The 115,343-nt window shown below is 59.2% G+C and carries 106 protein-coding genes and 1 tRNA gene (2 of these 107 only partly in view); 80 read left to right on the top strand and 27 right to left on the bottom strand.

Features of this window, described 5'->3' with window-relative positions; all coding sequences use genetic code 11:
• The 3 genes from aroB to RAE09_RS00820 all read left to right on the top strand — a co-directional run.
• Positions 1-459, top strand: partial view of a 3-dehydroquinate synthase gene (gene aroB / locus RAE09_RS00830; RefSeq protein ID WP_316980708.1) — the end only. It extends 612 nt beyond the left edge of the window; the window shows 459 of its 1,071 coding nt (coding positions 613-1,071); its start codon lies beyond the left edge, outside the window; it ends in the stop codon at positions 457-459.
• 2 nt (positions 460-461) lie between these two features.
• Positions 462-890 carry a type II 3-dehydroquinate dehydratase gene (gene aroQ / locus RAE09_RS00825; protein ID WP_316980707.1) on the top strand — a complete coding sequence of 143 codons (429 nt, stop codon included), beginning with the start codon at positions 462-464 and terminating at the stop codon, positions 888-890.
• Positions 891-1,009: 119 nt separating this feature from the next.
• Entirely contained in the window at positions 1,010-2,116 is a 1,107-nt protein-coding gene (locus tag RAE09_RS00820) for an aminopeptidase P family protein (RefSeq protein ID WP_316980706.1), read from the top strand.
• Here the strand turns inward: RAE09_RS00820 and RAE09_RS00815 are convergent.
• Positions 2,113-3,009, bottom strand: a complete 897-nt coding sequence (locus RAE09_RS00815) for a GDSL-type esterase/lipase family protein (protein ID WP_316980705.1) — start codon at positions 3,007-3,009, stop codon at positions 2,113-2,115. The genes RAE09_RS00820 and RAE09_RS00815 overlap by 4 nt on opposite strands.
• A 253-nt stretch (positions 3,010-3,262) precedes the next feature.
• Here RAE09_RS00815 and efp point away from each other — a divergent pair, with 253 nt between their 5' ends.
• A complete protein-coding gene (gene efp / locus RAE09_RS00810) occupies positions 3,263-3,826 on the top strand; it encodes an elongation factor P (protein ID WP_023021466.1) in 564 nt (187 codons plus the stop codon).
• A gap of 38 nt (positions 3,827-3,864) precedes the next feature.
• Entirely contained in the window at positions 3,865-4,503 is a 639-nt protein-coding gene (nusB, locus tag RAE09_RS00805) for a transcription antitermination factor NusB (protein ID WP_394371981.1), read from the top strand.
• A 218-nt stretch (positions 4,504-4,721) separates the two neighbouring features.
• Here the strand turns inward: nusB and RAE09_RS00800 are convergent, their stop codons facing one another.
• The 3 genes from RAE09_RS00800 to RAE09_RS00790 form a co-directional block, all read right to left on the bottom strand.
• The gene (locus RAE09_RS00800; RefSeq protein ID WP_005328477.1) at positions 4,722-5,231 is read right to left on the bottom strand and encodes a YbjN domain-containing protein; all 510 of its coding nucleotides are present in this window, start codon (positions 5,229-5,231) and stop codon (positions 4,722-4,724) included.
• Positions 5,224-5,715: a YbjN domain-containing protein gene (locus RAE09_RS00795; protein ID WP_086587601.1), complete on the bottom strand. Its 492-nt coding sequence runs from the start codon at positions 5,713-5,715 to the stop codon at positions 5,224-5,226. The genes RAE09_RS00800 and RAE09_RS00795 overlap by 8 nt, the downstream gene beginning before the upstream one ends.
• Before the next feature lie 70 nt (positions 5,716-5,785).
• A complete protein-coding gene (locus tag RAE09_RS00790; RefSeq protein WP_316980703.1) occupies positions 5,786-7,141 on the bottom strand; it encodes a TIGR01777 family oxidoreductase in 1,356 nt (451 codons plus the stop codon).
• Positions 7,142-7,286: 145 nt separating this feature from the next.
• Between RAE09_RS00790 and pyrR the strand changes: the two genes are divergently transcribed.
• The 25 genes from pyrR (at position 7,287) to whiA (ending at position 35,014) form a co-directional block, all read left to right on the top strand.
• Positions 7,287-7,895: a bifunctional pyr operon transcriptional regulator/uracil phosphoribosyltransferase PyrR gene (gene pyrR, locus RAE09_RS00785; RefSeq protein WP_302257798.1), complete on the top strand. Its 609-nt coding sequence runs from the start codon at positions 7,287-7,289 to the stop codon at positions 7,893-7,895.
• Between the two features lie 2 nt (positions 7,896-7,897).
• Entirely contained in the window at positions 7,898-8,854 is a 957-nt protein-coding gene (locus RAE09_RS00780) for an aspartate carbamoyltransferase catalytic subunit (RefSeq protein ID WP_302257796.1), read from the top strand.
• A gap of 34 nt (positions 8,855-8,888) precedes the next feature.
• Positions 8,889-10,226, top strand: a complete 1,338-nt coding sequence (locus tag RAE09_RS00775) for a dihydroorotase (protein ID WP_250410583.1) — start codon at positions 8,889-8,891, stop codon at positions 10,224-10,226.
• Between the two features lie 23 nt (positions 10,227-10,249).
• Positions 10,250-11,431, top strand: a complete 1,182-nt coding sequence (gene carA / locus RAE09_RS00770; RefSeq protein WP_316980878.1) for a glutamine-hydrolyzing carbamoyl-phosphate synthase small subunit — start codon at positions 10,250-10,252, stop codon at positions 11,429-11,431.
• Positions 11,432-11,456: 25 nt separating this feature from the next.
• Positions 11,457-14,798, top strand: coding sequence for a carbamoyl-phosphate synthase large subunit (gene carB, locus RAE09_RS00765; protein WP_316980702.1), 3,342 nt, complete (start codon positions 11,457-11,459; stop codon positions 14,796-14,798).
• A complete protein-coding gene (gene pyrF, locus RAE09_RS00760; protein WP_316980701.1) occupies positions 14,782-15,621 on the top strand; it encodes an orotidine-5'-phosphate decarboxylase in 840 nt (279 codons plus the stop codon). The genes carB and pyrF overlap by 17 nt, the downstream gene beginning before the upstream one ends.
• Positions 15,622-15,880: 259 nt before the next feature.
• On the top strand, positions 15,881-16,201 hold the full coding sequence (gene mihF / locus RAE09_RS00755) for an integration host factor, actinobacterial type (protein ID WP_005328460.1): 321 nt from the start codon (positions 15,881-15,883) through the stop codon (positions 16,199-16,201).
• Between the two features lie 8 nt (positions 16,202-16,209).
• A complete protein-coding gene (gene gmk / locus RAE09_RS00750) occupies positions 16,210-16,779 on the top strand; it encodes a guanylate kinase (RefSeq protein WP_005324892.1) in 570 nt (189 codons plus the stop codon).
• A 40-nt stretch (positions 16,780-16,819) separates the two neighbouring features.
• Positions 16,820-17,122 (top strand): DNA-directed RNA polymerase subunit omega, encoded by a 303-nt coding sequence (rpoZ, locus tag RAE09_RS00745; RefSeq protein ID WP_005324891.1) that lies wholly within the window; start codon positions 16,820-16,822, stop codon positions 17,120-17,122.
• Between the two features lie 129 nt (positions 17,123-17,251).
• A complete protein-coding gene (coaBC, locus tag RAE09_RS00740; protein ID WP_316980700.1) occupies positions 17,252-18,499 on the top strand; it encodes a bifunctional phosphopantothenoylcysteine decarboxylase/phosphopantothenate--cysteine ligase CoaBC in 1,248 nt (415 codons plus the stop codon).
• Between the two features lie 109 nt (positions 18,500-18,608).
• A complete protein-coding gene (metK, locus tag RAE09_RS00735; RefSeq protein ID WP_049360757.1) occupies positions 18,609-19,841 on the top strand; it encodes a methionine adenosyltransferase in 1,233 nt (410 codons plus the stop codon).
• Between the two features lie 11 nt (positions 19,842-19,852).
• On the top strand, positions 19,853-21,892 hold the full coding sequence (locus RAE09_RS00730; protein ID WP_316980699.1) for a primosomal protein N': 2,040 nt from the start codon (positions 19,853-19,855) through the stop codon (positions 21,890-21,892).
• Positions 21,893-21,991: 99 nt separating this feature from the next.
• Positions 21,992-22,504: a peptide deformylase gene (gene def / locus RAE09_RS00725; RefSeq protein ID WP_316980698.1), complete on the top strand. Its 513-nt coding sequence runs from the start codon at positions 21,992-21,994 to the stop codon at positions 22,502-22,504.
• A gap of 76 nt (positions 22,505-22,580) precedes the next feature.
• Entirely contained in the window at positions 22,581-23,528 is a 948-nt protein-coding gene (gene fmt / locus RAE09_RS00720) for a methionyl-tRNA formyltransferase (protein ID WP_302257785.1), read from the top strand.
• Positions 23,525-25,075 (top strand): RsmB/NOP family class I SAM-dependent RNA methyltransferase, encoded by a 1,551-nt coding sequence (locus RAE09_RS00715; protein ID WP_302257783.1) that lies wholly within the window; start codon positions 23,525-23,527, stop codon positions 25,073-25,075. The genes fmt and RAE09_RS00715 overlap by 4 nt, the downstream gene beginning before the upstream one ends.
• A 19-nt stretch (positions 25,076-25,094) precedes the next feature.
• Complete coding sequence (rpe, locus tag RAE09_RS00710) at positions 25,095-25,763, top strand: ribulose-phosphate 3-epimerase (protein WP_302257780.1); 669 nt, start codon at positions 25,095-25,097, stop codon at positions 25,761-25,763.
• Complete coding sequence (gene ribD, locus RAE09_RS00705; protein ID WP_150850281.1) at positions 25,763-26,785, top strand: bifunctional diaminohydroxyphosphoribosylaminopyrimidine deaminase/5-amino-6-(5-phosphoribosylamino)uracil reductase RibD; 1,023 nt, start codon at positions 25,763-25,765, stop codon at positions 26,783-26,785. The genes rpe and ribD overlap by 1 nt, the downstream gene beginning before the upstream one ends.
• Positions 26,786-26,820: 35 nt before the next feature.
• Positions 26,821-27,414, top strand: a complete 594-nt coding sequence (locus RAE09_RS00700; protein ID WP_302257776.1) for a riboflavin synthase — start codon at positions 26,821-26,823, stop codon at positions 27,412-27,414.
• A 32-nt stretch (positions 27,415-27,446) separates the two neighbouring features.
• Positions 27,447-28,709, top strand: coding sequence for a bifunctional 3,4-dihydroxy-2-butanone-4-phosphate synthase/GTP cyclohydrolase II (locus RAE09_RS00695; protein WP_302257774.1), 1,263 nt, complete (start codon positions 27,447-27,449; stop codon positions 28,707-28,709).
• 29 nt (positions 28,710-28,738) lie between these two features.
• Complete coding sequence (gene ribH, locus RAE09_RS00690) at positions 28,739-29,218, top strand: 6,7-dimethyl-8-ribityllumazine synthase (protein WP_150850284.1); 480 nt, start codon at positions 28,739-28,741, stop codon at positions 29,216-29,218.
• A 75-nt stretch (positions 29,219-29,293) separates the two neighbouring features.
• Positions 29,294-29,842 (top strand): PH domain-containing protein, encoded by a 549-nt coding sequence (locus RAE09_RS00685; protein ID WP_049360775.1) that lies wholly within the window; start codon positions 29,294-29,296, stop codon positions 29,840-29,842.
• A gap of 3 nt (positions 29,843-29,845) precedes the next feature.
• Entirely contained in the window at positions 29,846-31,921 is a 2,076-nt protein-coding gene (gene uvrC / locus RAE09_RS00680) for an excinuclease ABC subunit UvrC (RefSeq protein WP_316980697.1), read from the top strand.
• 40 nt (positions 31,922-31,961) lie between these two features.
• On the top strand, positions 31,962-32,843 hold the full coding sequence (gene rapZ / locus RAE09_RS00675; RefSeq protein ID WP_200435698.1) for an RNase adapter RapZ: 882 nt from the start codon (positions 31,962-31,964) through the stop codon (positions 32,841-32,843).
• Positions 32,844-32,866: 23 nt separating this feature from the next.
• Positions 32,867-33,850, top strand: a complete 984-nt coding sequence (locus RAE09_RS00670) for a gluconeogenesis factor YvcK family protein (protein ID WP_150850286.1) — start codon at positions 32,867-32,869, stop codon at positions 33,848-33,850.
• A 174-nt stretch (positions 33,851-34,024) separates the two neighbouring features.
• Positions 34,025-35,014: a DNA-binding protein WhiA gene (gene whiA, locus RAE09_RS00665; RefSeq protein WP_250408517.1), complete on the top strand. Its 990-nt coding sequence runs from the start codon at positions 34,025-34,027 to the stop codon at positions 35,012-35,014.
• A 132-nt stretch (positions 35,015-35,146) separates the two neighbouring features.
• On the opposite strand, the gene RAE09_RS00660 is transcribed toward whiA, so the two are convergent.
• Entirely contained in the window at positions 35,147-36,793 is a 1,647-nt protein-coding gene (locus RAE09_RS00660) for an L-lactate permease (protein ID WP_150850287.1), read from the bottom strand.
• A gap of 541 nt (positions 36,794-37,334) precedes the next feature.
• Between RAE09_RS00660 and gap the strand changes: the two genes are divergently transcribed.
• The 4 genes from gap to secG all read left to right on the top strand — a co-directional run bounded on the left by gap (position 37,335) and on the right by secG (position 40,918).
• Positions 37,335-38,342, top strand: coding sequence for a type I glyceraldehyde-3-phosphate dehydrogenase (gap, locus tag RAE09_RS00655; RefSeq protein WP_005324862.1), 1,008 nt, complete (start codon positions 37,335-37,337; stop codon positions 38,340-38,342).
• Positions 38,343-38,460: 118 nt separating this feature from the next.
• The gene (locus tag RAE09_RS00650) at positions 38,461-39,678 is read left to right on the top strand and encodes a phosphoglycerate kinase (protein WP_302257767.1); all 1,218 of its coding nucleotides are present in this window, start codon (positions 38,461-38,463) and stop codon (positions 39,676-39,678) included.
• A gap of 39 nt (positions 39,679-39,717) precedes the next feature.
• Positions 39,718-40,500 (top strand): triose-phosphate isomerase, encoded by a 783-nt coding sequence (tpiA, locus tag RAE09_RS00645; protein WP_302257764.1) that lies wholly within the window; start codon positions 39,718-39,720, stop codon positions 40,498-40,500.
• A gap of 184 nt (positions 40,501-40,684) precedes the next feature.
• On the top strand, positions 40,685-40,918 hold the full coding sequence (secG, locus tag RAE09_RS00640; protein ID WP_150851357.1) for a preprotein translocase subunit SecG: 234 nt from the start codon (positions 40,685-40,687) through the stop codon (positions 40,916-40,918).
• A 146-nt stretch (positions 40,919-41,064) separates the two neighbouring features.
• Here secG and pgl read toward each other — a convergent pair whose 3' ends face one another.
• The 5 genes from pgl to tkt form a co-directional block, all read right to left on the bottom strand.
• A complete protein-coding gene (gene pgl, locus RAE09_RS00635; RefSeq protein WP_150851356.1) occupies positions 41,065-41,826 on the bottom strand; it encodes a 6-phosphogluconolactonase in 762 nt (253 codons plus the stop codon).
• Positions 41,827-41,868: 42 nt separating this feature from the next.
• Positions 41,869-42,804 carry a glucose-6-phosphate dehydrogenase assembly protein OpcA gene (locus tag RAE09_RS00630; protein ID WP_179386532.1) on the bottom strand — a complete coding sequence of 312 codons (936 nt, stop codon included), beginning with the start codon at positions 42,802-42,804 and terminating at the stop codon, positions 41,869-41,871.
• Positions 42,805-42,818: 14 nt separating this feature from the next.
• Positions 42,819-44,351, bottom strand: a complete 1,533-nt coding sequence (gene zwf / locus RAE09_RS00625) for a glucose-6-phosphate dehydrogenase (RefSeq protein WP_005328410.1) — start codon at positions 44,349-44,351, stop codon at positions 42,819-42,821.
• 99 nt (positions 44,352-44,450) lie between these two features.
• Positions 44,451-45,536, bottom strand: coding sequence for a transaldolase (tal, locus tag RAE09_RS00620; RefSeq protein WP_302257761.1), 1,086 nt, complete (start codon positions 45,534-45,536; stop codon positions 44,451-44,453).
• Positions 45,537-45,563: 27 nt separating this feature from the next.
• A complete protein-coding gene (gene tkt, locus RAE09_RS00615; RefSeq protein ID WP_316980877.1) occupies positions 45,564-47,636 on the bottom strand; it encodes a transketolase in 2,073 nt (690 codons plus the stop codon).
• Between the two features lie 348 nt (positions 47,637-47,984).
• Between tkt and RAE09_RS00610 the strand changes: the two genes are divergently transcribed.
• Positions 47,985-48,929 carry a heme o synthase gene (locus RAE09_RS00610; RefSeq protein ID WP_316980696.1) on the top strand — a complete coding sequence of 315 codons (945 nt, stop codon included), beginning with the start codon at positions 47,985-47,987 and terminating at the stop codon, positions 48,927-48,929.
• A gap of 87 nt (positions 48,930-49,016) precedes the next feature.
• Here RAE09_RS00610 and RAE09_RS00605 read toward each other — a convergent pair whose 3' ends face one another.
• The 5 genes from RAE09_RS00605 to mptB form a co-directional block, all read right to left on the bottom strand.
• Positions 49,017-49,994, bottom strand: a complete 978-nt coding sequence (locus RAE09_RS00605) for a quinone oxidoreductase family protein (protein ID WP_316980695.1) — start codon at positions 49,992-49,994, stop codon at positions 49,017-49,019.
• Positions 49,995-50,058: 64 nt separating this feature from the next.
• Positions 50,059-51,087 carry a COX15/CtaA family protein gene (locus RAE09_RS00600; RefSeq protein WP_034668402.1) on the bottom strand — a complete coding sequence of 343 codons (1,029 nt, stop codon included), beginning with the start codon at positions 51,085-51,087 and terminating at the stop codon, positions 50,059-50,061.
• 69 nt (positions 51,088-51,156) lie between these two features.
• The gene (locus RAE09_RS00595) at positions 51,157-51,921 is read right to left on the bottom strand and encodes an ABC transporter permease (protein WP_200435645.1); all 765 of its coding nucleotides are present in this window, start codon (positions 51,919-51,921) and stop codon (positions 51,157-51,159) included.
• A 57-nt stretch (positions 51,922-51,978) separates the two neighbouring features.
• Complete coding sequence (locus RAE09_RS00590) at positions 51,979-52,908, bottom strand: ABC transporter ATP-binding protein (protein ID WP_316980694.1); 930 nt, start codon at positions 52,906-52,908, stop codon at positions 51,979-51,981.
• Between the two features lie 6 nt (positions 52,909-52,914).
• Positions 52,915-54,639 (bottom strand): polyprenol phosphomannose-dependent alpha 1,6 mannosyltransferase MptB, encoded by a 1,725-nt coding sequence (mptB, locus tag RAE09_RS00585; RefSeq protein WP_302257751.1) that lies wholly within the window; start codon positions 54,637-54,639, stop codon positions 52,915-52,917.
• Positions 54,640-54,908: 269 nt separating this feature from the next.
• Between mptB and RAE09_RS00580 the strand changes: the two genes are divergently transcribed.
• From RAE09_RS00580 to RAE09_RS00540, 9 genes are all read left to right on the top strand, one after another.
• Positions 54,909-55,646: a helix-turn-helix transcriptional regulator gene (locus tag RAE09_RS00580; protein WP_005324839.1), complete on the top strand. Its 738-nt coding sequence runs from the start codon at positions 54,909-54,911 to the stop codon at positions 55,644-55,646.
• Positions 55,643-57,082: a Fe-S cluster assembly protein SufB gene (sufB, locus tag RAE09_RS00575; RefSeq protein ID WP_275431205.1), complete on the top strand. Its 1,440-nt coding sequence runs from the start codon at positions 55,643-55,645 to the stop codon at positions 57,080-57,082. The genes RAE09_RS00580 and sufB overlap by 4 nt, the downstream gene beginning before the upstream one ends.
• A gap of 5 nt (positions 57,083-57,087) precedes the next feature.
• Complete coding sequence (gene sufD, locus RAE09_RS00570; protein ID WP_316980693.1) at positions 57,088-58,242, top strand: Fe-S cluster assembly protein SufD; 1,155 nt, start codon at positions 57,088-57,090, stop codon at positions 58,240-58,242.
• A gap of 30 nt (positions 58,243-58,272) precedes the next feature.
• Positions 58,273-59,031 carry a Fe-S cluster assembly ATPase SufC gene (gene sufC, locus RAE09_RS00565; RefSeq protein WP_005324834.1) on the top strand — a complete coding sequence of 253 codons (759 nt, stop codon included), beginning with the start codon at positions 58,273-58,275 and terminating at the stop codon, positions 59,029-59,031.
• Between the two features lie 45 nt (positions 59,032-59,076).
• Positions 59,077-60,324 carry a cysteine desulfurase gene (locus RAE09_RS00560; RefSeq protein ID WP_005324833.1) on the top strand — a complete coding sequence of 416 codons (1,248 nt, stop codon included), beginning with the start codon at positions 59,077-59,079 and terminating at the stop codon, positions 60,322-60,324.
• A complete protein-coding gene (sufU, locus tag RAE09_RS00555) occupies positions 60,321-60,773 on the top strand; it encodes a Fe-S cluster assembly sulfur transfer protein SufU (RefSeq protein WP_005324831.1) in 453 nt (150 codons plus the stop codon). The genes RAE09_RS00560 and sufU overlap by 4 nt, the downstream gene beginning before the upstream one ends.
• Entirely contained in the window at positions 60,774-61,181 is a 408-nt protein-coding gene (locus tag RAE09_RS00550) for a metal-sulfur cluster assembly factor (protein WP_005324830.1), read from the top strand.
• A gap of 114 nt (positions 61,182-61,295) precedes the next feature.
• Positions 61,296-62,927, top strand: coding sequence for an ABC-F family ATP-binding cassette domain-containing protein (locus tag RAE09_RS00545; protein WP_239277722.1), 1,632 nt, complete (start codon positions 61,296-61,298; stop codon positions 62,925-62,927).
• Positions 62,928-62,933: 6 nt separating this feature from the next.
• Positions 62,934-64,256 (top strand): DUF2254 domain-containing protein, encoded by a 1,323-nt coding sequence (locus RAE09_RS00540; RefSeq protein ID WP_316980692.1) that lies wholly within the window; start codon positions 62,934-62,936, stop codon positions 64,254-64,256.
• A gap of 24 nt (positions 64,257-64,280) precedes the next feature.
• On the opposite strand, the gene RAE09_RS00535 is transcribed toward RAE09_RS00540, so the two are convergent.
• A complete protein-coding gene (locus RAE09_RS00535) occupies positions 64,281-65,645 on the bottom strand; it encodes a PFL family protein (RefSeq protein ID WP_302257741.1) in 1,365 nt (454 codons plus the stop codon).
• Between the two features lies 1 nt (position 65,646).
• Positions 65,647-65,916 carry an ACT domain-containing protein gene (locus tag RAE09_RS00530; protein ID WP_302257740.1) on the bottom strand — a complete coding sequence of 90 codons (270 nt, stop codon included), beginning with the start codon at positions 65,914-65,916 and terminating at the stop codon, positions 65,647-65,649.
• A gap of 104 nt (positions 65,917-66,020) precedes the next feature.
• Between RAE09_RS00530 and RAE09_RS00525 the strand changes: the two genes are divergently transcribed.
• From RAE09_RS00525 to RAE09_RS00505, 5 genes are all read left to right on the top strand, one after another.
• Positions 66,021-66,695 carry an NAD(P)H-binding protein gene (locus RAE09_RS00525; RefSeq protein WP_302257738.1) on the top strand — a complete coding sequence of 225 codons (675 nt, stop codon included), beginning with the start codon at positions 66,021-66,023 and terminating at the stop codon, positions 66,693-66,695.
• A gap of 21 nt (positions 66,696-66,716) precedes the next feature.
• A complete protein-coding gene (locus RAE09_RS00520) occupies positions 66,717-67,688 on the top strand; it encodes a nucleoside hydrolase (protein ID WP_302257736.1) in 972 nt (323 codons plus the stop codon).
• 182 nt (positions 67,689-67,870) lie between these two features.
• A complete protein-coding gene (locus RAE09_RS00515; protein WP_204611436.1) occupies positions 67,871-68,581 on the top strand; it encodes an ECF transporter S component in 711 nt (236 codons plus the stop codon).
• On the top strand, positions 68,581-69,273 hold the full coding sequence (locus RAE09_RS00510) for an energy-coupling factor transporter transmembrane component T family protein (RefSeq protein WP_302257734.1): 693 nt from the start codon (positions 68,581-68,583) through the stop codon (positions 69,271-69,273). The genes RAE09_RS00515 and RAE09_RS00510 overlap by 1 nt, the downstream gene beginning before the upstream one ends.
• Positions 69,264-70,400 (top strand): ATP-binding cassette domain-containing protein, encoded by a 1,137-nt coding sequence (locus RAE09_RS00505; RefSeq protein WP_302257732.1) that lies wholly within the window; start codon positions 69,264-69,266, stop codon positions 70,398-70,400. Before RAE09_RS00510 ends, RAE09_RS00505 begins: the two co-directional genes overlap by 10 nt.
• Before the next feature lie 76 nt (positions 70,401-70,476).
• On the opposite strand, the gene RAE09_RS00500 is transcribed toward RAE09_RS00505, so the two are convergent.
• Entirely contained in the window at positions 70,477-71,052 is a 576-nt protein-coding gene (locus RAE09_RS00500) for a TetR/AcrR family transcriptional regulator (RefSeq protein ID WP_239235312.1), read from the bottom strand.
• Positions 71,053-71,243: 191 nt separating this feature from the next.
• Positions 71,244-74,057, bottom strand: coding sequence for an aconitate hydratase (can, locus tag RAE09_RS00495; protein ID WP_005328384.1), 2,814 nt, complete (start codon positions 74,055-74,057; stop codon positions 71,244-71,246).
• A 328-nt stretch (positions 74,058-74,385) separates the two neighbouring features.
• On the opposite strand from can, the gene RAE09_RS00490 reads away from it, so the two are divergent.
• The 3 genes from RAE09_RS00490 to RAE09_RS00480 all read left to right on the top strand — a co-directional run bounded on the left by RAE09_RS00490 (position 74,386) and on the right by RAE09_RS00480 (position 79,128).
• Positions 74,386-74,850: an Rv1476 family membrane protein gene (locus RAE09_RS00490; RefSeq protein WP_040425242.1), complete on the top strand. Its 465-nt coding sequence runs from the start codon at positions 74,386-74,388 to the stop codon at positions 74,848-74,850.
• A 1,718-nt stretch (positions 74,851-76,568) separates the two neighbouring features.
• On the top strand, positions 76,569-78,023 hold the full coding sequence (locus RAE09_RS00485) for an NlpC/P60 family protein (protein ID WP_005328380.1): 1,455 nt from the start codon (positions 76,569-76,571) through the stop codon (positions 78,021-78,023).
• 31 nt (positions 78,024-78,054) lie between these two features.
• Positions 78,055-79,128 (top strand): ferrochelatase, encoded by a 1,074-nt coding sequence (locus RAE09_RS00480; RefSeq protein ID WP_316980691.1) that lies wholly within the window; start codon positions 78,055-78,057, stop codon positions 79,126-79,128.
• Here the strand turns inward: RAE09_RS00480 and RAE09_RS00475 are convergent.
• Positions 79,125-79,898 carry a hypothetical protein gene (locus RAE09_RS00475; RefSeq protein ID WP_316980690.1) on the bottom strand — a complete coding sequence of 258 codons (774 nt, stop codon included), beginning with the start codon at positions 79,896-79,898 and terminating at the stop codon, positions 79,125-79,127. The genes RAE09_RS00480 and RAE09_RS00475 overlap by 4 nt on opposite strands.
• A 33-nt stretch (positions 79,899-79,931) precedes the next feature.
• On the opposite strand from RAE09_RS00475, the gene RAE09_RS00470 reads away from it, so the two are divergent.
• Positions 79,932-80,771 (top strand): DUF3097 domain-containing protein, encoded by an 840-nt coding sequence (locus RAE09_RS00470; RefSeq protein ID WP_316980689.1) that lies wholly within the window; start codon positions 79,932-79,934, stop codon positions 80,769-80,771.
• Here the strand turns inward: RAE09_RS00470 and RAE09_RS00465 are convergent.
• From RAE09_RS00465 to RAE09_RS00455, 3 genes are all read right to left on the bottom strand, one after another.
• Positions 80,768-81,346, bottom strand: coding sequence for a MarR family transcriptional regulator (locus RAE09_RS00465; RefSeq protein WP_316980688.1), 579 nt, complete (start codon positions 81,344-81,346; stop codon positions 80,768-80,770). The two genes, RAE09_RS00470 and RAE09_RS00465, sit on opposite strands and share 4 nt — an antisense overlap.
• Before the next feature lie 53 nt (positions 81,347-81,399).
• Positions 81,400-82,116: a TVP38/TMEM64 family protein gene (locus RAE09_RS00460; RefSeq protein WP_302257716.1), complete on the bottom strand. Its 717-nt coding sequence runs from the start codon at positions 82,114-82,116 to the stop codon at positions 81,400-81,402.
• A gap of 78 nt (positions 82,117-82,194) precedes the next feature.
• A tRNA-Leu gene (locus RAE09_RS00455) sits at positions 82,195-82,280 on the bottom strand.
• Between the two features lie 227 nt (positions 82,281-82,507).
• Between RAE09_RS00455 and RAE09_RS00450 the strand changes: the two genes are divergently transcribed.
• Together RAE09_RS00450 and RAE09_RS00445 are read left to right on the top strand one after the other, a co-directional pair.
• Positions 82,508-83,047 carry a YbhB/YbcL family Raf kinase inhibitor-like protein gene (locus tag RAE09_RS00450; protein ID WP_005324806.1) on the top strand — a complete coding sequence of 180 codons (540 nt, stop codon included), beginning with the start codon at positions 82,508-82,510 and terminating at the stop codon, positions 83,045-83,047.
• Complete coding sequence (locus RAE09_RS00445) at positions 83,047-83,439, top strand: hypothetical protein (protein ID WP_316980687.1); 393 nt, start codon at positions 83,047-83,049, stop codon at positions 83,437-83,439. Before RAE09_RS00450 ends, RAE09_RS00445 begins: the two co-directional genes overlap by 1 nt.
• Positions 83,440-83,530: 91 nt before the next feature.
• Here the strand turns inward: RAE09_RS00445 and RAE09_RS00440 are convergent, their stop codons facing one another.
• Positions 83,531-84,646 carry a quinone-dependent dihydroorotate dehydrogenase gene (locus tag RAE09_RS00440; protein WP_316980686.1) on the bottom strand — a complete coding sequence of 372 codons (1,116 nt, stop codon included), beginning with the start codon at positions 84,644-84,646 and terminating at the stop codon, positions 83,531-83,533.
• 4 nt (positions 84,647-84,650) lie between these two features.
• Positions 84,651-85,697 carry a YncE family protein gene (locus RAE09_RS00435; RefSeq protein ID WP_005324803.1) on the bottom strand — a complete coding sequence of 349 codons (1,047 nt, stop codon included), beginning with the start codon at positions 85,695-85,697 and terminating at the stop codon, positions 84,651-84,653.
• Between the two features lie 66 nt (positions 85,698-85,763).
• Between RAE09_RS00435 and RAE09_RS00430 the strand changes: the two genes are divergently transcribed.
• From RAE09_RS00430 to RAE09_RS00390, 9 genes are all read left to right on the top strand, one after another.
• A complete protein-coding gene (locus RAE09_RS00430; RefSeq protein WP_005329655.1) occupies positions 85,764-86,618 on the top strand; it encodes an undecaprenyl-diphosphate phosphatase in 855 nt (284 codons plus the stop codon).
• A 25-nt stretch (positions 86,619-86,643) separates the two neighbouring features.
• The gene (gene mshC, locus RAE09_RS00425) at positions 86,644-87,882 is read left to right on the top strand and encodes a cysteine--1-D-myo-inosityl 2-amino-2-deoxy-alpha-D-glucopyranoside ligase (protein ID WP_316980685.1); all 1,239 of its coding nucleotides are present in this window, start codon (positions 86,644-86,646) and stop codon (positions 87,880-87,882) included.
• Positions 87,883-87,906: 24 nt separating this feature from the next.
• Positions 87,907-88,290, top strand: coding sequence for a hypothetical protein (locus RAE09_RS00420; protein WP_005324796.1), 384 nt, complete (start codon positions 87,907-87,909; stop codon positions 88,288-88,290).
• Positions 88,291-88,414: 124 nt separating this feature from the next.
• The gene (locus RAE09_RS00415; protein WP_040425241.1) at positions 88,415-89,137 is read left to right on the top strand and encodes an HAD family hydrolase; all 723 of its coding nucleotides are present in this window, start codon (positions 88,415-88,417) and stop codon (positions 89,135-89,137) included.
• A 52-nt stretch (positions 89,138-89,189) separates the two neighbouring features.
• Positions 89,190-89,453 (top strand): phosphoribosyl-ATP diphosphatase, encoded by a 264-nt coding sequence (locus tag RAE09_RS00410; RefSeq protein WP_005324793.1) that lies wholly within the window; start codon positions 89,190-89,192, stop codon positions 89,451-89,453.
• 29 nt (positions 89,454-89,482) lie between these two features.
• On the top strand, positions 89,483-90,328 hold the full coding sequence (hisG, locus tag RAE09_RS00405; protein ID WP_005324791.1) for an ATP phosphoribosyltransferase: 846 nt from the start codon (positions 89,483-89,485) through the stop codon (positions 90,326-90,328).
• A 110-nt stretch (positions 90,329-90,438) separates the two neighbouring features.
• On the top strand, positions 90,439-91,998 hold the full coding sequence (gene aspA, locus RAE09_RS00400; protein ID WP_005329649.1) for an aspartate ammonia-lyase: 1,560 nt from the start codon (positions 90,439-90,441) through the stop codon (positions 91,996-91,998).
• Positions 91,999-92,351: 353 nt separating this feature from the next.
• Complete coding sequence (locus RAE09_RS00395; RefSeq protein WP_179386511.1) at positions 92,352-93,659, top strand: anaerobic C4-dicarboxylate transporter; 1,308 nt, start codon at positions 92,352-92,354, stop codon at positions 93,657-93,659.
• 138 nt (positions 93,660-93,797) lie between these two features.
• Positions 93,798-95,465: a formate--tetrahydrofolate ligase gene (locus RAE09_RS00390; protein WP_250413095.1), complete on the top strand. Its 1,668-nt coding sequence runs from the start codon at positions 93,798-93,800 to the stop codon at positions 95,463-95,465.
• 12 nt (positions 95,466-95,477) lie between these two features.
• On the opposite strand, the gene RAE09_RS00385 is transcribed toward RAE09_RS00390, so the two are convergent.
• Positions 95,478-96,308: a RecB family exonuclease gene (locus RAE09_RS00385; protein ID WP_250413096.1), complete on the bottom strand. Its 831-nt coding sequence runs from the start codon at positions 96,306-96,308 to the stop codon at positions 95,478-95,480.
• 46 nt (positions 96,309-96,354) lie between these two features.
• On the opposite strand from RAE09_RS00385, the gene RAE09_RS00380 reads away from it, so the two are divergent.
• From RAE09_RS00380 to RAE09_RS00320, 13 genes are all read left to right on the top strand, one after another.
• Entirely contained in the window at positions 96,355-97,608 is a 1,254-nt protein-coding gene (locus RAE09_RS00380) for a M18 family aminopeptidase (RefSeq protein WP_250413097.1), read from the top strand.
• 28 nt (positions 97,609-97,636) lie between these two features.
• Positions 97,637-98,473 carry a tRNA (adenine-N1)-methyltransferase gene (locus tag RAE09_RS00375; RefSeq protein ID WP_005324783.1) on the top strand — a complete coding sequence of 279 codons (837 nt, stop codon included), beginning with the start codon at positions 97,637-97,639 and terminating at the stop codon, positions 98,471-98,473.
• A gap of 85 nt (positions 98,474-98,558) precedes the next feature.
• Positions 98,559-100,124 (top strand): proteasome ATPase, encoded by a 1,566-nt coding sequence (arc, locus tag RAE09_RS00370; RefSeq protein ID WP_316980684.1) that lies wholly within the window; start codon positions 98,559-98,561, stop codon positions 100,122-100,124.
• Entirely contained in the window at positions 100,121-101,653 is a 1,533-nt protein-coding gene (dop, locus tag RAE09_RS00365) for a depupylase/deamidase Dop (protein WP_316980683.1), read from the top strand. The genes arc and dop overlap by 4 nt, the downstream gene beginning before the upstream one ends.
• A 44-nt stretch (positions 101,654-101,697) precedes the next feature.
• Complete coding sequence (locus tag RAE09_RS00360) at positions 101,698-101,889, top strand: ubiquitin-like protein Pup (protein WP_005329640.1); 192 nt, start codon at positions 101,698-101,700, stop codon at positions 101,887-101,889.
• 38 nt (positions 101,890-101,927) lie between these two features.
• Positions 101,928-103,307: a Pup--protein ligase gene (gene pafA / locus RAE09_RS00355; RefSeq protein ID WP_316980876.1), complete on the top strand. Its 1,380-nt coding sequence runs from the start codon at positions 101,928-101,930 to the stop codon at positions 103,305-103,307.
• 36 nt (positions 103,308-103,343) lie between these two features.
• Positions 103,344-104,330 (top strand): helix-turn-helix transcriptional regulator, encoded by a 987-nt coding sequence (locus RAE09_RS00350; protein ID WP_316980682.1) that lies wholly within the window; start codon positions 103,344-103,346, stop codon positions 104,328-104,330.
• A 2-nt stretch (positions 104,331-104,332) separates the two neighbouring features.
• Positions 104,333-105,289, top strand: coding sequence for a helix-turn-helix transcriptional regulator (locus RAE09_RS00345; RefSeq protein WP_316980681.1), 957 nt, complete (start codon positions 104,333-104,335; stop codon positions 105,287-105,289).
• Between the two features lie 98 nt (positions 105,290-105,387).
• On the top strand, positions 105,388-105,651 hold the full coding sequence (gene tatA / locus RAE09_RS00340) for a Sec-independent protein translocase subunit TatA (protein WP_316980680.1): 264 nt from the start codon (positions 105,388-105,390) through the stop codon (positions 105,649-105,651).
• A 206-nt stretch (positions 105,652-105,857) separates the two neighbouring features.
• Positions 105,858-106,853: a twin-arginine translocase subunit TatC gene (tatC, locus tag RAE09_RS00335; protein WP_316980875.1), complete on the top strand. Its 996-nt coding sequence runs from the start codon at positions 105,858-105,860 to the stop codon at positions 106,851-106,853.
• 21 nt (positions 106,854-106,874) lie between these two features.
• Complete coding sequence (locus RAE09_RS00330) at positions 106,875-109,691, top strand: DEAD/DEAH box helicase (RefSeq protein ID WP_005324771.1); 2,817 nt, start codon at positions 106,875-106,877, stop codon at positions 109,689-109,691.
• 32 nt (positions 109,692-109,723) lie between these two features.
• A complete protein-coding gene (locus RAE09_RS00325; RefSeq protein ID WP_316980679.1) occupies positions 109,724-110,851 on the top strand; it encodes a M24 family metallopeptidase in 1,128 nt (375 codons plus the stop codon).
• A complete protein-coding gene (locus tag RAE09_RS00320; protein WP_005324768.1) occupies positions 110,851-111,597 on the top strand; it encodes an SDR family oxidoreductase in 747 nt (248 codons plus the stop codon). The genes RAE09_RS00325 and RAE09_RS00320 overlap by 1 nt, the downstream gene beginning before the upstream one ends.
• Before the next feature lie 14 nt (positions 111,598-111,611).
• On the opposite strand, the gene RAE09_RS00315 is transcribed toward RAE09_RS00320, so the two are convergent.
• Complete coding sequence (locus RAE09_RS00315; protein ID WP_005324767.1) at positions 111,612-112,397, bottom strand: hypothetical protein; 786 nt, start codon at positions 112,395-112,397, stop codon at positions 111,612-111,614.
• An 85-nt stretch (positions 112,398-112,482) separates the two neighbouring features.
• On the opposite strand from RAE09_RS00315, the gene RAE09_RS00310 reads away from it, so the two are divergent.
• The 3 genes in view from RAE09_RS00310 to RAE09_RS00300 are tightly spaced (at most 5 nt apart) and all read left to right on the top strand, a layout consistent with a single transcriptional unit that may run on beyond the window.
• Complete coding sequence (locus RAE09_RS00310; RefSeq protein ID WP_005324766.1) at positions 112,483-113,085, top strand: FxsA family protein; 603 nt, start codon at positions 112,483-112,485, stop codon at positions 113,083-113,085.
• Between the two features lie 2 nt (positions 113,086-113,087).
• Positions 113,088-114,614, top strand: coding sequence for an apolipoprotein N-acyltransferase (lnt, locus tag RAE09_RS00305; RefSeq protein ID WP_394371975.1), 1,527 nt, complete (start codon positions 113,088-113,090; stop codon positions 114,612-114,614).
• 5 nt (positions 114,615-114,619) lie between these two features.
• A protein-coding gene (locus tag RAE09_RS00300; protein WP_005324764.1) for a polyprenol monophosphomannose synthase crosses the window boundary here: on the top strand, positions 114,620-115,343 show its 5' portion. 170 nt of this gene lie beyond the right edge of the window; the window shows 724 of its 894 coding nt (coding positions 1-724); the start codon lies at positions 114,620-114,622; its stop codon lies off the right edge, out of view.

The raw sequence follows: 115,343 nt of genomic DNA, 5'->3' as shown, positions 1-115,343 counted from the left end.
TGCGTGGACCCGCAGGGCTTCCTTCCAGAACTTATTGCGCGCTCCATCGCGGTCAAGGCTGCGGTGGTAGGCGAGGACCTTAAAGAATCGGGCCTGCGTGAAACGCTCAACTACGGCCACACCTTTGGCCATGCGGTGGAGCGCCATGAACAGTATCAGTGGCGCCATGGCAACGCGGTGGCCGTGGGCATGATGTTTATCGCCCACCTAGCGCATGCGCGCGGCCTCATTGACGCTGAACTGGTGGAAAAGCATCGCCGGATCCTTGACAGCATTGGGCTGCCAACCACGTATAAGGCAGGTCAGTTCACGGACCTGTATGAGGCAATGACCCACGATAAAAAGAACCGCGACGGAAAGATCAGGTTTGTAGCCTTGATCGGGGTAGGCGAGACCACCCGTCTCGAAGGCCCCAGTACGGAAGAGCTAGAGGCGGCCTACGCCGCGATATCGGAGTAGAAATGAAGATTATTGTCCTCAACGGCCCGAACTTGAACCGCTTGGGAAAACGCCAGCCGGATATCTACGGCTCGACCACCTTGGCTGATGTCGAGCACATGATTGCCTCGCGCGCCGCCGCGCACGGTGCAGAAGTAGAGTGCTTCCAGTCCAACCATGAGGGGGAGCTGATTGAGAAAGTACATGCCGCGGCGGATGCGGGCCACCCAGTGATTATCAACCCCGGCGGTTTTACCCATACCTCAGTGGCCCTGCGGGACGCCCTGGCAGAGGTAGCCGATGGCGCCGGATTCGTAGAGGTGCATATTTCTAATGTGCATGCGCGCGAGCCCTTCCGCCATCACTCCTATCTCAGCCCTATCGCCCGCGGCGTCATCGCCGGGTTGGGTGCCTTCGGCTACGTGGCGGCAGTGGACTACCTCTGCCAATAGGCCCCCACGAACGGGCTGGGCGGCAGCCGGCTAGAAAGAAATCCGCCCAACTGCGGGGGCAGGGTCGATATACTGGGTGGATACTTTCTACACCGCAGTCGACCCAGAAGGATGAAATCATGGCTTTGGCAGATACCCGTTTTAGTGACCGGCGCCGCAAGCTTGCCGCGGAACTAGCCGGCCAGCGCATCGATGCCGTTCTGGTCACCCACCTCACGCATGTGCGCTACCTTTCGGGATTCTCCGGCTCGAATGGCGGGCTATTGCTGCGCAAGGACCTTACCGCGCAGGTTGCTACCGACGGCCGGTACACCACGCAGATCGCCCGCGAGGTCCCCGATCTGGAGGCTATCCAAGGCCGCGCGGTAGGAAAGGTGCTCCTGCAGCAATTTGCCGATGTCGAGGGACCGGTTCGAGTCGGTTTTGAAGCCGACTACCTCTCGGTCTCTGAGCTGAAGGACCTGGAAGAGTCCGCCCCGGAGTCGGTTACCTTGGTTCCCATCGCCGGGGTCATTGAGAAAATTCGATTGGTAAAGGACTTGCTGGAGCAAGAGAAGCTGGAAGAGATTGCCGCGCTGGCTAATCAGGCGCTGGAGGATCTACTCGCCGCTGGTGAGTTGCGTGCCGGCCGCACCGAGCGCCAGGTGGCTGCCGATTTGGAATATCGGATGCGCATGCTCGGCTCGGAGCGAGTGAGCTTCGATACCATCGTGGCTTCTGGTCCGAACTCGGCGATGCCGCACCATGGTGCCGATGACCGGGTCATCGAGGACGGCGACCTCGTGACCATCGATTTCGGTGCGCACCTGCGCGGGTTCAACTCCGACTGCACCCGCACCTACGTCGTGGGCACGGCGAATGACTTTGCCAAGGAAATCTATGATGTGGTGCTCCGCGCCCAAAAGGCAGGCGTGGCAGCGTCGGTGCCGGGCGCTAAGCTTGCCGACGTCGACGCGGCCTGCCGCGATGTCATCTCCGCCGCCGGCTACGGTGACTACTTTGTGCACTCGACGGGCCACGGCGTGGGCCTAGACGTCCACGAAGCACCTTCCGCGGCACAGACCGGTAAGGGCGAGCTCGCCGCCGGTATGACCCTGACCATCGAGCCGGGCATCTATGTGCCAGGCAAGGGCGGCGTGCGCATCGAAGATACCCTCATCATCACCGATGGTGCGCCGAAGATCATTACCGCTGCGACGAAGGAATTTACTGAACTGCCCGCTTAGTGGGCCAGCACCTTGGAGTTAAGCAGCTGGGCGACGTTGCGGTTGCCCAGGTGCGTGAGGTGATTGAAGAGGTTGTGCGGTACGGAGTACTCCCACTTGCCGGAAACCCAGCGGGTGCTGTCCGGCGCGCACATGCCGTGATCAATGGAGTCGGCGCGTAGGTCGTAGTACTGCACGCCGTTTGCGCGGGCTGCCTTGTACATGGCGCTATTAACCTGGTCCTCGCCGGTGCGAACCAAGCCCGCGTAGTCCATGTTGAACCCGGCTTCAGAGGATCCCGGTGCGGAGGTGCGCAGCGGGCAAACCGCGCCATTGCGGGCGGAGATGGCGGGATAGCCTACAACGGTGATGCGGGCATTCGGGGCGGCGTGGCGGACCCGCTGGATCGAATTCTTCATGCCGTCGTAGTAGGGGTTGGAAGAAGAAAGGGATGGGCGCACGATTTCCTGGAGATCGTTGGCGCCAAACTGAATCAAAACGTTCTTCGTCTCGCCATTGAGATCATTATTGGCAATGGCTCCGTTGATCTGCTCACCGAAGTCCTTGCGGTGCGATTGGCCGGCAGCCTTTGCTGCAGAGCATGCGTAGTTGGCTACGTGCTGACCAGAAACACGGCCCAGTTCGCGGCCAACATTACTCTGACCCTGCGGGCAGCCCTGCGGGGATGGTGCGCCGGGAGCGTCTTCGATGCCGTGGGTGGCAGAAGAGAGCGTAGTGCCTGCCGAAGGGGACAGGCTCGAGGTCGTGCCAACTTGGCCATAGGTTGGGTTGGCAAAGACAGAATCGCCGAACATCACGGTCTGGGCGTCTGCTGCCATGGCCTGCGGAGCGGAGAGTGCTGCTACGGCTGCGCCAGTAGCGGTGGCCGCGGCGTAAAACTTCTTGAGAGGCATCGCAAAAATCCTTGGTAGATATGTGAAAAATCAATAAAGCAAAGCCTTATGGTACAGCGAGTTATTGCTGGATAAAAACCTTTGATTGCTCGCGTGTCTGATGGTTTAGGGCAGGCGACGGGCCCCAAAAGTCACTCCGCTGGTAACTGTGGGGAAGAAATGGGGGACCGGTAATACCCCAAGGGGCAGTTGTCCGGTAGGCTTAAACATTGTTTTCAACCTTTAGTCCACAATTTTCGGGAGTTTAACCGCAATGGCTGATACTACTGATTTCAAGAACGGTCTCGTTCTGAAGATCGACAACAAACTGATGCAGATCGTTGAGTTCCAGCACGTGAAGCCGGGCAAGGGCCCAGCCTTCGTGCGTACCAAGCTCAAGGATGTTGTCTCCGGTAAGACCGTGGACAAGACCTGGAATGCTGGCGTTAAGGTAGAGACCGCTACCGTGGACCGCCGCGATATGACCTACCTGTACAACGATGGCACCAGCTACGTTGTTATGGATGAAAAGACCTTCGAGCAGTTCGAGCTCCCGCCGGAGAAGTTCGGCGATGCCGCTCGCTTCCTGCTGGAAAACATGCGCGTTCAGGTTTCCTTCTACGAGGATGAGGCACTCTTTGCAGAACTGCCTATCTCCGTAGACCTTAAGGTCGAGCACACCGAGCCGGGCCTGCAGGGTGACCGCTCTTCCGGCGGCACCAAGCCTGCCACCCTGGAAACCGGTGCTGAAATCCAGGTTCCGCTGTTCATCGAGATCGGCAACGTACTCAAGATCGATACCCGTACCGGCGAGTACCTCTCCCGCGTTAACAACTAGGGCATCTGACTGTGTCTGATAACACCCCTAAGCGCGATATCAACTACAAGCGGCACACCGCGCGGTACCGCGCACGTCGTCGTGCCGCCGATATCCTCTACGAAGCAGAAAACAGGGACGTTGACCCCGTTGCCATCGTGGAGGATCGCATCGCCTTGGCACGTGAGGATCGCAATGCGGTAGCACCTGTCGCCGAATACACGCAGGTGATTGTCAAGGGCGTAGCCGAAGAGCTGGATGCCATCGATGACACCATCTCTCGCTTCCTTGCCGAGGACTGGGAACTGCACCGCATTCCGGCCGTTGACCGCGCCATCCTGCGCCTATCGGTATGGGAGCTGCTGTTCAACCCGGATATCCCCACCGCTACTGCGGTTGTGGAAGGCGTGGAGATTGCCTCCCAGTATTCCAACGATCAAGCAGCGCCATATATCCACGCTGTGTTGGATGACGTGGCGCAATCCCGTTCTGCGGAAAATCCGATGTCCGCAGAACACCAGGGCAGCGATGCGGACGCGGACGGCGAGGATACAACCGACGAGGAGTCGGTAGACTCCGACAACGCGGATGATGCGGCCAAGGATACCTCCGCATCCACCGCTTCGGACTCCGCTGCCGCGGCCGGCGGCTCGGCTGTAGCAGACGGTTCTGCGCAGCAGGACCCCGCTGCGGAATAGTCAGGTTTAGACTGGCCCGCATACTTAAACCGCCCGCCCAGCTCGATGGTGAAGAGCTGTGGCGGGCGGTATTTTCATGCCCAAGACCGTGCCAATCGACGCTCATCCTCGCGTCTCCGTGTGCCCAGTATGGCCAAGAGCAAAAAGAACTCTCCCCGTCACCCTTGCGCCATTGTTAAGGCAGAAGGAGAGGGGAGAGCAGTGAATTCTAGGGCGGCTTAGCTCTGCGGGGCGTCGCTTGCGGCGGCGTCGCCAGATCCGGCGTTGGCTGCGGTCTCGGAGCCAAGCTTGGCCATCTCTTCGGCGGCAGAAACCATGGCATCCTGGCCGCGAATGACGCCATCTACGGCGGACTTCAGGGCAGCTTGCAGCTGCTCATCGGTCATGCCGGCGGCGGCAGGGATATCGCGCTCGGTGCGCACCACGAGCATGTCATCGTGCTCCGAGATAACTGCGCGGGCGCCGAAGGCTACGGAGTTGATCTGGTTAGCCGCGAGGAAGAGGCCGGCGTCGGCCTTGGAATAGGCGGCGTCGGTAGGCACATCGCAGCGGACAATAACCACGGAATCGAGAACCGCGAACATGGTGGGCAGGCCGTTGAGGTTGGCGGTGGCCGCCTCAATATCGCTGTCCATCTTGGTCAATTCAATGTCGAAGGTACGCATGGCCTCGACAACGCGGTCAAGGGTGATCTCCGGCAGATTGTTTTCGGTAGAGGCATTAGTCATGGTTGTGCTCCTCCCAAGTCACGAGCTGTGGGTAGTGTTCTTCCACGAAGGCGAAGGACTGCAGCATAGAATCCAGCGTGGACATCACGAAGGCGCCGATCTGATTGCGGGACAAACCGTGGGCAATGTTGATTTCGCGCACGCCAGAGACGGCGAGGTTATTCTCGGCAGACTCAAAGAAGCGCAGGGTCGGCGCGAAGTGCTGCTGGTTCCACTGGTTGAGTACCATTAACAGGCTTGGGCCCTCAGAAGAAGGCACATTGCCGCGCCAGACGGAATCCGCCACGAGCACATCATCGCGCACCTGCATGGCGATGGCGACGTTGGAGAAACCCGTGCGCAGGATCTGCACGGTTTCTTCCTCGCTCACTGGCTGCTCTTCGAGGCGGTATTCCAGGTTCTCAGATGCAAAGATCTCGCCGATGCGCTCGAGAGTTACGGGCTCTACGGGCGTATCGGGATACAGGGTTGGTTCTTCAGACACTTAAGTAGTCTCAATCCATGTACTAATCGGGGATAAAGGTCAACCTTTGCCAGTTTACCTAAGTTCTTATCTAGTTACTGGGACTCCACAGGCGCTCGCCGCCAAGTTCGTGGGCGAGAGCAGTGTCGATCGTGGGGTAGCGGAACGTATGCCCGATACTTTGTAGAACCGTGGGGCTTACGCGTTGTTGCGCCAAGGCCAACTCTTGGGCGCCCTCCTTGCCCAGCAAGATTGCGGGACCGAAAGGTGGAACGGGGAGTAGGGCTGGGCGGTGTAGCTCGGCGCCGAGGGCTTTGACGAAGTCCTTGTTGAGCACCGGGTTAGGCGAAGCCGCATTGACCGGGCGTTCCAGCGAATCGTCCACGATGGCGCGGAAGTAGGCATCCGTCAGGTCATCGAGGGCAACCCAGCTGAACCAAAACTCACCGTCGCCGAAGGGGCCACCTAGTCCGGTAGAGAAGAGGGCACGCAGCAGCGGCAGGAGGCCGGAACCGCCAGACATGGCGATGCCGGTACGAATATTGACCACGCGGGTGCCCGCGGCGCGGGCGGGCTCGCAGGCGCGCTCCCAGTCGACTACGACGTCTGCCAGGAAGCCCTCGCCAGGAGCGGAGTCTTCGGTGAGGACCTCATCGCCGCGGTCGGATCCGTAGTAGCCCACGGCAGAGGCGCAGACCATGGTGCGGACGGAATCCGTGGAGCCCGCTAGACGGGCTAGGCGCTCGGTGGGGCCAACGCGGGAATCGCGGATGGCAGCCTTGTGCTCGTCATTGAAGCGGCCGAAGATGGGCTCGCCGGCTAGGTGGACGAGGACGTCGACGCCGCGCAGGAGGTCGGGATCGGGGTGCTCCGGTCGCCACGTGCGCTGGCCCTTGGAAGCCGTGCCGCGCACGAGCTGGATCACCGTGTGTCCGGCGGTGCGCAGTTGTGCGGTAAGCGCTGCACCCACGCTGCCGCGGGAGCCGGTTACGGCGATGGTTAGTGGTTGGGTGTTTAAGGAGGCGTCGGCAAGCCGCTGGAGAAAGGAAAAATCCTCAATGAGCTGGTGCTGCCGATAAGCAAAGACCGATTTCAGCGCCGCCGAAGGGATGCGGGTAGTAACGTCATCGCGAACGAGCGTGCCGTCCGGGTGGTCCGCAAAGGTGTGATGGTGCTGCCATTTAGCGAATTTGCGAATGGGGGAGTTAACGCACACATCGGTGAACTCATAGCCCTCGCGGTACTGGGAAAGTTTATGCTGCGCGGTCCAGCGCAGGCCGCCCGGAAGGCCCAGGATGGTGGTGCCATCGCCCAGGCTGTCTGCCTGCTGGATGGGTTTCATGAAGGCAAAGGGCGCGTTCAGACGGGTTAAAGCGCCTTGGCGGGTATGCCATCGCCAGACCTGCTCGCGCGGGGCGGGGACTATGTGTTCGGCGGAAAAACTCACTTCTTGATGCGCCTCCTTCTTTTCGCCCTCACCCAAATGGTGGGGAAGGTGCTAGAGTATTTTGTGTCTAACAGCATAGACATTTTTGAGACCATCAACCGGCATCCTTTAAAGACCGCACCGTGAGGCGGGGAAGGAGGTCACGATGAGTGGAACTGACGCTACCGCGAACAGGCTAGAGCTTTTAAGCTCCGATGATGTTTCGCGTACCGTTGCACGCATCGCGCACCAGATCATTGAAAAAACGGCGCTCGATTCCGCGGACGCACCGCGGGTCATTCTGCTTGGCATTCCCTCTGGTGGCGTGCCGCTTGCACAGCGCCTAGCGCACAAGATTGAAGAATTTTCCGGGGTCGCAGTCCCATGGGGCTCCCTCGATATCACCCTCTACCGCGATGACCTGCTAGGAAAGCCGCATCGCGCGCTCCAACCCACGACCATCCCCACCGGTGGCATCGATAACGCCACCGTTATTTTGGTCGACGATGTGCTGTATTCCGGCCGCACTATCCGCGCCGCCTTGGACGCGTTGAGTGACGTGGGCCGTCCCGACATTATTCAGCTGGCCGTCTTGGTAGATCGCGGCCACCGCGAGGTTCCTATCCGCGCCGATTATGTGGGAAAGAATCTGCCCACCGCGCGAGAAGAAGACGTCACCGTATACAACAGCGAGATTGACGGCCGGGATGCGGTCGTATTGACCCGAGCCGCCGCTGCAACCGATGCAGCTGGCTCCGAAACGGGGGAGGCATAACCATGAAGCACCTCATCGATATGGCAGAGCTGGACCGAAGCGAAATTGTCGGTCTGATGGATGAAGCGGATCGCTTCCGCGAGGCCCTCGAAGGCCGCGAGGTAAAGAAGCTGCCGACCCTGCGGGGGCGGACCATCTATACCCTCTTTTATGAAAACTCCACTCGCACCCGCTCTTCCTTTGAAACGGCCGGCAAGTGGATGTCCGCGGACGTCATCAACCTGTCCGCCTCTACGTCCTCGGTAAAGAAGGGCGAGTCCCTGAAGGATACGGGCCTTACCTTGGCCGCCATCGGCGCCGATGCGATCATCATGCGCCACCCTTCCTCCGGTGCGCCGCAGCAGCTGGCCCAGTGGGTAGCCCCTAACGGCAAGGGACCTTCAGTGATCAACGCGGGCGACGGCGCGCACCAGCACCCAACGCAGGCGCTTCTCGACGCCGTCACGATGCGCCAGCGCTTAGGCCTGCACAGCGACGAAGGCTTTGCCGGCCTGAAGGTAAAGATTGTGGGCGATTGCCTGCACTCGCGCGTAGTGCGCTCCAACGTAGATTTGCTTACCACTCTCGGTGCTGAAGTAACCCTCGTAGGCCCAGCCACCCTCATGCCCTTTGGGGTAGAGAATTGGCCGGTGCGGGTGTCCTATGACTTTGATGCGGAAATCGCAGACGCCGACGTCATCATGATGCTGCGCGTCCAGCAAGAGCGCATGAATGGCGGCTTCTTCCCCTCCCACCGCGAGTACGCCAACCTCTTTGGCCTGTCCAAGGATCGCGCGGCGGCCATGCACAAGGACGCCATCGTCATGCACCCCGGCCCGATGCTGCGCGGCATGGAGATTAACTACGGCGTCGCAGATTTGGACAAAACTGCGGTCCTACAGCAGGTACACAACGGTGTGCACGCCCGCATGGCGGTGCTGTTTACCCTGCTGACCAATGGCGAAAACGCCGGCATTTAAAACCGCGACCCACACTCAACTTTAGGGAGAGACAATGACTACTTACCCGGAAACCGGTCGCCTTTCCGCGCCGGCGGAATCCCCACTGGTGATTAAGAATGTGCGCCTGTACGGCGAAGGCGAGCCCACCGATGTCGTGGTCAAGGACGGCATCATCGCTACCATCGGCGCTACGGCAGAAGCCGAGGATGCACAGGTCATCGACGGCCAGGGCAACGTGCTCTTGCCAGGTCTGGTGGATATGCACGTGCACCTGCGCGAGCCCGGTCGCGAGGATACCGAGACCATCGAGACCGGCTCCAAGGCTGCCGCCAAGGGCGGTTTCACCGCCGTGTTCACCATGGCTAATACCAACCCTGTGACCGACCAGCCGATCATCGCTGAGTCCGTATGGGCCAAGTCCCAAGCACTGGCGCTGTGCGATGTCCATCCGGTGGGCTCCATTACCAAGGGCCTGGAAGGCAAGACGCTGACTGAATTCGGCATGATGGCCCGCTCGGACGCCAAGGTCCGCATGTTCTCCGATGACGGCAAGTGCGTCCAAGATCCGCAGCTAATGCGTCGTGCTTTGGAATACGCCAAGGGCATGGACGTGCTGCTGGCGCAGCACGCCGAGGATGATCGCATGACCGGCGGTGCTTCCGCCCATGAAGGCGAGACCGCGGCCAAGCTCGGCCTGCGCGGTTGGCCGCGCGTGGCGGAGGAATCCATCGTGGCCCGCGACGCCCTATTGGCGCGCGACTACGGCAACCGCGTGCACATCTGTCACGCCTCGACGCAGGGCACCGTGGAGCTGCTGAAGTGGGCAAAGGAGCAGGATATTCCTCTCACCGCCGAGGTAACCCCGCACCACCTATTGATGACCGATGACAAGCTGCGCACCTACGATGGCCTCTTCCGCGTCAACCCGCCGCTGCGCGAACAGCGCGATACCGAAGCCCTGCGTGAGGCGCTGCTTAACGGCACCATTGACTGCGTTGCCACCGACCACGCCCCGCACGGCTCCGAAGACAAGTGCGTGGAATTTGAAAATGCCCGCCCTGGCATGTTGGGACTGGAATCTTCCTTGGCCGTCATCGCCAAGATCTTTGTCGAAACCGGCCTGGCCGATTGGCGCTTTGTCGCCCGCGTCATGTCCGAGCGCCCCGCAGAAATCACCCGCCTGCCGGGCCATGGCCGCCCCATCGCAGAGGGCGAGCCAGCTAACTTGACCATTGTGGACCCAGACCACCACTGGGTTTCTGATTCCGCCAAGCTGGCCTCCAAGTCCGAAAACAACCCGTACGCTGGCGAAGAATTTGGCGCCCGCGTTACCCACACCATTTTGCGAGGTGCCGTCACTTTTGACTTGGCAGCCTCCGAAGAAGACTAACCTTGCACACTGAGACCACCTATATGGCAGAGAAAGGCCACGACGTGACTGATAGAACCCCAGCAATCCTCGTTCTCGCGGACGGGCGCACCTTCCGCGGTTATGGCTTTGGCGCCACCGGCACCACCTTGGGCGAGGCCGTATTCACCACGGCGATGACCGGCTACCAGGAGACCATGACGGACCCGTCTTACCACCGCCAGATCGTGGTTTCCGCAGCGCCGCACATTGGCAATACCGGTTGGAACGACGAGGACAATGAGTCCCACGGCAACCACATCTGGGTTGCGGGCCTCGTCATCCGCGACCTCGCGCAGCGCGTATCCAACTGGCGCGCAGAGCGCAGCCTGAGCGAAGAGATGGAAAAGCAGGGTGTCATTGGCATCCGCGGCATTGATACCCGCACCTTGGTTCGCCACCTGCGCAACTACGGCTCCATTGCTGCCGGCCTGTTCTCCGGCGAAGATGCACAGCGCCCGGTCGAGGAGTTGCTCAAGGAAGTTAAGTCCCAGGACTCTATGGAAGGCGCCGATCTCGCTGCGGAGGTATCTACCGACGAGCCGTACACGGTTGAGGCCGTAGGGGAGAAGAAGTACACCGTCGTTGCCTTCGACATGGGCGTTAAAACCGCAACCCCGCGCCACTTTTCCCAGCGCGGCATCGAAACCGTCGTCGTGCCCGCAAATACCTCTTTTGACAAGGTGAAGTCCTATAACCCGGATGGCGTCTTCGTCTCCAACGGCCCGGGCGACCCGGCTACCGCCGACGAAATGGTGGGCATCATCAAGCAGGTGCTCGAAGCCAAGATTCCGTTCTTCGGCATCTGCTTTGGCAACCAGCTCCTGGGCCGCGCGCTTGGCCTAGACACCTACAAGATGAAGTTCGGCCACCGTGGCATCAACGTGCCGGTGCGCAATAACGTGACCGGCAAGATTGATATCACCTCCCAGAACCACGGCTTCGCGCTGAAGGCGCCGGAAGGCTATGACCTCAACAGCAACGACGCCGAGTTCGCCACCGATTTCGGCCCCGCGCAGGTTACCCACATCTGCCTGAACGACGACACCGTCGAGGGCGTGGCATTGCGCAACGGCATGGCCTACTCCGTGCAGTACCACCCGGAATCCGCTGCTGGCCCGCACGATGCCAACCCGCTATTCGATCAGTTTGAAGAACTGATGGCTAACCACACCCCAAATAAATAGACAACCAGGAAAAGGAAGAATAACTATGCCAAAGCGCAACGACATCAACCACGTCCTGGTCATCGGCTCCGGCCCGATCGTCATCGGCCAGGCTTGCGAGTTCGACTACTCCGGCACCCAGGCCTGCCGCGTGCTCAAGGAGGAGGGCCTGCGCGTAACGCTGGTCAACTCCAACCCGGCCACCATCATGACCGACCCTGAGTTTGCGGATCACACCTACGTGGAGCCTATCGAGCCGGAATACATCGAAAAGATTCTGGTCAAGGAACGCGAAGAGGGCAACCCCATCGACGCCGTGCTGGCTACCCTGGGCGGCCAGACCGCGTTGAACGCCGCAGTTCAGCTTGACCGCCAAGGACTTCTGGACAAGTACGGCATCGAGCTCATCGGCGCCGATATTGACGCCATCGAGCGCGGCGAGGACCGCCAGAAGTTCAAGGACATCGTCGCCTCCATCGGCGGCGAGTCCGCCCGCTCCGCCGTGTGCCACAACATGGATGAGGTCCACGAGACCGTCGACAAGCTCGGCCTGCCCGTCGTTGTCCGTCCTTCCTTCACCATGGGTGGTTTGGGCTCCGGTCTGGCCTTCAATAATGAGGACTTGGACCGCATCGCCGGCGGCGGCTTGGCTGCATCCCCTGAGGCCAACGTGCTCATTGAGGAATCCATCCTGGGCTGGAAGGAATACGAGCTCGAGCTTATGCGCGATGGCGATGACAACGTCGTGGTTGTTGCCTCCATCGAAAACGTCGATGCCCTGGGCGTGCACACCGGCGATTCCGTCACCGTCGCCCCAGCGCTGACGCTTACTGACCGTGAGTTCCAGAAGATGCGTGACTTGGGCATTGCCATCATCCGCGAGGTCGGCGTCGATACCGGCGGCTGTAATATCCAGTTCGCGGTTAACCCGGAAGACGGCCGCATCATCGTCATCGAGATGAACCCGCGCGTGTCCCGTTCCTCCGCGCTGGCATCCAAGGCCACCGGTTTCCCGATTGCTAAGCTGGCGGCCAAGCTCGCCATTGGCTACACCTTGGACGAGGTGCAAAACGACATCACCGGCGAGACCAAGGCAGCCTTCGAGCCGACCCTGGACTATGTCATTGTCAAGGCCCCGCGCTTTGCCTTTGAGAAGTTCCCGGGTGCCGATGACACCTTGACTACCACCATGAAGTCTGTGGGCGAGGCCATGGGCATCGGCCGTAACTACATCGCGGGCCTGAACAAGGTCATGCGTTCTTTGGAAAACAAGCCCAATGGCTTCTGGACCAAGCCGGATGAGTACTTTGCGGGCGAGCGTGCTACTGACCTGCAGGCCGTGCTCAAGGATCTGGAGCGCCCGACCGAGGGCCGCATGTACGACATCGAGCTGGCCCTTCGCCTTGGCGCCACTGTCGACGAGGTCCACGAGGCTTCCGGCGTTGACCCCTGGTTCATCGCTGAGTTGGCCACGTTGGTGGCCTTCCGCCAGGAGCTTATCGACGCCCCAGTGCTCACCGAGGAGCTGCTGCGCGAGGCCAAGGTCTTTGGGCTTTCCGACGCCCAGATTGCCGCCCTTCGCCCCGAATTCAACGGCGAGGATGGCGTACGCAGTCTGCGCTGGCGCATGGGTGTTCGCCCCGTGTACAAGACCGTAGATACCTGTGCCGGTGAGTTCGAGGCCCAGACCCCGTACCACTACAGCTCCTATGAGCTTGACCCGGATGCCGAGACCGAGGTTCGCCCGGCACCGGAAGGCTCCAAGGGCAAGGTCATCATTTTGGGCTCCGGCCCTAACCGCATCGGTCAAGGCATCGAGTTTGACTACTCCTGCGTTCACGCGGCCCTTGAGCTTTCGGAGCAGGGCTACGAGACCGTCATGGTCAACTGCAACCCGGAGACCGTCTCCACCGACTACGACACCGCAGACCGCCTCTACTTCGAGCCGCTGACCTTCGAGGACGTCATGGAGGTCTACCACGCGGAGGCCGCTTCCGGTGACGTTGCTGGTGTGATTGTCCAGCTGGGTGGCCAGACTCCGCTGGGCCTCGCTGCCCGCCTGGAGGAGGCAGGCGTTCCGGTTGTGGGCACCAGCCCTGCAGCTATCGATTCCGCCGAGGACCGCGGCGAATTCGGCAAGGTCCTCGATGAGGCAGAATTGGCAGCTCCGGAGTACGGCACCGCCACCTCCTTCGCGGAGGCCCGCGAGGTTGCTTCCTCCATCGGTTACCCAGTACTGGTTCGTCCGTCCTACGTGCTGGGCGGCCGCGGTATGGAAATCGTCTATGACGAAAAGGCGCTGGAAGACTACATCGAGCGTGCCACCGAGCTGTCTCCGGACCACCCGGTTCTGGTGGACCGCTTCCTGGATTCCGCCATCGAGATTGACGTTGACGCTTTGTGCGACGGCAACGAGGTCTACCTGGGCGGCGTCATGGAGCACATTGAGGAGGCCGGCATTCACTCCGGTGACTCCTCCTGTGCACTGCCACCGATGACGCTCGGACCCGAGGACATTGAAAAGGTCCGCACGTCTACCCGCTTGCTCGCCGAGGGCATTGGCGTCAAGGGCCTGATGAACGTCCAGTTCGCCTTGAAGGATGACATCCTCTACGTCATTGAGGCCAACCCACGTGCTTCCCGTACCGTGCCGTTCGTCTCCAAGGCCACTGGCGTACCGCTGGCTAAGGCAGCTTCTCGCGTCATGATGGGCTCGAGCATCGCGGATCTGCGTGCCGAAGGCATGATTCCTTCCGAATACGACGGTGGTTCTTTGCCGCTGGAGCACCCGATTGCCGTCAAGGAAGCAGTCTTGCCATTCAACCGCTTCCGCCGTCCCGATGGCAGCCTGCTCGATACTCTGCTCTCGCCAGAGATGAAGTCCACCGGTGAGGTCATGGGCTTGGCTACCAACTTTGGCGCGGCCTATGCCAAGGGCGAAATCGCGGCCTTTGCCGTACCACCCACGGAGGGTACCGTCTTCGTTTCTGTTGCCAACCGCGACAAGCGCACCCTGATCTTCCCGATTCAGCGCCTGGCCAACATGGGCTACAACATCGTCGCTACCGCCGGCACCGCCCAGATGCTGCGCCGCAACGGTATCGAGTGCGAGGTTGCCGCCAAGGTCTCTGAGGCCAAGGAAGGCGAAGAGTCCATCGTGGATAAGATTTTCAACGGCGAGATCGACTGGATTCTCAATACCCCGGCCGGCTCCGCCGGTGCCCGCCACGACGGCTACGATATCCGCGCCGCCGCCGTGCACATGGAAATCCCGCTGGTGACCACCGTGCAGGGTGTAACCGCGGCTGTCCAGGGCATCGAAGCGATGCGCATTGGCAACCTGCAGGTACGCGCACTCCAGGAGCTTGAGCATGGCCCACAGCACTAAAGGATTTGGCGAGCGCCTAGAAGAAGCCGGCCAGGAACGCGGGCGCCTGTGCGTTGGCATCGACCCCCATCCGTATCTCTTGGACAAGTGGGGGCTGGAGCCCACCGCTGACGGTCTGCGGACCTTTAGCCTGCGCTGCGTTGAAGCCTTTAGCGATACCGCCGCCTTGGTAAAGCCACAGGTTGCTTTCTTTGAGGGCTTTGGCTCCCAGGGCTTTGCGGTCCTCGAAGACGTCTTGGCTACCCTGCGGGAAGCGGGGTGCCTGACTGTTGCCGATGCCAAGCGCGGCGATATTGGCTCCACCATGGCCGGCTACGCAGACGCATGGCTAGGCGATAGTTCGCCGCTGCGCGCAGACTCTGTGACCGTGTCGCCCTATCTAGGCGTCGGTGCACAGGGACCGGTATTCACCAAGGCCGAAGAAACTGGCCGCGGTGTATTCGTCCTCGCCGCTACCTCCAATCCGGAGGCACGTGCCATCCAGTCGGTCCCGGTGGGCGAGGAGAGCACTATCGCTCAGGGCGTCGTCGATGAATGCGCCGCGTTCAATGTCGAGGCGCAGAAGGCAGGCAAGCCTGGCGATGTCGGCGTAGTCGTTGGCGCTACGTTGGACAATCCGCCGCGCCTCGATGCACTCAATGGACCGGTTCTTCTGCCCGGTGTTGGCGCTCAGGGCGCCGGCCCAGAGCAGGTGCACGGCATTGTTTCTGCTCGTCCATCGCTGGGATTCGCCAATGTGTCTCGAGCAGTGCTGGAGCAAGGTCCTGACGTCGCTGACCTGCGCAAAGCAGTTGCTCAGGTGGCAGCGGAGTTCCGGGACTAAAAGGGGCGGCGTGGCTGATTAACGGCCGCGCCGTTTACCTGGTACTTTGTTTAAGGTATGTGCGGTGACGTGCTAAAATAGGCGTGCTTTTGGACCCGTTAATCGTCACCGTTCAATGAGCAGTGCTAGGATTGCCAGAAGTCGGTTTGCTCGAAGGTTATTGATGACTTTCCGCGGTGTATAAACTGCGTTAGGCAGCCGTAATCTGGTACCAAGTACTAGACGTAACAGAATCAATCTAATGAATCGGAGGAAACCCGTGGCCCTTCCAAAGTTGACTGATGAGCAGCGCAAGGAAGCTCTCGCAAAGGCCGCTGAGGCCCGCAAGGCTCGCGCCGAGCTCAAGGCTGCGCTCAAGCGCGGCGAGACCGACCTGAAGGACGTGCTCGAAAAGGCTGAGACCGATGAGATCATCGGCAAGACCAAGGTTTCTGCACTCCTCGAGGCTCTGCCGAAGGTTGGCAAGGTCAAGGCTAAGGAAATCATGGAGGACCTGGAGATTGCTCAGACCCGCCGTCTGCGCGGCCTGGGTGAGCGTCAGCGTCGTGCTCTCCTCGAGCGTTTCGGCTACGGCGAATAGTCACAACCATGGCTGACGCAACTGCACGCGGGCGCCTCGTCGTATTGGCGGGGCCTTCCGCAGTGGGAAAATCCACCGTAGTTTCGCGTCTGCGCAGTGACGTCGAGGGGCTGTACTTCAGCGTGTCTATGACCACGCGCCAGCCCCGCCCCGGGGAGCAGGACGGTGTCGACTACTTCTTCGTCACCCCAGAAACCTTCCAGGAGCGAATTGATGCCGGGGAGATGCTCGAATGGGCTGATATCCACGGCGGATTGCAGCGCTCTGGAACGCCCGCCCAGCCGGTAGAGGAAGCTTTGGCCGCTGGCCGCCCGGTACTCGTTGAGGTGGATCTCGCGGGTGCCCGGAGTGTTAAGAAAGCGCTGCCGGAGGCAGACCTGGTCTTTTTGGCGCCCCCGTCATGGGAGGTACTTGTGGAGCGGCTCACCGGCCGCGGTACCGAGCCGCAAGACGTCATTGACCGTAGGTTGCAAACTGCGCATGAGGAACTAGCCGCACAGGACGAGTTCGATCACGTCGTTGTGAACGAGGATCTGGACGAGGCAGTATCTGCCATTAGTGATATCCTGCGGGCATAGACCTCCTTTTTGACCATCTTCAATCAATGTAAAGGTGCATGTGACTAACGTGACCACCCCTTCTAACACTGAAGCCGCAAAGGCGGAACCAGTATTTGATGATCCGATCGGCATTACTGATCCCCCGATCGATGAGCTTTTGGACAAGGTTTCCTCTAAGTACGCTTTGGTCATCTTTGCCGCTAAGCGCGCACGTCAGATCAATAGCTACTACCAAGAGCAGGATGAAGGTGTCTTCGAGTTCGTAGGCCCGCTGGTTACCCCAGAGCCAGGCGAAAAGCCTTTGTCCATCGCATTGCGCGAGATTGATGCTGGCCTGCTTGACCACGAGGAAGGCAAGTAGCTAGCACTAAGCGTGTAATAGCTTTAAGGCTCCACGCGCCGCCACGGATGTGCATCCCCGAATTGGGGTGCACCTCTTGGTCGCGGCGGGTGGGGCCTTTCTCTATGTCGGCAGGTACCATCGTGCGGTGTGACTGATAAAGATACCTCTCGCAATATTGTTCTGGGCGTCGCTGGCGGCATCGCTGCCTACAAGGCGTGCCACCTCGTGCGCAATCTCAAGGAAGCGGGCGATGACGTCCGCGTTGTCCCGACGGAAAGTGCACTGAACTTCGTGGGCGCGGCTACGTTTGAGGCCCTATCCGGCCATCCCGTCTCCACGAGCGTGTTTGAGGCCGTGGATGAGGTGCAGCACGTCAACGTAGGACAGCATGCGGATGCTGTGGTTATTGCGCCCGCCACCGCGGATCTTATCGCGCGCTTGGCTGCAGGCCGAGCCGACGATTTGCTCACGGCCACCGTATTGGTCGCGACGTGCCCGGTTATTGTGGCCCCAGCTATGCATACTGAAATGTGGCATAACCCCGCTACGCAGGACAACGTGGCTACTTTGCGACGTCGCGGTATCACCGTCATCGAGCCCGCCCACGGCCGCCTTACCGGCAAGGATTCTGGCCCAGGTCGTTTGCCGGAGCCGGAACAGATTGCGGAGATTGTCCGCACTGAACTGGCGGGCTACCGAGTGCAACACACCTGGCAGGGCAAGAAGGTCGTCATATCAGCCGGCGGTACCCAGGAGGAGCTGGATCCGGTCCGATACTTGGGCAATCGATCTTCCGGCAGGCAGGGATTTGCACTCGCGGAATGGGCCGCCCAGATGGGCGCCGAGGTCACCCTCGTTGCGGGTAATACCGCCCAGCTTCCTGTGCCAAGCGGCGCGAAGCTACGGCACATTGTCTCCACCCGTGAGTTGGAGGACGTCATGCGCGAGGAGTGCCGCGATGCGGACGTGGTGATCATGGCCGCTGCAGTCTCTGACTTCCGTCCGGCGGAGGTTGCCGAATCAAAGATGAAGAAGGGACAGGCAGACGATGCACTCTCGACGCTCCATCTGGTGGAAAACCCGGATGTGCTCAAAGGGCTCGTCGCTGCGCGCGAGCGCTCGGAGGTCCCTGCCGAGTGCGTAATTGTGGGGTTCGCCGCCGAAACCGGCGATGCCCAGAAGTCCGCCTTGGACTATGCCCAGGAAAAGTTTGCGCGTAAAGGCTGCGATGTGCTCATGGCCAATGAGGTCGGGCGCGGAAAGACCTTTGGTCAAAAGTCCAATGAGGGATGGATTTTGCGTCCGGATTGTGCGCCGCAACGCGTGGAGCATGGCTCGAAGCAGGTTGTCGCCGCTCAGATTCTTTTGGCCGTGAATGAAATGTTTCAGGTGTAGACAACTAAAATTGCATTTATAGACCGCTTGGTCTAGGATTGCGAGGTATTAGGCTTGGGCGTAGAAAACCCACAGCATCGAATCAACAGTGAGAACAAAGGAAGTTTTTGTGACTGATAACGCTGCAGTGGCAACTCGTCTTTTTACCAGCGAGTCCGTGACAGAAGGCCATCCCGATAAGATTTGTGACGCCATTTCTGACGCCATCCTTGATGCCCTGCTGGAAAAGGATCCAGCATCCCGCGTCGCCGTTGAGACGTTGGTAACCACCGGCCAGGTCCACGTGGTGGGCGAGGTTCGCACCGAGGCATACGTAGAAATCCCGGCGCTGGTGCGCGACACCCTTAAGTCCATCGGCTTTACTTCTTCGGAAGTCGGCTTTGATGGCAACACCTGTGGCGTGAATATTGCCATTGGCGAGCAGTCCCAGGAAATTGGCGCCGGAGTGGACAACTCCACTGAAGCCCGCGCCCATGACGAGGATTATGACGCCGAAAACGATACCGCAGGTGCCGGCGACCAGGGTCTGATGTTCGGCTATGCCTCTAATGAGACCGCTGAGTACATGCCACTGCCCATCGCTTTGGCGCATCGCCTGTCCCGCCGCCTGACGCAGGTACGTAAGGATGGAATCGTCGATCACCTCCGCCCGGATGGCAAGACCCAGGTGACCTTTGCCTACACCGACGACAATGAGCCGTCCCACCTGGATACCGTGGTGATTTCCACGCAGCACGATGCCGAGGTCGATAGCGCTTGGTTGGAAGGCCCCTTGCGCAGTGAGGTCCTTGAATGGGTTATCAAGGACGCCGGCTTGGAGAAGTACTACACCGAAGACACGACCTTGTTGGTCAACCCTTCCGGTTCCTTCATCCTTGGCGGTCCGATGGGCGATGCCGGTCTTACCGGACGCAAGATCATCGTCGATACCTACGGCGGCATGGCTCGCCACGGCGGCGGCGCGTTCTCTGGCAAGGACCCGAGCAAGGTGGACCGTTCCGCTGCTTATGCCATGCGCTGGGTGGCCAAAAATATCGTCGCCGCGGGCTTGGCAGATCGCGCTGAAGTCCAAGTGGCTTACGCAATCGGCCGCGCCAAGCCGGTGGGTCTGTACGTGGAGACCTTCGGTACCGCCAAGGAAGGCCTGAGCGATGCGAATATCCAGGCTGCGGTGAATCAGGTATTTGACCTGCGCCCGGCCGCTATCATTCGCGAGCTCGACCTATTGCGCCCCATCTATGCGCAAACTGCGGCCTACGGTCACTTTGGACGGACCGACGTTGAGCTGCCGTGGGAGCAGTTGAACCGAGTGGAAGCATTGCGTGCTGCCGCTGGTCTGTAGAATCGAGGCCTATGCCTAAGAAAACACCCGCCACCCGGAAGCCGGTTGCGCGGGTGTTGCCTCTTTTAGGGGTTGCGCACCTAGACCGAGGATTTGATTACCTCGTAGAAGAGGCAGACTCGGAGGAAGTCCAACCGGGGATTAAGGTGCGCATCCGCTTCAACGGGCGCTTGGTGGACGCGATTGTCTTAGAACGCCGACATGACTCCGAATTTGGCGGCAACCTGCGCTTTATCGAGCGCGTTATCTCCCCCTTCCAGGTTTATCCGCCGCAGCTGGCCCGGCTTGTCGACGCCCTGGCAGACCGCTACGGCGGCGTGCGCTCAGACATTATCCGCTCCGCTATCCCGCCGCGGCACGCCAAGGCGGAGGAATCCGACCTAGAAACCCCGTGGGAGGAGCTCGGCACCACGAGCGAGCCCGACCTATCAGGGTGGTCGGCCTATCAACATGGCGAGGCTTTCGTAGATTCGATTCTGGCGGGCAAGCTCGCCCGAGCCGCCTGGCAAATCGCCCCGGGCGATGATTGGGCACATGCGCTGGCTGCACTCGCTGCCAAAGTGGCGCTTGGCGGTGGCGGAGTTCTCCTCGTCGCCCCGGACCAGAAGAGCGTCGATGCTGTAGACGCCGCGCTTCGCCAGGTACTTGGCGCAAAGCAGATAACGGTGCTGACTAATAGCATGGGCCCGCAGGCACGCTATCGCCGTTATCTCTCCGCGCTTGTGGGCCAAGCCCGCGTGGTCATTGGTACCAGGTCCGCTGCCTTTGCCCCGGTCAAAGACTTGCAATTGGCGGTGATCCTCGATGATGGCAATGATAATTTGGTCGACAACCTCAAGCCCTATGTCCATGCGAGGGAAGTACTTACCACCCGCTCAGCCTTCGAAGGCTGCAGCATGGTTTTGGCCAACCATTCGCGAACAGCAGAGACACAGCTCCTCGTGGAATCAGGATGGGCGCACGATGTGGTGGCCAAAGAGCAAACCACAACGGCGCGGTGCCCGGCTATCGAGGCGGTGGGGTCGTTCGGCCTGTCTATCGCCCGCGACCTCCAGGGCGGCACCACCAAAGTACAAGCGCAGGCCTTCCAAGCTGCTCACCAGGCGCTGGATAGGGGAGAGCCGGTGCTGGTGCAGGTACCGCGCAAGGGCTATGCGCCCATTTTGGCCTGTGGCCAGTGCCGAGCGCCGGCTCGCTGCCGGCATTGCAATGGGCCATTGGGGCTGCCGCCCAAGGGGGCGTCGGCAAGCGCGGGCTCGGACGAAGCGGGAATGCCTACCTGCCGCTGGTGTGGTCGCATTGAGGCGCGGCATCGGTGCACCGAATGCGGGTCCCCGCGCCTGCGAGCCATCGTGTTGGGCTCGGAGCGTACCGCGGAAGAAATGGGCCGGGCCTTTCCCAATACGCGGGTAGTGGTCTCGGGCGGAAACAAAGTGCTCGATGCAGTGGACAATGCGCCGGCGCTGGTCATTGCCACCCCTGGCGCCGAACCGACAGTAAAAGATGGTGCCTATGGCGCGGCGTTGCTCTTGGATGCCGGTGCGTTGCTCAACCGGCAAGACCTGCGCGCCACGGAGGACACCCTAGCGAAGTGGGCGCAGGCGGCTACCTTGGTGCAGCCGCATTTCAAGGGTGGTCGAGTAATCCTGGCGGCCGATGACTCGCTCACCGTAGTCCAGCATTTCCTACGCTGGGATATGGTGGGCGCTGCCGCGGCAGAGCTTGCTGCCCGGCGCGAAGTGCGCTTCCCACCCGCGGTGCATTTTGCTGCCATCGACGGTGCGGATGCATCCCTGGATGGCTTTGCCGAGCTTGTGGATCTTCCAGACCACGCGGAGGTATTAGGACCAGTTCCCCTTCCGCCGGGGCAGAGCCTGCCTGGTGACTACGATAGCCAGCGTTTTGGCCCACCGCAGCGGTTGGTCGTGCGCACCCCGCTGGGGCCGCGTTCCCAATTGGGGCGGGCATTGCGCAGTGCCAACGCCGCGCGCAGCGCCCGCAAGGATGAGCTGCCTTTGCGCATCGTGGTTGACCCCATCCACGTGGGTTAGCCATATCGGGGCCGTAGGCGCTCATGCGCTAATCTCGACGGAGGAAGCCGCCACCACCGGCCGGTTTGGTCACGGTGCCATGAGAAAGGTGTGATTGCCATGTCCCTTCGAGAGCTGCGTATCTACGGCGACCCAGTCTTGGGCAGCCGCGCGGAGGAAATTAGTAAATTTGATGCCGGTCTGCGTGCTCTGGCGAGCGATATGCTCGAGACCATGGATAAAGCCGGGGGAGTTGGGCTAGCGGCTAATCAGGTAGGGATTTTGCAGCGAATCTTTGTCTATGACTGCTCGCATACCCAATCTGGGCTGCGTGGGGCGATTGTTAACCCGGCCTGGACTCCGGTGGGGGAGCAGCAGCAAATAGGTCCGGAAGGATGCCTATCCATTCCGGGAATTAGCGCGGAAACCACGCGGTTCAACCAGGTTTTTGTGTCTGGCCAGGATATTGAGGGGCGCCCTGTGTCCATGGTGGCCTCAGGACTGATGGCTCGGTGCATCCAGCATGAGACCGACCACCTCGATGGGGTGCTCTTCCTACAACGCCTAGAGGCGCCAGTGCGCAAGGAGGCCATGCGCGCCATCCGTGAATCCGAGTGGTTTAACGCCTCGTAGCCCGCTCGCTGTGGCGGCAGCGTTGCGGCGTTGTAGCCTAGTATTTTGAACGATAATAAGAGGAGAGTTTCCCCGCATGCGGATCATTTTTGCCGGTACCCCTGAGCCAGCCGTTGTGGCCTTGGAAAAGCTGCTTGCCTCGTCGCACGAGGTGGTGGCGGTAATCACCCGCCCAGACGCGAAGAAGGGCCGCGGCCGCACTCTTCACCCGAGCCCAGTGAAGGCGCTCGCCCAAGAACACGGCATCGAAGTATTGACCCCGACCACCCTGCGCCCTGACTCGGAGGATGGGCAGGCGCTGCGCGCCCGCTTAAAGGAATTGCAGCCTGAGGCGATTCCGGTGGTGGCCTACGGCAATCTGGTGACTAAGGACCTGCTGGAACTACCACAGCATGGCTGGGTAAACCTGCACTTTTCCTTGCTTCCGGCATGGCGCGGCGCGGCCCCGGTGCAGGCTGCCATTGCCGCAGGCGATGACGTGACCGGCGCATCAACCTTCCGCATTGAGGAGGGCCTTGATACCGGCCCGGTGCTCGGCACCGTGACGGAGGAGATTAAAGGAACCGATACTGCCGATGACCTGTTGACGCGCCTTGCCTATTCCGGCGGCGATCTGCTCGTGGCCACCATGGATGGCCTAGCGGCGGGACAGCTGGAGGCGCAGCCGCAGCAGGGGGAGGCTACCTATGCGCCGAAAATCTCTACCGCGCAGGCACGCGTGGAGTGGTCCCAACCGGCATTTGCCATCGATCGGCACATTCGCGCACACACGCCTGGGCCGGGTGCATGGACCATGTGGGACGAGGCCCGCGTGAAGATTGGACCGGTCAGCCGCATAGAAGAGGCGGCGGTTCCACAGGAACTAGAACCAGGGCAGCTGCACATTGCCAAGAAAGCCGTATTCATCGGTACCGGTTCGCAGCCAGTCCAGCTGGGTAAAATCCAGCCTCCGGGAAAGAAGATGATGAATGCGGCCGATTGGGCCCGTGGACTAGGCAAGGATGCCGAGGTGAAGTTTCAATGAGTGGTGGTTTCCGTTCCCGCAGCAAGTCCGGGGATAAGTCGCCGGCGGGAAAGCCGCAGGACTCCCACAAATCCACTGGTGCGAAGGGCCGAGATGGCCGCCCGCAACGGCAGCAGCATGGTGGCCGCGGTGGGCAGCATAGGGGCCGGCAGGCTGCTAAGGGCCAGCGTCCCGGCAAGCGCCAGGAAGGCGGTCTGATTCAGGCCGCGCTGGCCGCGGGCGTGGATGCGCCGCGTTCGGTCGCCTTCGACGTGGTGCGCAGGGTAAGCGAGGATGATGCTTTTGCCAACCTCATCATGCCCAAGGCACTGCGCAAGCAAAAGCTCAAGGGGCGCGACGCCGCCTTCGCCACCGAAATCACCTACGGCACGCTGCGCACCCTTGGCGTAGTTGATGCCGTCATCGCAGAGTGCTCCTCTCGCGGCCTCGAGGCCATTTCCCCAGCCGTGGTTGATGCCTTGCGTCTGGGTGCCTATCAAGTTCTTTATACCCGCGTGGAGCCACACGCGGCGGTTGATACCACCGTTCGTTTGGTAGAAGCCGCCGGTGAAGTCAAGGCCAAGGGCTTTGCCAATGGCATCATGCGCACCATTACGCGGACGCCGGCCAAGGCCTGGCTGGACAAGCTCGCCCCGCAGGGAGAAATCGCCGGCATCGCCTTTAAGCATGCCCACCCCACCTGGATTGCGGAATCGTTTAGCCGCGTGTTGGGCCTAGGGGAGTTGGAGGCTGCCCTGGAGGCGGATTCGGATCGACCTTCGGTTCATCTGGTGGCGCGTCCCGGGGAAATCTCGGCCGAGGAATTGGCCCTGATGACCGGCAATGAGGAGGGGCGTTATTCCCCTTATGCGGTGTACATGGAATCCGGTGACCCCGGCCAATTGGAACCCGTGCGCCAAGGATTGGCGGCCGTGCAGGACGAGGGTTCGCAGCTGATTGCCCGCGCGGTATGCGAGGCGCCCCTCGAAGGCGAGGACACCGGCCGGTGGCTGGATCTCTGCGCCGGTCCCGGCGGTAAGGCGGCCTTGATGGGCGCGCTTGCCCGCATCGACTCCGCGCATGTTGATGCAGTGGAGGTATCTCCGCACCGAGCGGCGCTGATTGAAAAGACGGTGAGCGATTTGCCCGTGGACGTCCATGTGGCAGATGGCCGCAATCCCGGGGTGGGAGAGGGCTTTGACCGCGTGCTTGTCGATGCCCCTTGTTCCGGCCTCGGCGCCCTCCGTCGCCGACCCGAGGCGCGGTGGCGCAAGTCGGAGGCCGATATTGCCGAGCTTAACCAGCTGCAATTCGAGCTCTTGTCTTCCGCATTAAACCTGGTGCGTCCAGGTGGCGTGGTTATCTACTCCACGTGTTCGCCAGATCTGCGCGAGACGAGGGGCATCGTTGACCGCGCCGTGCGCGAACTCGGCGCCGAAGAACTCGATGCGCATGCTCTCATCCCTGATATGGGCGATGTGGGCCATGAGAAGTCCGTGCAGATGTGGCCGCATCGGCACGGTACCGACGCCATGTTCTTTGCGGCGCTTTGCCGCGCAGCCGACTAATCGCGATAGACTGGTGGGCATGTCCGCACCGATTATTTCCCCTTCCATCCTGGCCGCCGATTTTTCTCGCTTGGGCGAGGAACTAGCGGCGATTGATACCGCAGACTGGGTCCATGTGGACATTATGGATGGGCACTTTGTGCCCAACCTGTCCTTCGGCCCAGATATCACGGCCACGGTCCATCGCAGCACCGATAAGCCACTAGATGTCCACCTCATGATCGAGGAACCCGAAAAGTGGGTGGAGACCTATGCCAAGGCGGGCGCACATACGATTATCTTCCACGTGGAGGCCGTCGCCGATGACCAAGCAGCGGTGGACTTGGCCCAGCGCATCCGCGATTTGGGCGTGCGTGCGGCCTTTTCCATCAAGCCAGGCACCGCCATCGAGCCGTGGTTGGATAAGCTGCGCCATTTCGATGAGGTGCTCGTGATGTCTGTGGAGCCTGGCTTCGGCGGGCAAAAGTTCATGCCAGAGATGCTGGAGAAGGTCCGTAAACTGCGCCGCAGCATTGATGAGCAGGGCCTTGAAACCGTCATCGAGATCGATGGCGGCATTTCGCCCGAGACCATCGGGGCAGCCGCCGAGGCGGGTTGCGACGCTTTCGTGGCAGGCTCAGCCGTATTCAAGTCGGACGATCCCGCCGGCGTCGTCAAGCAGCTGCGTGATCTGGCGGCTGGTGCCTGATGGCCGCGGAGAACCAGAACAGCACTCTCTCCGCAGCGCTGTTGCGCGCGATGGCCGCGGGTGCTGAGGTACGTGGAACCACGAGCCCTAATCCACCGGTAGGCGCGGTCATCGTGTCGCCAGCTGGGGAAATTGTGGGCGTCGGCGCCACCCAGCCCGTGGGAGGCGCGCATGCCGAGGTCATGGCGTTGCAGGAGGCCGGAGATAGGGCGCGCGGCGCCACGGCCGTGGTCACCTTGGAACCCTGTGCGCATACCGGCCGCACGGGTCCCTGCGCGCAGGCGCTTATCGATGCCGGCGTGGCTCGCGTGTACTACCTCCACGCCGATCCCACCCCGCAGGCTGCGGGTGGAGCAGAAGTGTTAGCGGAGGCCGGAGTGGACGTCGCCAAGTTAGAAAAGCCCCCGCACGCCGAGGATGCTTTGGTGCCATGGCTATTCGCCGTGCGCACCCAGCGGCCCCACGTCACCTTGAAGTTCGCGCAAACGCTGGACGGTTTTACGGCCGCGGCCGATGGAACCAGCCAATGGATTACGGGCGAGGAGGCACGCGACTGGGTGCATGCCGATAGGGCGCACCGCGATGCCATCGTGGTAGGTACCGGCACTGCGCTGGCTGATAATCCCTCGCTCACCGCACGCTTTCACGACGGGAGCCTGCGCGCGCACCAGCCACGCCGGGTGGTCATCGGCAAGCGTGATTTGGAATCGGCGGGCGATGCAGCAAGCCACCTGCGCGAGCTAGGGTACGAGCAGTACGAGAGCATCGAAGAGGCGCTCTTCGAGCTCTACGCCACCGGTGCCCGCGACGTCCTCGTGGAAGGAGGCGCAGGCCTAGCCAGTAGCTTCCTGAAGGCCGATTTGGTGGATGCCATCTCTGCCTATATCGCGCCACTTTTGCTGGGCGAAGGCCGCGGCGTGCTCGCGCACCCCGTGACCCAGACGCTGGCAGAAGCCACCCGTTTCCGCCGGGTGGGAATGAAGGCGCTGGGTGATGACGTTCTTATTGAATACGTGCGCTAGGCGCTCTTAACAGCTAATAGCGAGAAAGGTTGGACGTGTTTACTGGGCTAGTACAAGAGTTGGGCACCGTGGAGGCAATGGAGCCGCACGCAGACGCGCTTCGCCTGAGCATTCGTGCCCCGCGCACCGTCGCGGAGGCCGCATTGGGTGATTCCATTGCCATTAACGGCGTATGCCTTACCGTGGCGGATCTGTCGGCGGATACTTTTTGTGCGGATGTGATGCAGGAGTCCCTTGACCGCACCGCCTTGGGGCGCCTTGCCGAGGGCGATCCGGTCAATGTCGAACCGGCGCTGCTTCCCACCACCCGGCTGGGCGGGCACATTATGCAAGGACACGTGGACGGCACCGCGACGCTCCAGAGCCGAACTAGCTCCGAGAACTGGGATGTGCTGCGGTTTAGCTTGCCGTCCGAGCTTGCCCGGTACGTCGTGGAAAAGGGCTCCATTGCCGTGAGCGGCACCTCGCTGACGGTGAGCTCCGTGGGCCCAGACTGGTTCGAGGTATCCCTTATCCCCACCACATTGCGCGATACCATTCACGGCGCCTTGCCGGTGGGAGGAGAGGTAAACCTCGAGGTGGATGTGCTGGCCAAGTATGTAGAAAAGATGCTTCACCCCGAAGCTTAACCCCCTGAGGCTAAGGACTAGACTGCTACCTTATGAGCGCGAGTGATACTTCCATCCGTCTAGATTCCATCGACCAGGCCATCGCGGATATCGCCGCTGGTAAGCCGGTTGTTGTCATCGATGATGAGGATCGCGAAAATGAAGGCGATCTGATTTTCGCCGCGGAGCTAGCCACCCCGGAACTCGTGGCCTTCATGGTGCGCTATTCCTCTGGATATATCTGCGCACCCTTATTGCCAGACGATTGCAACCGCCTGAACCTTCCGCCGATGCTGGCGGTCAACCAGGATGTGCGCGGCACCGCCTATACGGTGACCGTGGATGCAGCAACGGGAAGTACCGGTATTTCTGCGACTTCGCGTGCAGAAACCATCCGCCGCCTAGCAGACCCAAACACCACGCCGGGCGAATTCACCCGCCCAGGCCACGTCGTGCCGCTGTGTGCCCGCCCAGGCGGCGTTCTGGAGCGGGACGGACATACTGAGGCCTCCATTGATCTGGCCCGTTTGGCGGGCCTGCGCCCGGCCGGTGTGCTGTGCGAGATCGTCTCGGAGGATGACCCCACGGATATGGCGCGCTCGCCAGAGTTGCGTCGCTTTGCCGATACGCATGGGCTCTCCATGATCTCTATCGCGCAGCTCATCGAGTGGCGCCGCCATAATGAAACGCAGGTCACCCGCCAGGTAACCACTGAGCTGCCCACCGAATACGGTCACTTCACCGCCATCGGTTACCGCCATGAGGTAGACGGGCAGGAACACGTTGCGTTGGTCGCCGGCGATCCCGCCCAGCTGTGCGGCGCACGCGACGTCCTAGTGCGCGTCCATTCGGAATGCCTAACCGGCGATGCCTTTGGCTCACGACGCTGCGATTGCGGGCCTCAACTGCATGAATCCATGTGCCTTATCAGCCAAGAAGGCCGCGGCGTGGTCATCTACCTGCGCGGTCAGGAAGGACGCGGCATCGGGCTTTTGCATAAGTTGGAGGCGTACCGCCTGCAGGATTCGGGCATGGATACCGTCGATGCCAACCTGGAGCAGGGCCTGCCCGAGGACGCCCGCGAGTACTCCGTGGCCGGGCAGATCCTTCGCGATCTCGGCATAGAATCCGCAAACCTTTTAACCAATAATCCGCATAAGGGCGAAGGGCTGAGCGGATTTGGCGTGGATGCCAGCCACCACACGCCGCTGGCCACCCCAGCACACGCGGATAATATTGAATACTTGCGTACTAAGCGCGACCGCATGGGCCACGACCTTCCGCAGGTTGCCCAGTGGGACGCAGAACATAAATAAATCTTTGACGTGCGATTGAAAGGATAGCGATGAGTAAAGAAGGTCTGCCTGATATTGCCCAGGTAGATGGCAGTGGACTGCGCGTTGCCGTGGTTACCGCTACATGGAACGCAGAAATCTGCGACCAGCTCCATGCCCAGGCGGTGCAGACCGCTACCGACAATGGTGCTGAGGTTGACGAATACCGAGTGATAGGTGCCCTGGAACTTGGCGTTGTGGTCCAAGCAGCAGCTCGCTCCTACGATGCCGTGGTGGCACTAGGCTGCGTTATCCGTGGCGGCACCCCGCACTTTGACTACGTATGTGACTCTGTCACCCAAGCGCTTACCCGTATCTCGCTCGATGAATCCACCCCGGTAGCTAACGGCGTGCTGACCGTCAACGACCAGCAGCAAGCCATCGACCGCGCCGGTTTTGCAGATTCGGTAGAAAACAAGGGCGCCGAAGCAATGATTGCGGCTTTAGATACCGCGCTGCAGTTACGTACACTAAACGCAGCACAGAAGTAACCTCTAGCAATGCGTCAGCGCCCAATGCTTGACCACTAAGGTGGCCAGCGGGGCGCGCCCCAAAGGAGTATGCACATGAACGAGGCGCAGGCCCCAAAGAATCCGCAGCACAGCCGCCAGCTTAGCGACGCCGAAGTATTGGCCTATACCAGCGCCGATCCCTTCGCACAGACCACCTCTAAACCGTGGGAGTTTACGGCGACCTCGCCCTTCCTGCGCAAGGTGGCTATCGCCTGGGTGATCCTCGTTCTGGCCATCCATATCTTCATGGGAATCACCTTGGATGTGTCTTTTACCGGTGCGCACGTGACTACCATCGACAAATTCGCCTTCCCTGGCGTAGGTGTTCTCATTTCCGTTCTGTCCTGGATCGCTCTTAACCGTCCCCGCCTGCGCGCAAATGAGGATGGGGTAGAGGTCCGCAATATCGTGGGCACGCGCTTTTATCCGTGGCAGGTGGTCTACGGACTTTCCTTCCCTGTAGGCCAGCGTATGGCACGCCTTGAGCTGCCCGAGTTCGAATTCGTCCCCGTCTGGGCGTTGCAATCTGGCGATAAGGACACCGTCATCGACAACGTCCGCCGCTTCCGCGACGTGGAAGCCAAGTACATGCCTCAGGATTAACAATTGGCTGACCCCACCACCTACCGCCCGGCCCCTGGAACCATTCCCACCGACCCGGGCGTCTATAAGTTCCGCGATGAAAACCGCCGCGTTATCTACGTAGGCAAAGCCAAGAACCTGCGCGCTCGGCTGTCGAACTATTTTCAGGACATCACGCAACTGCACCCGCGTACTCGCCAAATGGTGCTCACCGCCAACTCGGTGGAGTGGACGGTAGTTGCCAGCGAGGTGGAAGCCTTGCAGTTGGAGTACACGTGGATCAAGCGCTTTGATCCGCACTTCAACGTCATGTACCGCGACGATAAAACCTATCCTATGCTCGCGGTTTCGGTCGGGGAGACGGTCCCTCGCGCCTTTTTCTACCGTGGCCCACGGCGCAAAGGCGTGCGCTATTTCGGCCCCTATTCCCATGCCTGGGCCGTGCGCGAAAGCTTGGACTTGCTTACCCGCGTCTTTCCCATGCGCACCTGCTCAAAAGGCGTGTATAACCGGCATGAGCGGCTCGGGCGGCCGTGCCTATTGGGCTATATCGGCAAATGCGATGCACCCTGCATTGGCCGAGTAAGCAAAGAAGACCACCGCGAGACGGTCAACGATCTCGTGTCCTTCATGAATGGCAACACCGGTTCAGTGCGCCGCAAACTCACCCAGGACATGGAGCAGGCCGCCGAAAACCTAGAGTTCGAACGCGCTGCGCGCCTGCGCGATGACTTGGGCGCTATTGACAAGATCATGGAACAGCAAGCCGTGGTCTTTACAGACGGCACGGATGCTGATCTCATTGCTTTTAACTCGGATGAACTTGAGGCAGCGGTACAGATTTTCCACGTTCGCGATGGGCGCATTCGCGGTCAGCGCGGTTGGGTAGTCGAACGCGCCGGCGATCAGGCGAGTTCAGAGCCCTTGGAAGAGGGGCAGCCTGATCCCGCGCTGCCCGCGTTGGTACAAAACTTCCTCATCCAGTTCTATTCCGATGCGGTAGAGCGCGAGAAACAAGAGGCGCGGGAAGATGCTGCGCTCGCCGCGGACGTGAAGCGGCGCGGGGTGGACCAAGAATCGCACATGAAATCCCGCCGCGTGCAGGTTATTCCACGCCAGATTTTGGTTCAGGCCCTGCCGGATGAACCGGAGCAGGTCGTCGCGCTGCTGGAGGAGCTGCGCGGCGCCCAAGTAGACCTGCGCGTTCCTCAGCGCGGCGATAAAAAACAGCTTATGGCCACGGTGGAGAAAAACGCCAAGGAGCAATTGCGCCAACATAAGCTCAAGCGGGTAGGAGACCTCACCGCACGCTCGGCGGCATTGCAGGATATTCAAGAAGCCTTGGGCATGGAGCAAGCCCCATTGCGCATCGAATGTACTGATATCTCGCACATTCAAGGCACAGATGTGGTTGCTTCCCTGGTGGTCTTTGAAGATGGTTTGCCCAAGAAGTCGGACTATAGGCGCTACCGCATTAAGGAGGCGGCAGGTGATGGCCGATCGGATGACGTCGGTTCTATCGCAGAGGTCACGCGCCGTCGGTTTAAGCGTCACAAGCAAGATAAGCTGGCCCATCCGGATGAGGAAGTAGAAGAGTCTTCCTTTGCAGAGGAGAAGGTGGCGGAAGAATCTTCCGAAGCGGGTCGCCGCTTTGCGTATCCACCGCAGCTTTTTATCGTAGATGGCGGTGCGCCCCAGGTGGCCGCGGCTCAAGAAGTATTTGATGAGTTAGGCATCGTGGATGTAACCCTGGTGGGCTTGGCCAAGCGCCTCGAGGAAATCTGGGTTCCCGGCGATGATGAGCCGGTGATTTTGCCGCGCAACTCGCAAGCGCTCTTCCTCCTGCAGCAAATTCGTGATGAAGCCCACCGCTTTGCCATTACTTACCACCGGCAGCAGCGCTCAAAGCGAATGCGTTCCTCGGTACTCGATTCCGTGCCGGGATTGGGACCGCAACGGCGCACCGATCTGGTCAAACATTTTGGTTCGGTGAAAAAGCTCAAGGCTGCGACTGTGGATGAGATCTGTGAGGTTAATGGCTTTGGTCCAAGACTGGCCCAGACCGTGTATGAGAGTTTGCATGATTCTGCGGGCAATTAAGTGGCATTCTCCTAGAGGCAGCGAAGCTTGAAGCGCTAGACTGAAGAGCATGACGCATTTCGAAACTCCACCCATTTTGATAACCGGCATGTCCGGCGGCGGGTTGAGTTCCGCTGCCAAAGTGTTTGAGGACAAGGGCTACTACGTGGCCCACAATATTCCGCCTCGCGCCATTGTTGACCTGCTCAAGCTGTGCAACCAAGAAGAAACTCCGGTGGGCAAGGTAGCAGCCGTCACGGATGTGCGCTCGCGCATGTTCCCAGGGTCTCTGCTAGAGATTATGGATGAGCTTACGGAACTAAATATGAAGCCCACCGTGCTCTTTTTGGATGCTCGCGATGATGTACTCATCCGCCGCTTCGATTCGGTGCGGCGCACCCACCCCTTGCAGGAGGGGGACACGCTCAAAGTAGGAATCCAACGCGAGCGCCAGGCAGTGGCAGAAGTGCGTTCCCATGCGGATATCATTATCGATACGACCAACCTATCCATTCATGATCTCCGCCGTGCCATTGAGGCCGCCTTTGGTGAGATGCAAAATGCAAAGCAGCATGTCACCGTCGAATCCTTTGGATTTAAGAATGGCTCGCCCCGCGATGCTGACTTAGTAGTAGACGTGCGGTTCCTGCCCAACCCCTATTGGGTTCCAGAACTGCGCGGATACCGCGGTACGGATGAACCAGTTGCCCACTATGTGCTCTCGCAGCCAGCGGCGCAGGAATTCGTAGACAATTTCTTGCAGATGTTTTCCACCATGCTGGATGGCTACCGCCATGAGGGTAAGAACTTCATCACGCTTGGCGTCGGTTGCACGGGCGGTCACCACCGGTCCGTTGCCGTCGCAGAGGCTATTGCGGCGCGCCTGCGAGACAATGACACCTTGGACGTCAGCACCTTGCATAGGGATATCGCTCGAGGCTAGAGCACAGGAGTTTTAACGCTTTTATGACCAATCCTTCACACATGGTCTGCCTTGGCGGCGGCCATGGACTTTATCAAACCCTTCTGTCCGCACGCTTTAGCGAGGCGGCCGATATTTCTGCCATTGTTACCGTCGCGGATGATGGCGGTTCCTCTGGCCGTTTGCGCCGCGAGCTGGAAATCATTCCACCGGGTGACTTGCGCATGGCGCTGGCTGCCTTGGCCAATAGTGACCCAGTGGGGGACTTGTGGGCACGGACTTTGCAACATCGTTTCGGAGGCAATGGCGCGATGGCAGGGCATGCGGTGGGCAATCTGATGATTGCGGGATTAACGGATGTGCTCGGTGATTATCAAGCTGCCCTGGACACCATTGCAGAGCTTACTAATTCCCAGGGGCGAGTCTTCCCAGTGGTCAACCAGGCGCTAGAGATTGAGGCGGACGTAGCCGGGCTTGACGACGACCCCCGTGTCATGCGCCAGGTCCGCGGCCAGGTTGCCGTCGCTTCCACGCCGGGCCAGGTGCGGCGCGTGCGCATCGTGCCCGAACAGCCCAGCGCGAATCCGGATGCGCTCGATGCCATCCAGCGCGCGGATCTCATCACCATCGGTCCAGGCTCGTGGTTTAGTTCGGTATTGCCACATACTCTCGTGCCGGAGGTAGTGGATGCGATTTCTGCTTCCGATGCGCTGCGCGTCGTTGTTTTGAACCTTTCGGCCGAGCCCGGTGAGACTAATGGCTTCTCCGCGGAGCGCCACTTGCATGTGCTCGCTCAACACGCCCCCGATCTGCGGATTGACCGCATTTTGGTGGACGAGGCGGCTTTACCCACCGATAGTGAGCGCGTCTATATTCAGCGCGCCGCGCAGTCCCTAGGCGCTCGCGCTACCTTCGCGGATGTGAGCCAAGTTGATGCCAATGGCCGTAGCATCAATAAGCACGACCCGGAAAAGCTGTCTGCGGCACTCTTGGACCTATATTCGGACTATCGCAGCACTAGCGATTAGAACCAGCGTTTATTCATCAGACTAGGGTGCGGCCAATCGCGCTCGACCGACTGCGCGGCGATCGAGCCCGCGCGGTATGATGTCAGAAATCCTTTCACCGCACTGGGTTGGAAGCAATGGCTCTAGCCGGTATGCGTACTTTGTGACTGTGAGAAAAGAAATGGGGCGAACTAGGTGACCACACCATTGACCGACCAGGTCAAAGAAGAATTGACGGCTGTCGTTGTGCCACGCCAGTCCGCTCGCGCTGCCGAACTGGCGGCGATGTTGCGCTTCGCCGGCGAGCTAGATATTTCCGGCGACAGCATGTCCTATGAGCTAGAACTAGAAAGCCACGCTATTGCACGGCGTTTCATCAACGCTCTTGATGACCTCTATGGGATCACTGCTGATAGCCATGTCGCCGGCCCAGCAGGAACCACCAAGAAGACTCGCGTGACGGTTCGCATCTCCACCGGTGCGAAAGAGCTGACCCGTCGGCTGGGCCTTATCACCCGCTCCGGCCATGCAGTAGTGGGTCTGCCGCCGCAGGTCATCTCCGGCACCGTGGCCGATAGCGAAGCAGCATGGCGCGGAGCCTTCCTTGCCCATGGCAGCCTCACGGAGCCAGGCCGCTCTTCCGCGCTGGAAGTCACCTGCCCGTGCCAAGAGGCTGCGTTGGCATTGGTGGGCTGCGCCCGCCGCCTTGGTATCTCTGCGAAGACCAAGGAGACCCGCGGCGAAGATCGCGTCGTTGTACGCGATGGTGATGCTATCGGGGCGCTTCTTACCCGGATGGGTGCTCAGGAGACTCGCCTCAGCTGGGAAAAGAAGCGCGTTAAACGGGAGGCGCACGATACCTCGCGGCGCTTGGACAATTTTGATGACGCCAACCTTCGGCGCTCTGCTCGCGCTGCGGTTACCGCGGCAGCGCGCGTTGACCGCGCCATGGAGATTTTGGGTGACGATGTCCCTGAGCACTTGGCAGACGCGGGCCGCTTGCGAGTTCAGCACCGCGAGGCTTCGCTCGAAGAGCTGGGCCGGTTGGCCGAGCCTCCTATGACTAAGGACGCAGTAGCTGGGCGTATTCGCCGCTTGCTGTCGATGGCCGATAAACGAGCCGAGGAGCTTGATATCCCCGATACCAATCAAGCGATTACAGATGACCTTTTCAACGAATCCTGACCCTCGGAATCACCTACATTAAAAGAACTCCCCGCAGTGCGGATACCAAAGTGGTAGGCGCAGCTGCGGGGAGATTTTTAGTGCCTTCCCGGCTAGCAGGTGCGCAACCGGTTAGCCAGAAGCGTTAAAGAACTAGGGCACGAGGAATCCTAGGACGTTGGTCATCAGGAATACGATGACGCAGACAAACGCAAGGAAGGCCACGGAGTAGCCCACTACGTTCTTCAGGATGACTGATTCCTTGCCCTCCATATTGATGGCGGTAGCCGCAATTGCAAGGGACTGCGGGGAGATCATCTTGCCCACAACGCCGCCTGCGGTATTGGCCGCGAGCATGAGGTCAGGATTCACGCTGATTCGCTCTGCCGCTGCAACCTGCAGGTTGGCAAAGAGGGCATTAGCAGACGTATCGGAGCCAGTAACCGCGGTACCAATCCAGCCCAGGACTGGGGCGAAGAGCGCAAAGATGCTGCCGGCAGAAGAGACGAACTCACCAATAGCAATAGTCTGGCCGGAGTAGTTCATCGTATAGGCCAAGGCCAGCACCAGGATGATGGTAAGAGCCGAGAACTTCATGCGGCTGACTACGTCCCCAAAGGCGCTTACTGGCTGCCCAAAGCTTAGGCTGTAGCGGCCATTTTCATTGAAGTAGTGGTAGACAACCGCAACAATAATGCCCGAGAGTAGCAGGAGCGTACCTGGATTGCCAAAGACATTGAAGCTGAAGCTGGTATCCATGAGCTTGCCGTCGGCGTCGACAATCGCGTCATCAAGCAAAGGCCACGCAAAGTGGAGCTTGAGGAATCCGAAGATGGCTGGGGCGGCGGTGGCCACGGCAAAGACCACGGTCACTACGGCGTAGGGAAGCAGCGCCATCCAGATACGGCGTCCGTTGAGGTCGGTGGTGGACTCAGCGGCAGGCAGCTCGAGACGCTCGCGCAACTCCTTGACGCCCTTCGGCTTCCATACCCGGAGGAAGGCGAAAGCACAGCCCAAAGAGACGATGCAGGCGATGACGTTGGTGAGCTGGTACGCAAAGAAAGTCGCGGTCAACCACTGAGCCAACGCGAAGGAAATGCCAATCACGGCAGCAGCCGGGGCAGTTTCCTTGACACCGCGGAAGCCATCCAAGATGAAGGCGATGAGGAATGGCACGATGGCGGCGATGAGCAGCACCTGCAAGGAGATAAGTGCTGCGATGTCGTGGGTTTGCTCGGCGCTGCGACCGGCTACCTCGCCAGCAGTGGTTACGGGGATGCCAACCGCGCCAAAAGCAACCGGAGCGGTATTAGCAATCAGAACTACTGTAGCCGCGCGCAGTGGCTTCACACCGAGCGCCATGACCATGGTCGCGGTAATGGCTACGGGGGCACCAAAACCGGCGAGGGCCTCCAACAAACCGCCAAAACAGAAGGCGATGAGGATAGCCTGGATGCGAATATCGCCGTCACCCAAAAGGTCAAAGGTCTTGCGCAGGTCCTCGAAGCGCCCGGAAGCTACGGTGATTTCATAGAACCAGATTGCAGTAATGATGACCCAGACAATGGGCAGGAGCCCGAACAGCCCGCCGCGTACGGCAGAGGACAAAGCCATATCTACCGGCATGGAGAAGCCGGCGATGGCAATAATGAGGGATACTGCCAGGGCAACGGCGCCAGAAGTATGCGCGCGTGCCTTTACGCCTAGCAGCATGATAAAGAATGCAATGAGCGGGAGAATCGCCACCAGGGCGGTAAGCCCGAGGCTGTCACCCACAGCAGAGGTATTTATTTCGAACAAGAGAAGTCCTTGATTTCTACGGTGGTCTTGCCCGTAGGAGATTACGGGCACCTGAAAGCATTCTCACGGTGACCAACGGTGGCGCTAGAGCAGGCAGGGTTGCCTTAAACGCTTTGTGAGCCAGTGAGTAAAGAAAGCATATCGTGCTGTGGGTGTCGCGGAAACAATACGGTCGTCTTATTAGGCGTCAGTAGCAGTGCTGCGAAATGTCCGATCGGACAGAGGCGGGCACAACCCCTAAAGTATGTAAGTGATATATCTCACGTTTACGGGGTAAACACAACACAAACCCACGGGTTCGGGCTTATCCAGCGGATTTGTATGTGGGAAATAAAAAGGATCGGAAAGAGTGTACGCGATTTTGGAAAGTCTGTCATCTACTAGTTCTTAAGGCCGCTGGGAGTCTGCGCTGACCAAAAACGCTCGGTAGTATCGGCGATGTAAGGGAAAACGCTCGGGCGCTTCTCAAACACAGACTTCATCGAAAGACCCGCGCACATACCCGTACACACAATTACTCGACTCTTTGAGGAGAAATACAGTGACTATCCGCGTAGGTATCAATGGCTTTGGCCGCATCGGCCGTAACTTTTTCCGTGCAGTCGCTCAGGGTGACAACGACCTCGAAGTTGTTGCAGTAAACGACCTGACCGACAACGGCACGCTGGCTAACCTGCTGAAGTACGACTCCGTACTGGGCCGCTTCGATGGCGAAATTACCCACGACGATGAGTCCATCACCGTTAACGGTCACCGCATCGTGGTAACCGCCGAGAAGGACCCGAAGCAGCTCAAGTGGGGCGAGTACAACGTAGACCTCGTCATCGAGTCCACCGGCCGCTTCACCAACGGCAACGACGCCAAGGCTCACCTCGAAGCTGGCGCCAAGAAGGTCATTATCTCCGCTCCGGGTAAGGAAGTAGACGCAACCTTCGTCTACGGCGTCAACTCTGACACCTATGATCCGGCAAACCACAACGTCATCTCCGCAGCATCCTGCACCACTAACTGCCTGGCACCGATGGCAAAGGTTCTCAATGACGAGTTCGGCATCGAAAAGGGCCTGATGACCACCGTTCACGCTTACACCGGCGACCAGCGCATCCAGGACGCTCCACACAAGGATCCGCGCCGCGCCCGTGCCGCTGCAGTAAACATGGTGCCTACCTCCACTGGTGCTGCTAAGGCCGTTTCCCTGGTTCTGCCTGAGCTGGACGGCAAGCTGGATGGCTACGCAATGCGCGTCCCGGTTATCACCGGCTCCGCTACCGACCTCACCTTCACCGCTTCCCGCGACGTCACTGCTGAGGAAATCAACGCTGCCCTGAAGGAAGCTGCTGAGGGCGAGCTCAAGGACACCCTCGCATACACCGAGGATCCACTGGTTTCCACCGACATTGTTACCTCCCCGCACGGCTGCATCTTCGACTCCGGCATGACCAAGGTTTCCAACGGCAACTTGGTCAAGGTTCTGGGCTGGTACGACAACGAGTGGGGCTACACTTCCCAGCTCGTTCGCCTGACCAACCTGGTGGCAGACAAGCTCTAAACTAGAGCTCTAGCAATGAGGATCCGGCCTCGATGCAAGTCTCAACGGCACTGCGTCGCGGCCGGTATTCTTATATCTATAGCCTTTTAACCCGTCCGAATTAATTAAGGAGTAAATAATGGCTTTCCAGACTCTTGACGATCTCCTCAAGGAGGGCGTCGAATCCCGCCACGTCCTCGTCCGCTCTGACTTCAATGTTCCACTCGATGAAGAAGGAAACATTACCGATCCCGGACGCATCAACGCTTCTCTTCCGACCATCAAGGCACTGGTAGAGGGCGGCGCAAAGGTCATTCTTTCCGCACACCTGGGTCGTCCAAAGGGTGAGGTAAACGCTAAATTCTCTTTGTCGCCAGTAGCTGAAGCGCTGTCTGAGGCACTTGGCCAGTACGTTGCCCTAGCCGGCGATGTCACCGGAGAAGACGCGCATGAGCGTGCCAACGGCCTCAACGATGGCGACGTGATGTTGGTAGAAAACGTCCGCTTCGACCCCCGTGAGACCTCCAAGGACGAGGCTGAGCGCGGCCAGTTCGCTGACGAGCTCGTTGCTCTGGCAGCCGATAACGGCGCTTTTGTTTCCGATGGCTTTGGCGTTGTCCACCGTGCGCAGGCATCTGTGTATGACGTCGCTAAGCGCCTGCCGGCTTACGCAGGCAAGCTCGTAGAAAAGGAACTGTCGGTTTTGTCCACCGTAGCTAAGGAGCCGGAGCACCCGTACGTGGTTGTGCTCGGCGGCGCTAAGGTTTCGGATAAGCTCGGCGTGATTGAAGCACTGGCCGGCAAGGCAGACAAGGTCATCATTGGTGGCGGCATGTGCTACACCCTGCTGGCTGCCAAGGGCTACAACGTGCAAGAGTCCCTGCTGCAAGAAGATCAGATCGAAAACTGCAAGGACCTGCTCGAGCGCTTTGGTGACAAGCTGGTGCTTCCGGTTGATCTGATTGCTGCAAGCAAGTTCGCGGCGGATGCAGAGACCCAGGTGGTCGAGCTCGATAGCATCCCAGAGGGCTGGATGTCCCTGGATATTGGGCCAAAGTCCGTGGAAAAATTTGCAGAAGTTCTTGCTTCTTCCAAGACCGTCTTCTGGAATGGCCCGATGGGCGTATTCGAAATGGAAGCTTTCTCCAAGGGCACTGGTGGTGTAGCGCAGGCTATTATCGACGCCACCGCAAACAACGGTTCCTTCTCCGTCGTCGGTGGCGGCGACTCCGCTGCCTCCGTGCGTATGCTGGGCTTGGACGAGGACGGCTTCAGCCATATCTCCACCGGCGGCGGCGCCTCCCTCGAGTACCTCGAGGGCAAGGAGCTTCCGGGCGTATCTGTCCTGGAAGCCTAAAACTGCCTGATCAACTTGCCATAAAGAGAGGAAAAATTCATGGCACGCACCCCACTTATTGCAGGTAACTGGAAGATGAACCTTGACCACGTCGAGGCCATCGGCTCCGTTCAAAAGTTCGCCTTCTCCCTGCCAAAGGACTACTACGAGAAGGTCGACGTGGCCTACATGGTCCCGTTTACTGATATCCGCACTGTCCAAACGTTGGTAGAGGGCGACAAGCTGCAGGTCACCTACGGTGCGCAGGACATCTCTAAGCACGAGTCCGGCGCATTCACTGGTGAAGTATCTGGCAAGATGCTGGCCAAGCTCGGCTGCAGCTGGGTGGTCGTGGGCCATTCGGAGCGCCGTCAGTACCACGGCGAGACCGATAAGCTTGTTGCAGAAAAGGCAGCCGCAGCATTGGACAATGGCATCAGCCCCATCGTGTGCGTGGGCGAGCCGCTGGCTGTACGCGAGGCCGGTACCCACGTGGACTACGTGGTTAACCAGACCCGCAATTCTTTGGCTGGCCTGAGCGCAGACCAGCTTGCCAAGACTGTTATCGCCTACGAGCCAGTTTGGGCGATTGGCACCGGCAAAGTTGCCTCCGCAGACGATGCCCAGGAAGTCTGCGCCGCCATCCGTGAGCTCGTAAAGGAGCTCGCAGGCGAGGACGTTGCTGCAGGTATCCGCATTCTCTACGGTGGTTCCGTCAAGGTTGATTCCGTTGCAGAGATCGTCAGCAAGCCTGACGTCGACGGCGGCCTTATCGGTGGTGCCTCCTTGGTCGGCGAGGAGTTTGCCAAGTTGGCGGCCAACGCAGCTAATGCCCTGAACTAACAGGAGTTATCACCTGTCACAGGTTTGCGCAAAGGCGCGGGTTGGAATGGTTCCAGCCCGCGCCATCGTGTACAGTGGGCCGGTGTGATTGCTTTGCTGTACGCGAAGCCTAAAAGTACGATTCCGCGCTAGCGGGTGGCGAGAGTTACCCACAGGGCGCACGTTAGAACTAAGGAATATCCTCATGGTCTTGGCACTGGAAATCATCTTGGTCATCGCAGCTATTTTGATGTCCATCTTTGTGCTGCTGCACAAAGGCAAAGGTGGCGGCCTGTCCAGCCTCTTCGGCGGCGGCGTGCAGTCGAACCTTTCCGGCTCGACCGTCGTGGAAAAGAACCTGGACCGTTACACCGTGATCATGGTAATTATCTGGCTTGCGTGCATCGTAGGCCTTAACCTCATCCAGGCATTCGCTTAAGCTATCAGCTGGAATAGCGAAAGCGCCGGTATCGGCTTCCAACCTCTTGGTTCCCTGTGGGAACTGGAGGTGGGGAAGCGGTACCGGCGCTTTTTGTGTGGCGCCGAGCCACAAGTTCAGCTCGGCTGCGCGTTAGGCAGCCGTGCCTAGAGCTCGGAGGCAGCGTCATCGGCAAGGAAGAGGATGGTCTCCTCCTTACCGTGCACGCCTGCAGCCGGCCATTCTTCGGCTTCAGCGCCTTCAACGACATGCTTGGCAGCTTCCGCCTTGGCCTCGCCTGCAACAAGAAGCCAAATACGAGCAGACTTGTTTACCGCGGGAAGAGTAAGGGTAATGCGCTCGCTCGGCGGCTTGGGAGAGTCATGGACGGGAACAGCTAGCTCTTCTTGTTCCCGAACCGCCTCAGAATGGGGGAACAAGGAATTGATATGGCCCTCTTCGCCCATGCCCAGCAGATGCAGGTCGAATCCGTTCGGGGCGAATTCCTTTAGCTCTGGCTCATACGCACTCGCTGCGGCTTCCATGGACACCGCGCCCAGATCAAAACCGTGAATATTCTGATCCGGAATATCTACGTGATTGAGCAGGGCACTGCGTGCTTGACCCTCATTAGAATCTGCGTCAGAGACGGGCACATTACGCTCGTCGCCGAAAAAGACGTGAACGCGCGACCAATCGATGCGCTGGGCTGGAAAATTCTCGCCTTGCTGCTGTGCCGCGAAATCCAAACGAGCTAGTTCGTGAAGAACGCCAATTCCAGCGCCACCGCCGGTTAGGACAACTCGCGCGACCCCATCGTGGTGGAGCCCGCCACCGGCGGCCTGGATACGCGCTACGGTATCCACGAATTTCAGCGCGGCCTGGGAGATAAGGTCATCCACATCGCTTACGCGGTGAAGAGTTACCATGAGGTATCGCTATCCTTTGCAAAGAATCAGAGTTAAGCCGTTTTACTGCTTACTGTAGTCTACTTGCGCGAGCGCACGGAGTGCTTGCGCATAAGTCTTATCGGCATCCAGATGGCGCAATTCTTCAGAGAGAACCTCAGCTTGGGAGCGCTTGCTAAGGCTCACCAAGGAATCCGGAGAACCTGGAACGCACACACGCACCGTGCGCTCGTCGATGACATCAACGTCGACGTGGCTCGTTTCCCGATTAAACCGCAAGTGGGTCACTGGGAAGTGCGGCTCCTGAGAGTCGGTGACAGTGCGGTGGACGGGCACTGCCAAACGATCGAGGAGCCATCCGGCCGCGAAGTCTGGAGCTGGGTGGCCCGCAGGTCCCGCTACCTCGACGGACTGCACGGGCTCGTGAGGATGGCGGTCCAATGCGGAGGCCACGACGCCGCGCCACAAAGTGATGGCGGCCCAGGACATATCAGAATCGCCCGGCGTGTAGCCGGCGGATAATGTGCGCAGATCTTCGCCAGTGACGCGTCCGTCATGGGCAACGTTGGTAATGCGGCGTTGAGCCAGCTTGCCCACCGAGCTGGAAGCTGGGTCGGGCGGGCACAAGGTAGGCCACCAGGCGACCAAGGGGGTATCGGGAAGCAGCAGTGGAGTAACGACTGCCTCGTCCTGGTTTGCCAAAGCGCCGTGCAACTTCATGATGACCATCTCAGAAGCACCCGCTTCACCGCCCACGCGCAGCTGCGCGTCCAGGTGGGTATCTGCCTGCGGGTCGCCCGTCACGACGACCAGAACGCGCGACGGGTGCTCGTGGGAGGCATCACGCACGGAGGCCAGGATGTTTTCCAGATCATCGTCCTCGCGGGCAGCCACGATTAGGGTGAGTACTCGGCCGGTAGTAAGGGTGTAATGCTCCTGGGCCTCTACTAGCTTTTTGGAGATTTCACGCGTAGTGGTGTTGGGCAATGGAATAATCATTGTCTGCGTCCCTCCTATGGGCGGCGCCAGGAGTGGCCCCGGCGGCGCAACATTCTATCGGCGGATTCCGGGCCCCACGTGCCAGCACGGTATTCCTCCGGCTGGCCTGCTTCGGCCCAGTAATCGATGATGGGATCCAAAATCGACCAGGAAAGTTCTACCTCTTCGTTAGTGGGGAAGAGCGAGGACTCATCGAGGAGGGCATCCAAAATCAAGCGCTCGTATGCTTCCGGAGATTCCTCGGTAAAGGCCTCGGCATAAGCAAAGTCCATATTGACGTCGCGGACCTCCATGGTGGAGCCGGGCACCTTGGAACCAAAGCGCATGGTGACACCTTCATCCGGTTGTACGCGGATAACCACTGCGTTTCGGCCCAGCGCATCGGTCTGGCCGTCAACGAATGGTTGATTTGGCGCTGCCTTGAACACCAGCGCAATCTCGGTCACGCGGCGGCCCAAGCGCTTGCCCGTGCGCAGGTAGAAGGGTACTCCTCCCCAGCGGCGGGAGTTTACTTCCAAGGTGCAGGCTGCATAGGTCTCCGTCGTGGACTCCGGATCGAAGCCTTCTTCTTCGCGCAAGCCCTTGACAAACTCGGAGCCTTGCCAGCCGGCGGAGTACTGGCCGCGAGCAGTTGTTTTATTGAGTGGGTGCACGGCGTGGGTAGCGCGCAGCACCTTGACCTTTTCTGCCTGCAGGGCCTCAGGCTCGAAGGAGGAGGGTTCTTCCATCGCAACCAGAGCCAAAAGCTGCAGCAGGTGGTTCTGGATGACGTCGCGAGCCGCACCGATGCCGTCATAATAGCCAGCGCGGCCGCCCAAGCCAATATCTTCGGCCATGGTGATTTGGACGTGATCGATGTAGTGGGCGTTCCACATGGGCTCAAAAATTTGATTGGCAAAGCGCAAAGCCATGATGTTTTGCACCGTCTCCTTGCCCAAATAATGGTCAATGCGGAACACCGCGGACTCGGGAAAGACGGCGTTGACAATCTCATTGAGCTTGCGGGCAGACTCTTGATCGTGGCCGAAAGGCTTTTCAATGATTACTCGGCGCCAAGAGTCCTCGACGGAGTTGGCCATGCCCACCCGCTCCAGCTGGTGGCAGATATTGGAGAAGAATTCCGGTGGAACCGAAAGGTAGTATGCCCAGTTGCTGCCGGTGCCGCGCTCGCGATCTAGCTCGCCCAAACGCGCCGAGAGGCGATCGAATCCAGCATCGTCGAAAGAGCCTTGCACAAATTCGATGCCCTGGGATAGATGCTGCCAGACATCTTCATTGAACTCGGTACGTGAGCCAGCGATGACGGCTGAGCGAACGTAGTCACAGAATGCGACCTTGTCCCAGTCACGGCGACCATAACCCACAAGGGTAAAGCCAGCGGGTAGGAGTCCACGGCTTGCTAGGTCGTAGATTGCGGGCAGTAGCTTTTTATATGCCAGGTCACCGGTAACGCCGAAGATGACCATGCCCGCGGGTCCTGCGATTCGCGGCAATCGCTTGTCGCTGGCATTGCGCAAGGGGTTGACCCAAGCGGCTGAGTCGGTCACGAAGAATCCTTCCTGAGTTTATGGGCTTTAAGCTCGCTAATATTCTAGCGGCAGAATGCCCCGCCGAATTCTCGGCGGGGCACAAGTCACACGGCTAGTTTACGCGAGTCGCTCCTCAATGGAAGCAAGCAGTTCCTCCCACGCGGCGACAAACTTATCTACGCCCTCGCGCTCCAGCACTGCAAAGACATCATCGAAATCAATGCCGACCTCTTCTAGCTGGGCAAAGACGCCTTCTGCGGCCTCGCGGCTATCAGACAGGGCATCGCCGTGGAGGTTACCCTCGGAGAGAACCGCATCGATGGTCTTTTCCGGCATGGTGTTGACCGTATGCGGGCCAGCCAGCTCCGATACGTACAAAGTGGCTGGGTACTCCGGATTCTTTACACCAGTAGATGCCCACAGTGGACGCTGGAGGTGGGCTCCCTCGGGCAAATCGGCGTCGTTAAGCAAGGCGTCCTGGAAGAGGGCATAGGCGCGCTGTGCATTGGCGACGCCCGCCTTACCCCGCAGTGCCAGAGCAATCTCGCTGCCAATGGCTTCCAAACGCTTATCTACTTCGGTATCCAAACGGGAAACAAAGAAGGAAGCCACGGAGTGAATGGTGGAGACGTCCTTGCCTGCTTCGGCGGCACGCTTGAGTCCGGTCCGGAAAGCCTCTATGACATCGCGGTAGCGATCCACGGAGAAAATAAGGGTGACGTTGACGCTGATTCCCTCCGCCAGGGCATCTTTGATGGCCGGAAGGGAGCCGGTCGTGGCCGGAATCTTAATCATCACGTTGGGACGATCAACCTTGGACCACAGCTCACGCGCCTGTTCAAGGGTGGCTGTCGCGTCATCAGAAATGCGTGGGTCGACCTCGATGGACACGCGGCCATCTGCGCCGTTAGTAGAGGAGTAGATATCCGCAAAGAGGTCGCAGGCATTCTTTACGTCCTCGATGGCCAATGCGTACACCGCTTCATCGGCGGTGGCCTTGGTCTCCTTCAACGTGGAAAGCTCGGCGTCGTAGGCGGTGCCGTTGGTCATCGCCGCGGCGAAGATCGCCGGGTTGGTGGTAACTCCCACGATGGACTTAGCGGAAATTATCTCCTTGAGATTGCCCGAGACTAGGCGCTCGCGAGAAAGGTCATCGAGCCAGGTTGAGGTTCCCAGCTGGGCAAGTTCGGAAATGTGGTTCATGATTACTCCTTATCCAGTCCTGGAGGTTTACTTCTGCGCGGCAGCGAGCGATTCCTGCGCCGCTTCAACAATCGCTGCAGTGGTGAAGCCAAATTTCTCAAAGAGTTCGCCCGCAGGAGCAGAGGCGCCGTAGTGCTCGATGGAAATGGTCCGGCCGAAAGAACCGGTGTACTTGTGCCACGGCATAGCGATGCCGGCTTCGATGGACACGCGGGCCTGTACTTCGCTAGGCAGCACGGATTCGCGGTATGCGTCATCCTGCTCATCAAACCACTCAAGGCACGGTGCGGAGACAACGCGGGCGGCTGTTCCAGCGGCCTCCAGTTCTTTAGCGGCGGCGACGGCAAGCTGCACCTCAGAACCGGTAGCGAGGAGGATCACGTCTGGCGTTTCCTTGGACTCTTCCACCAGAACATAAGCGCCGCGGCGCACGCCATCATGTGCCTTTTCCTTGGTGCCTTCCAGTACCGGCAGTCCCTGGCGGCTCAGTGCCAGGCCCTTTGGTGCGGCCTTGTACTCGAGCGCTGCGGCCCAAGCCTGAGCGGTTTCGTTGGCATCGGCCGGGCGAATAACGGACAGGTTCGGGATTGCGCGAAGGGCAGAAAGGGTCTCTACCGGCTGGTGGGTTGGGCCATCCTCGCCCAAGCCGATGGAGTCGTGGGTCCAGACATAGTAGGTATCGGTAGACATCAACGAGCCCAGGCGGACAGCCGGGTACTGGTACTCGGAGAAAATAAGGAAGGTGCCGCCGTAAACGCGGGTATTGCCGTGCAGAGCAATACCGTTCATGATCGCAGACATCGCGTGCTCGCGAATGCCGAAGTGGAGGTTGCGGCCATACGGCTGAGCCGACCACATATCGGTGGTAATGGCTGCGGGGCCGAAGGAGTCCGCGCCCTTAATCACGGTGTTATTGGAACCGGCAAGGTCAGCAGAGCCACCCCACATCTCAGGAAGGGAAGCGGCCAAGGCTTGGATGGTGGCCTCAGAAGCCTTGCGGGTGGCCAAGGACTCACCCGGTTCCCACACCGGCAATTCAGCGTCGAAATCTTGCGGCAATTCGCGCGCCTGCATGCGGTCAAAGAGTGCCTTGTTCTCCGGATTAGCTGCAGCCCATTCGTCGAACTTCTTCTGCCACGCGGCGTGCTTCTCGGCGCCGCGCTCGCGCAGCTTGCGGGTGTGTGCGATGACCTCGTCGTCGATGTGGAAGCTGCGCTCCGGATCGAAGCCCAAGACCTCCTTGGTGGCAGCAACTTCGTCATCGCCCAGTGCAGCGCCATGAACGCCGCCGGTATTCATCTTATTCGGGGCCGGGTAGCCGATGACGGTCTTCACGCGGATGAAGGACGGGCGCTCGGTCTCTGCCTGTGCGGCCTTGACCGCCTCCTCAATGGCTACGACGTCTTCGCCGGATTCGACCGTTTGGACGTGCCAGCCGTAGGCCTCGTAGCGGGCGACCACGTTTTCGTTGAAAGCAATATTCGTATCGTCCTCAATAGAGATGCGGTTATCGTCCCAGAAGACAATCAAGTTGCCGAGCTTTTGCGTACCCGCCAGGGAAGAAGCCTCAGCGGTAACGCCCTCCTGCAGGTCACCATCGGAAGCGATGGTGTAGACGTAGTGGTCGAAAGGAGACTCGCCGGCCGGTGCCTTAGGATCGAAAAGGCCGCGCTCCTTCCGTGCGGCCATGGCCATGCCCACGGAGGAAGCAAGGCCTTGGCCAAGGGGTCCGGTGGTGATTTCCACGCCATCGGTGTGGTGCACCTCAGGGTGGCCGGGCGTGCGCGATCCCCATGTGCGCAGCTGCTTGAGGTCGTCCATCTCCAAGCCAAAGCCGCCCAGGTAGAGCTGGATGTACTGGGTGAGGGAGGAGTGACCAACCGAAAGAACAAACCGGTCGCGGCCGGCCCAGTGCACATCGGCGGGATCATGGTTAATGACGCGCTGATACAAGGTGTAGGCGAGGGGAGCGAGGGACATTGCCGTGCCTGGGTGGCCGGAACCGCATTTTTGTACAGCATCTGCGGCTAGTACTCGCACGGTGTCGACGGCGCGGGTGTCAAACTCCGACCAATCCTCCGGGTAACGGCGCTCGACCATAGTTTGGAGTTCTGGGGACAACTTATCTTTCGACACTGGAAAGCCTCGCTTACGTCTAGGCAAAAAGTACTTAACTTTATTCAGTCTAGTAATTTTTTAACCGGCGGTGCGCAATTATAGAAAGCTAGGCATAAACGGTATGCTGGCATGGCTAAGTGGAGTGCGCGTAGGCGCTAGAGCGCGCACTGAATCTAGCGGCCATAGGTCTGTAGTCTTTCGCCCCGGCGCCGAAAACTGTGAGTGAGAGAACTGGAACTTTTTCACGGGCATGTGCGACCGCTAGGGGTGACCGCGCGCAGTAAGTGCGCGGGGCACAGTTCACCAACGTTCAGATAGTGGAGGAATCCCTTGGAGACCATCAAGGCCTATTTTGCGCTAACGAAACCGAGGATCATTGAACTCCTCCTCGTGGCCGCAATCCCGGCGATGCTCCAAGCGCAACGCGGCGTGGAGGCCGTTTCAGACAATATCTGGCTTATCGTGTCGACCATTTTCGGCGGTTGGATGGGCGCTGCCGCTGCCCACACGTTTAATAACGTCGTGGACTACGAGCTGGATCAAAAAATGCAGCGCACGAGGGCCCGACCGCTGGTAAGGGCCAAGATTGCCAAGCGTAATGCAGCAATTTTTGCCTGGGTAATGCTCATCATCTCCGTGCTGTGGTTGGGCGTCCTTGCCCATTCCTGGCTGGCGGCCTTCTTCGTGGTTTTGACGAACTTCTTCTACGTCTTCGTCTACACCAAGTTTTTGAAGATGCGCAATGCCCAAAATATCGTCTGGGGCGGTTTGGCAGGCTGCATGCCGGCGATGGTCGGCTGGGCGGTTATCCGGGATAACGCTCCTGCTGGAGAGCCTGACCGCTGGTGGCAGGCAATCGTGCTCTTCCTCATCATCTTCTTCTGGACTCCGCCACACACGTGGGCGCTGGCCATGAAGTACAAGGAAGACTACCGCAAGGCCGGCGTGCCGATGCTGCCCGTAGTGGCTGATGAGAAGGAAGTCACTCGACAGATCGTGTGGTATACCGTGGGCACGGTTATCGTGACCCTACTTATCGTCCCCGCTGCCTCGTGGATCTACTTGGTCGCAGCGCTTGCCTCCGGAGCGGTATTCCTGTGGATGGCTATCCGCCTGCATAAAGGAGTCAAGAACGGCGCCAAGGTTAAGCCGATGCGCCTGTTCATTTACTCAAATAACTATCTGTCGGTGCTCTTTATCGGGTTGTCCATCGACGCAGTATTGGGCTGGGAGCCACTAGGCCGGATGCTCGGCTGGTCGGCCACGTTATTTTAACTGTGTCCAAATACCTAGGATAGGAACCAGAAAGCGCGGGAAGGCAAGGCAAATGCTTTCCTGCGCTTTTGGTGTTTGTGGGTGGGTTTAGGCTTTATCGCCAGCTTGGACGCGCAGCACGATCGAACCGGTAGTCTTGCGCTCCTGGAGATCGCGGTGGGCCGCAGCGGCATCTTCCAGTGGGTAGGAGGCCGTGACGTTGAAGCTCAGATCGCCGTCGATAACAGCTTGAACGACCGCCTGGGCACGCATTTGGAACTCGCCTTCTTGGGCTGTCCATGCGCCGAGGGAAGGCCGGGTAAGGAAGATGGACCCATGCTTGTTCAGCAGTTGGGGGTCGATAGGTTCAACCGGACCAGAGGCGGCGCCGAAGAGCGCGACGGTGCCACGGGGGCGCACCGCTTCGAGTGACTCGTGGAAGGTCGCCTTGCCGACGCCGTCATAAACCACGTCGACCCCCTTATCGCCGTTGTAGCGGCGGACCTGCTCGGCGAGTCCATCGCCATAACGGAATACCTTATCCGCACCGGCTGCGTAGGAGAGTTCTTCCTTTTCGTCCGTGGAGACCACCGTATAGACGGTAGCGCCGAGCGACGATGCCATTTGGGTGAGGATCTGGCCGACACCGCCGGCGCCGGCGGTAATCAGGCAGGAAGCGCCTTCACCCAGTTGATAAACGCCATGCGCCAAGTAGTGTGCGGTAATGCCTTGCAGCAGCATGGAAGCAGCGACTTCTGGCTGGAAATCATCCGGGACCGCCACTAGTCCCTCGCGTGGGACGCAGACCTGCTCGGCGTAGGAGCCAAAAGCCTGGTTCCAGGCCACCATCGTGCCCTCGGCAATTTCCCCCTTGGGGTCGTGGACTACGCGTCCGGTGCCTTCGAATCCGGGAATGAACGGGGTGGCCGCGTTATAGATACCCTCACGATAATAGGTATCGATGTAGTTGACGCCAGCCATGATGACGTCCACCAAAACCTCGTCGTCATTAGGGGTGGGGGCGGGTACTTCGGTATAGCGAAGTACTTCTGGTCCGCCGGTTTCTGTGACCTGAATTGCGTGCATATAGCCAGGCTAGCGCAAAAAGCCGGCCGAGTGCAGTACCTCGGCCGGCCGTGAGCGTTATGGGTTAAGCGTTCGCGCGCTCCCGTTCGAGAGAGGCTTGGCGCGCGGCGTACTTTTCATCGCCGCTGGGAGAGCCGGTGATGAGATCTGCGGTGCCGTCGGTGCGGCGTACACCGTGCGCCCACAGCAGGGCGGTATACGCGGTGACGAAGGAGGAGAGCGCAATGTGGAAAGGGACAGTCCAGCGCGGAATGCTCATGTAGAACTGGTAAACGCCTACTGCCCACTGAATGAGGATGCATACAACGAGGACCCAGCCAGCCTTCTTGGCATCTTGTGGCGCCCGGTTCTTGTAAAGCAGGAAGACGGTAACAACCGTTAGCGTCAGGTAGACGTACATGCACATGGCGTGGGTGACGGCCATGGCTTCGGTATCTACCTGCAGGCGGCCTTCCATTCCCACCCCGGAATCGCCAGAGTGAACGCCCGAACCGGTAACCATCGTGCCGGTGATGAGCACAATGCTCAGGGCAACGGTAGCGACCGCTGCAAGGAGGCGGATCGCCTGAGGGAAGCGAGCGCGCGGCGTCCCGTCATCGGGTTCCAGAATGCGGGAATAAAGCATTGCCGCCAGCCATACCAAGAGCATGGAAGGCAGGAAGTGCAGAGCCACGGACCACCAGCGAAGGTCCAGATGGACAGAAATGCCGCCAATGACCGCCTGCAGGACGATGCCGGCGACGTTGAGCCATGCGTACACCTTGAGCTCTGCGCGGCGACGCGCCATACGCATAGCAATGACAGCGGCGACTGCCGCTGCGGATACGACGAAAGTAAGCAGGCGGTTACCAAACTCGATGGCCTGGTGGAGAGCAGGCGCGGCGCCTTCCATAGGGACAAGGGAGCCTGGTTGGCATTCCGGCCAGGTGGGACAGCCCAATCCCGAGCCGGTCACGCGGACAATGGAACCAGACACGGTGATGCCACCCTGGCACAAGAGGAGGATGAGCGCGATGAGGCGCTGCTGTTGCAGTGTAGGGGCGGCTTCCTTAAAGAAGCGCTTGATCTTCGTCCAGTAATTCACGCATTGCATCCTACTAGTCGGGAGATTTTGGGCATAAAAATTCCTCTCGTTTCGAAAGGAACCGGACAAAAGTCACATTTAGCCATCGAAGCGGAACCAACGGACCGCAGCGAACGACGCCACCGCTAGCCACGCCAACAAGGATAGGAGCTCGAGGCCGGGAAAGGTGGAATTAGAGGCGTCGGTAAGCGCGCCTGCTAGGGCGACGGTCGGCACCGCGTTGAGGATGCCATTATCGCCAAGGCCCTGGGAGTAGAGGGTCCAGCCGACTACGCCGAGGAGCAGAAACCAGATGAGGTTGGCCAGCGCGAGCACTACCTCAGAACTGAGGGTGCCGCCGAGCAACAGCCCCATGGCGGTAAAAGCCGCAACGCCAAAAAATAGCGAAAGAATCATGAGCAGCACCCCGCCCAGGCTGATGCGGAGGCCCAGAATATAGGCCGCTATACCCAGGACGAGGATTTGGAATACCACCATGGTGAGTACGCCGAGGATCTTGCCGCCAATAATGGCCCAAGCCGGCACGCCGGACGCGCCAGTGCGTTTAAGGGCCCCGTAGCGCCGGTCAAAGGCAAGTGAAATGGCCTGACCGGTAAAGCCTGCGGAGGTGGCCGCTACTGCAAGTACCATGGGAAATACCTCGTGCAAGCCATGTCCGGTGAGCGACTCCAGGTGGGCCGCGCCTATGAGCAGGGCCAGCGGAATGATGACGCTGAGCAATTGCTGCTCGCCGTGGCGCAGCATGAGTTTTGCTTCCATCTTTCCTTGCGCAAGCAACATGGCGCCGGCGCTGGCCCGTTTAGGGGCCGGGGTAAAGGTTCCAGTGTTAAAGGTAGTGCTCATGTGGTGGCTTCTTTCCGCAACGCGGTTGACTGAATTCGATCTTGGCGGAGGGCGCAGCTAGCTGCGCAAATGGCGGCCGGTAAGGTCAAGGAAGACCTCCTCCAAGTTGCGGTGGGCTGCGTCTAAGCGCCGCAGCAGGACTCCTTGGCGGGCAAGTTCGGCGCTCAGCGCGGCAATCGTCTCGGGCGTGCCGGCCTGGGTCAAGCGGTAATGCAGCGGCCGGGATTTGGTTGCTTGAATGCCAGCCTTGGCTAAAGCCTTCACGTCAACGTCGATATCGGTGCTGAAACTAAGGCCTGCCGAGTCTGACTGCGCGGTAAGTTCCGCGGGGGTGCCGTGGGCTACGAGCTCGCCATGATCCATGATGGCCACTCGGTCCGCTAGTGACTCCGCTTCATCCATGAGGTGGGTGGTAAGAACAATGGTGACGCCATCGTGCCTTAGGGCTCGAACAAGGTCCCAGACCGCCAAACGGGATTGTGCATCCATGCCAGCGGTGGGCTCATCGAGGAAAACTAGCTCGGGCCGACCGATGATTGCTAGGGCGAGGGAAAGCCGTTGCTGCTGCCCGCCGGAGAGTCTGCGATAGGGGGTGCGGGCTACTCCTTCCAGCCCGAGCGTTTCCAGTAGCCAATGCGGGGAGAGGGGATGGGCACTGTAGCTCGCGGAAAGTTCTAGCATTTCCAGAACACGGATGCCGGAGTAGGAACCACCACCCTGCAACATGATGCCGACCTTTTCGCGCACCTTGTCCGGTGCGGAACTCGGGTCTAGCCCGAGGACGTCGATCGTGCCGCTGGTGGGGTGGATAAAACCCTCTGACATCTCAATCGTCGTGGACTTTCCGGCGCCATTAGGGCCAAGGAGGCAAAAGACCTCACCTGTGGCAACGCTAAGGCTTAGACCATTAACGGCGGTGGTGGAGCCATATTTTTTCACCACGTTGTCCACGGTGAGGGCTGGGCGATCGGCTGAAATGGAATTCACGTGGGATTAGTTTAGGACACGGATTCCGCTGCGCCGCACTGCAACCCACCACAGGGTGGCGATGACTGCGAAAGTGCAGGCTGCCGACACATAGATGACGATGATGGTGCTGGGCGGTAACCCGAGCCCGCGTGGCAGCACAAAGAAGCTCATAGCTGCCGAATAAGCCACGACGCAGAACCGGAAGATAAGCCGGTTGGCCCATGCAGCCAAAGGCAGTACCGCCCACAGGATGTACCACGGATGGACCACGGGAAAGAAGATAACCAGCACTAAGGAGGCGGTGCCGAGTCCTCCCACAGGGTGGATGCGGCCGCGCAACGTTGCAAAGAGCATGCGGGCCATGAAAGCTACTGCCACCAGCACACCAAAGGTACGGGTTACGGTGAGAATAGCTTCGGTGTGGTCACCTAGGCCCAGTAGCATTCCGATAAAGCCGGTACCCACGCCTACGGCGGTGGAGGTAGAAAGCCACGAGCGGATGGAGGCCGCCCCGCCTTGTCCTGTGATCCACCCCAGGCCAATGCCGGTCAGGGCGCTAATAAGGGCGATGGTTGCAATTAAAATGACTAGCTGCAGAGCAATGGCGTAGGCCAAGGCCTTCCAGCGTGATGCACGCTCCTTGTCTATCAGGTGGCGGGCATATGCCATCCCTACAAAGCCCAGCCCGATAAAGCCGGTAACCTTGACCATTCCGGCGCAGGACAGGAAAACTCCAGAAGCAATGAGTGCTAGGTAGGCGCTGCGCGTGGACTTTTCTAGCTTGTCGACGCCCCGCAGGCCCAGCTCCATACCCACCAAGAGCAGGCCCAGCATGATGGATTCATTATGGATTCCGCCCACCAGGTGCAAGATGGTCAGTGGGTTGAGAATGCCGAGCCACAGGGCAGATTCTGGAGATACCCGGCAGCGCCGCGCGAGACAGCTGATTGCCCACCCAGCAACCATGATGCCGGCGATGGATAAGAGCCGGTGGGCGATTACTCCCAAGAGGATGGAATTAGAGGTAACTGCGCTCACCACTCCAGCGAGCCCGAGTGCTACGGGGCCATAAGGGGAGGGGGAGTTGGCCCAGATAAACGGTACGGATCGGGCGAGCTCATCACCCGCGCCAAGCAATTGCACCGGTCCTGCAGAATAGGGATCCATGCCTTGCATCACGATGGAACCGTTGGCCAAGTAGGAGTAGATGTCCTGGGTAAAGAGCGGGGCGGTAAAAATCAGCGGGATGACCCAGCCGGCCCACGTGCGCCACAGTTGGTGGGTGGTCACGAGCCGGCGGGCGCGCGTTGGGGTGAGCGAACCTTCCTGGGGTTGGCGCAGCGGAGTGCCCACAAAAGGGGCAAGGAACACCCAGGCGGCCACCAACAGCCCTACTCCCACCATGACTATGGCAGAAGAGGTCTGCAGCATGCGGGACATGAGGGAGCCAAAAGGCACGTTGTCATAAGGGTTTCCCACTACTGGGAGGGCACCGGCGCCCAACGCGCCGAAGGCGATAAGCAGGGATCCAACTGTGCCCACCCAGCGCAGGATAAAAAATGTCCGCCACTGTGCGGTGGTGGTGCGCTTTAGGCCATCTTCTTTGGCGGGGACAAAATCAAAACGAGAATCAGGCTCCGCGGCTCCGGTGTCCTCGGCGTGTAGTCGCGCAGACCGAGAACCAGCGGTGCCCAGCTGCGGCAGCTCGGCCTTGACGCCGGAAAGGAAGCCGCGGAATTTGCCTGTCATGGGTTAAGACCTTACGCGAATCCTCCGCCCCAACCCCAGCAGGCCCGCCCTTTTAACGCGCGCAGCACCGCCAGTTGTGGCGATGAGGGGAGTTAGCCACCCCCGTGCCACGCCGAAGAAAGGCCAATGGTGGCATTCCGGAATGAATTAAGGAACACTAGTGTTGTCTAATAAAGGAGGCGCAGTTGGACTGCGGCGCGACTCTCGGAATTACGGGAGCCGGCTGCAGGGCGGCTGTAAGTGAGCGAAGCACGAAGGGAGGTCCCGGCATGAGCACACCTCAGCGCGTAGAAACTACGCACAAGGCGGCTAAGGAATCCCGCACTACGGATGGCGATACCCGCCGGCAAGTGATGCTGTTGCTGCTGAAGGACGGGCCCGTTACCGCTTCCCACTTGGGTGAACGCCTTGGCCTTTCTGCTGCCGGAATCCGCCGGCACTTAGACAATTTGGTGGAAGAGGAATTGACGGAGGTTGTGCGCCGCCGCCCAGTTACCCGCGGTTCAGCGGGTAGCGGCTCTGGTCGCGGGCGACCAGCCAAACATTTCCGCCTCACCGATCGTGGCCGAGCGCAATTCGGCCACGCCTACGATGATTTGGCCTCTGATGCCTTGACGGCGCTTCGCGACGTCGGCGGGTCTGAGGCCGTTAAGCGCTTTGCTAAGGTCCGCTTCGAGCGACTCGTTGCAGATGTGCGCCCCCTCGTAGAAGAGGGCGAATCTGTAGAGGATGTGGCCCGTAAGCTGGCCGAGGTCTTGGACGAGCACGGGTATGCCGCCACGGTGGACCGCGCTGGTCAGGGAGTGCAAATCTGTCAGCATCATTGTCCGGTCTCCCATGTGGCGGCCGAGCACCCAGAGCTGTGTGAGGCGGAACAAGAAGTCTTTTCTGCTCTATTAGGCAAACACGTACAGCCTTTGGCCTCCATCGCCGGAGGCCACGGGATCTGTACCACAAACATCCCCTTGACACCCGTTAATACAAATACTGAAAGGAGCGAGTCATGACCCAGGCACAATCGGCACCCGAGAACAAGATGACCGATGATGAAATCATTGATTCCATTGGTGCATATGAGTACGGCTGGCACGACTCGGACGCGGCTGGTGCTTCTGCTCGCCGCGGCTTGAACGAAGATGTAGTTCGCGATATTTCCGCCAAGAAGGGCGAGCCGGAATGGATGCTTAACCAGCGCCTGAAGGCACTGAACATCTTTGATAAGAAGCCCGTTCCCACCTGGGGTGCGGATTTGTCTGGCATCGACTTCGACCAGATTAAGTACTACGTGAAGTCCACTGAGGAGCAGGCCCAGACCTGGGACGAACTCCCTGACGATATCAAGGCCACCTACGATAAGTTGGGCATTCCAGAGGCTGAGAAGCAGCGCCTCGTTGCCGGTGTGGCCGCCCAGTACGAGTCTGAGGTTGTCTACCACCAGATCCGTGAGGACCTGGAAAGCCAGGGTGTCATCTTCGTCGATACTGACACCGCGTTGCGCGACTACCCTGAGCTTTTCAAGGAATACTTCGGCACCGTTATCCCAGCCGGTGACAATAAGTTCTCCGCGCTGAACTCCGCAGTGTGGTCCGGTGGTTCCTTTATCTACGTGCCCAAGGGCGTGCATGTAGATATTCCGCTGCAGGCTTACTTCCGCATCAACACGGAAAACATGGGCCAGTTTGAGCGCACCCTCATCATCGTCGACGAGGACGCTTATGTTCACTACGTCGAGGGCTGTACCGCTCCTATCTACAAGTCTGATTCCCTGCACTCCGCGGTAGTAGAGATCATCGTGAAGAAGGGCGGCCGCTGCCGCTACACCACCATTCAGAACTGGTCCAGCAACGTCTACAACTTGGTGACCAAGCGCACCAAGGTAGAAGAAGGCGGCACCATGGAATGGGTCGACGGCAACATCGGCTCCAAGGTCACCATGAAGTACCCAGCCGTATGGATGACCGGTCCTTACGCCAAGGGTGAGGTTCTTTCCGTTGCTTTTGCTGGTGAGAACCAGTTCCAGGACACGGGCGCCAAGATGACTCACATGGCCCCGCACACTTCTTCCAATATCGTGTCCAAGTCGGTTGCCCGTGCCGGCGGCCGCGCCGCGTACCGCGGCTTGGTGCAGGTTAATCAGAACGCGCACCATTCCACCTCTAACGTCGAGTGCGACGCGTTGCTGGTGGACAATATCTCGCGTTCGGATACATACCCGTATAACGACATCCGCAATGACCACGTCACGCTGGGCCATGAGGCAACCGTTTCCCAGGTTTCTGAGGAGCAGCTGTTCTACCTGATGTCCCGCGGTATTGCGGAAGAAGAAGCAATGGCGATGATCGTGCGTGGCTTCGTTGAGCCGATTGCTAAGGAGCTGCCGATGGAGTACGCCCTCGAGCTCAACCGCCTCATCGAACTGCAAATGGAAGGATCGGTCGGCTAAAGAAAATGGTCGCTTCGAACGAATTCAATCCGGATAAGATCACCAAGGGTGACGTCTTTACCTCCACCAACGTGGAGGACTTCCCGGTGCCGCACGGCCGCGATGAGGTGTGGCGCTTTGTCTCCCTGCGCAAGCTCCGTGGACTCCACAATGGCGAGTTCGCTGAGGCAGTGGCACAGGACGTCACCGTGAGCGAACATCCAGGCGTAAGCTCCGAGACCGTCGCTCGCGATGACGAGCGCTTGGGCCGCGTTGGTACCCCGTCTGACCGCGTCGCGGCACAGGCGTGGACTTCTATGCCTGAGGGCCAGGTTGTCACCATTGACGCTGAGGCTCAGGTGGAAGAGCCCGTGGTCATTACCTACACCGGCAAGGGCGAGGGCGTAACTTCCTTTGGCGCTACCTCCATCGAGGTAGGCCACCACGCGGAAGCCACCGTCATCCTGAAGTACGTCGGCTCTGGCACCCACGCAGATAACGTCGAGTTCATCGTGGGCGATGGCGCTCACCTGACCGTCGTCGTTGACGTTGATTGGGAAGACGATGCCGTACACCTGTCTAACCACGTGGCACTGCTCGGCCGCGATTCTGTGCTGCGCCACAACTCCGCCATCTTTGGCGGCGAGGTGGTACGCATCGTGCCTCGCGTGAACTTCACCGAGCAAGGCGGCGACGCAGAGCTGCTGGGCGTCTACTTCGCTGATGAAGGCCAGTACTTTGAAAACCGCATGTTGGTGGATCACTCCGTCCCTAATTGCCGCTCCCACGTCCTTTATAAGGGCGCACTGCAGGGCACCAAGGACAATGAGGCCCGCACCTGCTGGGTAGGCGATGTCCTTATCCGCTCCAATGCACAGGGCACCGATACCTACGAGACCAACAACAACCTGATCCTGACTGAGGGCGCTCGCGCGGACGCAATCCCTAACCTGGAGATTGAGACCGGTGAAATTACCGGTGCAGGCCACGCGGCCACCGTTGGTCGCTTCGATGACATCGAGTTGTTCTACCTGATGTCTCGCGGCATTCCAGAGGCTGAAGCCCGCCGCCTCATCATCCGTGGCTTCTTCAATGAGGTCATCCACCGCATCCCGGTGCAGTCCCTGTCCGAGGAATTGGAAAACCGCATTTCCGAAGAACTGGAAAAGATCTCCGCCTAAATCTTTCATAGAAGGAAAACCACACACATTATGTCTACTCTGGAAATTAAGAACCTCCACGCCCAGGTGCTGCCGACGGAAGAAGGCGGCGAGCCGAAGGAAATCCTCAAGGGCGTTAACCTGACCATCAACTCCGGCGAGATCCACGCCATCATGGGCCCGAACGGTTCCGGCAAGTCCACCTTGTCCTACACCATCGCCGGCCACCCAAAGTATGAGGTCACCGAGGGCGAGGTGCTTCTCGACGGCGAAAATCTGCTGGAGATGCCCGTCGACGAGCGCGCTCGCGCCGGCCTCTTCCTGGCGATGCAGTACCCAACTGAAGTACCGGGCGTAAAGGTCTCTCAGTTCATGCGCTCCGCAGTCACCTCCATTCGTGGCGAGGCACCGAAGCTGCGCGAATGGAACAAGGAGCTTACCCAGGCCCGCGAGAACTTGAAGATTGATAAGTCCTTCATCTCCCGCTCCGTAAACGAAGGCTTCTCCGGCGGTGAGAAGAAGCGCCACGAGGTCATGCAGCTGGATATCCTGAAGCCGAAGTTCGCAGTCATGGACGAGACCGACTCCGGCCTGGACGTTGACGCTCTGCGCATCGTGTCTGAGGGCATCAATAGCTACCAGAAGGAAACCAATGGTGGCATCTTGATGATTACCCACTACAAGCGCATCCTGAACTATGTGAAGCCGGACTTCGTCCATGTCTTCGCTGACGGCCACGTCATCAAGACCGGTGGCGCTGAATTGGCGGACCAGCTCGAGTCTGACGGCTACGACCAGTTCCTCAAGTAAGGACCGACCCTCGGCCGGTCAACCGCGACTATCCAAAGAAGATTCATGTCTGGATTTGATGTAAACGCAATTAGGGAACAGTTCCCGATTCTCCAGCGCACGGTGCGTGGCGATAAGCCACTGGTGTATCTGGATTCGGGTGCTACCTCCCAGCGCCCGCTGCCGGTATGGAAGGCGGAAGAGGAGTTTGTGCTGCACACGAACGCCCCTGTTCACCGCGGTTCCTATCAACTGGCAGAAGAGGCCGATGATGCCTACGAGTCCGCGCGCCAAGCTATCGCCGCATTCGTGGGCGCGGACCGCGACGAGATCGCCTTTACCAAAAATGCCACTGAGGCCCTGAACGAAGTTGCCTATGTGCTTGGCGACGAGCGCGCGGGGGACCTCTACGTGGGCGAGGGCGATACCGTTGTCATCACCGAATTGGAGCACCACGCCAACTTGGTGCCGTGGCAGGAGCTGTGTGCTCGCACCGGCGCTACGTTGAAGTGGTATTCCATGACCGAAGACGGCCGTATTGATCTCGATTCGCTCGAGCTCGATGATTCCGTCAAGGTAGTTGCGTTTACTCACCAATCCAATGTCACGGGTGCCGTGGCGGACGTGGATGAACTGGTGCGCCGTGCTCGCGCGGTGGACGCCATGGTTGTCCTCGACGCCTGCCAGTCGGTGCCACACATGGCGGTTGATTTCCATGCTTTGGACGTGGATTTCGCGGCCTTTTCCGGCCACAAGATGTGTGGCCCCAGCGGCGTTGGTGTGCTGTACGGCAAGGATGAGCTGCTCAAGAAGCTGCCACCTTTCCTGACCGGTGGCTCCATGATTGAGATCGTCAAGATGGAAGAGACCACCTTTGCCGAGCCGCCGACGCGCTTTGAGGCGGGCACGCAGATGACCAGCCAGGTGGTTGGCCTTGGAGCCGCGGTGAAGTTCTTGGAAGAAGTGGGCATGGACAATATCCACGCGCACGAAAAGAAGCTCACCGAGCGCGCATTGCGCCAGCTCAAGGAAATCCCGGGTCTGCGCATCATCGGTCCAGAGACCACCGAAAATCGCGGTGGCGCCATTTCCTTCACTGTGGAAGGCGTTCACCCGCACGACTTGGGCCAGGTCCTCGATGACCACGGTGTGTCCATTCGCGTTGGCCACCACTGTGCGTGGCCACTGCACCGTGCCTGCGGCGCACAGTCCACCGCCCGCGCTAGCTTCTACCTATATAACACCGAGGAAGAAGTAGATAAGCTGGTGGACGCAATCAAGGCTGCCCGCGAATTCTTTGGAGTTGCCTCATGAACCTAGATTCCATGTACCAGGACGTCATCCTGGATCACTATAAGAACCCCCAACACGCCGGCCTGAGGGAGCCATATCAGGCCGAGGTTCACCACGTGAACCCGTCCTGCGGCGATGAGCTCACCCTGCGCGTGCGCCTTTCGGACGACGGCAAGACCGTCGAGGACGTCTCCTATGACGCGGAAGGCTGCTCCATTTCGCAGGCTTCTACCTCGGTTATGGCTGAAGAGATCGTTGGACTGCCGCTTGCGGAAGCCAACGAGAAGCTGGCCGAGTTTGAAAAGATGATTACCTCTCGTGGCCAAGAAGAGGGCGATGAAGACCTCATCGGTGACGGCGTTGCCTTCGCCGGCGTGTCCCAGTACCCAGCGCGCGTCAAGTGTGCGCTCCTCGGATGGAAGGCCTTCCAGGCTGCATCCGCCGATGCACTAACTGAAGTGGAGAACTAGATGACGGAACCCGTAGATCCTTATCAGAACGAGAACTCTTCATTCTCCGGCAGCGGCGAGCGCCCGGAGCAGACCGAAGAGCAGATCTCTAAGGCCTTTGACGTCACCGAATTCATGCGCGATGTCATCGACCCCGAGCTCGGCATTAACGTCGTCGACCTGGGTCTTGTCTATGACCTCTGGTTTGAAGAGGATAATGGCAAGGAAATCGTCATGATCAATATGACGCTGACCTCGCCGGCGTGCCCGCTGACCGATGTCATTGCAGAGCAGGTGGAAGACATCGTCAAGGCCAATAAGCTGGCTGATGCTGTCCGTATCAACTGGGTATGGATGCCGCCATGGGGCCCGCAGATGATTACTGAGGAGGGCCGCGAGCAGCTTCAGGCCCTCGGTTTCGCGGTTTAAAATCGCGTATTAATCACACGCCCCCAACAGCGCATTTCTCGGATTCGGGAAGTGACTGTTGGGGGCGTTAGTGCGTCTTAGCGTTGGCCGCGTCAATTGCTAGACTATTTCTTCGTGATTGTAACCAATGATTTCGAAGTCAGGGTAGGAGCGCGCACGCTTCTCGACGCCCCCGGGCAGCACCTGCGCGTGCAGCCCGGCGACCGCATCGGCCTCATCGGCCGCAACGGCGCGGGCAAGACGACGACCATGCGCATCTTGGCAGGGGAGACGGAGCCTTATGGTGGTTCTGTGACTCGCTCGGGCCCCATTGGTTATCTGCCCCAGGATTCCCGCGAGGGAAATATCGAGCAAACGGCGCGCGAGCGCGTTCTCTCCGCACGCGGCCTGGATGATCTTAAGCGCCGCATGGCGAAGCAACAAGAGCTCATGGAATCGGCCACGGACGATAAGTTCCGGGATAAGGCTATCCGTAAGTATTCCCGCTTAGAGGAGCAATTCGAGTCGCTAGGCGGATATGAAGCCGATTCCGAGTGTGCGCAGATTTGCGATAATTTGGGCCTGCCACAGCGTGTCCTAGATCAGCAGCTCAAGACTCTCTCGGGCGGCCAGCGTCGCCGTGTGGAGCTGGCACAGATCCTCTTTGCGGCTACTGAAGGCTCCGGCAAATCCCAGACCACCCTGCTCCTGGATGAGCCGACTAACCACTTGGATGCGGACTCTATTACGTGGCTGCGCCAATTCCTGTCCAAGCACGAAGGCGGGCTCATTATGATTTCCCACGACGTCGAACTGCTAGAGGCCGTGTGCAATAAGGTGTGGTTCCTTGACGCGGTCCGCGGCGAGGCCGACGTCTACAACATGGGCTATAAGAAGTACCTCGATGCCCGTGCTACCGATGAAGCGCGGCGTCGTCGAGAGCGCGCCAATGCGGAAAAGAAGGCGTCTGCACTGCAAAAGCAGGCGGCCAAGCTCGGTGCCAAGGCAACCAAGGCCGCTGCGGCAAAGCAGATGCTCCACCGTGCTGAACGCATGATGAGCGAGCTCGATGAGGTCCGCGTGGCCGATAAGGTGGCCAATATTAAGTTCCCCGAGCCGGCGCCGTGCGGCAAGACCCCCATGAATGCCAAAGGCCTGACCAAGATGTACGGTTCGCTGGAGGTTTTCGTGGGCGTAGACCTCGCCATCGACAAAGGTTCTAGGGTCGTCGTTCTCGGCTACAACGGTGCAGGTAAGACCACCCTGTTGAAATTGCTGGCCGGCGTGGAACGCACCGATGGTGAAGGTGGCATCGTCAGTGGTCACGGCCTGCGCATCGGCTACTTCGCGCAGGAACATGACACCATCGACCCGGATAAGTCTGTGTGGCAAAACACCATTGATGCTTGTCCTGACGCGGATCAGCAGGAGTTGCGCAGCCTGCTTGGCGCCTTCATGTTCTCCGGTGAGAAGCTGGAGCAGCCTGCGGGTACCCTCTCCGGCGGTGAGAAGACGCGCCTTGCACTGGCCGCCTTGGTCTCCAGCCGCGCGAACGTCCTGTTGCTAGACGAGCCCACCAATAACTTGGACCCAATTTCGCGCGAGCAGGTGCTTGATGCACTGAAAACGTATACGGGCGCCGTGGTGCTGGTGACGCACGATCCGGGTGCGGTTAAGGCCTTGGACCCAGAACGCGTCATCATCATGCCCGATGGTGACGAAGATTTGTGGTCCGATGACTATATGGAAATTGTGGAGCTAGCGTAGGAGCATATGAAGACGCTGCTGGAGAGGATGCCCGCCTGGCGGGAGAAATTTTGGCTTATCCCGGCCGTGGCGGTGGCGACCGCCGCAGTGGGTGCGGAGTTGCTTATTGCGATTGGTAGCACTTTCGATGTGGCAGCCACGCCTTTTTATGATGGCAGCGCTGATAGTGCGCAGGGCATTTTGAGCGCCGTAGCTACGTCCTCGCTGTCATTGGCCGGCACAGTCTTCTTCATCACGCTGACCGCACTATCTGGTGTGGTCACGGTGATGGGACCACGCCTTTTACATGAGTTTTTAAAAGACCGCTCCATCCAATCTACTTTGGCGATCTATCTTGCCACTTTCACCTTCGCGCTGCTGTCCCTCCGCGCGGTGCGCACTGGCGGCGATGGGGAAGAAGAGCACGTTCCTTCATTGAACGTGGCGGTGACGGTTCTGCTGGCCCTCGCGTGCGTGGTGTTCCTTATCTACTTCATTGTGCATATTGCGCAATCGATCAGCATGTCCCACGTGGTTCACGTAGTTGCACAAGACGTAGAGGACCACATGCGCCGACTTATCCAGCGCGGCGAGCAGGAAAAGGAGGCTAAGGCGCCGGGGCCGGAATTTTACGAAGCTGCGGAGAAGCGGCGCAGCAGCGAGACTGGTTACCTTAAATTCGTGGATTATGACGCCATCGCGCAGGCCGCGGCGCAGGAGAACTGCGCGGTGCACCTGGGCGTGGCACCGGGGGACTTGGTGCTGGAAGGAGAGGTCATCGCACACGGCGTGCCGCATTTGCCGGAAGATATTGAGCGTCACATCGTGCTCACGCAGCACCGCGAAAATGCCTCGGCCCACGACCCACGATTTACCGCCCGGCACCTCGCGGAAATCGCCGCCCGCGCTTTGAGCACCGGCGTCAATGATCCCTATACGGTCATAGACATCATTGACCGCTTTACCCAGATTCTTACCGTGATTGGGGATAAGCGGCTGCCGCAGGGCATTGTGCACGTTAACGGCAAGTTTCGCCTCGACTACCAAACGTTCAGCTATGAGGAAATTGTGGAGGCGATGTTCGCGCAGATTCGGCGCGATGCGGCAGATAATGCAGAAATCTACCTCAGCCTGCTGGATAACTTGGCCAAGGTCGTTGCCCTGTTGCGTACTGCTGAGCGCCGGAGCGTGCTTGCCGACGCCGCCCGGGCCATCTACTCAGATGCCCGCCGCCAAGTCGGTGGCGAGGTGGAGCTACAACAGTTGGAGTCTTCCTACCAGCACTTCCAGGCCAACTTAGCCGAATGGGCGGAGTCGGAAAAACCTGGCGAAGAGCACGCCGCGGACTAGGCTGCGGCGCGGTTGCCGCTCTTCTTAGTTGCGGAATCCATGCACTGGGGCAGGGATGAAGCCGCCGCGGTTAATGAATTGCGCATTACCCACGTGATTGACCGGGATCACCGGTGCGTAGCCCAGCAGGCCGCCGAAGCTCACCTCGTCGCCCACCTGGGCGCCAGGAACCGGGATCACGCGTACCGCCGTGGTCTTATGATTCATCACGCCAATGGCGGCCTCGTCAGCAATCATGCCCGAAATCGTCGCGGCCGAGGTATCGCCCGGCAGCGCAATCATGTCAAAGCCCACCGAGCAAATGGCGGTCATGGCCTCCAGCTTGTCCATAGAGATAGAGCCGGACTTAACCGCATCGATCATTCCCTTATCCTCGGAGACGGGGATGAAGGATCCAGACAGACCGCCGACGCGGGAGCAGGCCATCATGCCGCCCTTTTTTACGGCGTCGTTAAGCAGAGCCAAAGCAGCAGTTGTACCGTGCGTGCCCACCTGGTCTAGGCCCATGTGCTCCAAGATGTGCGCAACCGAATCGCCCAATTCGGCGGTGGGGGCAAGCGAGAGGTCGATGATGCCGAAAGGAACGCCCAAGCGCTCCGAGGCCATGGTGCCTACCAGCTGCCCGGCGCGAGTGATCTTGAAAGCAGCCTTCTTCACCTCTTCTGCAACCTGGTCTAAGCTGGCCCCCTCGAGCGAGCCCAAGGCGCGGTCGACTACACCCGGGCCGGAAACGCCCACGGAGACCACGCAATCGGGTTCCTCAATGCCGTGGAAGGCGCCGGCCATAAAAGGATTATCTCCCACGGAGTTAGCAAAGACCACGAGCTTGGCGCACGCAATGGCGGAATCGTCCTTGGTCAGCTCGGCCGCTTCCTTGACGACCTCGCCCATCTTCTTCGCCGCATCCATGTTGATGCCGGCGCGAGAGCTGGCGATATTTACGGAGGAACACACAACGTCCGTAGTAGCCAGCGCCTCCGGAATGGAGCTGATGAGCTTTTGCTCGGCGGTGGTAGCGCCCTTTTCTACCAAGGCGGAATAGCCGCCTACGAAGTTGACGCCTACCTCCTTGGCTGCTTTGTCCAGAGCCTTCGCCGCATCAACGGGGTTTCCCTCTACGCCGGCCACCACCAAAGAGATGGGGGTTACGGAAATACGCTTATTCACAATGGGGATACCGAGCTCGCCTTCGATGCCTTCGCATACCTCGACGAGGCGCCCTGCCTGCTGCGTGACGCGGTCATAGATGGCCTGGCAGGTGGCCTCCATGGTGGAGCGGGTGCATCCGAGGAGGGAGATGCCCATGGTCACGGTGCGGATATCGAGACGATAGTTCTCAATCATCTCGATGGTGTCCAGGATATTGGTGGTATTAAAACGCGTACTCATATTAAATTTCGTTCATGGCGGTGAAGAGGTCTTCGGACTGGATGCGGATGGACTGGTGCTTTTCTTCCGCAACGGGGCGCATGTGCTCCTTGATGGTCTGGATGGAGACCTTGTCCGCATCGAATTCGACGCGCAGGATCATGGTGAAGTATCCGCCCATGAGCGTCTGGGAGACGTCGATGACGTTGATATCGAGTTCTGCAAGGGTAGTGGTCACCGCGGCGATGATGCCGGTGCTATCGGCGCCGGTGACGGTCATAATGGCATACATGCGTGCAATTCTATCTGCTTGCCGGGCGCGCCGCGGTGGTTTGTACGTGCCGGAGTAAGGAGGCCGTCTGCACGCCGGCCGCGCCGTTGTTACCGTGGGGAGATATGACTGATAAGAAGAAGATTCTGTACATCGGTGGACACGGCAAGGTCGGACTGCTGACCGCACCAAAGCTGGTTGAGGCCGGTCATGAGGTCCACTCCCTCATCCGCAACCCAGAGCAAAAGGCCGAGATTGAAAAGCTCGGCGCGACCCCAGTTATGGCGGATATTACTGAACAAACCGTGGATCAGTGGGCAGAGCTTTTCGCCGCTTATGACGCTGTAGTCTGGGGCGCTGGCAATGGCGGCCGCGGTGGGGCAGACCTCACCTGGGCCGTCGACCGCGATGGTGCCCTCGCTACCCTCGACGCCATGGACAAGTTGCAGCAGGAGGGCAAGAATGTGCCTGCCTATGTGATGATCTCTTATGTCGGCTCCCAGGTAGCAACCACGGATCCTGCCGATGAGAAGTGGTATGCCTATGTGGAGTCTAAGAAGGAAGTAGACAACCGCCTTGTACAGGCAAGCTACCCGCACCTCATCCTCAAGCCAGCGATGCTGACCGAAGAACCAGCCAAGGGCATTGAGCAGATTGAGGATAAGATGCTGAAGGAGTCTCTGACTTCTTCCCGCGAGCTGGTTGCGGACGTCATCGTCGAGGTCCTTGGCCGCGAAAACCTGCCGGAATCCCCGCTCGCCTTCGTTGATGGCGACAATCCGGTGAGCTCCATCAAGTAAGACGCTAGACTGGCTGGCATTATGACTGCTATGCCACCAGCTGTACTTATTGATTGCGATCCCGGCATCGATGATTGCCTCGCCCTTATGTACTTGGCCGGCCTGCATCATGCCGGTGAGATCGAGCTGGTAGGCGTTACCACCACGGCCGGCAATGTCGAGGTCCATCAGACCGCGGCTAATGCCCGCTGGATTTTGGAGCTGTGCTCGCTTGCCGACGTCCCCGTAGCCCCCGGCCTACCCCAACCCCTCAAGGTGGATCTCACCACCACCCCTGAGACCCATGGCCCGACAGGGCTGGGCTACGCACATGCCCCCGCTGCCGCCGCCAAGCTGCAACAGCGCGATTGGCAGCAGGTATGGGAAGAAGCATTAGCCACCCACGACGATCTGCAGCTGATCGTTTCCGGGCCGGTCACCAACCTTGCTGCGTTCGAAGCAACCCATAGCGAAGCTGCCGCGCGCTTCGGCGCCATCACCATCATGGGCGGTGCGGTCAATTACCGCGGAAACACCACGCCAACTGCCGAGTGGAACTTTTGCGTGGATCCACACGCCGCCGCCCAACATTTTCATTCAACCGCCCCTCGCGTTCCCACCACGCTGTGTTCCCTCGAAGTAACGGAACAGTTTCTCATCACCCCGCAGCGCCTAGACGAGGTCCTAGAATTGTTGGGGGAGCACCCCACGGCACAAATCCTGCCGGACGTGCTGCGCTTTTATTTTGAATTCCACCAAGCACAAGGGGAGGGATATCAAGCTCAAATCCATGACCTCTTGACCTGCATGATTGCACTCGGACGCATCAATTTTGACGCGATAGAAACCACCGTGGACGTCGAGGCGGAATCGCCACTGCTGCGTGGCACGAGCGTTGCAGATTTGCGCAACCATTGGGGCCGCGCCCACAACGCGCGTTTGGTAACAAGCGCAGATATAGAGGCCGCACACCACGAATGCGCGCGGGGATTGACGCTATTGGCTTCGCATTAGTGGCTTTTAACACGCAGAACCTCTACTATTATCCGCGGCGCACGCGCCGTGCGAGCTCGCTTTCCGAGGTGACATAGGAACGCAGCACCATCCGCGGTCGTCGTTTACTTTGCCCATTTTTCTGTATATGGATTTGGACTTTTACTGTGTCACAGCTTTCTCCCACCCCCGCCCGCAAGGCTATGGTCATCGCGGGTGCTCTCATTGTCGCCGCAACCTGGATTTATCTGGTTCTTCTGCGTCCTACTGATTGGGAATCCGTTGCCGGCTCAACCGAGGCGCTCATTACCCTCGCCGGATACCTCGTTGGCGCCGCGCTCCTTCTAGCCGGCACCGTTCCGGCTCTACCGGCACGAACCATCGCCATTATCCCGGTAGCGCTAGTACTCAATATTGTTGTCGGCGAAATCATCGGTTCTATCGGCGTCCCGCTGTATATCGACTCCGTGGGAACAATCCTGGTAGCCGCGCTCGCGGGACCCATCGCCGGATTGGCTACCGGTACATTGTCCTCCGTCGTATGGGGGTTGTTGAACCCTGCCGCCCTGCCCTTCGCCGCCGTGTCCGCCGCCACGGGGTTCCTCTCTGGACTGGTAATCAAGAAGGGTGCTTTCACTAAGGTGTGGTGGGTCATTCTCAGCGGCGCCATCATCGGCATCATTTCCGGCATGCTCGCCGCACCAGTGGCTGCCTTTGTTTATGGCGGTACCGCAGGTCTTGGTACGGGCGCGGTTGTTTCGCTGTTCCGAGAACTGGGCAATTCCCTCATCGCCTCGGTTACGCTGCAGTCCTTTATTTCGGATCCCCTGGATAAGGCACTGGTCTTCCTCATTGTCTGGGCAGCGGTCAAGGCATTGCCGCAGCGCACCCGAGAATCTCTCCAGCCACGTTAATGCACGGCCTTCATCCCGCCACCGTTATCACCATCGCGGCCTGCGGTTGGGTCCTTACTTTGGCGCTGAATACCCCGGTGGCGTCGGCAAGCGTAGTGCTCATCGCCCTAACCTGCGGTACTGCCGCTACCCGCAACGCTTCCGTGATTTTGACAACTATGGCGCTAAGCGCCCCAGCGGCCCTTTCCATGCTGGTCATTCACGCCCCCTACGGTGATGACCCAGTGCTGCCGCTGCTAACTAGCGACGGCCTGGTTCTCGCCGCCACCCTCACCCTCCGATTCTGCGCCCTCATGGCTTGCTTCATCGCGGCCATGGCAGCACTGCGCATTGCTGATATCGCCAAGTGGCTGCAAGTGTCGCGCGCTGGCCACAAGGTTGCGTATATCGTTGGAGCCTCGCTGCAAACCCTGCCCCAAGGTGCGCACGCTTGGCGTTGCGTGCGTGACGCAAACCAGCTCGCCGGCATCACCGTGACCTGGCGCAATTCCATCTCGCGCGTCATTATTCCCGTCATCGCTCGCCTCCTTACCCAAGGAACCCAACGTGGCCAGGCCCTCGCCGCCGTCGGATTCGACCAAGAAGGGCAACGCAGCCTATTGCGCCCCGTAGCCGATTCCATGGTCTCCCGCGTCTTACGCTTCGTCATTCCGCTAGTAGCCCTTGCGGTGGTGATTGCTACATGGATATAGCCCGCATTAAGCCCAGTCCTGGGGCCATATATCAAGTACTTGTCGATCCTGACAAAGCCGTAGAAGACGTTGCCGTGCACCTAGCGGAGCACCTATCTACCCAAGCCATCATCGGCACGGATGCCTCAGCACAAATTAGCTTCCTGCGGGAAACCTGCATCGAAGAAGTGGTTTTAGGCCTCGAAAATGCTGGCGTGCCTGCCCCTGAAATGCAGCGGCGCGGGGAGCGAATGCTTCGCGCCGTGGGCCTGTCTGACTACCGTGAACACGATCCAACGCAGCTATCCGGTGGCCAAACACGCAGGCTTGCGGCTGCCTGTGTCGCCATTCGCGAGCCAGAAGTCATGATTGTGTGCGAGCCCGCAGCCGGGCTTGATGCTGACTCGCGCACGCAAGTGGTTCGCCTCTTGCAGTCGATGCCGGAGACTTGCGTCATTTCCGTTTCTAGTTCCTCCTGGCCAGATTTGGGTGGCGACATCATCGGAACAGACCCACTCGTAGCGGCCCTTGACTTACCACGGGTTTCTGCGAGCACTCGGACTGGGAGCATAGGTCCGTTAACGGCTCGCCGGGGTGCGGCAAAGAAAAAATGGTGGCACTTTTCTCAGCCCAGTGGCACGTCCTTCAGCGTCGGACCGGTGGAAATCCCCATCGCGGAATCCAAGGTTACGTGGCTGCGCGGCGATAATGGCAGTGGAAAGACCACGCTCCTGCGCGCCGCGGCTGGGCTCGATGGCGCCGGAGCTGTCCCGAATCCACCCGCTCTTGCCCTGCAATCGCCGTTTGATCAGGCAGTATTCCCAACGGTGGAGGAATTCGTCCCCAATGACACCGTGCGCAACCTGCTGGGACTAAACCCCGCAGACCATCCTCTCGATCTATCATCGTCTCGCCTGCGGCTTGCGCAGATTGCCCACGTGATCGGACAGCAGCGACCGGTGGTCCTGCTCGACGAACCAGACACCTTGCTTTCAGCTGCCGACCGCTGGCTCATGCACCAACTGATCCACCACGCACTGCAGTCCGGCAGCGCCCTGGTGGTTACCTGCCACGATCCTAAGTTTGTGGCTGAAATAGAAACCTATGCTGAAGTAACGGAAAAGACACTGCCGGCGCAGCATCTATAAGCACATACAAAATTGCTCCCGGCTGTTTCCAACATCAGTTAAGAAGCAGCCGGGAGCAAAAGTAGTTGTATGGGGGTTACTGTGCGCCCGCCTGAGCACCGCGGATGGACTGCTCTACTAAGTCAAGAACATTTTCCAGCTCCGCGGTATCGCCCAAGGCAAGCCGGTTAATGAATCCGTCCATGAACACCTCAAGATAGATGGCTAAGGTATCGATTTCTACATCATCCCGAAGGCGGCCCTTATCCGCATTAGATGCCAAGCGTGCGCGAACGGCTTCATCACGAACCGACTGATTTTCCTTCCACCGAGCGGCGAACGAGGGGTCAGTGCGTAGTAGGGAGGTGATTTCCAAGCGAGTGGCCAGCCAATCGTGGCGCTCAGGATGCTGGAGCATTTCGCGCATGACTTCTACCAAGCCATTTTGAGCTACGACTTCGGCTTGACGAGCGGCATCTTCTTGCGCCAAGGCAAGGAATAGTGACTCTTTGTCACCGAAGTGGTGAAAAATTGCGCCACGTGACTTACCCGTCGCTTGTTCGAGTAGCCGAACAGTAGCTCCCTCGTACCCGTGCTCTGCAAAGCAGCGGCGGGCACCTACGAGAATGTCGTGCCGGCGGCGGCTAAGTTCAGATTCGCTCACGATGGGCATAGTAGGGAACTCTCCTTAATGGGGGATATCTAAAGATTGTTTAATCAGTAATTTTAAATAAGAAATAAAATCGACGTGACGAAACGCGGGGCCGCATTGCCCTTCCTGAGAGAGGGCGGTGCAACCCCGCGTTGTCGACTGAACTTAGTCCTTTAACCCATCGGTTGGGCTAAAGGACTGCGCGAAGACGCTTAGTTCTTGACCATCTGACGCAGAACGTACTGCAAGATGCCGCCGTGGCGGAAGTAGTCAGCCTCACCCGGGGTATCGATGCGGACGTCGGCATCGAACTCGACGGCCTCGCCGGACTCCTTGGTAGCGGTGACGTGGACGGTCTTCGGGATGGAGCCATCATTGAATGCGGAGATGCCCTCGATGTCGAAGGTTTCCGTACCATCCAGGCCCAAGGACTCGTGGGACTCGCCCTGTGGGAACTGCAGTGGGATAACGCCCATACCAATCAGGTTGGAGCGGTGGATGCGCTCGAAGGACTCAGTAATAACAGCCTTCACGCCAAGCAGGTTGGTGCCCTTGGCTGCCCAGTCACGGGAAGAGCCAGTGCCGTACTCCTTACCGGCGATGACAACGAGCGGGATGCCGGCTTCCTTATAGTTCTGGCAAGCATCGAAGATGAAGGCCTGCGGGCCGCCTTCCTGGGTGAAGTCACGGGTGTAGCCACCGGTGACGTCGACCAGCTGGTTGGCCAGGCGAATATTCGCGAAGGTACCGCGCATCATAACCTCGTGGTTACCACGACGGGAGCCCAGGGAGTTGTAGTCCTGGCGGGCAACGCCGTTTTCATCGAGGTACTGCGCAGCCGGGGTGCCCGGCTTAATAGCGGAAGCAGGGGAGATGTGGTCAGTGGTGACGGAATCGCCCAGCTTTGCCAGAACGCGTGCACCCTTGATGTCTTCAACCGGGTTCGGCTCGGTTGGCATGCCGTCGAAGTAAGGAGCCTTGCGGATGTAGGTGGAATCCTCATCCCACTTGAAGGTCTCGCCCTCCGGCACGTCCAGGTTGCGCCAAGCATCGTCGCCCTTGAAGACGTCGGCGTAGTCAGCCTCGTACATCTCGCGGGAGATAGCGGACTGGATGGTGTCCTCAATCTCCTGCGGGGATGGCCAGATGTCCTTCAGGAAGACGTCGTTGCCTTCCTTATCCTGACCCAGTGGCTGTGCATCAAAGTCAAAGTCCATGGTACCGGCAATGGCGTAGGCGATGACCATGATTGGGGAAGCCAAGTAGTTCATCTTGACATCCGGGGAGATACGGCCCTCGAAGTTGCGGTTACCGGAAAGTACCGCGGTGGCAGCGAGGTCATTCTCGTTGATGGCTGCGGAAACCTCGTCCGGCAGTGGGCCGGAGTTACCAATACAGGTGGTGCAACCAAAGCCGGAGAGGTAGAAGCCCATGGCTTCGAGATCCTTCCACAGGTCTGCACGCTGGAAGTAGCCATCAACAACCTGGGAGCCAGGAGCGCAGATGGTCTTAACCCATGGCTTGGACTGGAGGCCCTTTTCTGCTGCCTTACGTGCGATTAGACCTGCGCCCACCATAACGGAGGGGTTAGAGGTGTTGGTGCAGGACGTGATGGAAGCAATGGCAACCATGCCGTGGTCCAAGGTGAACTCGCCACCGTTTTGGGACTCAACGGTAATTGGGTTGGAGTGACGGCCCTTCGCGCCAGTAGCCGAGGACTCGCCGTGACCCTCACGAGCCTTGTTCAAGCCGCCAGTGACGTCCTCCATAACTGGAGCGCCGCCTTCTGCGGACATGCGCTTTGCCTCGACAGAGGATTCGTCAACGCAAACCTCGTCGGTGGTGTAGTTAGCCAGATCCTTGCGGAACTGCTCCTTGGCCTCGGTCAGCAGGATGCGGTCCTGCGGGCGCTTCGGGCCAGCGATGGAAGGAACAACGGTGGACAGGTCCAGCTCGAGGTACTCGGAGTACTTTGCCTCTGGAGCGTCCTCCTCCAGCCACATTCCCTGTGCCTTGGCGTAGGCCTCGACGCGGTCAATCTGCTCCTGCGGGCGGCCGGTGAGCTCGAGGTACTTGGTGGTCTCCTCGTCAATCGGGAAGATAGCAGCGGTGGAACCGAACTCAGGAGACATGTTGCCGATGGTGGCGCGGTTTGCCAGCGGGACAGACTTAACGCCGTTGCCATAGAACTCAACGAACTTCTGAACAACGCCGTGCTCGCGCAGCATCTCGGTGATGGTAAGAACGACGTCGGTTGCAGTGACGCCGGTAGGAATCTCACCGGTCAGCTTGAAGCCTACGACCTTCGGGATAAGCATGGATACCGGTTGGCCGAGCATGGCAGCCTCTGCTTCGATGCCGCCGACGCCCCAGCCAAGAATGCCCAGGCCGTTTTCCATGGTGGTGTGGGAGTCAGTACCGATACAGGTATCCGGGTAAGCGAGGCCCTCGTTGTCGAATACAACGCGGGACAGGTACTCGATATTTACCTGGTGGACGATGCCGGTTCCCGGAGGAACTACGCGGAAGTTGGAGAAGTTCTCAGCACCCCAGCGAAGGAACTGGTAGCGCTCTTCGTTGCGCTGGTACTCAATTTCAACGTTCTTTTCCAGCGCATCGGTAGAGCCGAAAGCCTCAACGATGACGGAGTGGTCAATGACCATTTCGGCCGGGTTGAGAGGGTTAACCTGATCCGGGGTGCCACCCAGTGCGGAGACGGCCTCACGCATGGTAGCGAGGTCAACAACGCAAGGAACACCGGTAAAGTCCTGCATGAGGACGCGTGCTGGGGTGAACTGGATTTCGGTGTCCGGCTCTGCCTCCGGATCCCAGTTTGCCAAGGCGTTGATGTGGTCCTTGGTTACGTTCTTGCCGTCCTCGTTACGCAGCAGGTTTTCTGCCAGCACCTTGAGGGAGTAAGGCAACTTCTCCAAGCCGGAGACGGTGTTGATGTCAAAGTAGTCATAAGACTTGCCGTTGACGTCAAGGGTCTTCTTGGCCTCGAAGGAGTTCAAGCTTTCAGTCACAGGGAGCTCCATTCCTTGTTAATAAACAGTGTGTTCTGTTTGGTACTCGCCGCCAGTCGTCACCGCGGGGCAGTGCTCGGCATCATTGGTCACTGGTGTGACGCGACGCGACCATGGGGCCCGCTGTGTTGAAGGCGACAAAGAACGCGATGGTTCACCTAGATATTGTAGAGGCTAAAACCTTCGGTCGCTGCCATTGTAACAGTACAAGCGTTCTGTTTTCACCTTTTCGAGAAATTCGGCGAGTTGAGGGGAAGGACGTCTGTGGCCCGCCCGTATCTTGGGGGAGAAGAAGTTTAGGAGCCCTATACATAAGGAAGAGATACACATGGTTCCCGCGGGCGTAGATGTAGCTGATTTGGCAGGCCAGCTGGAAGAGGATGGCGTGGCCTACACGTCCCCAACGCTCAGCCAAGATGCACAGCTCAACGCGGAGGTAGCTCAAGGCTTGCGAGACGGTGACGGAGTGGCCGTGGTTGATGTGGTGGCTGATCGGGCACCTGATGTCCGTGACATTGCCCAAGAGCTCCAGGATGCGACAGGCTTGAATACCGTCATCGTACAAACCCCTCGCCATGTTTCTTCCGTTAGTGACACTTATAGCCGTGCCGACATTGAGTCGGTGCAGGCACAGATCCCGCCTGGGGTTGAACAAGTAGACCTTCTGTCTGAGTACTACAGGGGGCTAGACCAAATCAGCTTCCCGGTCGGCGCAGTGGTGGGGGCAGTTGCCGTAATCGCCGTGATTGTATTGGTTGGCTCTTTCCTAGCGGCCGGCCGTCGCACGCTCTAATAGTTGAAAAGAACCTACGGAAGCTGGGCGTGCGAGACGGGCTAGTGATGAAAGCCGGGCGAGAAACGTGGAACTTGGCTTTTCAGAATTCGACAAATAGTCCCTGAAAATTAAGTTTGTTCGAGAAAGTATCACGTTAGAGGGTGAAACTTTTGCGGGCCTTTGATGCCCCGAGAAATTCGGGCAACTGGCCCGAAGGTGTGTACTGAAGGGCTCCGGGTGAATGTGGATGACACACTTTCGTTCACTCACGGGATGCCGGGAGAGTCGGTTGCGGATTGGGGAGGCAGAAGTTCGGCCTGGACTTAACGTGAGCCGGATACCTAATTGGGGATCGTGGATGGGGCGGGGGAGTGGTCAAAGTAAACCCTTAGGGGTTGACATCCGGTGGGGGAGTGGTTGAGTTGTCCTGGTTATGGTCAGACTCGGGGCTAGTAGGGCGTATGGGGCTCCGGCTGTCTAGTGATTAAAGTCACAATAACGGGATGGTAACAAAATCATTGCAGGTTAGGTGCACATGTTGAGTCATGTGAATTAACTTGACTCACGTGAATTGCGGGAAAATTGTGCGAAACGGGCGTGTCGTGACGTAAGGTTCGGTTGTCGACTCAGGAGACATTTCTTGCTTCCTGGGTTCATGGGCTTAGCCTTGACTGTCACGAGAGAACTCGCACGGGTATGTGGGGAAGCACGCCTCGAGCGAAAGTTAGAACGTCGAGTGGCCGTTCTTGGAAGTCAATGAACCGGGACCTTTCGATAGCGATTGGGAACGCAGGCAAAGAACTTGAGCGATTACAATGTTCGAAAAATTACACATCAACCCACCTTCCGTTTATGAGGTGAGACGGGTTCATTAGAACTCCACCGTGTGGAAATTTTGGTGCGAACCTTTATATGGCTAAGGCTAAAAGCCTGTTGTTACAGAAGGTGCGTACGGAGAGGTCCATAGGGATAGGGTCCGGGAACGCCGAATCACTCCACAAGGGTCAGCTTCGTGCGGCCTGTTCATGGTTTGTGGCTGCTTGCCCTCGACGGCTCGGTAGTGCTCAAAAGGTTAGACCTTTTGGACTCCAGTTGGCGCCGCGGCGAGGTCTGCCAGAACCCGTAGAGCAGTTCTCACGGTGCTCAGTGCAACGAAGACGTGATCGGGGCATACGGAATCGCGGGTTGTAAAACGCACCCTGGAGCGTATGTCGCGCGCAGCGCAAGAATAGAAGTGGATTTCACAGTCGTGGGACTTTGTTTGAACAGAGGATAGTTGTAGACCATCTGTGTCCGGCTTGGCGGACTCGCGCAAGTAGACCTTTAGGCTCTCTTGCCAGAGTGCAAATTGTCTGGATATCGCTGTTGTGGGGAAACAGTAGCGGTTAGAGTCGTCCAGTATCGGCGCAGCAATCGTCCTCAACTGTCTCTAGTTCCAACATGAAAGCCCTAAGTCTGCTGAGCGTCCACAGAATGTGCACACCCGGAGTGAAGTCTCAGCCGAAGTAGGCAGTCTATCAACAATTACCGCTCTAGTGTCTGCGGGCACCAGGGGGTTAGCTTCGCGTATCTATTGATATCTACCCAAGGCGAACCTCTAGGCCGCCCAATAAGGCATGCGATAACGCCTGTGTTTGTGCGAAATATACAGGCGGGGATCCCGGGCATACCTATGTCCGGAGTCTTCATGGACTCTCACTAAACGAGCAGCGTGGGCCCAAACTAGGAGTATTTCAGTGGCCACCATTCGCCTTCCGCGCATTCGACATGTTCGCGCTTTCATTGCTGCAGTAGCAGGTACCGCAGCTATTTCAACGCTTTCCACCGTAGCCCCAGCGGGCGCCGATGAAGTATCAACGCCAAACCCGGGTACGGTCCAGGATCAAAACTCAGACCACGTAGCAATTGACCGTGCGGTTGCCAATGCAGATTCACTGCAGGCCGCTGTAGAGGAGTCCCGGGCAGAGCTAGGTCGCGCGGAAGCGGATGTTTCCGGAGCGGAAGACCGTATTGCTCAGATTCGAACCCAATTGGAACAAGTGAACGGCGAGCCGGGCACTAATGAAGAGTATGTTGCCAGCTTGGAAGATGAGCTGCGCCAGGCGGGGGAGGAAAAGCGAGAAGCCGAGAGTCGGGTCGCGCAGGAGCGTCGAGAGCTGGCCCAGAATGAAGCTCGACTAAACGCTACCCAAAGGTTTGCGGAGGCCACTTTTGCCCGCCAGCAGCAGGCTGCGCCCCAAGAGGGGGCAGCAAGCGGGATACAGCTCTCGCAGCAGGATTCTCTTCCAACCTCGCCAAATCAAGTTGATAATCTTGATTCTGCAGCTTCGACTAACGCCTTTACGGTCAACTCTGAAGACTTGACTTCCGAGGACAAGTCTCAGGGCTTTACAGATGAGGTAGTAGATCGGGGCTCGCTTGAGGCTCCTGGCAGTGCGGACGTTGCCGATAATCCGGAGGCTCCATCCGTTGCTGAGCAGGAGAAGACTACTCCAGAAGCGGACTTCGGAAACGCCCTCAACAAGGGTACAACGCCGACGTTCCAGAACGTCGATTTTGGCACTGGATCCTCCGTGAACGATGCGCTCGGACTTGCGAATGATATCGCCGCAGCCGTTGATGAGGACGATGTGCGCACCCTCATGCAAGGTTCATCTGACTTGCTTGGTTTGGGCAGTCCGAACACTGCACCTGCCGCCAGTGTTGACGCTCCCGAGGTGGATGAGGTAACTGAGTCCGAGGAAACCACCACTGGTGCAGATGCGGGCCGAGACGCTCAGATCGAGGCCGTGATTTCTCGCGCCGAGTCCCAGGTTGGTGTCCCTTATGTGTGGGGTGGCGGCGATAATAATGGTCCTACTGGTGGGCTTCGCGATGGTGGCGTGGCTGATTCCTTCGGTGACTTCGGTCAGTCTGGCTTCGATTGCTCGGGGCTAGTCAAGTACGCCTACGCGGCAGCCGGCCTGGACCTTCCTCATTACACTGGTGCGCAGTACCAGCAGGGTAAGAAGGTTCCTCGTGCGAATGCACAGCGCGGTGACCTTATCTTCTACGGAGCTGGTGGAAGCCAGCACGTAGCTATCTACCTAGGCGACGGCCAAATGATTGAAGCGCCACAGTCTGGTCAGACTGTTTCAGTAGTTCCAGTTCGCTGGGGTGGCGCTACTCCCGATGTCGTGCGCCTTCTCTAATCTCCAACTTTTGGTTGGTATGGTTTAGGGCATGACTGACGCACAACAGAATGCCCAAAACTTCGACGCCCTCCTCGTTCTTTCTTTCGGTGGCCCGGAAGGAAACGAGGAGGTCGTTCCTTTTTTGGAGAATGTTACCCGAGGTCGAGGCATCCCTCGCGAGCGGCTAGAAGTGGTGGGCGAGCATTATTACCACTTCGGAGGGGTAAGTCCGCTCAATGCACTTAACCGTGAAATCATCGATCATCTCGAAGGAGAGCTGAAAAAACGCGGACATAATCTACCGGTCTACTTTGGCAATCGAAATTGGCATCCCTTTGCCAGTGAGACTGCGGAGAAGATGTCTCAGGACGGGGTGCGCAAGGTAGCTGTCTTCGCTACCTCTGCATGGGGCGGGTACTCCGCATGCCGGCAATATGATGAGGACATTCAGCGGATGCGTGAGCATCTGGCGGAGCAGGGTTTGCCGGACATTGAATTTACTAAGATTCGTCAATTCTTCGATCATCCGAAGTTCGTGGCCGAAATGGCAGCCGCTGTCACGGAGGTCTGGGGACAGGTTCCGGAAGAAAAGAAGGAATCCACTCGCTTGCTGTTTACCGCCCATTCGGTTCCCGTCGCGCACGATAACGTGGGCGGTGCGGAAGGCGATAAGAACCTTTACTCCCGCCAGGTAGCAGAGGCGTCGCGGTTGGTGGCCGCACAAGCCGGTATTTCTGACTATGACCTTGTATGGCAGTCACGTTCGGGCAATCCACGCACTCCGTGGCTCGAGCCAGACATTGTTGATCACACCACTGATATCCACCACAACGAGGGTATCGACACGGTCGTGGTATGCCCGATTGGCTTCATCTCAGACCATATGGAGGTTATCTGGGATCTCGATTCCGAGCTGCAGAAGGCGGCCGAAGAGATGGGTGTCAAGGTCCTGCGAACCCGGACAGCGGGTCCGACTCCACGGTTTGCGGAGATGGTCGTTGATCTCATCGATGAACTAGAGCAGGGCCGCGAGTGGGAGACCAGCGGGAGTGTCACGGTGCAAGGGTGCACAGTCAATGGTGAGCCGTGCGCGGCGGGGTGCTGCGATATTCGGTCTCGTTAACGGGCAAATTCTCCAAGCGCATAAGACACGCCCGTCATGCGGGCCTGGCGGATGTGGCGCCACAAGCGAAGCAATTGTGGATCAAGGCTGTGGTCATTGATGCGGTCAGTGACGGTTTCGATGATCGCGGCTACTCGGTCGGCACGGGCAAAGAGCTTGGCTGCTCGAGCTGGCGTTGAGTGGGGAAGGCCGGGCGTGTCATAGAAGTCGCTCAGGGTTCCCACGGTGAGGCGTGGGTTGGGCAAGGCCTCGGTGCTATACCCGGTTGCGGCGATGAGATCGGCGGACTCATTGGTTGCCTGAGAGAGGAGGGCATCAGCTTCACCGGGGCTTAGCCAGGCGGGCGCGGGGAGCTGCTGCTTTTCGACGACCACTTGCCACGCTGTATGGCTGTGGCGAATGTGGGGGACGAGGACTAAGTTACGCAAGGGATCATTGGTGCGAACTATGATTGCCCCGGCAGAACTTTGTGCGGCCGCGCGATAGGACTCCGATCCTGCCGGCAATGCGGGTGGCTCGCCTGGCCCGGACAGTGCGAGGCGCACGATAGGTTCTGCACGTACACCGCGATGAGCGGTAAGCTCGGAGGTCTCCGCGCGCAGCATGGCTAACACATCGACGAAGGGGGATTCGTCCAAGCATTCTGGACGTCCGCCTAGTTCCGTAAGCGCGTCCAGCAAGTCATCGGTGGTTTCATGTCCCCACAGCCACGAGCCAAGCCAGACGGCGGTGTTTTGTAAAGGTGACCATACTTCGGCGCGCATATCCATGGCGAGCCAGTCTAGTAGATAGACTAACGGGCCATGAGTTTTGATCCTTATGGCGGAGATATTTTTGCTGGCCACTCGCGGTCGAAGCCGCGCCAGTACCCGGAAGTACCAGCCGAGCCCGGAATGGTAGTGGAAGTGCGCGGCGATGACTTTGTGGGTGCTGTGATGGGCGTGGATAAAACCGTTTTCGGTGAGGTGGTACGCCTTGAGGATCGCCATGGCGTAGAGCGCGTCTTTAACCTGGTTAAAGGCGGGTTCCTGGTGGAGGGCAAGCCAGTAACGCTTACCCGATACGTCGAAAAGCAGGCTCCCCGTAAGTCCAACTCCGGCTCCCGCCGCGTAGAAAACGTGGAGGCAAAGGTTGCCGCGCCATCGCGCATTTGGGTGGAGGGCGTGCATGATGCCGCCATTGTGGAGAAAGTGTGGGGTCACGACCTGCGTGTGGAAGGCGTGGTCGTCGAATACCTCGAGGGTTTGGACAACTTGGAGGCGCGCCTCGCAGAATTTCAGCCAGGGCCGGGCCGCAGGGTCGGCGTATTGGCCGATCACTTGGTTCAAGGCTCCAAGGAAACCCGATTAACGGAAACCGTGGGAGAGCATGTCCTGGTCACTGGACACCCCTTCATCGATATCTGGGCGGCGGTAAAGCCGCAGCGCGTAGGCCTGCGCGAATGGCCAGATGTGCCCTACGGCGAGGATTGGAAAACCGGTATTTGCCGCCGCGTAGGGTGGAGCGACCCGAAGGATGGGTGGCGTCATGTCTATAACGCCGTGCATTCCTTCCGCGACTTAGACTCCAGCCTGATCGGCGCCGTGGAGCGCCTCGTGGACTTCGTTACTACATCTGAGTTGAGCAAGTCCGACTTGCTCTAGGGCTGGGCAAGGTTGGCGCGTTCAATGAGGTTGACGGCCAACTGCCACCCCGCCATCTCCGCGCTCCAGCCGGCCGCTTGGAGGCGTTGCGACATGGCTTGCTTGGAAATTCCTAGCTCTTCGGCGGCCTCATTCTGGTTGAGTCCTGCGCGGACGAGCGAGGTTGCTTCGCGCCCTTCGATGGTGCGCTTGTGCAGAACGTACCCAAGCAGGGCAAAGGTGGCTGCAATATCACTTGCCTCCGAGGCGCGCCCGCGCTTATTGAGTTTGGCGTAGACCTGCCCCATGCGGGCGGACTTCCGCAATGCGGCGGTTGCTACCTGGCGCGCGCCTTCCTCATCTTCCTGGTTGCCGGGGCTAATGCCGATGCCGATAGCCCAGTCGCCGTCGGCAAGCAAGGCCATGACCACGTCGCACACGGCAGTTGCTGAATCAACTACGGCGCAAATATCTTCCACGCCGAGCACGTGGAACTTGCCCACACCGTTGAGGGTGGATAGAGCCGTTGCAGAACGTTGGACCAAATCTGCGCGACGCACGGAGCGGCCCCGGTAGCGGGCGTGGACAGCAAGCACAGAAATCCTCCTTAAGGAACCAATTGCGAAATAGTCTACCGCTCGCACTTGACTTATGGGCGAGTGGGTAGGCGCGAATCCATATACAGCCCGCCCATACCGATGGCGGCAAAAGCTACCATGGCGACAATGATGCCGGGCGACGTGTGGCCGGTGAGGGCATCGCCGAAGAAGACGCCGAGGGCAGTAGTCGGGATGGAACCGAGGAGAGTGGCCACGGTGAAGTGGCTAAGCTTCACCGGAGTTAGGGCGGCAACGTAGTTTAGGAGGCTAAAGGGGACGCCGGCCACCATTCGCAGCGAAGCGATGGCCAGCCAGCCGCGCCGCTCTAAGTGGGCATTGATTTTAAACACTGCGGGGTGGGTCAGGTGCGGACGGATCCAGTCTCCAAGGAGCGTGCGGACGATGAGGAGCGACAGGGCCGCTGACACCGTCAAGGCGCACAGGGATAGCGCGAGTCCTTTCCAGGGGCCGAAAAGTATTCCTGCGGCTACCGTCCACAACGTCCGGGGAAAGGGAAGCTGCGTAAATATGACATAACCTAGGGTGAAAAGGAGGGGGAACCAGGCGCCATAGCGGGTGGAGGCCTCGCGAAGTTGAGCCACGTCCGGCAGATCAAAGAAATAAAGGAGGGCCACGCCGGTGAGGATGGCCGCGAAGACCGCCAGCCAACGCCGTATCGACCACTGGAGGATTGACCGCCAAGCGGACCGGGCGAGCGACATGAGGAAATGGCCGAAGCTGCGCGCCCAACTCAAAAGTGTGGTCATGGGGGAGATCGTAGTCCTTGTGGGAGTACTGAATAGAAAAATCCGGCGGCTACCTTGGTGGTAACCGCCGGTTCGTTGTGCCCGAGGGGGGACTTGAACCCCCACGTCCGTTAATAGGACACTAGCACCTCAAGCTAGCGCGTCTGCCATTCCGCCACCCGGGCAGGGTGTTTATCAGCCTCTCGGCTGGGCACTCCGATACTGTATCCTGCTCGAGGCTTGCTTTACAAATCGCCAGCGTGTGGAGTGAAAAAGCTACCGTTTACGGCGTGTGAAAATACATGGTTGTAAGTCTGGTTGGGGGCTTTCCACGTGTGCGGCAAAATATATGCAGGGTGCGGCGGTTACACCACATCGACAGCGGCTTGTGAGGTGGGGTACAAAGGGGTCTATGACTTCTTATGCAGATGATTCCCGCTTTCCCGGTCCAGATCCTTACGCACCGCTGCGCGATGTTCCTTCCTTCGTTCTCTCGTCTACCGATGTGGTGGAAGGAGACGAGCTGCAGGAAAAGCTCCGCGCCCCAGAGAGCGTATCGCCGCAGCTTGCGTGGTCCGGACTGCCGGAAGGCACTAAGTCCCTGGCCGTAACTTGTTTCGACCCAGATGCGCCAACGGCGTCTGGTTTCTGGCACTGGGCGGCGTTCAATATTCCCGTCGAGGTAAGCGAGCTGCCTACCAATGCCGGTGCTGCAGAGGACTTGGGCATTGACGGCGTCATCAGCTTGCGCAACGATTCCGGCGAGCGCACCTACTTTGGCGCTAACCCGCCTGCCGGACACGCCCCGCACCGCTACCTCTATGCCGTCCACGCAGTTGACGTAGAAAAGCTCGACATCGACCCAGATGCTTCGCCGACCGTGCTTGGGTTCAACCTGCATTTCCACGCCCTTGGCCGCGCCATTTTGTGGGGCTGGTACGAGGCGAAGTAATGGCGAGTAGCTCTACTTCATCGCAGCCTAGCCCGCCGACGGCGCTGCGGGTGGGCGGCGCCTTCATGGTGGTCGCATTCGTGCTGGTGCTCTTTGCGTTGATCTCCGTTTTCACGGATGGCTGGGGCGCCGATTTCAAATGGACGTATTCCAAAGTGGCGATTATTGTCGCCGCTGTCATCGTCGGGGCCTTCAGCACCATGAGCAAAAGTCAGGCGGGAAGTCGCGCGCAGGTTGCCGCATTGGTCATCGCCATTGTGATCATTGCAGCCAGCCGCTTTGTACCCGGCGATATCCTATTCACTCAACCACAGTATTGGGTCGTGTTCTACGCCGGCTTCGCGGTGTTGTGCGCACTGGTTCTCAGGCGCAGCGTTATGGCGCAGACCTAGTCAGCACCGCAAAGACAAAGGGTCCGCCTACTTCCTCTGCGTGCAGCAGGAGAGGTAGGCGGACCCTTGTGTTGAGAAGCCTTCGGCCGGACTAATCCAAGGGCTTCCAAGGAAGACCAGAGCCAACCGCCTGGGAAATATTGCTCAAACCGTGGGCACGGATTTGGGCGGCAATGCCGCGGTGGATATTGCGGATCCAGTCCGGTCCGCCGTAGATGAGACCGGTGTAGCCCTGCAGGAGGGAAGCACCGGAAGTGATGCGCTCCCATGCCTGTTCTGGCGTGGAGATGCCGCCCACGGAGATGAGAGTGAGCTGGTCGCCGACTCGCTCATTAAGGCGGCGCAGTACCTCCAGGGAGCGCTCAGCTACCGGAGGGCCGGATACGCCACCGGCACCCATCTCCTTTACCTCGGCGGCTGGAGTCTTGAGCCCCTCGCGGGAAATGGTGGTATTTGTCGCTACGATTCCGTCGAGCCCGAGTTCGAGGGCTAGGTCTGCTACGGCGTCAACGTCGGCATCGGAAAGGTCTGGGGCAATTTTCACCAGCACCGGAACCGCGGTGCATTCCTGCACGGCGGAGAGAATGGGGCGCAGCGATTCTACTGCTTGAAGGTCGCGCAGGCCCGGGGTATTCGGCGAGGAAACGTTGACCACCAAGAAATCTGCCAAATCGCCCAACACCGACGCGGAGCGGCGGTAGTCTTCTACAGCATGCTCGGCAGGGGTGACTTTGGTTTTGCCAATATTGATGCCAATGACATCGCTGTAGCGACGCTTGCGCAGGTTTTCCGCGGCGGCTGCCGCACCTTTATTGTTAAAGCCCATCCGGTTCAAGATGGCCTTATCGGCCTTCAGGCGGAAGAGTCGCGGAGCAGGATTGCCGGGCTGTGCTTGGGCGGTGACGGTGCCCAACTCTGCATAACCAAAGCCAATGGGAGTCCACGTATCAGCAGCCGCGGCGTTTTTATCAAACCCGGCGGCAAGTCCCAGCGGGCGGGGGAATTCTACTCCGAAGACCTCTTGGCGCAGCACTGGATCGTTGACCGGCAGGATCTTTGCCAGGGCTCGGTTGGCTGGCCCGGCGGCTTGGAGTCCGCTGAGCGCAGTGTTGATAATCTCGTGGATGCGCTCCGGGCTCAGTTTAAACATGCCCCGCAAGGCAAGCTGGTAAGCCTGCGCGCGCAATTGGTCAATAGTGCTGGTCATAGTGTTAAGACTCCTTCTTCAGGTGCGGGGCGTCCACGAACTGCAGCCCGTGGCCGGTGGCGGAGGCGGCGACAAAGGTGCCGTCGCCAAGCAGGGCAATATTCTGCGCATCCGGCACGGTGGAGAGATCTCCGCGCAGCTCTGGTACGCCTTTGCCAATTTCATAGGCATAAGCCTTATTGGTATCGGTGGCGCTCACCCACGCCAGATTGCGCTTATTATCCCAGGCTACGCCCCATGGGGTGCCCTCAACGTTGCCGTATTGATGCAGGCGGACGACGTCATCTGAGGTGTAGACGGCCAAGCGGCCGCCCTCGGTATCGGAGGCGAGGACCACGCCGTTATCGCCCACCGCGATGCTGCCGACTCCCTGGCCAACGCGCAGTCGGCCGCCCGCGCGATCATTCGTCCAGTCCACGTTCTGGATGGTGGAATCCTCTCGGTGGATGCGCACCACTCCGTCATCGCCTGAGGAATTGGGCACGGCCAATAGCTGGTCCGAGCCGGCCTCTACCTCGATATCTCCGTCGCGCTTTCCGTCTTTATAGATGCCTACCGTGGTGGAATCGGCCGAGGTGGCAAAGATCTCGCCGCTGGATAGCTGGGTGGCGGCGGTAACGGGGGAGTCCTCCTCCATGTGGACCTCCTGGGGAGAATCCGGGGATGCAGGATCGATGAGGAGAACCTTATCCGGGCAGGCGAGGACGAAGCCCGACTCCGAAGAACTGAGGTCACCACACTCCGCAGAAATGTCTAGCGAGGTAGCCTTCTTCTCTTCAAAATCCTTTTGGCTACCGATGAGAAGCTCGTCCTTGGTGCGCACTGCCAGCGAGTCATCAAAGGCGACAAGGTCAGTGATGTCTGCCTTAAGGTCGACCACAGTGCCTTCCGCATCCGCCTTAGCCGGGGAGGCCGCTGGGGTGGCATTGCCCTTGACCGCGGTCTCTGGATCGGCGCCCACGCCCACGTCGGGCTGGCAGGCAGCCAACGCGGTGGCGCTCAGCGCCAGCAAACTGGAAAGGATAAGTGCGGAGCCAGATTGAGATTTCACGGCTACTAATCCTAACAGCGCGCGTTGTAAAAACTCGAAGCCCAGCGCGGCTGTAGTGTGAAGCGGGTGATTTCTAATACCGCAACTGACGCTGTTTCTTGGGCGCAGGTCATTGTTTTGTCCATCGTGCAGGGGCTTACCGAGTTTCTTCCGGTAAGTTCCTCCGGTCACCTGCGCATTGTTTCCGAGCTTTTTTGGGGCAACGACGCCGGCGCGTCCTTCACCGCAGTTATCCAGCTGGGCACGGAGCTGGCTGTGTTGGTCTATTTCGCCCCAATGATTTGGCAGATTCTCTCCGGCTGGTTCCGTGGCTGGACCGATAAAGCCTCTCGTGGCCAGGACTGGCGCATGGGGTGGATGGTCATCGTGGGTTCCATTCCCATCGGCATCATCGGCTTCGCATTCGAGGACGCTATCCGCGGCGCCCTGCGCAACCTGTGGATCACCGCCGCTATGCTCATCCTCTTCTCCTTCGTCTTCATCGCCGCAGAAAAAGTGGGCAAGAAGGAACGCGGTTTTGACCAGTTGACCATGAAAGACGCCATTATTATGGGCCTGTGCCAATGCTTGGCGCTTATTCCGGGCGTTTCCCGCTCCGGCGGCACCATCTCTGGTGGTCTGTTCCTGGGGTTAGACCGCGAGGTAGCCACACGCTTTAGCTTCTTGCTGGCCATTCCGGCTGTGCTGGCTTCGGGGCTTTTCTCGCTTCCCGACGCCTTTTCTCCCGAATCCGGCCAAGCCGCCTCCGGCCTGCAGCTTCTGGTCGGCACTGGCATCGCCTTTGTATTGGGCTACGCCTCTATTGCGTGGCTACTAAAGTTCGTGGGCAACCACTCCTTCTCGTGGTTTGCCGCATACCGCATCCCGGTCGGCGTACTTGTCATGATCCTCCTGGCATTGGGAGTCCTGCAGCCGCTCTAAGGCACACCGCGTTAGGATGGTGGCTATGCATTCTTGGCCAATACCTTCCTTCCGCCCTGTGCCGGGTGATGCGGCACAGCTGCGCTTGTACGATTCCGCGAACCAAACCATCGCTCCCGTAGAGGTCGCAGGAGATACCGCCACCATGTACGTGTGTGGCATCACGCCCTATGACTCCACCCACTTGGGCCATGCCGCCACGTACCTGACCTTTGACCTCATCTACCGTGCGTTCCTGGATGCCGGGAAGAAGGTTCACTACGTCCAAAACATCACCGACGTCGATGATCCGCTTTTCGAACGTGCCGAACGTGACGGTGTAGATTGGCGTGAGCTCGGCACTTCTCAAATTGACCTCTTCCGCTCCGATATGGAACTGCTTTCCGTTTTCCCGCCGCAGGACTACATCGGCGCGATGGAGGCCGTCGATGAGATCGTGGAGATGGTGCAAAAGCTGCTTGATGCCGGAGCGGCCTACGTCGTAGACGACCCCGAGCACCCAGATATCTATGCCTCCATCGAGGCCACCGAGCGCTTTGGTTATGAGTCCAATTACTCTGCTGAAGAGATGCGCACGTTCTTTGCTGAGCGCGGCGGCGATCCCGACCGCCCAGGGAAGAAGAATCCGCTCGACGCACTCATCTGGCGTGCCCACCGCGAGGGCGAACCAGCCTGGGAGTCGCCCTTTGGGCCTGGTCGCCCGGGTTGGCATATTGAATGTTCCGCCATCGCCACCAACCGGTTGGGTTCTTCCTTTGATATCCAGGGTGGCGGCAGCGACCTGAAGTTCCCGCACCACGAGTTTTCCGCCGCCCACGCCGAGGCCGCCCTCAACGTTGAGCGCATGGCACAGTTCTACGTGCATACCGGCATGATCGGCCTCGACGGGGTCAAGATGTCTAAGTCCTTGGGCAACCTCGTCTTCGTCCACAAGCTCGTAGGAGCGGGTGAAGATCCCTCCGCTATCCGCTTGGGCGTCTTCGCAGGCCATTACCGCGACGAGCGCGACTGGTCCGACGAGGCGCTCGACGCCGCTAAGCGCCGCCTCGCCGCATGGCGGGAGGCCCTGGCGCAGCCGGGAAGCATGGCAGGAGCCGAAGGGGTCGTCGCCAAGCTGCGTGCCGCAATCGCGAACGACCTTGATACCCCGGCCGCGCTCGCTGCCGTGGATGAGTGGGCAGAGGCCGACCGTGGCACGGACGAGGACGGCGCGGCCGATTTGGTTCGCACCGCACTAAATTCGCTCCTCGGCGTGCAGGCTTAGGCAAGATAGGGCAGTATCTACAGCATGAGCATTCGCGCCGATTTCCAGCCCACCGTAGATGAGTTCATTAGTGACCTGAAGTCCTTCGCCACCGGCGATTACCTCAAGGAAGAGGAAAAGGAGTTCTGGGAGGCACCGTTTGACGCCAACGTCCTCCCAGAGCTGCGCGGCCACCTTGAGCAGATGCTCGATGGGCTGGATGCTCTTCCGGACGATCCAGACGGACCACAGTTGGTCACCGTCTTGTCCAAGACCGTTCGTAAGTTGGCAGATTTTAATCGCGCTCAGCACGATGCCGTTCTCGAGCCAGAGGAAAAGGAAGAGCTCTCTGAGCTTATCTATAACGCCAGCGCGGCCACCGGAGCAGACGACGAAGCCCTGTCGCAGATTCCGGAACTGGACTTCTAGGTCCTTTCCTTCCGCATTAGTGAGTGCTAGTTTGCGCCATCCGCGCAGCCTAGCGCTCACCGCCGTGTGCCTCCAACGTGGACGGTGCCACTTTTTCCTGATAGAGAAAGCTAGCTTTATTCCCGTGTCGAACTCCACCGCCGCTTCCAGCCGGACTAAGCCCGCCGCCATCTTCTGGGATATGGATGGCACCCTCACCAATTCGGAGCCCCTCTGGGCGGAGGCAACGTTTTATCTTTCAGAACTGCTGGGCAAACGGCTCACTCCCACCCAACGCCTGGCTACTGTGGGCGCGACCTTTGATACCACCTTGGCAATCTGTGCGGATAATGCGGGGGTGACGCTGCAACCTGGTGACAGCGAGCGTTACCGCGCCCGAATGTTTGACTATGTCAAAGGCCTTTTTGCTCGCAAGTTGGAGATCTTTCCGGGAATTCCCGCCTTGCTCCAGGAGCTGAAAGCGGATGGGGTGCCCATGATGGTCACTACCAATACCGAGCGCAATGTCGCTGACGCTGCCATCACTGCGTTGGGGCGGCAGTATTTCGTCGATACTATCTGCGGGGATGAGGTTCCTGCCGGCAAACCAGCACCGGATATGTACCGCGAAGCCGCCCGCCGCATCGGAGCAGATCCCGCAGAGTGCTTAGTTTTCGAAGATTCCGCAACCGGCATGCGCGCTGCAGTTGATGCCGGCTGTGCGGTGATCGGGCTGCCAGAAGATAACCAGGTTGAGATACCGCCAGAGATCACCGAAATTTCTCGCCTCCGCGATTCGCGGCATCTCGCTGGGGCTAAGGCCACCGACGTATATGAGTGGTTCGCTAAGATTTCGGCGGGGCAGTAGAAATTCAGAGTTCCCCTACATTCTCTAACTACCTGTGGAACAATAGGTAGGCGTGAAGAACTTTGAGACTCTTTTTACCGAGTTAGCCGAGAAGGCCGACCAGCGTCCAGCTGGTTCTGACACCGTTGCCGCGCTGGATAAAGGCGAGCATTTCATCGGTAAAAAGATCATCGAAGAAGCCGGGGAAGTATGGATCGCCGCCGAATATCAGTCCGACGATGAGCTGGCGGAAGAGATGTCCCAGCTGCTTTATTGGACTCAGGTCATGATGCTTAAGCGCGGACTTACCCCTGAAGACCTTTATAAGTACCTCTAGGTAACTCCCCACAGGATGGAAGGATCCGCATGATCAAGATTGCTGTACCGAATAAGGGCACGTTGTCAGAAGCTGCCGTGGAGATCCTTTCAGAGGCCGGTTACAAGGGCCGCGGGCATTCCAAGGCGCTCAACGTAGTGGATTCCGATAACGGGGTCGAGTTCTTTTTCCTGCGGCCGAAAGATATCGCCATCTATGTTGCCCGCGGGGTCTTAGACCTAGGCATCACTGGCCGAGACTTGGCGCTTGACTCTAAAGCGAGCTTTGATGAAGTGCTGCCTTTAGGCTTCGGCGGCTCCACGTTCCGGTACGCAGCCCCGCAGGGGGAGGAGTGGGATATCTCTCAACTGGTTGGGCGGCGGATCGCGACGTCGTACCCCAATCTCGTCCGCGCCAACCTTGCCGCACATGGGATTGAGGCCGATGTTATTCGATTGGACGGCGCCGTAGAGATCTCCATCCGGCTAGGCGTTGCCGATGTTATTGCTGATGTCGTGTCAACTGGTACTACTTTGCGTCAGCAAGGCTTAGCGCCGTTCGGGGAGCCGATCATTGAGTCCGAAGCTGTAGTCATTAAGCGCACAGGGGTAGAAGTTACCGAGGAAGAGCAGGTAGTGCTCGACCGCATTCAGGGAATTCTGCACGCTCGCACCTATCTGATGATCGACTACAACATTGCTCAATCCAACCTCGACGCAGCCACTGGTATTACTCCAGGATTAACCGGTCCTACGGTGTCGCCGTTGGCGCGTGAGAACTGGGTGGCAGTGCGAGCGATGGTTCCGAAGAAGCAAGCCAACCAAGTCATGGACCGACTTTCCCAACTTGGAGCGGAGGCAATTTTGGCTTCCGATTTGCGCATCGCCCGCTTTTAGGGGGATCAATTTCTCTGGGTCGGCCCAAATAGATTCAGTCGTGGCTAACATTAGCGCTTGAGGTTACTCATTCGAATATAAGTCTCGACAGGCAAAGGAGCCGAGCCATCATGGCAAAGTCCTCTAAGAAAGAAGAAAAGGACACCAAGTCTGCAGCAAAGGACGTGAAGAAGAAGGAAGCTGACACTTCCACTCACGCCGCACAGCAGAAGGTGGCCGAACAAAAGGCACCTAAGAACTCCAGCAAGAAGACTCGCACCGAGACCGACCTTCTTGGCTCTTTGGAAGTTCCCGCTGACGCTTACTACGGTGTGCACACCGTACGCGCCATGGAGAATTTCCAGATTTCTTACGTGACCATCAACACCATCCCGCACTTCATTCGCGGAATGGTCCAGGTCAAGAAGGCGGCCGCCATGGCAAACCGCCGCCTGCACGTACTGCCGAAGAAGAAGGCTGAAGCCATCATCTGGGCCTGCGACCAGATCCTGGAAGAGGGCCGCTGCATGGATCAGTTCCCGCTGGACGTTTTCCAGGGTGGCGCTGGTACCTCGCTGAACATGAACACCAACGAGGTTGTTGCTAACCTCGCGCTGGAGTACCTCGGTGAGGAGAAGGGCTCCTACGACATCATCAACCCGAATGATGATGTGAACATGTCCCAGTCCACCAACGATGCTTACCCGACCGGCTTCCGCTTGGGTCTGCACGCAGCAGTTGATCACCTCATTGAGCGCATGGATGGCCTGCGTGCCGCATTCCAGGTCAAGGGCAATGAGTTCCAGGACATCCTGAAGATGGGCCGTACTCAGCTCCAGGATGCGGTTCCGATGACCTTGGGCGATGAGTTCAAGGGCTTTGCCAATAACCTGAACGAGGAGCAGGCATTGCTGCGCGATGCACAGCGCCGCCTGCTCGAGATCAACTTGGGCGCAACCGCGATCGGCACCGGCGTGAACACCCCGGCCGGCTACCGCCACCAGGTCACCGCAGCTCTGTCTGAGGTCACCGGCCTGGAGATGAAGACCGCCCGCGATCTCATTGAGGCAACCTCTGACTGTGGCGCTTACGTGCTGCTGCACGCCACCATCAAGCGCGCGGCGATGAAGCTCGCCAAGATCTGTAATGACCTGCGCCTGCTGTCTTCCGGCCCACGCGCTGGCCTGGCTGAGATTAACCTGCCTGCACGTCAGGCCGGCTCCTCTATCATGCCGGGTAAGGTTAACCCGGTTATCCCGGAGGTTGTGAACCAGACCTGCTTCAAGATCTTCGGCAATGACCACGTCGTCACCATGGCCGCTGAGGCTGGCCAGCTGCAGCTCAACGTCATGGAGCCGGTCATCGGCGAGGCACTGTTCCAGTCCATTCGCATCATGGGCAACGCCGTCGATGCCCTGCAGGAAAAGTGCGTCACCGGAATCACCGCCAACCCGGATGTCTGCCGTGCCTACGTGGAAAACTCCATCGGTATCGTCACCTACCTCAACCCGTTCATCGGCCACCACAACGGTGACCTGATTGCCAAGGAGTCCCTGGAGACCGGCAAGGGCGTCAAGGAACTCGTCCTGGAGAAGGGCCTGCTGGATGAAGCAACCTTGAACAAGGTCCTGTCCGTTGAAAACCTCATGCACCCAGAGTTCCGCGGTCAGCTCTTCATCGACGAGGACTAAAGTCGCGGCTTTTGAGAAGCAGTAGGGCATAGCGCCCCGCATCTTAGGCCCCCGCGGTCTTTGCCACTTTCACTTCATGAGAAGGAAAACTGGCGAAGGCTGTGGGGGTCTTTTGACTGCATGGAATTGGCGGTAGCTAGTTTCCTTTTACGTCCCTGTGCTGGGCGAATGCGGAGAAGGATACCGACCATCTTATAGCGAGACGCATAATACATGTGGGAATCAACACAAACGGACAATTCGAGTGAATAAATCGACGTGACAGGTGCAAAATAGAAGATGTTGAGGACGGCATGCACTCTGTGTGGAGATGCGTGCCCTTAGTTTGCATACAGAGCGTATGGAGTATGTCCATGGTTATTGTTCATATAGTCATCGTTCTCGCCGCCATTTTCTTGGGCGCGAGGATTGGTTCAATTGGTATCGGCATGGCCGGCGGCCTCGGTGTGTTGGCCCTTGGTCTCACCGGTGTCCCCATTACTAGGGAAGACATCCCGTTCGACGTCATCGGTATCATCATGACCGTTATTGCCGCCATTGCCGCAATGCAGCGGGCTGGTGGCATGGACTACCTGGTGCACATCGCAGAAAAGTTTCTGCGCAAGAACCCGAAGCGGATTACGTTCTACGCGCCCATCGTTACGTGGTTGATGACGGTGCTGGCCGGTACCGGCCACACTGCGTTTTCCACGCTGCCGGTCATTGTTGAGGTAGCTAAAGAAGGCAAGGTTCGCCCCTCACGCCCGCTTTCCATTGCGGTAGTTGCCTCCCAGATGGCAATTTGTGCCTCGCCTATTTCTGCCGCAGTGGTTCTCCTAGCCAGCCTGTTGGAGCCGGCCGGAGCGGGCTATTTGCAGGTACTGGCGGTCGTCATTCCGGCAACGTTCCTTTCTATTTTCCCAGCTGCGTGGATTGCTAATAAGTTTGGCAAGGAGCTGGAAGATGACCCGGTGTACCAGGAGCGCAAGGCGCAAGGCCTGGTTAAGGAGCCACTTGGCGCTGAAAACTTCCAGCCGCAGAAGGGCGCCAAGGCCTCTGTTCTGGTTTTCCTGGTAGCCATCGTCATCGTGATGGCATGGGCCACGCTGACCTCGGAGCAGGTCGGGCTCATCGCCGAACCAACCCTGCCACGTAATGAGGCCATTATGACGGTTATGCTCACCGCGGCCACCATCATCGTCATGATGACGAAGATCCCGGCGGGGGATGTTCTCAATACCCCGGTATTTAAGTCCGGTATGTCCGCATGTATTTGTGTGCTCGGCGTTGCTTGGTTGGGTACTAGCCTTATTAACCACTACATGGACGATATTCAGTCCATGGCTGGCAGCGTTATTGAGTCCTCGCCGTGGCTGCTCGCGGTGGTCTTGTTCTTCGCCGCAGCGCTGCTGTACTCGCAGGCCGCTACGACCAAGGCCCTGATGCCAGCAGCCCTGGCTCTGGGCGTAAGCCCCCTTACCGCAGTCGCTGCTTTCCCAGCCGTCTCGGCACTATTTATCCTGCCGACCTACCCAACGCTGCTGGCAGCGGTGGAGATGGACGATACCGGCTCGACTCGAATCGGCAAGGCTGTATTCAACCACCCATTCCTTATCCCAGGCACGGTCAGCATCGTGGTTTCTGTCCTCTTGGGCTACGCATTCGGCCTGGTCATCCTTTAAAAGAAAGCCACCGAGTCCACCCACAAGGCGCCCTGTAGGGCGCCTTCTTGGATCGCAGCAAGGACGGGCAAATTGATTCACTTCACTTTCTTGGAAAAATGCGGGTTATTTAACTTGCGAGCTCGGTAGGCTAAGAACATGACTACTCAGCCATCCGATGTTGAAATTGCCCAAGCCCACCACCTCCAGCCAATCGCGGAGATTGCGGCCAAGGCGGGCATTCCTGCCGACGCCGTGATTCCCTACGGCACCACCAAAGCCAAGGTAGATATCACCAAGGTGGACTATTCAAAGGAAAACCAGGGCAAGCTGGTGCTTGTCACCGGCGTATCGCCCACACCTGCCGGCGAGGGCAAGTCCACCGTGCTCATCGGCCTTACCGACGCCCTGGATCAGCTGGGCAAGAAGGCCATCGTTGCCTTGCGTGAGCCCTCCCAAGGACCAGTCATGGGTATTAAGGGCGGCGCGGCTGGCGGCGGCTATGCACAGATTGTCCCCATGGAAGACATCAATCTTCACTTCACCGGCGATTTTCATGCCATTACCTCTGCAACCAACACCCTGGCCGCCATCATTGATAACCACATCCACCAAGGCAACGCCCTAGGCATCGACCCGCGGCGCGTGACGTGGCAGCGGTGCATGGACGTCAACGACCGTGCCCTGCGCAACGTGGTGACCGGCCTGGGCGGGCCAGCTCACGGTGTGCCTGCAGAAACCGGTTTCACCATTACCGCGGCCTCCGAAATCATGGCCATCTTGTGCTTGGCCACGAACCTCGAGGACCTAAAGAAGCGCCTCGGCGATATCACCATCGGCTTCACCTATGATCAGCGCCCTGTTACTGCGCGTGACTTGAATGCGGAAGGTGCGCTCACGGCGCTTATGCGTGATGCCCTCAACCCCAACCTGGTACAGACCCTTGGCGGCGTGCCGGCCTTGGTGCACGGTGGGCCATTCGCCAATATTGCGCACGGCTGCAACTCCCTGCTGGCAACCCAAACCGCGCTCCAATTTGGCGATATCGTCTTAAGTGAGGCCGGCTTCGGTTCGGACCTAGGTGGCGAGAAATTCGTCGACATCAAGGCGCGCTTTGGGGACCTAGATGTTGCCGGTGCCGTGGTCGTTGCCACCATCCGCTCGCAGAAATACAACGGCGGTGTGGCCAAGGATAAGCTCACCGAGGAAGACCTGGATGCCCTCAAGGCGGGCATAGTCAACCTAGAGCGCCACGTAGAAAACCTGCGCAAGTTCGGGATCAAACCGGTAGTAGCGCTCAACCTCTTTTGGTCCGATACCGAGGCAGAACGCGAGTTCATGCGGCAGTGGGCCGAAGACTTCGGCGTGGCCTTGGAGGAAGCCAACGTGTGGTCCGAGGGTGGCGCGGGCGCTACCACGCTGGCAGAGACCTTGCTGGAGAACCTGCAGGGAGGCGCCAAGCAGCTCTATGATCCGCAAGAGGGAATCGAGGCCTCCATCGAGACCATCGCGCGCGAGATCTATCGCGCAGACCGTGTGGAATACGGGGCAAAGGCGCTCAAGGATCTTAAGTACATCCAGGACAATGGCTGGGACAAGCTGCCCGTGGTGATCTCTAAGACGCAGTACTCCTTCAGCGACGATGCCTCCGCCCTAGGGGCGCCGGAAGGCCATACGCTGCACGTGCGCGAATTGCTGCCGCGCACCGGTTCGGGATTTATCGTCGTGCTCACGGGCAACGTCATGACGATGCCGGGGCTGCCGAAGAAGCCGGCGGCCAATAATATCGACGTCGATAAGCAGGGCACCATTTCGGGCCTTTTCTAGGCAGGTGGGGCGCTAGTCCTTTGCGTCCGCCGCGGAACCCGGCCAGCCCGGGTACTGCGGTGGAGTGCCGCCAAACTCCGGACAGAGATCCTGGTGGGCGCACCAGCCGCAAAGCTTAGAGGGCTTCGGGCGGAAGTCCCCGGCGCGCCCATCGGCCTCAATTTTGGCCCACAGCTCGCCGAGATCGCGCTCGAAGTATTCGAGCTCCTCTCGGTTAGGCATAAGAAACATCGAGTCCAACACCTTGAGATACATCAGGCGCAACTGGTGGGGAATGGTGCCTAGAATGCGCCAGTAGACCAGCGCATAAAAGCGCATCTGGAACTGTGCATCGTGGGAATAGCGGGGCAGGGGCTTCTTGCCTGTTTTATAGTCCACGACCCGGACCTCGCCGGTTGGTGCGCGGTCCACGCGGTCGATGAAGCCGCGGACGGGGACGCCATTGGGCAGGACCGTGTTGACGTACATCTCGGTTTCTTGGCAATCAAAGCCTTGTGGATTTTCCATCTGGAAATAGCCTTTGAGCAGTTGCCTGGCAGCGACGAAGAAGTCGTAGGTGTCTTCTTCTGGCACGAGCTCAAGCAGCTCATCATCCTTGGAGGTCATCTCTGCCCAGGAGGGCTTAATCATCTTCACCGCAGCGGGATAGGTCCGCTCTTCGCGCGGCAGTTTGTGCATCTCTTCCAGGACGGCATGCACGAGGGTTCCTTTGACCTGCGCGATGGTCTTGGGCTCGGGCAACTTGTCAATGGCGCGGAAGCGATAGAGCAGCGGGCACTGCTTATAGTCGGAGGCGCGCGAGGGCGACAGGGCGAGTGGGCGGGGTGTAGATGAAGTAGCCATGGTGTATCTAGCCTATCGCCGCGCGATTCGTGGCAAGCTAGAAGGTATGAGTTATACCGCAGATTTCCTAGATTTCATTGCTGCTTCTCCTTCTTCGTACCACGCTGCCGATGAGGTATCCCGCCAGCTGAGCGCGGCGGGTTTTGAGGTACAGGATGAGGGAACGCAGTGGTCCGCTGCGCCTGGCGGCCACGTCATGGTGCGCGGCGGCGCGGTAGCAGCATGGTACGTGCCAGAGGGTGCAGATAAGAATTCTGGTTTCCGCATCGTGGGGTCCCATACAGATTCGCCGGGCCTGGTGCTGAAACCCACGCCGGACTTTTCCGCGGCCGGCTGGCAGCAGGTGGCAGTAGAGGTCTATGGTGGCGCGCTACTGCATACCTGGTTTGACCGGGAGCTGACCGTGGCCGGGCAGATTGTCACCAAGGATGGCACACGACACCTGGTCAATACTGGCCCGGTACTGCGCCTTCCGTCCCTTGCCATCCACCTCTACCGCAAGGATGAGTTTAAGCCGGATCGCCAGCACAACATGCAGCCGGTTCTGAGCGTCGGTGACCCAGAGGCATCGATCTTGCAGGTAGTGGGGGAGAAGGTGGGCGTCGCCAAGCAGGATATTGCTTCCTTTAACCTGATTACGGCCGATGCTGCTCGCGGCGAAGTCTTTGGCGCGGGCGAGCAGTTCATCGCGGCCGGACGCATGGATAACCTTTCTTCCGTACATGCCTCGTTGGCAGCGATGAAGAAGGCCGCCGAGGAATATCAGGGCAAGGATATCTTGGTCATGATGGCCTTTGACCATGAAGAGGTGGGCTCCAGCTCGCGCTATGGTGCGGGCGGTCCCATCCTGGCGGATGTACTTACCCGCACGGCGCGGGCGCTGGGGGTCAACGAGGAGGAACGCTTTCAGATGTTCTCCCGCTCGAGCTGTGTCTCGGCCGATGCGGCGCATTCGGTGCACCCAAACTACGTGGGCAAGCACGATCCCACGCACCATCCGATCGTTGGCAAGGGCCCGGTGACCAAGATCAACGGCAATCAGCGCTATGCCTCCGATGCCACCACGGTGGCGCTGTGGGAAGCAGCGTGCGAGAAGGCAGGCGTGCCAGTACAGCGCTTTGTGGGCAATAACGATGTGCCCTGTGGCTCGACCATTGGTCCCATTACGGCGACGCGTCTGGGCATCGACACCGTGGATGTGGGCGTGCCCATGCTGTCCATGCACTCGGCGCGGGAAATGGTGGGCGAGCGGGACCAAGTATGGCTCGCGCAGGCACTTGAGGCATACTTGGTGGGATAGTAACCGCAACCTCGAGGAGTCTTGAGACATGGCTTATTCCGGCCCCTTTGCTTATGGCGACCGCGTGCAGCTTACCGACGCCAAGCGGCGCCACTACACGGTCATTTTGGAAGAAGGAGGCCAGTTCCACTCCCACAAGGGCATCATTAACCATGATGACATCGTGGGTATGGACGAGGGCTCGGTTATTGAGTCCACGCTTGGCTCCTCCTTCCTGCTTTTCCGCCACCTGATGGTGGACCACGTGCTGTCGATGCCGCGCGGTGCCGCGGTGATCTACCCCAAGGATGCGGCGCAGATTTTGGTAGAGGGCGATATCTTCATGGGTGCGCGCGTGCTCGAGGCCGGTGCCGGTTCGGGTGCGCTGTCCATGTCGCTGCTGCGCGCCGTGGGCCCAGAGGGGCATGTGTATTCCTATGAGGTGCGCGATGATCACCTGGAGTATGCGGTAGATAACGTCAAGGAATACTTTGGCGAGCAGCCCGAGTGGTGGTCGCCGCGCCTCGGCGATCTAGGCGATGTCACCGCTGAGGACTTGGGCGGTCCGGTCGACCGCGTGATCCTCGATATGCTCGAGCCCTGGGAACACTTGGAGACCGTGCGCGATCTTCTCATCCCGGGTGGTGTCTTCATGACCTACGTGGCAACGGTGCCGCAGTTGATGAAGGTCATGGAAGGCATCCGTGAGCTCAAGTGCTTTACCGAGCCCAAGGCCTGGGAATCTCTGGTGCGCGAATGGAAGGTGGAAGGCCTGGCTACCCGCCCGGAGCACCGCATGAATGCGCATACCGCCTTCCTTATCTGGACCCGCCGCCTGGCCGATGGCGTCACTCCGCCGCGCCCGCAGCGCCGCGCCCGCAAGTAGAGCTGGAAATAGGTTCACCTCAGCGCCCAAAATTTAAAGCGCAACTGCCCTCTTTCGCCGACTGGGCCGCGTTAGAGTAGTGGGCATGGATGAAGCCACGGACTATAAGCGGCAGATCAGCCAGCTTGCTGCCCGCAATCAGAAGTTGGCGGCCTTATTAAAAGAATCTCGCGTGAAGCTGGAACAGCTCTTTGCGGAGGTCAATGCGCTGGCCGAGCCGGCATCGACCTATGGCGTTTTCTTAGGCTATTCTTCTTCCCACAGCGAGGTGGGAACCACCGCGGAGGTCTACACCAACGGCCGTGTGATGCAGCTAAAAGTCTCGCCCAACGTGGAACCAGGCAGCCTAGCAGCCGGCCAGCAAGTTCGCTTGGGCGATGGCTTCGTAGTGGTGGAAGGGTGCGCGCCCGAGCGCACGGGCGAGCTCGCCACCGTGGTAGAGCGCTTAGGAGATCACCGCCTCATCGTGGCAAATTCCTCCGGCGAAGAAAAAGTGGTGCTGCTATCGCAGGCACTGCGCGAGGAAGCCCGCGTGGCAGCAGGCGAAATCGTGCTCGTTGATCCCAAGGCTGCCATCGCGCTGGAAAAGGTGGAAAAGACGGAGGTCTCCCAGCTCTCCCTTGAGGAGGTCCCCGATGTGCGCTACGAGGACATTGGCGGACTGGACGAGCAGATTTCCCAGATCCGCGATTCCGTGGAACTGCCGTTTATCCATCCGGACCTCTATCACCACTACGAGCTACAGCCGCCTAAGGGCGTCCTCCTTTACGGCCCGCCTGGGTGCGGTAAGACGCTGATCGCTAAGGCCGTGGCCCATTCCTTGGCGCAGCAATTGGGCGGCGACGCCCCAAGCTACTTCCTCAATATCAAGGGCCCAGAGTTGCTCAATAAGTATGTAGGTGAGACGGAACGCCGCATCCGCCTCATCTTTGAGCGCGCCCGCGAACTAGCCCGGCTGAGTTCTGACCGGCCGGTGGTCATCTTCTTTGATGAGATGGAATCCATCTTCCGCACCCGTGGCTCAGGCGTGTCCTCGGATATGGAAACCACGGTGGTGCCGCAGCTGCTCACAGAACTCGACGGAGTAGAAAGCCTTTCCAATGTGATCGTCATTGGCGCGACCAACCGCGAGGAGCTCATCGATCCCGCCATCATGCGCCCCGGCCGGCTGGATATCAAGATCCGGGTCAACCGCCCGAATAAAGAGGGCGCCCGCGAGATCTTTGCACGCCACTTTGCAGAATCCGTGCCGCACCAGGGCACGCTAGAGGAACTCATCGGCGCCGCGGTGGACGAGCTCTATGCCGATCGCCCCTTTGTGCAGCTGCACTTTTCCAGCGGCGAGCGCGAGGTATTGCACTACCGGGACTTTGTCTCCGGCGCGATGATTGCCAATATCCTCTCCCGCGCCAAGAAGCTGGCTATCAAGGACGAACTGCAGCAGCGTGCGGGCAGTGAGCAGGGGATAGGCGGGCGCCACGGGGGCATCGCCAAGCAGCATTTGCTCCAGGCCATCGCGGCCGAGCGCGCCGAATCCGAGTACGTGCCCACCTCCACCAACCCCGAGGAGTGGACCAAGATCATCTCCCAAGACCATGCTGGTGCCCGCGTTGAGCGGGTGGAGCTACTGACCGCTAGGAGGAGCGCATGAGCCGCGTTGTAGGAACAGAGACCGAGTACGGAATCGCCACCCCGGAGCTGCCGGAGTATTCGCCCATCATTTCTTCCACGCACGCGGTGGTAGCGTATGCCGCGCTGCACACTGGGGCGCGCTCGCGGTGGGACTTTGCCGAGGAGCACCCGCTGCGCGATTCGCGCGGATTCGATCTCAAGCGCTACCACACCGTGCCCGTGGTGGATCCCAACGCCATCGGGGTGGCCAATGTGGTCACGGCTAATGGCGCGCGCTTCTATGTCGACCACGCGCACCCAGAATATTCCGCGCCGGAATGCACTAATGCGTGGGACGCCACGCTTTACGACGCCGCAGGTGATGCCACGCTCCTGCAAGCCGCCGCGTCCGTAGCGGGGCTCAGCGCGCAAGGAAAGTCCGTCCTTGCCAACCATGACCCGTGCCCTGCCTTGCGTTTCTATAAAAACAACGTGGACGGCAAGGGCGCGTCTTATGGCTCGCACGAGAACTATCAGTACTCCCGTGCCACGGACTTTGACACCATGGCGCAGGCCCTTATCCCGTTTTTCGTGGCCCGCCAGGTAGTCATCGGCGCCGGGCGTATGGGGATCGGCGAGTTTGGCGAGGAGCCGGGATTCCAGATCTCCCAGCGCGCTGACTATATCGAGCAGGAAATCTCGCTGGAGACCACCCTCAATCGCGGCATCATCAATACCCGCGACGAGCCGCATGCGGTGCACGCGGACTATGGGCGCCTCCACGTCATCATTGGGGATGCGAATATGTCGCAGACCTCCACGCTGCTCAAACTGGGCATGACCTCGCTGGTGCTCGATGCGATTGAGCAGGGTGTGGACTTTAGCGATCTCCGCTTGCAGGATGCCGTGGCGGAGGTCCCGCGCGTCAGCCGCGATCTCAGCCTTCAGCATCGCCTCGAGCTTGCCGACGCCCGCCAGCTCACCGCCCTAGAAATCCTCGCCGAATACCGCGCTCGCGTCACCCCACGCACGGAATCCGATCACAAGGTTCTCGCAGCCTGGGACGAGGCAGTCGCGCTTCTTGCGGAAGATCCGATGCAGGCGGCGCACCTTCTGGATTGGGTGGCGAAATATCGCCTGATCAAGGGCTACCTCGACCGTGGTATCGATCCGGCCGACCCAAAGCTGCGGCTCATTGACCTGCAATACGCGGAGATCGATCCTGCCAAATCGCTACACCACGCGCTGGTGCGTAAAGGCCAGATGCGGCAGCTCTTTAGCGCTGCAGAAATTGAAGACGCCGCCAGCACCCCTCCGGAGGATACCCGCGCGTATTTCCGCGGCCGAGTGACGCAGAAATTCGGCGAGGACATCATCGCCGCGAGCTGGCAAAGCCTCACGGTGCGGGTAGGCGAGACAACCGCGGCACCCTGGGCCACGGTTCCGATGGATGAGACCACCGGCCTGACCCGCGCCCAGTGCGAGGAGATCATCGACACCGCACGTACGGTGGAGGATCTTCTTCAGGGACTCACTGACAGCGGTATCCAGCCCGAGTACCGTAATTGATAACCAAGCAATTAGGCAGAAGCCAAAGAAAGGACTTCCTCCCTATGTCTACTCACCAGTCCCAGGTCACTGGCGGCAATGGCGGCGATGACTCCACCGGCGATGAGGAATTTACCTCTACGCAGCTAAGCATCAATACCACCGGCACCGATGAATTGCTCGATGAGATCGATGGGCTGCTAGAAAACAACGCCGAGGAATTCGTGCGCTCTTATGTCCAAAAGGGCGGGCAGTAAGGGTGAGTGACCAGCACCCTGTCTTCGCCCGTCGCATCATGGGCATCGAGACGGAATATGGCTTAACCACCAGCGCGGGCCCAGGAGAACGCGCCCTGAGCCCCGATGAAGTGGCGCGCGTGCTTTTCCGGCCCATCGTCCAGGAACATTCTTCCTCTAATATCTTTTCCACCAACGCGAGCCGCCTGTACCTCGACGTCGGATCCCACCCCGAGGTAGCCACCGCCGAATGCGATAGTTTGAGCCAGCTTCTAGCCTATGAATGCGCCGGCGATGCAATAGTCAACCGGCTGGGCGAACAAGCAGAGCAGGCCTTTGCCGCAGAAGGACACCCGCGCGCGGTGTACCTGTTTAAAAACAACGTGGATTCAGCCGGAAATTCCTTTGGCTGCCACGAAAACTACCTCATCAGCCGCCACATGGTGCTCAAGGATTTGGGGCTGGCGCTTCTTCCGTTCCTTATTACCCGCCAGCTCATTTGCGGCGCCGGCATGATCCAGCCCGCTAAGGGCGATAAGCCGGCCCAATTCCTGCTCTCGCAGCGGGCAGACCAGGTCTGGGAAGGCGTGTCTTCTGCCACCACCCGCTCGCGCTCCATCATCAATACCCGGGATGAACCACACGGCGATTCCAAACGCTTCCGCCGCATGCACGTCATCGTGGGCGATTCCACTATGGCCGAACCAACCATGGCGCTAAAGGTTGGCTCCACGCTGCTCATCTTGGAAATGCTGGAGGCAGGATTTGAGTTGCCGGAGTTCGACATCGAAAAACCCATTCACCATATTCGCGCCATCGCGCGCGATATGACGGGTTTGACCGAACTACCACTGGCAGGAGGGGGATCCGTCACCGCGCTCGAGGTCCAACAGCAACTGTGCCAGCGCGCAACCCAATGGTTGGAAGAACGCGAAGACGCCGGAACTCCCACGGCAGAAATGCGGCGCGTGGTGGATCTCTGGCAGCGCACGCTGCACGCCATAGAGACTCAAGACTTCTCCGGAGTGGACCGAGAAATCGACTGGGTCATTAAATTGGGACTGCTCGAGCGCTACCGCGCACGGCTAGGCGGTCACTGGGGACACCCCAAGCTCGCCCAGATTGATATGACCTACCACGATATCCGGCCGAGCCGCGGGCTCTACCATGTCTTGCTGCGCAAGGGCCTTATCGAACGCTGGATCACAGACTCCGAAATCGAACGAGCCATGGACACAGCGCCTGCCACCACCCGTGCTGCGCTGCGCGGCCAGTTCCTTGCCGCTGCGCGTAGCCTCGGGGCCAACGTCACCGTTGACTGGACGCGCCTCAAGGTCAACCGCCCAGAGCCGCGCACCGAGGAGCTCCTAGACCCCTTCGTGGCCGACGATGATCGGGTCGAGGCGTTGCTAGACTATATGCGTCTACACCACAGCTAGAAGCACACGAGCCGCACCAGGGAGACAGCACACCACGTGGCAGCACACAACCCCGCGCCAAAACGGCATGATGAAGCCGTAGAAAGACTCACCAACCTCTCTTTCGCGCTACAGGGCGCCGCCAATTCCGGCGGTAGCCCGGATCGCACCGCCTCCTGGATTCGCCGTCATGTAGCAGGATACGGCGATAAATCAGACGAAGCCTTCGCCAAATCACTGGCACGAGATATCGCAACCCTCCAGCGCGCCGGGGTGCCCATTGTTCATTCCGGTAGCGAAAGCGGTGCGCGCTATCGCCTGGACCCGAGCAGCTACCAGCTTCCTCCGGTGGAGTTTTCCCCTGAGGAGGCCATGGTTCTAGGTATTGCAGGAGGCGTGGGTACCACCGGCGGCTTAAGCGATTTTTCCCTGTCGGGTTGGACAAAGATTGCTGCTAGCGGCGCCTCCCGCAACCTCGCAGGCGCACCGGTATACACGGCGGTCAATGACATCACGCGACTTGCCCCAGAAATCATCACCGCGGTGCTCGCTGCGGTGCGCAATCAGCTCCGCATTACGTTTTCCTACCGTGCTAATCCGGCTACTGAGCCGGTACGCCGTGTCATGGACCCGTGGGGAGTGGTCAACCGGGACAGTCGTATCTACCTCGTTGGATTCGATGTGGACCGCAACGAACCGCGCGTCTTTCGCGCCCTCCGCGTCTCTGACATCAAACGCTCGCACGATCCCGCGGAGCACCCCAATCCAACTGAAGATTTGCAGGTATTGGTAGAGCGTGCACTGCAACGCGGGGAAAAGATCGATGCCCGCCTGGTCATCCCAGAGGGGCAGGCGCGAGAGCTTTTAGATGCCGGCGAGGTACAACCCGATGGCACGGTATTGCTGCAGAAGGTAGATAAGGACTGGCTTGTGCGGACTGCGGCCGGCTACGCCCCAGAGGTACAGGTGCTCGAACCAGTCGGGGTACGCCAAGAGGTCATCTCCCTTTTACGCAGGGTGTCGCAATCGCAGGAGGAAGGCTAGACATGGCTGATGGATCACTAAAGCTTCAGGCGCTCGTGCGCTCTTTGAATCTGATTCCATACTTCAAAAATCACCCAGACAAGACGCCCATGGAAGCGGCCAAAGATTTGGGTATGGATCCTGGCGAATTGAAAGAAGCCCTCGATCGGCTCTTTTGTTCCGGTACTGGGCGCAATACCGAGGATCTCATTGATCTCACCTTCAGTTATCGCGATGGGGTAACCATTCACAACGATCAGGGCTTGAGCCAAGCGCTGCGACTTACCCCGACGGAAGCCGGTGCTTTGCTCCTTACCTTGGAGTCCTTGCAGGCGATGCCCGGGCTAATCGACGCCCACGCTGTCGAATCCGCAGCCGCTAAGCTGCGCGGCATCATGGATGAAAAGACAGTCGCCATCTATGAGTCGCTGTCTACTCCCGCCCCAGAAGAGACGGATATCCAGGCACTTTTGACCCAAGCGGTCAACGAAAGAAAGCGGGTACGGCTGCGTTACTGGAGCGCTTCCTCAAATGCTGAATCCGAGAGGGTGGTGGACCCAGCCCGCATTTTCATCGTCGATTCTGAGCCCTACGTGGCCGCTTGGGAGGAAACAAAGCAAGCGCATCGCACCTTCCGCATCGACCGCATTAGTAAGGCTCGCATCGTGGAGGAAAAATCCCAACCGCATCTGAAAGATCTCGACTTTGATGCCGCATCACCCTTTAATTTGGGCGATGGGGACACCGTGCAACTAGCAATTAACCAAGAATTCACGTGGCTGGCTGAGTATTACGATATGCGCCTGGGTGAAGACTTAGGAAATGGGGAAGTAGCTGCAACGATGCCAATGGGATCAGTGGATTGGCTTATTCGCTTTGCCCTTGGTCAAGCTGATAGGTTGCGGGTAGTGGCTCCTCAATCCGTGGTAAACCTCATTGCGGAACGAGGAAACACCGCGTTGAGCGGCTATACTCAGTAGCCAGTTACTTGCCCGTTTACTGCGCCTGCCCGCCGGCAGATAAGTTGGCGGTGATGCTTCCCGGCATGCTGGTGCACTAGTTGAAAAGAGGTTTCTCCATGAGCATAGGGCCTATGGAAATTGGCGCAATTGTTCTTGTCATCGTCTTGCTATTCGGTGCAAAGAAGTTGCCGGAATTGGCACGCTCTATTGGCCGTTCCGCGCGCATCTTCAAGTCTGAGGTCAATGAGATGCATTCCGAGGATGCCCAGCGTTCTCAGTCTCAGGCGCAGCTAAACCAGAAGCAGCAGTCCGATGAGGAATTCTGGAACCGACCAGACATGCAGCCGGGCCCGCAGAGCAACACCAATACTCAGCAGTAAACGCCCCTAACCTGTCGTCGCGCGAACACCCCTGCAGCGGCGGATATGCACCCGCAATCCGCGCAGTAGGGAAGTGTTCGCTTCTTTGCGTTGAAAGAGCCACACTGATGTCGTCACAGTCACAGCCTGTACCTGCCCAGAAGGCAAGCAAGAGCGTGAAGGGAAAGCTGCGCTTTTCGCGCAAGCAGAAGAACCCTACCGGGGAGATGACCTTGGTGGAGCACCTACAAGAACTGCGCCGCCGCGTCATCATCGCCGTTTTAGCAGTCGTCGTTGGCGCCATCATTGGGTTCATTTGGTACCAGCGAGCACCATTCGGGCTGTCTCCGTTAGGTGAAATTCTACGAGAGCCCTACTGCGCACTGCCCGCAGATAAGCGTGCTTCTTTTAGCGCGGATGGAGAATGCCGCCTGTTGGCCACCAGTCCGTTTGAAATGCTCCTTTTGCGTCTGAAAGTGGGCGCTCTGGCCGGCACAGTGTTGTCATCGCCGGTATGGCTGTATGAGATCTGGGCCTTCGTTGTGCCTGGTCTCCATAAGAACGAGCGCCGCTACACGTTGAGCTTTCTTACCGCCGCCGTGAGCCTATTCGTTGCCGGTGCGGTTCTTGCCTACTTTATTTTGTCCGTGGGCTTGGAATTCCTCATGGGCATCGGTGTCGAGTACCAAACTGCGGCATTGACCGGCGAGCGCTATTTCTATTTCCTCTTGGCCCTACTGCTTATCTTCGGCATTAGCTTTGAAATTCCTCTGCTTATCGTGTCACTCAATCTCCTGGGCGTGCTCGAATACGTGCACGTCAAAGACAAGCGCCGGATCATTATTGTTGTCGTGATGATTTTCGCTGCCATTATCACCCCAGGCCAAGAGCCTTTTTCGATGTTGGTTCTTGCCGGCTCGTTGATATTTCTCTTGGAGCTTGCATTCCAGTTCTGCCGCATCCACGACAAGCGCATGCAGCGCGAACGCCCCGAGTGGATGGATCTCGATGATGAGACTGCTTCGCCGCTTGGCGCTGGACCAGGAGCCATTGGCGGGCCAACCCCTGTCGAGGCGCCGAGCAGAGTACACCCTTCACCGGGACCTTCTCAGCCCGTTTCACATCCAGTACAACAGGCACAGCAGCAGCCGCAGCAGACGTGGACCACCGGTGGCAAGAACGCTCCGTCGACAAGCGGCGGCTTTTTCGACGATGTCCTTTAGGCACGGGTAGCCTGGGGAGTCATGACTGAAACTCATCTGGATTCTTTTACCGCAGCCCTGCCATACCCGTTGGATGAGTTCCAGGTAAAGGGCTGCCAGGCCGTGGAAAACGGTCACGGCGTACTGGTCTGCGCGCCGACTGGCGCCGGCAAAACCATCGTGGGTGAATTTGCTGTCTCTTTAGCGCTGAGCCGGGGAACCAAGTGCTTTTATACGACGCCAATTAAAGCCTTGAGCAACCAGAAGTACCACGACTTGGTGGAAGAGCATGGCGAAGAAGCCGTAGGCCTGCTCACCGGTGATGTATCGATCAACTCTGATGCAGAGATCGTCGTCATGACCACAGAGGTGCTGCGCAATATGATTTACGCAGAATCGCCGGCCCTCGATCGCTTGACCCACGTGGTCATGGATGAAATCCACTTTTTGGCTGATGCCTCCCGCGGCGCAGTGTGGGAAGAGGTCATCCTCAACCTCGCGGATCATGTCTCCATCATCGGCCTATCTGCCACAGTGTCCAATTCGGAAGAATTCGGCGATTGGCTTTCTACCGTGCGCGGCGATACCACCGTCATAGTCTCCGAACACCGCCCAGTTCCCCTCGACCAGTGGATGATGCTGGGGCGCAAGATTTATCCGCTCTTCGAGCCAGAATCTGGCGGCCAGGTCAACTCCGAGCTAGAGCGTAGGATCCAGCGCCTTGAAGCCGGCGATACCGATGATGGTCGCGCAGACTATAAATCCGGCAAGGGATTTCGTGCGCGTGCGCGTCACAAGGGCGGCGGACGCAGCGAATTCCACGGTAAGGGAAAGGGACGCTCCGGCGCCGCTCGGCAGCAGGATCGCTATCGCCCCTTGGGCCGCCCAGAGGTATTGAAGGTATTGCAATCGCAGGACATGCTTCCGGCGATCACCTTCATCTTCTCCCGTGCAGGCTGCGATGGCGCTCTCTATCAGTGCCTGCGCAGCCGGATGGTGCTTACCTCCCAAGAGGAAGCACAGCAGATTAAAGACATTGTCGATGCGGGTGTGGAAGGTATCCCTGAAGAAGATCTGCAGGTTCTAGACTTCAAACGCTGGCGCGAAGCCCTGTCCCGTGGCTTTGCCGCGCACCATGCAGGTATGCTGCCCGCCTTCCGGCATATCGTGGAAGACCTATTCGTACGCGGGCTCGTCCGCGCCGTGTTCGCAACCGAAACCCTTGCTCTCGGCATCAATATGCCGGCGCGCACCGTGGTGCTAGAAAAGCTCATTAAGTTCAATGGTGAGGCGCACGTCGATCTCACCCCAGGCCAGTACACGCAGCTGACTGGCCGGGCAGGACGCCGTGGCATCGATACATTGGGCAATGCAGTTGTGCAATGGGCACCCGCCATGGATCCGCGTCAAGTAGCTGGCCTTGCTTCTACCCGTACGTATCCTCTCATTTCCACTTTTGCACCGGGTTACAATATGGCGATCAATTTGCTGGGAATGCTTGGTTTCGAGGAATCTCTCCGCCTTTTGGAAAAGTCCTTCGCACAGTTCCAGGCCGATGGCTCCGTCGTGGAGGAAACTCGCGAGATTGAACGCGCGGAACATCGCGTGCGCGAGCTGCGCAACCAGCTCGATGATGCCGTGGCGTCGCTTGCACCACCTGCTAAAGACGGGGAAGATCCCGCCGAGGTTCTCATGGACTATGTCCGCCTGCGCCGCGAGCTCACAGCGGAGGAAAAGCAATCAAAAATCGATAGTGCCAATCAACGAAACCAAGAGGTTATCGCGGTACTGGGGCGCCTGCAGCTGGGCGATGTTATTGCCATGCCCGGCAAGAAGCGTCCAATTCTCGCCGCGGTTGTTACTCCCGCTAACCAAACCGCGGATCCCCGCCCGTGGATTACCACTGAGTCCGGGTGGTCGGGACGTATCGATGCAACCGGAATCAATAACCCACCGATCCAAGTCGGTAGCATCAAGATCCCCAAGCCGGTGCGCAAGAATCCGCGCCGCAATACCCGATATGTGCAAGATGTCTTGCACCGCGAACACTTCGACCGGCCCAAGCGCATGAAGTCGCACACCCGCGCTCGGCCAAATAAGCGGGTAGGTCAGTTGCGCGACGCACTGCGTGCTCATCCAGCTCACGATTGGCCGGCTACTGACCGCGAACAGCTGGCGGGCCTGGCACAAAAGCTTGCACGGCGCGAGCGCGATCGGGACAAGCTGCAATCCAAGGTCAATAAGGCTACGGATACATTGGGCCGCACCTTCGAACGCATCGTGGATCTCCTCGCTGAGATGGACTACGTCGAGTTCACCGGGGCTGGCGCGGACCGCACGCCGGTCATCACCGAAGAAGGCGAACGCCTTGCCAAAATTCACAGCGAATCCGATTTGCTCGTTGCCCAATGCCTCAAGCGCGGAATTTGGGATGAACTCGATCCCGCAGAGCTTGCCGGCGTTGCCTCCCTGTGCTGTTTCGAAAACCGCAAGGCCACCAGTGGGCAACCGGAAGCTGCCACCGAGCGCATGGCTGACGCTATGAATGCCACGTGGCGCGTGTACACCGAACTCACCGCTGATGAGCAGCGCCACCGGCTGCCGCCCACCCGTGAACCAGAGGCCGGATTCGCTTTGGCTGTACACCAATGGGCGGCCGGGGCGCCCTTGGGCTACTGCATGGCTGCGGCCAATGAAGCCGGGGCCGAACTCACCCCGGGTGATTTTGTCCGTTGGTGCCGCCAAGTCATCGACCTGCTGCAACAAGTGGCTAAAACGGGGTACGACGGCGAGATTCAACGCAACGCCCGCCGAGCCATCGACGCGATTCAGCGCGGTGTCGTAGCCATTGGCGCCTAATATCCGCGGCGCGGACGAGTAGACTCTGGGGCATGACTGATACTCAGACTTTTTCCGCTGATGTCTACGCCCAGCGTCTGCACGCCGCCCAAAAGGCGGCTGCAGACAAGGGCATCGATCTGCTCCTCATTGGCACGGGGCCAGACTTTGCCTACCTCACCGGCTCCTGGGTCTCTTCCCACGAACGTTTGACGGTCTTGGTTGTGCCGCAGCAGGGCAATGCATGGATCGCCGCGCCCAATACCGATATCACCGATATCAAGGCTGCTCCAGTAGGTGAGCTGGATGTAGAGTTGCGTGGCTGGAATGACGGAGAAAATCCTTATGAGTTTGCACTGCGTGGCGCAGGCGACGGACTAGGCAAGGTAGCGCTGGGACAGTCGCTGACTGCAGACCACGTGCTGCGTTTCCAAGCGCTGCTTCCACACGCCAGCTATGAACTGGCCACTTACGCGCTGGCCGAACTCTTTACCCGCAAGGATGAGGCTGAGATTGCTGAGCTGCGCAAGGCTGGCCATGCCATCGACGCAGTCCACGCGCAAGTTCCACAGCTTTTGCAGGCCGGCCGCACCGAAGCCGAGGTGGCCCACGAACTGGAAAAGCTCATCTTGCGGGAGCACTCCGTTATCGATTTCGTCATCGTCGGATCGGGCCCGAATGGCGCCAACCCGCACCATAGCTTTTCGGATCGCGTGTTGGCTGAAGGTGAGCCGGTGGTCGTCGATATCGGAGGCACTCTGCCTTCCGGCTACCACTCCGATTGCACCCGCACCTACGTAGTGGGCGGGGATATTTCCACGGCCCCGCAGGATTTCCAGGATGCCTATGCCGTGCTTGCCGACGCCCAAGCTGCCGCCCGCGCCGCAGCCCACCCCGGCAGCACCGCCGCAGACATCGATGCCATCACCCGCCAGGCGATCTCGGCAGCCGGTTGGGGCGACTACTTTGTCCACCGCACCGGACATGGCATCGGCCTGTCCACGCACGAGGAGCCTTTCATCATGGAAGGCAACGATCTCGCCTTGGAAGAGGGCATGGCCTTTTCCATTGAGCCGGGTATTTACTTGGAAGGCAAGTGGGGCATGCGCTTGGAAGACATCGTGGTGCTGACCAACGATGGCTACGAGTCCCTCAACCAAGCTCCGCGTGACGTCCGTTAATGGCTGGCGTACTAATTCTGGGTGGCCGTAGCGATATCGGCGGAGAAATCGCTAGGAGAGTAGCCCCAGGCCAAGACATTGTGCTCGCCGCTCGTGGCACCCACGGTATGGAAGGCGTGGAAGGCCGGCTCCGGGCGGCGGGTGCGCGCAGCGTCCATCTGCTTGATTTCGACGCCGCAGATTTTCCGTCCCACACCGGTGTGGTTGAGCGTGCCATAGAGCTGGCAGGCCCCCTTGAGCTTGCTGTCGTCGCCTTTGGCATCTTGGGCGATCAGCAGCGGGCGGAACGCGATGCTTCCCACGCGGTCGACATCGCCACAATCGATTATGCCGCGCAGATTTCACTGCTTACACTCGTTTCCCAGCGTATGCACCGCGGCCATATCGTCGCCTTTTCCTCGATAGCAGGCTGGCGGGCCCGCCGGGCAAACTACGTGTACGGGTCTACCAAGGCCGGTCTTGATGCCTTCTGTCAGGGGCTGGCGGACAAGCTGCACGGCAGCCAGGTAGGCCTTATTACCGCACGCCCTGGCTTTGTCATCGGCAGCATGACCGAAGGAATGAAGCCGGCGCCGCTTTCCGTGCGTCCGGCAGATGTGGCTGAGGCAGTTGTCGGCTGCATTGCCCGAGATGCACGGCGCGGTAAGCCGCGTTCGCGCACCGTGTGGATTCCTCGCGCCCTCCAGTGCCTCGCGTGGGTCATGCGGCTTGTACCGCGCCCAATCTGGCGGCACATGCCGCGCTAAACCTTGCGCTCTTTCTACTCTGCGCGCAGCAGGGGAGAGTTGATATCGAAGATAAAACCGCGCGGGGCGAGTACGCGCAGTACCACTTCGGCGTCGCCCTCGGCAATATTGTGAAAGACTAATCCGCCCCACGGGGTGACGGTGATGTCAACCTCTAACTGGCCGATGAGCTGCGCAAACTCAGCAGGGATGGCGCCGCGGTGCACGCCCGCCCCCAGATCTACAACGCCCGCAGGCAAATGATCATCTAACCAGCCAATAGGGCCTGGTTCTGCCAGGGCGGAGGCATCATGCTCTAGGGATTCGGTGCCTTGGAGGGCCTCCTCATAGTGGTGGGCAGCAGCCTGTGGAGTCAGTGGGGCCGAGGGGGCGTCGCCAAGCGGGGAACGCTCAAGGCGCAGGGCACCGTCCCCGTCGATGCTAAGGCTGACTGCTGCTGCGCCGGTCGGTACGTCGTCGTGGGCAATGACGGCAATCCCGGGACCGCCTTCCGCCGCTTCCAGCTCAGCCGCGATGTCCTGGGCCGTGTGCTTGGCCTCCGCCGACAAAGGCGAAGCCAGCACCGGCATCGCCGTGGCGCGCAATCGCAACTCCTGGAGCTGCTGATTGAGCGCCTCCGCATCCTTAATACCGCGCAACTCGATTGCGGAGAACCGGTCGATGTAGACATACCCATCCGCAACAGCACTGGCGCACTGCGCCAAAGTGACCCAATCCTGGGCATGGGTGCTGCCGCCGGCAACGTGGATGCGGATGCACGTGCCGTACTGGGGGTCTTCAAAAAGCGCAGGAGTAAACATGCGCACTAGTTTAACCTGCCGCGGCTGCAGCCTCGCGCATGAGTGTTGCCAGCACTTTATCAGTCTGCCTCGTTAGACTGAGGCCATGCCGTTTATGTATTTTGCTCTCTACATGGTCGCAGAGACCCTGACTTTTTGGGCCGTCTCAAAATGGATCGGCGTTGGCTGGGCGCTTATCGCACTCTTTGTCACCATGTTCTTCGGAATGTCCATCGCTGGCCTTGAAGTGCGCCGCTTGATGGGAAAGCAGGTCGAACGCACAGGGGACGGTACATACGTCGTTCACGCCGGCAATGTGGGCAAGACCGCCAGCAATGTGGGCCTTACCTTGGTAGGCGGCATGTTGCTTTCTTTGCCGGGCTTCTTGACGACGATCCTCGGAGCCCTCTTTATCTTCTCGCCGACCCGCGCCGTCTTGCGCACGGTGCTAGCGGCCTCCTTGTACCGCAAGATCGAAAACATGGGCGTTAAGATCTACGAGGCCACCCCAATGGCACAGCAGCACGACTCTTATGGCGACTTTGGCTCCTTTGGTCGTGGCCAAGCAACACAAAGTGGGCACCCCAGCATGCAGGATGCGGGCCCGCATGAGGTGTTGGATGAGGAAGAGATCCGTCGCTGGAGTGAGAACCTAGATCCAGATGACTTCGGGCCCTCCGGTGGCGAGTCCAAGGGCGGAAAGAGCTAGTGATGGTGACTCTAGCCCGCCTCGTTGTGGCGGGTCTTTCTGGTCTGCTTACGTATGCCGCCATCGAGCCCCGTGGCTGGTGGTGGGCTGCCATTGTGGGCGTGGGCTTGCTGTACGCGAGCTTGCTGCCGTGGGGAACTAGGCACGTTTCTGCCCGGGTGGGCGCGCTTCTCGCAGTAACACATTCGCTCGTGCTGTATCTGCTGACGCTGCCATGGATCGGCGAATTGGTGGGCAGCGGGCCGTACATCGCTTTGGCCGTATGGCTTTCGGTATATGCCATTGTGCTGGGCCTTGGCGGCGCAGCAGTAGCGCGGTGGAAATACGGTTTTATTGCCTTCCCGTTCTTCTACCTCGCAGTGGAGGTGCTGCGTTCTTCGGTACCTTTCGGCGGATTCTCTTGGGTGAAATTGGCTTGGGGACAAATCGACGGACCGCTAGCCAACCTGGCGCCGTGGGGTGGAACCTCGCTCATTACCGCAGCCACTGTTCTGTGCGGCTGTGGTCTCGCTGCGCTGCTGATTCAACGCGGATGGAAGGCAAAGAGCGCCGCACTGCTAGCAGCGATTCTTCCCCTTGCAAGCGCAACGGTGGCAGGTCTGGGAATCAACCGAGACGATTCCACTGTCGGGGAAGCAAAGGTTGCCGCTATCCAAGGAAACGTACCACGCATGGGCCTAGACTTTGCCGGGCAACGCCAAGCGGTCCTTAACAACCACGTGGCTGAGACAAAGAAGCTGGCCGCACGCGACAAGGACATTGACCTAGTCATCTGGCCCGAAAACTCCTCTGATATCAACCCATTCCGTGACGGCAAGGCAGCCTCGGCGATCAGTGGCGCCGTCGATGCGATAGACGCACCTGTTTTGGTTGGCACCGCTACGCGGGATGAGGTGGGAGCCCGCAACACAATGCAGGTCTTTGCTCCCGGGCATACGGTAGGAGACCACCACTATAAGAAGTACCTGCAGCCCTTCGGTGAAACCATGCCCATGCGGGACTTCTTTGCCAAATTTTCTGACTATGTGAATCTAGCCGGTGACTTCAAACCCGGCGACGGCCCAGGCGTTGTCTCCATGGCGGGAGTGCCGGTAGGCGTGGCAACGTGCTACGAGGTCTCCTTCGATAACGCCTTTAGGGAGTCGGTGAAAAATGGTGCACAACTACTGACTACTCCCACCAATAACGCCACCTTTGGCTATTCCGATATGACCTACCAACAATTGGCCATGAGCCGATTGCGCGCCATGGAGACGGACCGAGCCGTGGTGGTGGCGGCGACCTCTGGAGTATCCGCCATTGTTCACCCAGATGGCCACGTTAGCCAGTCCACGGAGATTTTCACGCCGGACGCGTTAGTAGAGCAGTTGCCCTTGCGTAGCGGAGAGACCTTTTCCGTGAGGTTTGGTTCGCCCCTGCAATGGCTCATGGTTATTATTGGAACAGTCTGCGCACTGGTAGCTTTGCGCACAAACCGCCTGCGACGCACCCCGCGCCGCTCCGGCACAGATACATACGTAGGAGCATAAACACTGTGAGCACGCTTGAATCCTCGACCTTGGTCATCATCCCGACCTATAACGAGATCGAAAATCTTCCTCTCATTACTGGACGCGTCCGTGAGGCCGTCCCAGAGGTCCATATCCTCATCGTGGACGATAACTCTCCCGATGGAACTGGTGACAAGGCCGATGAGTTCGCAGCACAGGATGACCACATCCACGTTCTTCACCGCGAGGGCAAGGGCGGTCTGCTAGGCGCTTATATCGCCGGCTTTGAGTGGGGATTGGAGCGCGACTACCAGGTGCTGTGTGAGATGGATGCAGACGGCTCCCATGCGCCGGAACAGCTTCACCTGTTGTTGGAAGAGGTGGACAAGGGCGCGGACCTAGTTATCGGCTCCCGCTACATTCCGGGTGGCGAGACCGTCAACTGGCCGGCTTCTCGTGAGTACCTCTCCCGCTTGGGCAATATTTACATCTCCGTAGCGCTGGGCGCTGGGCTGTCCGATATGACCGCCGGCTACCGTGCGTTCCGCCGCGAGCTGCTCGAGTCCATCGACTTTGATGAGCTGTCCAAGGCCGGCTACATCTTCCAGGTCGATTTGGCCTTCCGTGCCGTCAAGGCTGGCTTTGACGTTCGCGAAGTTCCCATTACCTTCACCGAGCGCGAATATGGCGAGTCCAAGCTGGATGGTTCCTTCGTGAAGGATTCTTTGCTCGAGGTCACCAAGTGGGGCGTTGCTCATCGCGCTGAGC

The organism is Corynebacterium tuberculostearicum, assembly GCF_032821615.1.
Taxonomy (GTDB): Bacteria; Actinomycetota; Actinomycetes; order Mycobacteriales; family Mycobacteriaceae; genus Corynebacterium; species Corynebacterium tuberculostearicum_H.
Note: the sequence above shows the minus strand (reverse complement) of the source record. Positions and strands in the feature narration are given on the sequence as shown.

Excerpts from the sequence above, each read along its gene's own strand:
- aroQ (WP_316980707.1), top strand. The coding sequence starts at position 462 with ATGAAGATTATTGTCCTCAACGGCCCGAACTTGAACCGCTTGGGAAAA.
- RAE09_RS00820 (WP_316980706.1), top strand. The coding sequence starts at position 1,010 with ATGGCTTTGGCAGATACCCGTTTTAGTGACCGGCGCCGCAAGCTTGCC.
- RAE09_RS00815 (WP_316980705.1), bottom strand. The coding sequence starts at position 3,009 with ATGCCTCTCAAGAAGTTTTACGCCGCGGCCACCGCTACTGGCGCAGCC.
- efp (WP_023021466.1), top strand. The coding sequence starts at position 3,263 with ATGGCTGATACTACTGATTTCAAGAACGGTCTCGTTCTGAAGATCGAC.
- RAE09_RS00800 (WP_005328477.1), bottom strand. The coding sequence starts at position 5,231 with ATGACTAATGCCTCTACCGAAAACAATCTGCCGGAGATCACCCTTGAC.
- pyrR (WP_302257798.1), top strand. The coding sequence starts at position 7,287 with ATGAGTGGAACTGACGCTACCGCGAACAGGCTAGAGCTTTTAAGCTCC.
- RAE09_RS00780 (WP_302257796.1), top strand. The coding sequence starts at position 7,898 with ATGAAGCACCTCATCGATATGGCAGAGCTGGACCGAAGCGAAATTGTC.
- RAE09_RS00775 (WP_250410583.1), top strand. The coding sequence starts at position 8,889 with ATGACTACTTACCCGGAAACCGGTCGCCTTTCCGCGCCGGCGGAATCC.
- carA (WP_316980878.1), top strand. The coding sequence starts at position 10,250 with ATGGCAGAGAAAGGCCACGACGTGACTGATAGAACCCCAGCAATCCTC.
- carB (WP_316980702.1), top strand. The coding sequence starts at position 11,457 with ATGCCAAAGCGCAACGACATCAACCACGTCCTGGTCATCGGCTCCGGC.
- pyrF (WP_316980701.1), top strand. The coding sequence starts at position 14,782 with ATGGCCCACAGCACTAAAGGATTTGGCGAGCGCCTAGAAGAAGCCGGC.
- gmk (WP_005324892.1), top strand. The coding sequence starts at position 16,210 with ATGGCTGACGCAACTGCACGCGGGCGCCTCGTCGTATTGGCGGGGCCT.
- RAE09_RS00730 (WP_316980699.1), top strand. The coding sequence starts at position 19,853 with ATGCCTAAGAAAACACCCGCCACCCGGAAGCCGGTTGCGCGGGTGTTG.
- def (WP_316980698.1), top strand. The coding sequence starts at position 21,992 with ATGTCCCTTCGAGAGCTGCGTATCTACGGCGACCCAGTCTTGGGCAGC.
- fmt (WP_302257785.1), top strand. The coding sequence starts at position 22,581 with ATGCGGATCATTTTTGCCGGTACCCCTGAGCCAGCCGTTGTGGCCTTG.
- RAE09_RS00715 (WP_302257783.1), top strand. The coding sequence starts at position 23,525 with ATGAGTGGTGGTTTCCGTTCCCGCAGCAAGTCCGGGGATAAGTCGCCG.
- rpe (WP_302257780.1), top strand. The coding sequence starts at position 25,095 with ATGTCCGCACCGATTATTTCCCCTTCCATCCTGGCCGCCGATTTTTCT.
- ribD (WP_150850281.1), top strand. The coding sequence starts at position 25,763 with ATGGCCGCGGAGAACCAGAACAGCACTCTCTCCGCAGCGCTGTTGCGC.
- RAE09_RS00695 (WP_302257774.1), top strand. The coding sequence starts at position 27,447 with ATGAGCGCGAGTGATACTTCCATCCGTCTAGATTCCATCGACCAGGCC.
- ribH (WP_150850284.1), top strand. The coding sequence starts at position 28,739 with ATGAGTAAAGAAGGTCTGCCTGATATTGCCCAGGTAGATGGCAGTGGA.
- RAE09_RS00685 (WP_049360775.1), top strand. The coding sequence starts at position 29,294 with ATGAACGAGGCGCAGGCCCCAAAGAATCCGCAGCACAGCCGCCAGCTT.
- RAE09_RS00670 (WP_150850286.1), top strand. The coding sequence starts at position 32,867 with ATGACCAATCCTTCACACATGGTCTGCCTTGGCGGCGGCCATGGACTT.
- RAE09_RS00650 (WP_302257767.1), top strand. The coding sequence starts at position 38,461 with ATGGCTTTCCAGACTCTTGACGATCTCCTCAAGGAGGGCGTCGAATCC.
- tpiA (WP_302257764.1), top strand. The coding sequence starts at position 39,718 with ATGGCACGCACCCCACTTATTGCAGGTAACTGGAAGATGAACCTTGAC.
- secG (WP_150851357.1), top strand. The coding sequence starts at position 40,685 with ATGGTCTTGGCACTGGAAATCATCTTGGTCATCGCAGCTATTTTGATG.
- pgl (WP_150851356.1), bottom strand. The coding sequence starts at position 41,826 with ATGGTAACTCTTCACCGCGTAAGCGATGTGGATGACCTTATCTCCCAG.
- RAE09_RS00630 (WP_179386532.1), bottom strand. The coding sequence starts at position 42,804 with ATGATTATTCCATTGCCCAACACCACTACGCGTGAAATCTCCAAAAAG.
- tal (WP_302257761.1), bottom strand. The coding sequence starts at position 45,536 with ATGAACCACATTTCCGAACTTGCCCAGCTGGGAACCTCAACCTGGCTC.
- tkt (WP_316980877.1), bottom strand. The coding sequence starts at position 47,636 with ATGGTCGAGCGCCGTTACCCGGAGGATTGGTCGGAGTTTGACACCCGC.
- RAE09_RS00605 (WP_316980695.1), bottom strand. The coding sequence starts at position 49,994 with ATGCACGCAATTCAGGTCACAGAAACCGGCGGACCAGAAGTACTTCGC.
- RAE09_RS00600 (WP_034668402.1), bottom strand. The coding sequence starts at position 51,087 with ATGCAATGCGTGAATTACTGGACGAAGATCAAGCGCTTCTTTAAGGAA.
- RAE09_RS00595 (WP_200435645.1), bottom strand. The coding sequence starts at position 51,921 with ATGAGCACTACCTTTAACACTGGAACCTTTACCCCGGCCCCTAAACGG.
- mptB (WP_302257751.1), bottom strand. The coding sequence starts at position 54,639 with ATGACAGGCAAATTCCGCGGCTTCCTTTCCGGCGTCAAGGCCGAGCTG.
- RAE09_RS00580 (WP_005324839.1), top strand. The coding sequence starts at position 54,909 with ATGAGCACACCTCAGCGCGTAGAAACTACGCACAAGGCGGCTAAGGAA.
- sufB (WP_275431205.1), top strand. The coding sequence starts at position 55,643 with ATGACCCAGGCACAATCGGCACCCGAGAACAAGATGACCGATGATGAA.
- sufD (WP_316980693.1), top strand. The coding sequence starts at position 57,088 with ATGGTCGCTTCGAACGAATTCAATCCGGATAAGATCACCAAGGGTGAC.
- sufC (WP_005324834.1), top strand. The coding sequence starts at position 58,273 with ATGTCTACTCTGGAAATTAAGAACCTCCACGCCCAGGTGCTGCCGACG.
- RAE09_RS00560 (WP_005324833.1), top strand. The coding sequence starts at position 59,077 with ATGTCTGGATTTGATGTAAACGCAATTAGGGAACAGTTCCCGATTCTC.
- sufU (WP_005324831.1), top strand. The coding sequence starts at position 60,321 with ATGAACCTAGATTCCATGTACCAGGACGTCATCCTGGATCACTATAAG.
- RAE09_RS00550 (WP_005324830.1), top strand. The coding sequence starts at position 60,774 with ATGACGGAACCCGTAGATCCTTATCAGAACGAGAACTCTTCATTCTCC.
- RAE09_RS00540 (WP_316980692.1), top strand. The coding sequence starts at position 62,934 with ATGAAGACGCTGCTGGAGAGGATGCCCGCCTGGCGGGAGAAATTTTGG.
- RAE09_RS00535 (WP_302257741.1), bottom strand. The coding sequence starts at position 65,645 with ATGAGTACGCGTTTTAATACCACCAATATCCTGGACACCATCGAGATG.
- RAE09_RS00530 (WP_302257740.1), bottom strand. The coding sequence starts at position 65,916 with ATGTATGCCATTATGACCGTCACCGGCGCCGATAGCACCGGCATCATC.
- RAE09_RS00525 (WP_302257738.1), top strand. The coding sequence starts at position 66,021 with ATGACTGATAAGAAGAAGATTCTGTACATCGGTGGACACGGCAAGGTC.
- RAE09_RS00520 (WP_302257736.1), top strand. The coding sequence starts at position 66,717 with ATGACTGCTATGCCACCAGCTGTACTTATTGATTGCGATCCCGGCATC.
- RAE09_RS00515 (WP_204611436.1), top strand. The coding sequence starts at position 67,871 with ATGGTCATCGCGGGTGCTCTCATTGTCGCCGCAACCTGGATTTATCTG.
- RAE09_RS00510 (WP_302257734.1), top strand. The coding sequence starts at position 68,581 with ATGCACGGCCTTCATCCCGCCACCGTTATCACCATCGCGGCCTGCGGT.
- RAE09_RS00505 (WP_302257732.1), top strand. The coding sequence starts at position 69,264 with ATGGATATAGCCCGCATTAAGCCCAGTCCTGGGGCCATATATCAAGTA.
- RAE09_RS00500 (WP_239235312.1), bottom strand. The coding sequence starts at position 71,052 with ATGCCCATCGTGAGCGAATCTGAACTTAGCCGCCGCCGGCACGACATT.
- RAE09_RS00490 (WP_040425242.1), top strand. The coding sequence starts at position 74,386 with ATGGTTCCCGCGGGCGTAGATGTAGCTGATTTGGCAGGCCAGCTGGAA.
- RAE09_RS00480 (WP_316980691.1), top strand. The coding sequence starts at position 78,055 with ATGACTGACGCACAACAGAATGCCCAAAACTTCGACGCCCTCCTCGTT.
- RAE09_RS00475 (WP_316980690.1), bottom strand. The coding sequence starts at position 79,898 with ATGGATATGCGCGCCGAAGTATGGTCACCTTTACAAAACACCGCCGTC.
- RAE09_RS00470 (WP_316980689.1), top strand. The coding sequence starts at position 79,932 with ATGAGTTTTGATCCTTATGGCGGAGATATTTTTGCTGGCCACTCGCGG.
- RAE09_RS00460 (WP_302257716.1), bottom strand. The coding sequence starts at position 82,116 with ATGACCACACTTTTGAGTTGGGCGCGCAGCTTCGGCCATTTCCTCATG.
- RAE09_RS00450 (WP_005324806.1), top strand. The coding sequence starts at position 82,508 with ATGACTTCTTATGCAGATGATTCCCGCTTTCCCGGTCCAGATCCTTAC.
- RAE09_RS00445 (WP_316980687.1), top strand. The coding sequence starts at position 83,047 with ATGGCGAGTAGCTCTACTTCATCGCAGCCTAGCCCGCCGACGGCGCTG.
- RAE09_RS00440 (WP_316980686.1), bottom strand. The coding sequence starts at position 84,646 with ATGACCAGCACTATTGACCAATTGCGCGCGCAGGCTTACCAGCTTGCC.
- mshC (WP_316980685.1), top strand. The coding sequence starts at position 86,644 with ATGCATTCTTGGCCAATACCTTCCTTCCGCCCTGTGCCGGGTGATGCG.
- RAE09_RS00420 (WP_005324796.1), top strand. The coding sequence starts at position 87,907 with ATGAGCATTCGCGCCGATTTCCAGCCCACCGTAGATGAGTTCATTAGT.
- hisG (WP_005324791.1), top strand. The coding sequence starts at position 89,483 with ATGATCAAGATTGCTGTACCGAATAAGGGCACGTTGTCAGAAGCTGCC.
- aspA (WP_005329649.1), top strand. The coding sequence starts at position 90,439 with ATGGCAAAGTCCTCTAAGAAAGAAGAAAAGGACACCAAGTCTGCAGCA.
- RAE09_RS00395 (WP_179386511.1), top strand. The coding sequence starts at position 92,352 with ATGGTTATTGTTCATATAGTCATCGTTCTCGCCGCCATTTTCTTGGGC.
- RAE09_RS00390 (WP_250413095.1), top strand. The coding sequence starts at position 93,798 with ATGACTACTCAGCCATCCGATGTTGAAATTGCCCAAGCCCACCACCTC.
- RAE09_RS00385 (WP_250413096.1), bottom strand. The coding sequence starts at position 96,308 with ATGGCTACTTCATCTACACCCCGCCCACTCGCCCTGTCGCCCTCGCGC.
- RAE09_RS00380 (WP_250413097.1), top strand. The coding sequence starts at position 96,355 with ATGAGTTATACCGCAGATTTCCTAGATTTCATTGCTGCTTCTCCTTCT.
- RAE09_RS00375 (WP_005324783.1), top strand. The coding sequence starts at position 97,637 with ATGGCTTATTCCGGCCCCTTTGCTTATGGCGACCGCGTGCAGCTTACC.
- arc (WP_316980684.1), top strand. The coding sequence starts at position 98,559 with ATGGATGAAGCCACGGACTATAAGCGGCAGATCAGCCAGCTTGCTGCC.
- dop (WP_316980683.1), top strand. The coding sequence starts at position 100,121 with ATGAGCCGCGTTGTAGGAACAGAGACCGAGTACGGAATCGCCACCCCG.
- RAE09_RS00360 (WP_005329640.1), top strand. The coding sequence starts at position 101,698 with ATGTCTACTCACCAGTCCCAGGTCACTGGCGGCAATGGCGGCGATGAC.
- pafA (WP_316980876.1), top strand. The coding sequence starts at position 101,928 with ATGGGCATCGAGACGGAATATGGCTTAACCACCAGCGCGGGCCCAGGA.
- RAE09_RS00345 (WP_316980681.1), top strand. The coding sequence starts at position 104,333 with ATGGCTGATGGATCACTAAAGCTTCAGGCGCTCGTGCGCTCTTTGAAT.
- tatA (WP_316980680.1), top strand. The coding sequence starts at position 105,388 with ATGAGCATAGGGCCTATGGAAATTGGCGCAATTGTTCTTGTCATCGTC.
- tatC (WP_316980875.1), top strand. The coding sequence starts at position 105,858 with ATGACCTTGGTGGAGCACCTACAAGAACTGCGCCGCCGCGTCATCATC.
- RAE09_RS00330 (WP_005324771.1), top strand. The coding sequence starts at position 106,875 with ATGACTGAAACTCATCTGGATTCTTTTACCGCAGCCCTGCCATACCCG.
- RAE09_RS00325 (WP_316980679.1), top strand. The coding sequence starts at position 109,724 with ATGACTGATACTCAGACTTTTTCCGCTGATGTCTACGCCCAGCGTCTG.
- RAE09_RS00320 (WP_005324768.1), top strand. The coding sequence starts at position 110,851 with ATGGCTGGCGTACTAATTCTGGGTGGCCGTAGCGATATCGGCGGAGAA.
- RAE09_RS00315 (WP_005324767.1), bottom strand. The coding sequence starts at position 112,397 with ATGTTTACTCCTGCGCTTTTTGAAGACCCCCAGTACGGCACGTGCATC.
- RAE09_RS00310 (WP_005324766.1), top strand. The coding sequence starts at position 112,483 with ATGCCGTTTATGTATTTTGCTCTCTACATGGTCGCAGAGACCCTGACT.
- lnt (WP_394371975.1), top strand. The coding sequence starts at position 113,088 with ATGGTGACTCTAGCCCGCCTCGTTGTGGCGGGTCTTTCTGGTCTGCTT.